General features: G+C 52.0%; 98 protein-coding genes and 4 tRNA genes (2 of these 102 cut by a window edge). 60 read left to right on the top strand and 42 right to left on the bottom strand.

Features of this window, described 5'->3' with window-relative positions; translation table 11 throughout:
* Nucleotides 1–605 carry the 5' portion of a sodium-dependent transporter gene (locus Q3C19_RS03010; RefSeq protein ID WP_302727150.1) on the bottom strand. 757 nt of this gene lie to the left of the window's left edge, so only the first 605 of its 1,362 coding nucleotides appear in the window; its start codon is at nt 603–605; the stop codon falls past the left edge of the window.
* A gap of 335 nt (nt 606–940) precedes the next feature.
* Here Q3C19_RS03010 and Q3C19_RS03005 point away from each other — a divergent pair, with 335 nt between their 5' ends.
* A complete protein-coding gene (locus Q3C19_RS03005; RefSeq protein ID WP_071148437.1) occupies nt 941–1,330 on the top strand; it encodes a hypothetical protein in 390 nt (129 codons plus the stop codon).
* A gap of 118 nt (nt 1,331–1,448) precedes the next feature.
* Here the strand turns inward: Q3C19_RS03005 and murF are convergent, their stop codons facing one another.
* Nucleotides 1,449–2,747, bottom strand: a complete 1,299-nt coding sequence (gene murF / locus Q3C19_RS03000; RefSeq protein ID WP_302727147.1) for a UDP-N-acetylmuramoyl-tripeptide--D-alanyl-D-alanine ligase — start codon at nt 2,745–2,747, stop codon at nt 1,449–1,451.
* A gap of 869 nt (nt 2,748–3,616) precedes the next feature.
* Between murF and Q3C19_RS02995 the strand changes: the two genes are divergently transcribed.
* The 4 genes from Q3C19_RS02995 to Q3C19_RS02980 are packed head-to-tail and all read left to right on the top strand — an operon-like array spanning nt 3,617 to nt 10,167.
* A complete protein-coding gene (locus tag Q3C19_RS02995) occupies nt 3,617–4,930 on the top strand; it encodes a fimbrial protein (protein WP_302727145.1) in 1,314 nt (437 codons plus the stop codon).
* Between the two features lie 29 nt (nt 4,931–4,959).
* Nucleotides 4,960–7,191, top strand: a complete 2,232-nt coding sequence (locus Q3C19_RS02990) for a fimbrial protein (protein WP_302727143.1) — start codon at nt 4,960–4,962, stop codon at nt 7,189–7,191.
* A gap of 18 nt (nt 7,192–7,209) precedes the next feature.
* Entirely contained in the window at nt 7,210–9,150 is a 1,941-nt protein-coding gene (locus Q3C19_RS02985) for a BACON domain-containing carbohydrate-binding protein (protein WP_302727141.1), read from the top strand.
* A gap of 21 nt (nt 9,151–9,171) precedes the next feature.
* Entirely contained in the window at nt 9,172–10,167 is a 996-nt protein-coding gene (locus tag Q3C19_RS02980; protein ID WP_302727139.1) for a fimbrial protein, read from the top strand.
* A gap of 213 nt (nt 10,168–10,380) precedes the next feature.
* Here the strand turns inward: Q3C19_RS02980 and Q3C19_RS02975 are convergent, their stop codons facing one another.
* Nucleotides 10,381–11,103 carry a S24 family peptidase gene (locus Q3C19_RS02975; RefSeq protein WP_302727200.1) on the bottom strand — a complete coding sequence of 241 codons (723 nt, stop codon included), beginning with the start codon at nt 11,101–11,103 and terminating at the stop codon, nt 10,381–10,383.
* A 406-nt stretch (nt 11,104–11,509) separates the two neighbouring features.
* Here Q3C19_RS02975 and Q3C19_RS02970 point away from each other — a divergent pair, with 406 nt between their 5' ends.
* The 10 genes from Q3C19_RS02970 to Q3C19_RS02925 all read left to right on the top strand — a co-directional run bounded on the left by Q3C19_RS02970 (nt 11,510) and on the right by Q3C19_RS02925 (nt 19,446).
* The gene (locus tag Q3C19_RS02970; RefSeq protein ID WP_302727137.1) at nt 11,510–11,839 is read left to right on the top strand and encodes a hypothetical protein; all 330 of its coding nucleotides are present in this window, start codon (nt 11,510–11,512) and stop codon (nt 11,837–11,839) included.
* 135 nt (nt 11,840–11,974) lie between these two features.
* Nucleotides 11,975–12,856: a DUF4373 domain-containing protein gene (locus tag Q3C19_RS02965; RefSeq protein WP_302727135.1), complete on the top strand. Its 882-nt coding sequence runs from the start codon at nt 11,975–11,977 to the stop codon at nt 12,854–12,856.
* 82 nt (nt 12,857–12,938) lie between these two features.
* The gene (locus tag Q3C19_RS02960; RefSeq protein WP_302727133.1) at nt 12,939–13,184 is read left to right on the top strand and encodes a toxin-antitoxin system HicB family antitoxin; all 246 of its coding nucleotides are present in this window, start codon (nt 12,939–12,941) and stop codon (nt 13,182–13,184) included.
* Complete coding sequence (locus Q3C19_RS02955) at nt 13,184–13,462, top strand: type II toxin-antitoxin system YafQ family toxin (RefSeq protein WP_302727131.1); 279 nt, start codon at nt 13,184–13,186, stop codon at nt 13,460–13,462. The genes Q3C19_RS02960 and Q3C19_RS02955 overlap by 1 nt, the downstream gene beginning before the upstream one ends.
* Before the next feature lie 196 nt (nt 13,463–13,658).
* The gene (locus Q3C19_RS02950) at nt 13,659–14,144 is read left to right on the top strand and encodes an HU family DNA-binding protein (protein ID WP_302727129.1); all 486 of its coding nucleotides are present in this window, start codon (nt 13,659–13,661) and stop codon (nt 14,142–14,144) included.
* A 119-nt stretch (nt 14,145–14,263) separates the two neighbouring features.
* Nucleotides 14,264–14,365: a smalltalk protein gene (locus Q3C19_RS02945; protein ID WP_159434430.1), complete on the top strand. Its 102-nt coding sequence runs from the start codon at nt 14,264–14,266 to the stop codon at nt 14,363–14,365.
* A gap of 202 nt (nt 14,366–14,567) precedes the next feature.
* Nucleotides 14,568–15,416 (top strand): dihydropteroate synthase, encoded by an 849-nt coding sequence (gene folP, locus Q3C19_RS02940; RefSeq protein WP_302727127.1) that lies wholly within the window; start codon nt 14,568–14,570, stop codon nt 15,414–15,416.
* Between the two features lie 142 nt (nt 15,417–15,558).
* Nucleotides 15,559–16,323 (top strand): diadenylate cyclase CdaA, encoded by a 765-nt coding sequence (gene cdaA, locus Q3C19_RS02935; RefSeq protein WP_071148450.1) that lies wholly within the window; start codon nt 15,559–15,561, stop codon nt 16,321–16,323.
* Nucleotides 16,324–16,506: 183 nt separating this feature from the next.
* A complete protein-coding gene (locus Q3C19_RS02930; protein ID WP_302727125.1) occupies nt 16,507–18,042 on the top strand; it encodes a TldD/PmbA family protein in 1,536 nt (511 codons plus the stop codon).
* A gap of 84 nt (nt 18,043–18,126) precedes the next feature.
* A complete protein-coding gene (locus Q3C19_RS02925) occupies nt 18,127–19,446 on the top strand; it encodes a TldD/PmbA family protein (RefSeq protein WP_277120519.1) in 1,320 nt (439 codons plus the stop codon).
* A 161-nt stretch (nt 19,447–19,607) separates the two neighbouring features.
* Here Q3C19_RS02925 and Q3C19_RS02920 read toward each other — a convergent pair whose 3' ends face one another.
* Complete coding sequence (locus tag Q3C19_RS02920; RefSeq protein ID WP_071148453.1) at nt 19,608–20,303, bottom strand: LrgB family protein; 696 nt, start codon at nt 20,301–20,303, stop codon at nt 19,608–19,610.
* Nucleotides 20,300–20,668, bottom strand: a complete 369-nt coding sequence (locus Q3C19_RS02915) for a CidA/LrgA family protein (protein ID WP_302727121.1) — start codon at nt 20,666–20,668, stop codon at nt 20,300–20,302. The genes Q3C19_RS02920 and Q3C19_RS02915 overlap by 4 nt, the downstream gene beginning before the upstream one ends.
* A 409-nt stretch (nt 20,669–21,077) precedes the next feature.
* On the opposite strand from Q3C19_RS02915, the gene pta reads away from it, so the two are divergent.
* From pta to Q3C19_RS02880, 7 genes are all read left to right on the top strand, one after another.
* Nucleotides 21,078–22,094 (top strand): phosphate acetyltransferase, encoded by a 1,017-nt coding sequence (gene pta, locus Q3C19_RS02910; protein WP_022162970.1) that lies wholly within the window; start codon nt 21,078–21,080, stop codon nt 22,092–22,094.
* Nucleotides 22,095–22,280: 186 nt separating this feature from the next.
* A complete protein-coding gene (locus Q3C19_RS02905; protein ID WP_302727119.1) occupies nt 22,281–23,477 on the top strand; it encodes an acetate kinase in 1,197 nt (398 codons plus the stop codon).
* Between the two features lie 220 nt (nt 23,478–23,697).
* Nucleotides 23,698–26,973 (top strand): TonB-dependent receptor, encoded by a 3,276-nt coding sequence (locus Q3C19_RS02900; RefSeq protein WP_302727117.1) that lies wholly within the window; start codon nt 23,698–23,700, stop codon nt 26,971–26,973.
* A gap of 14 nt (nt 26,974–26,987) precedes the next feature.
* The gene (locus tag Q3C19_RS02895; RefSeq protein ID WP_302727115.1) at nt 26,988–28,787 is read left to right on the top strand and encodes a RagB/SusD family nutrient uptake outer membrane protein; all 1,800 of its coding nucleotides are present in this window, start codon (nt 26,988–26,990) and stop codon (nt 28,785–28,787) included.
* A gap of 49 nt (nt 28,788–28,836) precedes the next feature.
* Complete coding sequence (locus Q3C19_RS02890; protein WP_302727113.1) at nt 28,837–29,745, top strand: metallophosphoesterase; 909 nt, start codon at nt 28,837–28,839, stop codon at nt 29,743–29,745.
* 23 nt (nt 29,746–29,768) lie between these two features.
* Complete coding sequence (locus tag Q3C19_RS02885; RefSeq protein WP_302727111.1) at nt 29,769–30,890, top strand: Sb-PDE family phosphodiesterase; 1,122 nt, start codon at nt 29,769–29,771, stop codon at nt 30,888–30,890.
* A 71-nt stretch (nt 30,891–30,961) separates the two neighbouring features.
* Nucleotides 30,962–32,365: an alkaline phosphatase gene (locus tag Q3C19_RS02880; protein ID WP_302727109.1), complete on the top strand. Its 1,404-nt coding sequence runs from the start codon at nt 30,962–30,964 to the stop codon at nt 32,363–32,365.
* A gap of 198 nt (nt 32,366–32,563) precedes the next feature.
* On the opposite strand, the gene Q3C19_RS02875 is transcribed toward Q3C19_RS02880, so the two are convergent.
* The 5 genes from Q3C19_RS02875 to Q3C19_RS02855 form a co-directional block, all read right to left on the bottom strand.
* Nucleotides 32,564–33,328 (bottom strand): UDP-2,3-diacylglucosamine diphosphatase, encoded by a 765-nt coding sequence (locus Q3C19_RS02875; protein WP_071148461.1) that lies wholly within the window; start codon nt 33,326–33,328, stop codon nt 32,564–32,566.
* Between the two features lie 34 nt (nt 33,329–33,362).
* Complete coding sequence (locus Q3C19_RS02870; RefSeq protein WP_302727106.1) at nt 33,363–34,508, bottom strand: TlpA disulfide reductase family protein; 1,146 nt, start codon at nt 34,506–34,508, stop codon at nt 33,363–33,365.
* Between the two features lie 18 nt (nt 34,509–34,526).
* Nucleotides 34,527–34,838 (bottom strand): SUF system Fe-S cluster assembly protein, encoded by a 312-nt coding sequence (locus Q3C19_RS02865; protein ID WP_302727104.1) that lies wholly within the window; start codon nt 34,836–34,838, stop codon nt 34,527–34,529.
* 98 nt (nt 34,839–34,936) lie between these two features.
* On the bottom strand, nt 34,937–35,623 hold the full coding sequence (gene radC / locus Q3C19_RS02860) for a DNA repair protein RadC (protein WP_302727197.1): 687 nt from the start codon (nt 35,621–35,623) through the stop codon (nt 34,937–34,939).
* Between the two features lie 206 nt (nt 35,624–35,829).
* Nucleotides 35,830–36,819, bottom strand: coding sequence for a glycosyltransferase family 2 protein (locus Q3C19_RS02855; protein ID WP_302727102.1), 990 nt, complete (start codon nt 36,817–36,819; stop codon nt 35,830–35,832).
* A 368-nt stretch (nt 36,820–37,187) separates the two neighbouring features.
* Here Q3C19_RS02855 and Q3C19_RS02850 point away from each other — a divergent pair, with 368 nt between their 5' ends.
* Nucleotides 37,188–39,731, top strand: a complete 2,544-nt coding sequence (locus Q3C19_RS02850) for a hypothetical protein (protein WP_302727100.1) — start codon at nt 37,188–37,190, stop codon at nt 39,729–39,731.
* 37 nt (nt 39,732–39,768) lie between these two features.
* On the opposite strand, the gene Q3C19_RS02845 is transcribed toward Q3C19_RS02850, so the two are convergent.
* Nucleotides 39,769–40,788 carry a glycoside hydrolase family 43 protein gene (locus tag Q3C19_RS02845; protein ID WP_302727195.1) on the bottom strand — a complete coding sequence of 340 codons (1,020 nt, stop codon included), beginning with the start codon at nt 40,786–40,788 and terminating at the stop codon, nt 39,769–39,771.
* Nucleotides 40,789–41,124: 336 nt separating this feature from the next.
* Here Q3C19_RS02845 and Q3C19_RS02840 point away from each other — a divergent pair, with 336 nt between their 5' ends.
* From Q3C19_RS02840 to Q3C19_RS02785, 12 genes are all read left to right on the top strand, one after another.
* Nucleotides 41,125–42,180 (top strand): cellulase family glycosylhydrolase, encoded by a 1,056-nt coding sequence (locus Q3C19_RS02840; protein WP_302727098.1) that lies wholly within the window; start codon nt 41,125–41,127, stop codon nt 42,178–42,180.
* Between the two features lie 107 nt (nt 42,181–42,287).
* Nucleotides 42,288–44,054: a GxGYxYP domain-containing protein gene (locus Q3C19_RS02835; RefSeq protein WP_302727096.1), complete on the top strand. Its 1,767-nt coding sequence runs from the start codon at nt 42,288–42,290 to the stop codon at nt 44,052–44,054.
* Between the two features lie 71 nt (nt 44,055–44,125).
* On the top strand, nt 44,126–46,492 hold the full coding sequence (locus Q3C19_RS02830; protein ID WP_302727094.1) for a glycoside hydrolase family 127 protein: 2,367 nt from the start codon (nt 44,126–44,128) through the stop codon (nt 46,490–46,492).
* A 213-nt stretch (nt 46,493–46,705) separates the two neighbouring features.
* Nucleotides 46,706–49,240 (top strand): alpha-L-arabinofuranosidase C-terminal domain-containing protein, encoded by a 2,535-nt coding sequence (locus Q3C19_RS02825; RefSeq protein WP_302727092.1) that lies wholly within the window; start codon nt 46,706–46,708, stop codon nt 49,238–49,240.
* A gap of 228 nt (nt 49,241–49,468) precedes the next feature.
* The gene (locus tag Q3C19_RS02820; RefSeq protein WP_302727090.1) at nt 49,469–51,265 is read left to right on the top strand and encodes a glycoside hydrolase family 2 protein; all 1,797 of its coding nucleotides are present in this window, start codon (nt 49,469–49,471) and stop codon (nt 51,263–51,265) included.
* A 404-nt stretch (nt 51,266–51,669) separates the two neighbouring features.
* Nucleotides 51,670–53,217, top strand: a complete 1,548-nt coding sequence (locus Q3C19_RS02815) for a GxGYxYP domain-containing protein (RefSeq protein WP_302727088.1) — start codon at nt 51,670–51,672, stop codon at nt 53,215–53,217.
* A gap of 56 nt (nt 53,218–53,273) precedes the next feature.
* On the top strand, nt 53,274–54,560 hold the full coding sequence (locus Q3C19_RS02810; protein ID WP_302727086.1) for an IPT/TIG domain-containing protein: 1,287 nt from the start codon (nt 53,274–53,276) through the stop codon (nt 54,558–54,560).
* Nucleotides 54,561–54,565: 5 nt separating this feature from the next.
* Nucleotides 54,566–57,634 (top strand): TonB-dependent receptor, encoded by a 3,069-nt coding sequence (locus Q3C19_RS02805; RefSeq protein WP_113740836.1) that lies wholly within the window; start codon nt 54,566–54,568, stop codon nt 57,632–57,634.
* Between the two features lie 10 nt (nt 57,635–57,644).
* Nucleotides 57,645–59,621, top strand: a complete 1,977-nt coding sequence (locus Q3C19_RS02800) for a RagB/SusD family nutrient uptake outer membrane protein (protein WP_302727083.1) — start codon at nt 57,645–57,647, stop codon at nt 59,619–59,621.
* Nucleotides 59,622–59,655: 34 nt separating this feature from the next.
* Nucleotides 59,656–60,528, top strand: coding sequence for a DUF4361 domain-containing protein (locus Q3C19_RS02795; RefSeq protein WP_083380867.1), 873 nt, complete (start codon nt 59,656–59,658; stop codon nt 60,526–60,528).
* A 127-nt stretch (nt 60,529–60,655) separates the two neighbouring features.
* Nucleotides 60,656–63,178 (top strand): glutaminase family protein, encoded by a 2,523-nt coding sequence (locus Q3C19_RS02790; protein ID WP_302727079.1) that lies wholly within the window; start codon nt 60,656–60,658, stop codon nt 63,176–63,178.
* A gap of 36 nt (nt 63,179–63,214) precedes the next feature.
* Nucleotides 63,215–65,500: a GH92 family glycosyl hydrolase gene (locus Q3C19_RS02785; protein ID WP_302727077.1), complete on the top strand. Its 2,286-nt coding sequence runs from the start codon at nt 63,215–63,217 to the stop codon at nt 65,498–65,500.
* Between the two features lie 144 nt (nt 65,501–65,644).
* On the opposite strand, the gene efp is transcribed toward Q3C19_RS02785, so the two are convergent.
* Complete coding sequence (gene efp / locus Q3C19_RS02780; protein ID WP_277120495.1) at nt 65,645–66,211, bottom strand: elongation factor P; 567 nt, start codon at nt 66,209–66,211, stop codon at nt 65,645–65,647.
* 263 nt (nt 66,212–66,474) lie between these two features.
* On the opposite strand from efp, the gene rpmH reads away from it, so the two are divergent.
* The 7 genes from rpmH (at nt 66,475) to Q3C19_RS02745 (ending at nt 72,178) form a co-directional block, all read left to right on the top strand.
* Nucleotides 66,475–66,636 (top strand): 50S ribosomal protein L34, encoded by a 162-nt coding sequence (gene rpmH / locus Q3C19_RS02775; protein WP_007564314.1) that lies wholly within the window; start codon nt 66,475–66,477, stop codon nt 66,634–66,636.
* A 285-nt stretch (nt 66,637–66,921) separates the two neighbouring features.
* Nucleotides 66,922–67,572, top strand: a complete 651-nt coding sequence (locus tag Q3C19_RS02770; RefSeq protein WP_022163914.1) for a PASTA domain-containing protein — start codon at nt 66,922–66,924, stop codon at nt 67,570–67,572.
* A gap of 38 nt (nt 67,573–67,610) precedes the next feature.
* Nucleotides 67,611–68,735 carry an RluA family pseudouridine synthase gene (locus tag Q3C19_RS02765; RefSeq protein ID WP_302727071.1) on the top strand — a complete coding sequence of 375 codons (1,125 nt, stop codon included), beginning with the start codon at nt 67,611–67,613 and terminating at the stop codon, nt 68,733–68,735.
* Nucleotides 68,732–69,712: a D-alanine--D-alanine ligase gene (locus Q3C19_RS02760; protein WP_022163916.1), complete on the top strand. Its 981-nt coding sequence runs from the start codon at nt 68,732–68,734 to the stop codon at nt 69,710–69,712. The genes Q3C19_RS02765 and Q3C19_RS02760 overlap by 4 nt, the downstream gene beginning before the upstream one ends.
* Nucleotides 69,713–69,828: 116 nt before the next feature.
* Nucleotides 69,829–70,968, top strand: coding sequence for a 1-acyl-sn-glycerol-3-phosphate acyltransferase (locus Q3C19_RS02755; RefSeq protein WP_302727068.1), 1,140 nt, complete (start codon nt 69,829–69,831; stop codon nt 70,966–70,968).
* 4 nt (nt 70,969–70,972) lie between these two features.
* Nucleotides 70,973–71,647, top strand: coding sequence for a NigD-like C-terminal domain-containing protein (locus tag Q3C19_RS02750; RefSeq protein WP_302727066.1), 675 nt, complete (start codon nt 70,973–70,975; stop codon nt 71,645–71,647).
* A gap of 144 nt (nt 71,648–71,791) precedes the next feature.
* Nucleotides 71,792–72,178, top strand: a complete 387-nt coding sequence (locus tag Q3C19_RS02745; protein ID WP_022163919.1) for a rhodanese-like domain-containing protein — start codon at nt 71,792–71,794, stop codon at nt 72,176–72,178.
* A 134-nt stretch (nt 72,179–72,312) separates the two neighbouring features.
* On the opposite strand, the gene Q3C19_RS02740 is transcribed toward Q3C19_RS02745, so the two are convergent.
* Nucleotides 72,313–73,269: an acetylornithine carbamoyltransferase gene (locus Q3C19_RS02740; protein ID WP_302727064.1), complete on the bottom strand. Its 957-nt coding sequence runs from the start codon at nt 73,267–73,269 to the stop codon at nt 72,313–72,315.
* 220 nt (nt 73,270–73,489) lie between these two features.
* On the opposite strand from Q3C19_RS02740, the gene Q3C19_RS02735 reads away from it, so the two are divergent.
* Together Q3C19_RS02735 and Q3C19_RS02730 are read left to right on the top strand one after the other, a co-directional pair.
* The gene (locus tag Q3C19_RS02735) at nt 73,490–75,259 is read left to right on the top strand and encodes a right-handed parallel beta-helix repeat-containing protein (RefSeq protein ID WP_302727062.1); all 1,770 of its coding nucleotides are present in this window, start codon (nt 73,490–73,492) and stop codon (nt 75,257–75,259) included.
* Nucleotides 75,260–75,710: 451 nt separating this feature from the next.
* Nucleotides 75,711–76,841 (top strand): porin, encoded by a 1,131-nt coding sequence (locus Q3C19_RS02730; RefSeq protein WP_368045226.1) that lies wholly within the window; start codon nt 75,711–75,713, stop codon nt 76,839–76,841.
* A 2-nt stretch (nt 76,842–76,843) separates the two neighbouring features.
* Here Q3C19_RS02730 and Q3C19_RS02725 read toward each other — a convergent pair whose 3' ends face one another.
* The 10 genes from Q3C19_RS02725 to ribD form a co-directional block, all read right to left on the bottom strand.
* Nucleotides 76,844–78,091, bottom strand: coding sequence for a glutamate-5-semialdehyde dehydrogenase (locus Q3C19_RS02725; protein WP_302727058.1), 1,248 nt, complete (start codon nt 78,089–78,091; stop codon nt 76,844–76,846).
* 118 nt (nt 78,092–78,209) lie between these two features.
* Nucleotides 78,210–79,343: a glutamate 5-kinase gene (proB, locus tag Q3C19_RS02720; protein WP_302727056.1), complete on the bottom strand. Its 1,134-nt coding sequence runs from the start codon at nt 79,341–79,343 to the stop codon at nt 78,210–78,212.
* A 31-nt stretch (nt 79,344–79,374) separates the two neighbouring features.
* The gene (locus Q3C19_RS02715) at nt 79,375–79,614 is read right to left on the bottom strand and encodes a DUF2007-related protein (protein ID WP_022161897.1); all 240 of its coding nucleotides are present in this window, start codon (nt 79,612–79,614) and stop codon (nt 79,375–79,377) included.
* A gap of 94 nt (nt 79,615–79,708) precedes the next feature.
* Entirely contained in the window at nt 79,709–80,551 is an 843-nt protein-coding gene (gene murI, locus Q3C19_RS02710; RefSeq protein WP_302727054.1) for a glutamate racemase, read from the bottom strand.
* Between the two features lie 116 nt (nt 80,552–80,667).
* A complete protein-coding gene (locus Q3C19_RS02705) occupies nt 80,668–81,174 on the bottom strand; it encodes an OmpH family outer membrane protein (RefSeq protein WP_022161899.1) in 507 nt (168 codons plus the stop codon).
* 84 nt (nt 81,175–81,258) lie between these two features.
* A complete protein-coding gene (locus tag Q3C19_RS02700) occupies nt 81,259–81,774 on the bottom strand; it encodes an OmpH family outer membrane protein (RefSeq protein WP_022161900.1) in 516 nt (171 codons plus the stop codon).
* 228 nt (nt 81,775–82,002) lie between these two features.
* Nucleotides 82,003–84,657 (bottom strand): outer membrane protein assembly factor BamA, encoded by a 2,655-nt coding sequence (gene bamA / locus Q3C19_RS02695; protein ID WP_071148488.1) that lies wholly within the window; start codon nt 84,655–84,657, stop codon nt 82,003–82,005.
* Nucleotides 84,658–84,685: 28 nt separating this feature from the next.
* Nucleotides 84,686–85,420, bottom strand: a complete 735-nt coding sequence (locus Q3C19_RS02690) for an isoprenyl transferase (RefSeq protein ID WP_071148489.1) — start codon at nt 85,418–85,420, stop codon at nt 84,686–84,688.
* Nucleotides 85,421–85,501: 81 nt separating this feature from the next.
* Nucleotides 85,502–86,866, bottom strand: coding sequence for a DUF6242 domain-containing protein (locus Q3C19_RS02685; protein ID WP_302727051.1), 1,365 nt, complete (start codon nt 86,864–86,866; stop codon nt 85,502–85,504).
* 140 nt (nt 86,867–87,006) lie between these two features.
* Nucleotides 87,007–88,053: a bifunctional diaminohydroxyphosphoribosylaminopyrimidine deaminase/5-amino-6-(5-phosphoribosylamino)uracil reductase RibD gene (gene ribD, locus Q3C19_RS02680; protein WP_302727049.1), complete on the bottom strand. Its 1,047-nt coding sequence runs from the start codon at nt 88,051–88,053 to the stop codon at nt 87,007–87,009.
* A 58-nt stretch (nt 88,054–88,111) separates the two neighbouring features.
* Here ribD and prmC point away from each other — a divergent pair, with 58 nt between their 5' ends.
* The 8 genes from prmC (at nt 88,112) to Q3C19_RS02640 (ending at nt 94,930) form a co-directional block, all read left to right on the top strand.
* Nucleotides 88,112–88,948 (top strand): peptide chain release factor N(5)-glutamine methyltransferase, encoded by an 837-nt coding sequence (gene prmC / locus Q3C19_RS02675; RefSeq protein ID WP_302727047.1) that lies wholly within the window; start codon nt 88,112–88,114, stop codon nt 88,946–88,948.
* Nucleotides 88,945–89,427 (top strand): regulatory protein RecX, encoded by a 483-nt coding sequence (locus tag Q3C19_RS02670; protein ID WP_302727045.1) that lies wholly within the window; start codon nt 88,945–88,947, stop codon nt 89,425–89,427. Before prmC ends, Q3C19_RS02670 begins: the two co-directional genes overlap by 4 nt.
* Nucleotides 89,428–89,508: 81 nt before the next feature.
* Nucleotides 89,509–90,147, top strand: a complete 639-nt coding sequence (gene pyrE, locus Q3C19_RS02665) for an orotate phosphoribosyltransferase (protein ID WP_287640799.1) — start codon at nt 89,509–89,511, stop codon at nt 90,145–90,147.
* A gap of 95 nt (nt 90,148–90,242) precedes the next feature.
* A complete protein-coding gene (locus Q3C19_RS02660; protein WP_022161889.1) occupies nt 90,243–90,653 on the top strand; it encodes a hypothetical protein in 411 nt (136 codons plus the stop codon).
* 44 nt (nt 90,654–90,697) lie between these two features.
* Nucleotides 90,698–92,038 (top strand): argininosuccinate lyase, encoded by a 1,341-nt coding sequence (gene argH / locus Q3C19_RS02655; RefSeq protein ID WP_277120479.1) that lies wholly within the window; start codon nt 90,698–90,700, stop codon nt 92,036–92,038.
* Between the two features lie 288 nt (nt 92,039–92,326).
* Nucleotides 92,327–92,402 (top strand) — tRNA-Gly (locus Q3C19_RS02650).
* A 25-nt stretch (nt 92,403–92,427) separates the two neighbouring features.
* Nucleotides 92,428–92,512, top strand: a tRNA-Leu gene (locus Q3C19_RS02645).
* Nucleotides 92,513–92,740: 228 nt separating this feature from the next.
* Nucleotides 92,741–94,930: an alpha-galactosidase gene (locus Q3C19_RS02640; RefSeq protein WP_302727041.1), complete on the top strand. Its 2,190-nt coding sequence runs from the start codon at nt 92,741–92,743 to the stop codon at nt 94,928–94,930.
* A 155-nt stretch (nt 94,931–95,085) separates the two neighbouring features.
* Here the strand turns inward: Q3C19_RS02640 and Q3C19_RS02635 are convergent, their stop codons facing one another.
* From Q3C19_RS02635 to Q3C19_RS02570, 14 genes are all read right to left on the bottom strand, one after another.
* Nucleotides 95,086–96,741 carry an AMP-binding protein gene (locus tag Q3C19_RS02635; RefSeq protein ID WP_302727039.1) on the bottom strand — a complete coding sequence of 552 codons (1,656 nt, stop codon included), beginning with the start codon at nt 96,739–96,741 and terminating at the stop codon, nt 95,086–95,088.
* 154 nt (nt 96,742–96,895) lie between these two features.
* Nucleotides 96,896–97,444 carry a helix-turn-helix domain-containing protein gene (locus Q3C19_RS02630; protein ID WP_022161971.1) on the bottom strand — a complete coding sequence of 183 codons (549 nt, stop codon included), beginning with the start codon at nt 97,442–97,444 and terminating at the stop codon, nt 96,896–96,898.
* Nucleotides 97,445–97,479: 35 nt separating this feature from the next.
* Complete coding sequence (locus Q3C19_RS02625; protein WP_302727037.1) at nt 97,480–97,833, bottom strand: four helix bundle protein; 354 nt, start codon at nt 97,831–97,833, stop codon at nt 97,480–97,482.
* 137 nt (nt 97,834–97,970) lie between these two features.
* Nucleotides 97,971–98,747: a pyrroline-5-carboxylate reductase gene (gene proC, locus Q3C19_RS02620; RefSeq protein ID WP_302727035.1), complete on the bottom strand. Its 777-nt coding sequence runs from the start codon at nt 98,745–98,747 to the stop codon at nt 97,971–97,973.
* Between the two features lie 278 nt (nt 98,748–99,025).
* Nucleotides 99,026–99,367: a type II toxin-antitoxin system RelE/ParE family toxin gene (locus Q3C19_RS02615; RefSeq protein WP_302727033.1), complete on the bottom strand. Its 342-nt coding sequence runs from the start codon at nt 99,365–99,367 to the stop codon at nt 99,026–99,028.
* A complete protein-coding gene (locus Q3C19_RS02610) occupies nt 99,357–99,626 on the bottom strand; it encodes a hypothetical protein (RefSeq protein ID WP_302727031.1) in 270 nt (89 codons plus the stop codon). Before Q3C19_RS02610 ends, Q3C19_RS02615 begins: the two co-directional genes overlap by 11 nt.
* Before the next feature lie 151 nt (nt 99,627–99,777).
* Nucleotides 99,778–100,902, bottom strand: a complete 1,125-nt coding sequence (locus Q3C19_RS02605) for an aspartate aminotransferase family protein (RefSeq protein ID WP_302727029.1) — start codon at nt 100,900–100,902, stop codon at nt 99,778–99,780.
* Between the two features lie 57 nt (nt 100,903–100,959).
* Complete coding sequence (locus tag Q3C19_RS02600) at nt 100,960–101,346, bottom strand: four helix bundle protein (protein WP_022163003.1); 387 nt, start codon at nt 101,344–101,346, stop codon at nt 100,960–100,962.
* Nucleotides 101,347–101,366: 20 nt separating this feature from the next.
* Entirely contained in the window at nt 101,367–102,335 is a 969-nt protein-coding gene (gene argC / locus Q3C19_RS02595; protein ID WP_022163002.1) for an N-acetyl-gamma-glutamyl-phosphate reductase, read from the bottom strand.
* A gap of 15 nt (nt 102,336–102,350) precedes the next feature.
* On the bottom strand, nt 102,351–102,563 hold the full coding sequence (locus Q3C19_RS02590; RefSeq protein ID WP_022163001.1) for a PspC domain-containing protein: 213 nt from the start codon (nt 102,561–102,563) through the stop codon (nt 102,351–102,353).
* A gap of 7 nt (nt 102,564–102,570) precedes the next feature.
* Complete coding sequence (locus Q3C19_RS02585; RefSeq protein WP_071148501.1) at nt 102,571–103,785, bottom strand: argininosuccinate synthase; 1,215 nt, start codon at nt 103,783–103,785, stop codon at nt 102,571–102,573.
* Nucleotides 103,786–103,952: 167 nt separating this feature from the next.
* On the bottom strand, nt 103,953–104,510 hold the full coding sequence (locus tag Q3C19_RS02580; protein ID WP_022162999.1) for a GNAT family N-acetyltransferase: 558 nt from the start codon (nt 104,508–104,510) through the stop codon (nt 103,953–103,955).
* Nucleotides 104,511–104,664: 154 nt separating this feature from the next.
* Nucleotides 104,665–105,138, bottom strand: coding sequence for an arginine repressor (gene argR / locus Q3C19_RS02575; protein WP_302727025.1), 474 nt, complete (start codon nt 105,136–105,138; stop codon nt 104,665–104,667).
* A gap of 131 nt (nt 105,139–105,269) precedes the next feature.
* Nucleotides 105,270–105,956, bottom strand: coding sequence for a DUF5715 family protein (locus Q3C19_RS02570; protein ID WP_071148502.1), 687 nt, complete (start codon nt 105,954–105,956; stop codon nt 105,270–105,272).
* Between the two features lie 207 nt (nt 105,957–106,163).
* Between Q3C19_RS02570 and truA the strand changes: the two genes are divergently transcribed.
* The 3 genes from truA (at nt 106,164) to Q3C19_RS02555 (ending at nt 108,648) form a co-directional block, all read left to right on the top strand.
* On the top strand, nt 106,164–106,928 hold the full coding sequence (gene truA, locus Q3C19_RS02565; RefSeq protein WP_302727023.1) for a tRNA pseudouridine(38-40) synthase TruA: 765 nt from the start codon (nt 106,164–106,166) through the stop codon (nt 106,926–106,928).
* A 56-nt stretch (nt 106,929–106,984) separates the two neighbouring features.
* The gene (locus Q3C19_RS02560; RefSeq protein WP_302727020.1) at nt 106,985–107,884 is read left to right on the top strand and encodes a DMT family transporter; all 900 of its coding nucleotides are present in this window, start codon (nt 106,985–106,987) and stop codon (nt 107,882–107,884) included.
* A 116-nt stretch (nt 107,885–108,000) separates the two neighbouring features.
* Nucleotides 108,001–108,648: a DUF3256 family protein gene (locus Q3C19_RS02555; RefSeq protein ID WP_277120468.1), complete on the top strand. Its 648-nt coding sequence runs from the start codon at nt 108,001–108,003 to the stop codon at nt 108,646–108,648.
* Here the strand turns inward: Q3C19_RS02555 and Q3C19_RS02550 are convergent.
* From Q3C19_RS02550 to Q3C19_RS02530, 5 genes are all read right to left on the bottom strand, one after another.
* Nucleotides 108,635–109,525, bottom strand: a complete 891-nt coding sequence (locus Q3C19_RS02550; protein WP_071148506.1) for a YitT family protein — start codon at nt 109,523–109,525, stop codon at nt 108,635–108,637. The two genes, Q3C19_RS02555 and Q3C19_RS02550, sit on opposite strands and share 14 nt — an antisense overlap.
* Nucleotides 109,526–109,835: 310 nt before the next feature.
* A tRNA-Gly gene (locus Q3C19_RS02545) sits at nt 109,836–109,908 on the bottom strand.
* Between the two features lie 9 nt (nt 109,909–109,917).
* Nucleotides 109,918–110,000, bottom strand: a tRNA-Tyr gene (locus tag Q3C19_RS02540).
* Nucleotides 110,001–110,062: 62 nt separating this feature from the next.
* A complete protein-coding gene (gene ribH / locus Q3C19_RS02535) occupies nt 110,063–110,557 on the bottom strand; it encodes a 6,7-dimethyl-8-ribityllumazine synthase (RefSeq protein WP_277121483.1) in 495 nt (164 codons plus the stop codon).
* A gap of 162 nt (nt 110,558–110,719) precedes the next feature.
* Nucleotides 110,720–111,403: a tetratricopeptide repeat protein gene (locus tag Q3C19_RS02530; RefSeq protein ID WP_022162991.1), complete on the bottom strand. Its 684-nt coding sequence runs from the start codon at nt 111,401–111,403 to the stop codon at nt 110,720–110,722.
* A gap of 184 nt (nt 111,404–111,587) precedes the next feature.
* Here Q3C19_RS02530 and Q3C19_RS02525 point away from each other — a divergent pair, with 184 nt between their 5' ends.
* From Q3C19_RS02525 to Q3C19_RS02505, 5 genes are all read left to right on the top strand, one after another.
* Entirely contained in the window at nt 111,588–112,700 is a 1,113-nt protein-coding gene (locus tag Q3C19_RS02525; protein ID WP_302727015.1) for a DNA replication/repair protein RecF, read from the top strand.
* Entirely contained in the window at nt 112,697–112,987 is a 291-nt protein-coding gene (locus tag Q3C19_RS02520) for a DUF721 domain-containing protein (RefSeq protein ID WP_022162989.1), read from the top strand. The genes Q3C19_RS02525 and Q3C19_RS02520 overlap by 4 nt, the downstream gene beginning before the upstream one ends.
* 63 nt (nt 112,988–113,050) lie before the next feature.
* Nucleotides 113,051–113,191 (top strand): hypothetical protein, encoded by a 141-nt coding sequence (locus tag Q3C19_RS02515; protein ID WP_162841927.1) that lies wholly within the window; start codon nt 113,051–113,053, stop codon nt 113,189–113,191.
* A gap of 166 nt (nt 113,192–113,357) precedes the next feature.
* Nucleotides 113,358–114,680 carry a TolC family protein gene (locus Q3C19_RS02510; protein ID WP_302727012.1) on the top strand — a complete coding sequence of 441 codons (1,323 nt, stop codon included), beginning with the start codon at nt 113,358–113,360 and terminating at the stop codon, nt 114,678–114,680.
* 44 nt (nt 114,681–114,724) lie between these two features.
* Nucleotides 114,725–115,343, top strand: the 5' portion of a protein-coding gene (locus Q3C19_RS02505; protein WP_083380868.1) for an HlyD family secretion protein. Its footprint extends 416 nt past the window's final position; only the first 619 of its 1,035 coding nucleotides appear in the window; the start codon lies at nt 114,725–114,727; the stop codon falls past the right edge of the window.

The following is a 115,343-nucleotide window of genomic DNA, read 5'->3' as shown; positions in this document are numbered from 1 at the left end:
TCGAGTCCTGCACCTGCGCCGGGCAGCGAGATGGAGCACACGGCCAGGATAAGAAGCAGGATGAAGAGGATGGGCATCATGATTTTCGACGACTTTTCGATGCCTTTCTCCACGCCTTTCACTACGATGAAGTGCGTGGCCAGCAGGAAGACAATCATCCAGAGCATAGGCCTCCAAGGATTAGCCACGAAGCTGCTGAAAGCACTGATGAACTGGTCGGCCGACTTTCCGGCAAAGCTGTTGGTGGCCGCTTCGAGGGTATACTCCAGTGTCCAGCCCGCCACTACCGAGTAGTAGCCTAGGATGAGGAATCCGGCCAGCACACCCATGCGTCCTACCCAGCGCCACTGCGTGCCCGGAGCCAGTATGCGGTAGGCACCTGCCGTGTTGGCCCGCGAACGTCGTCCGATGGAGAATTCGGCTATCATGATGGGAACGCCAAACAAGAGGACGCATCCCAGATAAACCAATATGAAGGCGGCTCCGCCGTGGTTGCCTGTTTCGTAGGGGAATCGCCAGATGTTGCCCAGTCCTACGGCCGAACCGGCCGACGCGAGTATTACGCCCAGTTTGCTGCCAAAGTTGGCTCTGTCTTTCTTTGTCATATGAATAGCCTTTTTGCTTACAATCCGTAATGAATATTTGTTGAAAGAGTGCAAATATAGAAAATATTCCGTACTTTTGCATTGCGAATTGTAATTTATGCGAATCCTCCGCCGAAAAAACATTCATTTGCAGGAAGCAAGCCTGATGAAGTTGCGGTCGGTTAAAGTCTGCCGGCCTCGGGGTGTGGGACACTTGCATTCCATTTGTGGGACACTTGCACGGCTCGCGAGAAACACTTGTACGGCTCGCGAGCCGTACAAGTGTTCAATGTCGCATGCGGAACAGACCCGATTCGCTGTTGGCGTTCATTAAAAACCAGAAAAATTATCTGCTTATGCTATATTATATAAAGAAGTATCCGTTGTCGCTGCTCATCATTCTGACGGTTGTTTACCTTTCTTTCTTCAAACCGCCTCAGACGGAGATGGACTCCATTCCGGGCATCGACAAGGTGGTGCACGTGTGTATGTACCTGGGCATGTCGGGCATGTTGTGGCTGGAGTTTGTGCGGGCACACCGCAAGGATGCCGGCCGGGTGCGCATGTGGCACGCCTGGGTGGGCGCGGCGCTGTGTCCCGTGCTGTTCAGCGGGGTGGTGGAACTGTTGCAGGAGTATTGCACCACGTATCGCGGTGGCGACTGGCTGGACTTTGCTGCCAATACGACGGGAGTGCTGCTGGCTTCGCTGGTGGGGCGGTTTGTGCTGATGCGGAGAAGAGGATAGGGATGGATACGCGGACGACGCGGAATAAACGGATCATCACGGATTTTATTTTATTCAAATTATCGTCCGTGTTCGTCCGCTTTCTCCGCGTCGTCCGCGTATCTATTCTGTTTCCCTCTTACAAATACTCTACCACCGAGCTCAGCCGTATTCCGTTCGAACCTTTTATCAGGATGGTCTTGCCGTGAGGCTTGTCGGCCTTCAGATGCTCGATCAGGGCGGGAGCGTCGGGATAAGTGGGGCAGGTGTGGCGGGTGGCCGCAAACTGTTCGCCCACGAGGACGACGTCGCGCAAACCGCATTCCTCCAGATAATCCACTACTTTCTGATGCTCTTCGGCACTGTCCTTGCCCAGCTCGCGCATGTCGCCCAGGATGAGCATTTTGTGGTCGGCCTTCATCTTGTAGAAGTTGCCGATGGAGGCGCGCATGCTGGTGGGGTTGGCGTTGTAGGTGTCGATGATGAGGGTGTTGTCGGCCGTCTGCTTCAGCTGCGAGCGGTTGTTCTGCGGCACATACTCTTGCAGGGCTTTGTCTATCTTGGCAGGCTCAACGCCGAAGAAGCGTCCTACGGTGACGGCGGCCAGTGCGTTGGCAAAGTTGTATTCGCCGATGAGGTGAGTCTGCACTTCGTGGCGCTCGCCGTCTTTTCCGGCTTTCCAGGCGAAGGCCAGGTAGGGCGAGTTGCCGGTCACCTGCCCGTTGACGTACAGACTGCTGTCGGTGCCGTAATAGATGGGGTTCAGGCCCCAGGCCATTTCGCACAGGTAGGGATTGTCGTGATGGACGAAGACGGTAGAGTCGCCGTGGCGGCGCAGGAAGTCGAAGAGTTCGCCCTTGGTGCGCATCACTCCCTCGAACGAGCCGAAGCCTTCCAGATGGGCCTTGCCCACGTTGGTGATGAGTCCGTAGTCGGGTTCGGCAATGTCCACCAGTTCCTTGATGTCGCCGGGATGGCTGGCTCCCATTTCTACGACGGCCAGTTCGTGCTCGGTGCGTAGGCGTAGCAGGGTGAGGGGCACGCCGATGTGGTTGTTCAGGTTGCCTTCGGTGTAGAGTATATGGTGACTTTGCGACAGCACGGCGGCCAGCAGTTCCTTGGTCGTGGTCTTACCGTTGGTGCCGGTGATGCCGATGGTGCGCGTGCCCATCTGCCGGCGGTGGTGGTTGGCCAGTTGCTGCAAGGCTTTCAGACAGTTGTCCACGAGGAAGTAGCGGTGGTCTCCCTGCGGAGCGTATTGAGGTTCGTCGACCACGGCGTATCGGCTTCCGGCTTCGAGCGCGCGGGCGGCAAAAGTATTTCCGTTGAACATTTCGCCTTTCAGGGCGATGAAGAGTGATCCTTCGGGGCAGTTGCGACTGTCGGTAGTGACGCAGCTGCACTCCAGAAACAGTTGATAGAGGGCGTTGATATCCATAATGATTCTATTGTATATTGTATGTAGTGCGTGGAAGGGGATGTCGAAAAGCCCGGGCAACTGCCTGCTGCTTTTGGGGATGTGCCCTCCCGTATCGGTTGCGGGGGCAAAGATAGTGGTTTTGGGGGCTGCTTCGTCGCAGGGGGGAGGATTTATTTTTTACGGTGGCAGAAGGCAGGCTCGTGCGAACGTTTTATATTTTTTCCTGTTAGTTTAATATTCTTCATAATCCCAAGTAAGGGCCTGTTTGTTTTTAAGTATAATCGATTGAGGGTATTTTGGCTTTTTCATCCGTTGGAATACCTTAATATATAATATTTCAATTCAATTCATTGTGGACTTGCCGCTATACAATTTCTTTCTGTACGGTAAAAAAAGAAAACGCAAAAAAAGTTGAAAACAGTTTTGCTCTTTTTGAAAAAAACAGATATATTTGCAGCGTGCATGCCGAAAGTGTTCGCGGCACAACTTATGGAAAGAAATTGGTAGAAGCGTTGTGCTTCATTCTTGTATTCGAAAACCTAGGAAATTTTCAAGCTACACAAGAATGGCACGGCAGTTTCTCACGCATAGCGTGGGTCTGCTGTCTGTTCTCGTATGTAGCTGGGCTATTCCTAGGGCCTTCGGATAAATCGGTGAAACAGCACGCAGTTCCACGCTTCTTGTAACTAGGAAATCAATTTTGTCTTTTTAGGAACTGGATCGACGCATAAAAATTCTATGTGTATGGAAAAAGAATGCGTATCTGTGGCGTATGAACCGCCCGTTGTAGAAGTCCTCCTCGTCGAAGTGGAAGGGGGATTCGGATTTAGTGTCCCGGATTGGGAATAATGCAACTTTTGTTCTTTAAAATCTAAAAAAGCTACATGATGAAGAGACTGTTATTCGGAGTGTTGGCTGCATTGCTGTGTGCTGCCTGCTCCAATGAAGAATCCACGTTGGATATCCGTAAAGAAGGCGGTCTGAACGTGGAACTGAAACTGTCGGCTTCGACCGAAGCGAATACCCGTACGGCCTATTCGGTGGCTACGGAAGCCGAGCGCACTGTGAAAACTCTCGATGCCTATCTCTTTGCTCCCGCTGCAGAGACTCAGGACTATGTGTTGGAAAAGAAATACAATAATCTGCTGTCAGATAGCTGGACTCCTGCAACGTTGGAAGATAGTAAGACCGTTACCCTGTCCGGCGTAAGCCGCACAGCAAAGAAAATCTTCTTCGTGGCAAACGGAACGGACATTGCTTCGTTGAAAGTAAATGCTGTTGCAGGTATGACGGAAGCGGCTTTCCGTGCATTGCTGATGAATGCGATGACGGCCAATCCGGAAGTAACCGAAGCCAGCCCGTTGCCGATGACAGCCGAGGCCTCCGTGGCTGCCGATGCCTGGAACGGCAATCCGCTTTCGGTGACTGTCAGCGCTGTGGCACTGGAGCGCGTGGTAGCACGCATCGACCTTGCCGTCAAGGCACAGGAAGGTGTATTGTTCGTTCCCTCCAAATTAGAGATGGTGAACGCACGGCCCAACTCGTTCATCTTCCCCTCGGAAGGTAACTACGCCGACGGTTCGGCCACGCTGAAGCTGGAGCAGACGATTGCAGCAGCTACTTCCACAACTTCCGAAGCAGCTTATTACAACAGTTTGCTCTATCCTTACGAAGCTCCTGCTACCGACAACGTCAAACTGGTGGTAACCGGTAAGCTGACGGTAGGTGGAAAGACCGTACTTGCGGCTTTCGACCTCCCGTTTGTCGATGCCGATGGCAATCAGCTGGCAGTGGAGCGCAATACCCGTTACTTAGTGACCATTACCAAGATTAATGGCTTGGATGCTACGGTAGACGTGACTTTCACCGTAAGCGACTGGGAAGACGGCGGCACCATCGAACATCCCGTACAGGTAGACAACTTTATTGTGACGGGCGACGGACTGACCGGCAACAAGCTGACATTGGCCCAGGCCGAAAGCAGCAGTGCCCAGCTGACCGTGACTACCAACGTGGCCTGGAAAGCCGAGGTGACCAAAGGCACCGACTTCCTGACGGCTACCCCTTCGGGTAATACCCTGACCATCGCCGCCATTTCGGCCAACGAAAGCGGAGCGCCCCGCAAGGCTTACGTCGAGCTTTCGACCGATGCAGATCCTAACGTCACTTACACACTGGTAGTGACACAGGCTGCCGAATAATTCTATTAACAGACTAAGGAATCAGATTTATGAAAAATATCATATCACGTATCATGATACTTGCCATGCTGGCAAGTTTCGCCGCCTGCTCCAGCGAACTGGATAATGCGGGCGGATATGCCGGAGACGAGGCGATGGTCCGGATGACCTTTACCGGACTGAACGGCTTTGCCGTGACTCGTGCGGTCGACCAAACGGCTGTAGAGAAGGTTACGGTCTATCTTTTTGAGGGAACGGAGGAAAGCTCTGAACTGAAATATACACTTCCCGTTACGTTGAGCGATAAAACCGAAGCTGGACTTCCGGGTTCGTTCAAGGTGCCCGAAGGCGGAACCTATCATGTAGAGGCCATTGCCAATGCCGAGACACTGACGGGCATCAGTACTTATGGCGATTTTCTGGCACAGACCACGACAGCCGCTTTTGATGGTAACCTGCTGATGCAGGGTGCTACCGCACAGAATATTACGTTGGCAGGCGGACAAACCACTACACTCAGCATGGAGCTGGTGCGTCTGGCTGCCACTTTCCAGGTAGAAGGAGCCGTTGAGGCCGGTGTCAGCGATGTGGCTTTCACGCTGAAAGGAGCCGTGAAGGAATCTTACTTGGTGAAACATGCCGATGGCGATAGCTTTACTATTCCTGCCGATGCCGAGACAGGCGAAAACGCTGTACCTTATTCTTATGAGAATCCGGAGAACAGTACAGTAATGGTAATCACCGGCACGATGAACGGTGCGGCATACCGTACGGAAGTTCCCGTTGCCCAAGTACTCCGCAACCACTTGTACACCGTGAAGTTAGTGAACAACAGTGGTACCATCGAACCTGAACTGACAGTGACGGACTGGTCTGAAATTTCTTCCAGCTTGGAAATCGGTGCCGGAAGTGCCCTGATGATGACTGCCGCTACCGACCAGACGCAGGAGCCCGAAGCAACGGTGGTTTATCCGGAAGAAGGAGACCTGAAGAGCACCCAGACGGTGAACGTTGCCGCCGATGCAGCTGTTACCTATTATCTGTATGTGAAGAGCGCGAACATCGAAGCAGCCCTGACTCATACCACTCTGCCCGACGGCTGGACGCTGGCAGCTCCTGCTGAAACCCGTACAGATTATCTGTGGGAAAAAGGTTATTGGACACTGACCATTCCAGCCAATGCTACTTCCGAAGAACGTACGCTGACGGTGATTGCTACAAATAAACTGATAGCTGATGCGACGGTGTCGATTACGTTTACTCAGGAAGGAAAGGAAGATGAGGCGGTGGATCATAGTAAGAATCCGTTAGCAAGATGGGCAGAGGCTAATTCAATAAATGCTTTGCAGAAACAATATGGTAGTACAGAAACTTGGTGGAATTGGAAATATGAATATTCTTCTCAAGATTATCCAGAAAGTACTTGGGCTAATGGTGTTGGTTCATATTATCAATGGGGGCGTAATGCGGGTAGTCCATTCCCTACCCAATATCAACCAGCTGATGGCTCACAGATTAATACAGGAGGAATAAATTGGGCAAAGGTTACATATAATTTGCCTACAAAAGTGACGGTGGCTAAAACAACTAATCAAAATTTGTTCATAATCAATGGTGATGGAAATGATTATGTATCTGACGGATCGACTGATGAAATTTGGACGGACAGAACTTCAAAATTATATGATGATAATGGATTAACTTCTTATGATAATCCTAGACCTTGGCCATGTCCGGAAGGATATAGATTACCAACGGTTGCAGAATATCAACAAATTATTCCCAAAGTAGAAAATCAATCAAAGTCTTTTACTACATTGACAGAGTTGAAAGAACTAGATGGTATAAAATATGTTATTAGATGGACTTATTCAGATGATAATCCTTCTATCACCTATGGTTATCAAGTTTGGAATGAACATTTGACCATTGATTGCTTGGTGGTTCCTTCTACATATACTGAAGATGATTTGGAAAGCGTTGATTGGAATGATAATAATGTTGTAACACGAATTTTCTATACCGGTGGATCAAGGTTAGGTGCTTATTATGGCTCTCATTCTAATCCGGTTAGTCCTGCTCCTGTTACATTTGACTGGGATAATACAGCTTATTATTGGACTTCTGAAAGTGCACCTAAAGCCGGTACTGCTTGGGCTATGACATTTAGAACAAGTAGAAGAACAGATGATCAAACCGGAAATTACGGACCTTGGTTCCAAATAGCAGCTTATCCTAAGGATAATGCAATGTTGGTACGTGGTATAAAAGACAATCAGTAATTTAAATCCCTAACAATCATGAAAAAGTACATATATTATCTGTTTGGCGCATTGCTGGCAGTCGCTTTTTATTCGTGTACCAGCGAGGAAAACGCGATGGATGGCAATACAGGCCGACGTATAACGGTGAGCTTTGGTTTACCTGAGGGTGCTGCCTCTACCCGTGTCGACGAAACGACCGAGGATACGGGGGCTGAAAGTGCCCTTCATCAGGCCGATCTTTATTGTTTCGACTATACCGGAGGAGAGAAAGGAGTATTGAAAAGCGTGATTCATTTGACGGAAAATCAACTACTCCAGAATAACCCAGCTATCGACTTGGAAAATGGTGATTACTATATTGAAGCCATAGCCAACGAGAATCATCTGGATTTAGAGGAAGGTACAAGTACCTACGCCGATTATTTAGAGCTGAGGGCTACATCTGAAGACTATACGCGCTGGAGCGAGGTAGGGTTTATTATGCAGGGTGCAAACACAGCACACATCACCAATGCTACTACCGTGCTTAATATAAATTTCACCATGGTTCGTCTCGTGGCACGTATCGATGTTGTGAATCGGGTTGATGGACTAACGATTACCGGAGCAAAGATGGAAAACAGTGTAAAAGAGTCGTTTTATGTAGAAGACGAAACTTCCATCATTGCAAAGGAAAGCGGTAGTAAAGAAACCCGTACCAAAAGCGGATTGAGTGTGCCAAACGGCAGATCGGTTCAGATATTCTACACCTACGAGGGTAGCGTTGAGGAAAGCGGTTTGCAGATTTCGTTCGAAGGAGTAGATGAAGACGGTATAAAGTATGCCAGTCTGCCTATTGTTGAGTTTAAGAATCAGAACAATCATCCTGCTTTCATGCGTAATAAACTGTATACAGTGACACTTTACGAAGTAGACGGTGCTATCAAAACTGAAGTAACGGTAACCGATTGGGCCTCGCAGGCGATTGAGAATGAAGTGACGGTAGAAGACGGTTTGGAGGTTACGGTAAATCCTGACGGTTCCGGCATTACGCTGAAAGATGACAACAAAGCTGTGGCTGGCGACGTAAAGACAATTTATGTTCCTGCTGAAGGTGCCACTTTCTCGGTTATATCCGAAAGTGACAATATCGCAGTAGAGGTCGTAGTACTGAACGGCACTGATTGGCTGACAGTAACAGAAACCCGCTCGCTGGTACAGAAGTTCCAGGTGGTAGTTGCCAAGAATACTGCCGAAACAGAACGAACCGGTCAGTTTGTAGTTCGTAACATGCTGAAACCGGAAGTGAAGGTGACTTACAATGTCGTTCAGGCAGGGGCGGAGCCGGCGGAACCGGAAGGACCGGACTGGGATGAATTGCCTTCAATCAACAAACCCGGTGCAGCTACTTTGGAACAGTGGGCTAGCAGTAAAGATGCCGTTGGCGAGAACGGGAAGGAGTTTTTCTTGTATGGCATTGCCGATCCTGCGGTGGATGAAGACACTGAAGTCTCGGTGTTTGATACTCATCGTCCGGGAACTTGGAGCGGTGTTGATCCGTCTGAAAGTGGTTATCGCATGGCTACAAAAACAGATTGGGAAGCCTTGGTGGCCGTTGGTGCTTCAAGTAATGCTTATCGTTATTTGACTTACAATAATAAGCACTACTATATCAGTGGCAGAACGGCTTCGAGCAGTAAGTTCGTGCTGAAATTTTATGAGTGCGATGAAAAGGGAGAATATATAAGTTCGGAACAGACCATCACCCTTCAAGGTGGCTATATTGAGGCAACTTATGATGGCGGTTATCCTTATGGATGTACTCGGTTGAGTAAAAGCACTACTTATACCTATTATTGGTGTGGAGGTAATTTAGCGAAGTATTTTGTGGCATTTAGTTCTGCCGGAATAAGTGTGCAGCAGGATACTACAAGCAACAATACTAGTAGCAAAGGACGCGCTTGGGATGCTTTGCGTATCCGCAGCATCAAAGAATAATAAAATGGAGGAATACAGATTATGAAAAAGATATTTTTACCTTTTATTGCCGCGTTGGCCTTCACGGCCTGTACCGGCGATGAGAATCCGGTTCTGAACGAGGCGGAAGGGCAGTCGTTGGAAATCTGCATCAGCCAGCCGATGACGCGTGCCGGAGCAGACAGTTATGCGGTAGCTACCGAAGCGGAGCGTACTGTGCAGACCCTCGATGCCTACCTGTTCGACAACAGCGGGCAGTTGGAAAAAGTATATAAAAACCTTGTGACAGAAGATTGGGTGCCGCAGTCACCCACCGAAAGCAAGAGCGTGACGCTGGACGGCCTGAAAGATAAGAGTGCCCGCACGGTGTTTCTGGTGGCCAATGGTGCAAATGTAGCTTCGTTGGTCGAAAGTGCGGCGCCGGGTGTGGTGACGAAGTCCGAGTTCGAGTCGTTGCTGACCGATGCAATGAGCGCACCCCTTACTTGTCCGTTGCTGATGACGGCCGAAGCCGCGATTCCGGTATGGACCGATCAGGCTCCTGCCGTGCAGGCTGCCCTGCAACGTGTAGTGGCGCGTCTTGACCTGAAGATTTACGACCCGGCGGAGATTACCGCTTTCAGTCTGACGAAAGCCGAATTGCTGGAAGCCAGTACGCTTTCGTACATCTTCTCGAATACGGGTTTTGCTTCGTGTGACAAGATTACGCTGACCGCTTCCTCTCCTGTGGCAGAGGAGGTAGAGCGGACCGATGAAACATTCGGGGAAACCTATACCGACCAGCTGTACAAGGCCTTGTTCTATTTGTATTCGGCTCCGGCCAGCCAGATGACATTACGCCTTTATGGGGAACAGAAGTTGCATGGCGTTGGACCTGCCGAAGCCATTTATGACATTCCTTTGTCGAAGATTCTGTCGGAAGGTAAAACTGACATCGAACGTAATACCTGCTACACGCTTGTCGTAAAAAATATAAAAATTGGTGAAGGTGGTTCGTTCGACTTGGATGTTGATTTCGACGTAGAAGAATCCCAATAAGGGCAGTTCTTTAATGTGACCAATGCCCTATTCTTCGTTGTGAAACGGAGTTGTGTCCGGCCGTCGGCTTGGCGAAGCGTACGGCGGAGCAACCTTACTTCTTAGTAAGGGATTGTTTGTTTTGTTTGACCCGGTTGCACCCGTCAACGGTGCGACCGGGCTTTTTTTTGATTCTTGCGGCTCCCTTCGTTTCTTCTGCCTCGCCCCTCACCCTTACATCATCAGATTCTTGCGGATGGAGAACTTGACGATGGCCATCGCGTTGATGGAGCTGAGCGGCACGTCCATTGGCTCGTGGTGGGGATTGTAGCTGACGAGGCGGATGCAGCCGGGCTGCTCGGAGCGGTTGACGTACTTCACGGACAGGTATTCGTCGCCGCCGCGGTCGAAGGAGACGAGGTACATCTCGCCGTAGATGACTTCGTCGAACGAGGTGAGCGACTTGAAGCCGACGATGTCGCCCGACTTCAGGATGGGGTACATCGAGTCGCCGCTGATGTAGACGGCGCCGTCGCAGCGGGGGATGTTGGGTATCTGTATCTTGCCCAGTACGTACTGGGGGCCGTCGGCCAGCAGGGTTTTCAGGTTGGCGGCGGCGGTGACGTCGTACAGGGTGACGCTGCGTTCGTCCAGCGGGTCGGGCGACTTGGGCGTGTGCAGCAGCTCTACTTCGCCGCTGGCCACGGGGCTGTCGCAGTAGTTGGGGCGGTGGCGGGGGATGCCCTTGCCGGTCAGTAGCCAGTTGTAGTCCACGTCGGGCAGGCGGCTCAGCAGCAGGCCGAAGTCGATGCTGTTGCGCGCCATCCAGTTGCTCAGCGTCGAGCGCGAGACGCCCAGGTATTGTGCCAGTTCGTTGTCTTTCTTCAGGTCGAGTGCCAGTTTGGCGCGTCGTACGATGTCGGTCACGTTGAACATCAGGTCTTCTTTCTTTTCCATAGGTCGGATTCTTCCTTTCCGGTGTTTTCGGGGTTGATGGTTGGTTTCTTTTCTCGAATCGGGGTTGTTGAACGCGGATTTCCGTTGTACGAAGTTTATATTCAGTGGATTATAAACTTTTTCGTGCGAAAATCTGCGTTTCGTTGTTTTCTTATTGAAAATCATTTTATATTTGCAGCAACAAATATAGCGGTTTTGTTTAAACACTGCAAACTATTTGGCGGAAAATACACACTGGTGTCTCTCGCGAGCCGTGCAAGTGTCCCACGTGAGCCGTGCAAGTGTGGCTCGCGAGCGGTACAAGTGTGGCTCGAAGGCGTCACTTCGGCCCCCGCCCAACTCAAAAACTAACAAACTCAAAAACTTATAAACTTAATAACTTACAAACTCAAAAACTCAAATTATTATGAAAACTTCCGAATCGAATCAGCCGAACGCCGTACGTTGTTGCGGACGTTGCAAGAGGGTGTTACCCCTTGAAGAATTTTATGTGAACAGCCGTACGCAGCGGCCCGACCCTTACTGCAAGGATTGCCGCCGGACGATGAACCGCGAACGCCATCGGGCGAAGTCGCAGGAGTCGAAGTCGCGCCGCCGGTCGCCCGTCATCACGCAGGTGGCCGACCGTGACGAACGTCTGCGCCTGATCCGTCAGGCACTGGCTACGGTGGAAGAGCATCACCGCCGCCGTCTGGCACGCTTGCGCGAGCAGGAGGAGGATCTGTATCCGTTCTGATGCCGTTTCTTGCCACGGGTTGCGCGGGTTGTCGCGTGTTTATCAACGTTGTGATAACCTGCGCAATCCGTGGTGAATCGTGTCGTTCTCCATTATTTAAAATTCTTCATTCTTCGTTCTTCATTCTTCATTTTTATGTCCAGAGTACCTAAACGGGGTCTTGATTATTTCCCCATGAATACCGACTTCTTGCAGAGCCGCCTGCTTCGCCGCCTTGTGAAGCGTAAGGGCGATGTGGCTGTCTTCATCCTGCTGCAAGCGTATTGCGCCATTTATGGTGGCGAGGGCTACTATGTGGTGGCCGACGAGATGTTTTACGACGACCTTTCCGACCTGCTTCGCGAGGGCGAGGCCAAGGATGTGCGTGATGTCATTGCCCTGGCTGTGGAGTTTGGGTTGTTCGATGCCGGCATGTTCAGTCGGTACGGCATTCTGACTTCGGCCGAAATCCAGCGGCAATATCTGTTTATCACCCGTCGGCGTTCGACGTGTCCCATCGACGAGCGTTACTTGCTTCTGTCTGCCGAATCGGTTTCGGAAGAACCGGCGGAATCGGGTGCAGAAAAGGGGATAAATGTTGCAGAAAAGCCGCAATCTGCAACAGAAAAGGCCGAAAACACCCCTTCGACTGCCCCAAAGTACACAAAGAAAACAAAAGAAAACAAAAGTAAAGAAAATCCCCTCCTCGATAGTTCCCCCGAAAGCGTGGGAACTGCCGGCACGGCCCCGAAGGCCGTGGAGGACGAGTCTCTTTCTGTACGCCGTGAGTGGACACAAGCCGACGTGGCCCGCCTGCAACCCCCTGCCGACGGCCTGAACCGTAACCTCGACGGCCTGCTCTGCAACCTGATGCAGTTTCGTGTGCCGCCTGCCGAACAGTATGCCATCGTGCTGAAGAGCAACTTCGGCGTCATCGGTCATCCCGTGTGGAAAGGCTTCGAGCCTCTGCGCACCAGTCACGGCAAGATCCGCCAGCCGGGGCGGTATCTGCTGAGCTTGTGCGGGGGAGGGCGGTGAAAGGGCAACAAAACGCCCCTCGGATTTGGATATTGCAATGGAATGTATTATTTTTGTGATACACATCATAATGTCTGATGATATGGAAACAGTAGTAAGAAAACAAACTTCTTTTCGGCTGCGTGAAGACTTGTTGAAAGTCTTGCACGAGAAAGCAAAAAAGGCCAATTTGAGCCTGAATAATTTTGTGGAAACTACTTTGATGGATGTGATGAGTTCGGAACCCAACGACGAAACAGTTGCAGCCATTAAAGAGGCACGTGCCGGCAAATTCACCGGTACCATAGATACCAGCAGTATAGAGGCAATGATAAAGTCTTGTGAATAATGAAGATACTGCGTTATTCGACACAATATAAAAAGGACTTTAAAAGGTATCGTAACAATCCCAGCAAATTGGCGAAATTGCTGGAAGTGTTTCGTATGCTTCAGAATGAAATCGAATTGCCGCCCGAATACAAGGCTCACATGCTGAAGGGTGATTATAAGGACTGTATGGAGTGCCATATTGAGGGGGATTTCCTGTTGATATGGCTGGATTCGGGAACTGATGTCATTGATGTATTGAGGCTTGGAAGTCATTCGGAATTGTTCAAGAAGTATTAAATAATAGTACATTCTTCTTCGTAGATACATATTATCTCTGTTGTTCACCTGTTGAAAACAAAACCTCCTTTTTGTTGAACGCAACCGCCCGAAACATTTGCACGTATCCCCGTGAATGCCTATCTTTGCAATGTGGTTAAGCTTAAGACACAAAGAAAAAGAACACGATTTATTAACAGTTTGAAAACTTAAAACTATGGCATTGATCTACAAAACCATCCAATCCACATTGCCCAACGAAGAAGGGCAGAGGTTGTATCACCCCCGCGCCGTCTATACGGGCAACGTTGACACCACCCAGATAGCCCGCGAAGTAGCCGCCTACTCCTCGCTGACCACGGGTGACGTGAAGAACACCATCGACAACCTGGTCACCGTGATGACCACCCATCTGCAGGCGTCCGAAAGCGTCACCCTCGACGGACTGGGCACCTTCCGCCTGGTGATGCGTTCGCGCGGCATGGGAGCCGCCACCGCTGCCGAGGTCACTCCCACACAGGCTGCCCTGCGCGTGCACTTCACACCCGCCTCGACCCGCAATCAGGACCGCACCGTGGCCACCCGCTCGCTGCTGACCGGCGTGAAGTGCGTACCCTGGAAGGGCGAAACCACTTCGACAGGCGGCAGTCAGCCCGGTGGCGGAGGTAGCCAGGGCGGCGGAGGCGAAGATCCGCTGGGATAAACTGGAGTTTAGCGTTTAGGGTTTAAGGTTTAGGGCGGTATGCAGAAAACAACGGTGCCGCCCGCCGCAATCAACACAAATCAACATTAAAAACACGAAAGGAGGAATCAGTTATGGCAATGAAGAAATCCGTCTGGGACATTGTCCTGAAAGTCATCATCGCAGTGGCCTCGGCCATTGCCGGAGTGATCGGAGGAAACGCCATGCCGCCGCTCGTCTGAAAACAGCAGACGGGCGCCGCGCGGCCAACATCGGAGGAGAGGAAGGCAGGAAGAATGCCTTCCTTTCTGTTTTTGAGGCAGGAGGATATCCGCCTCCGCGGAAATAAGGAAATAAAAAGCCCCCATCCCCTCACGCCCTATTGCTTTTTTTCTTACTTTTGCACAAACAGGAAAATCCCTAAAAAGAACCGTTTACAGAAATATGAAAACCCTCGAAACCAAATACATCAACGTGGGAGGCCGGCTGATGGACCTCTCGACGCCCTGCGTCATGGGCATCCTGAATCTGACCCCTGATTCTTTCTACGCCGACAGCCGCATGCAGACCGAAGACGAGATAGCCTGCCGCGCCCGTCAGATAGTGGACGAAGGCGGCGCCATCATCGACGTGGGAGCCTATTCCTCGCGTCCCGGTGCTGCCGACGTTTCGCCGCGCGAAGAGATGGACCGCCTGCGCCGCGGACTCGAAATCGTTCGCCGCACGGTGCCCGATGCCGTGATTTCGGTCGATACTTTCCGTGCCGACGTGGCCCGCATGTGTGTCGAAGAATACGGTGTGGACATCATCAACGACATCGCCGCGGGCGAGATGGATGCCGACATGTTCTCCACCGTGGCCCGGCTCAACGTGCCCTACATCATGATGCACATGCAGGGCACCCCGCAGAACATGCAGCACGAGCCACATTACGACAACCTGTTGCGCGAGGTCTTCCTCTACTTTGCCCGCAAGGTGCAGCAACTGCACGAACTGGGCGTGAAGGACATCATCCTCGACCCCGGTTTCGGCTTCGGCAAGACGCTCGACCACAACTACCAGCTGTTGGCCCACCTCGAAGAGTTCCGTATCTTCGGCCTGCCGCTGCTTGTGGGCGTGTCGCGCAAGTCGATGATCTACCGTCTGCTGGGTACCACTCCGCAAGAGTCGCTCAACGGTACCACCGTGCTCGATACCCTTTGCCTGATGAAGGGAGCCGACATCCTGCGTGTGCACGACGTCCGCCAGGCTGTCGAGACGGTGCAGATTGTGGAGAAGATGTTGAGGAGTTGACGAGTTGACAAGTTGACGAGTTGACGAGAAAAACAAGTGAACAAGATATTAGTAAGGTAATAAGCAAGTCCCCTCGTGGCCTCGTTAACTTGTCCCCTTGTTAACTAACATATAATAAAACCTAATAATAAAACCAACAACCGTGTTTTTCGAATTTGGCATAAAAGACTTTATAGACATCCTGCTGGTCGCCTTCCTGCTGTACTACACGTACAAGCTGATGAAAGCTTCCGGCTCGATCAACGTGTTTACGGGCATACTGGTGTTCATCCTGATATGGCTTGTCGTGTCGCAGGTGCTTGAGATGAAGTTGCTCGGCTCCATCTTCGACAAGCTGGTCAGTGTGGGTGTGCTGGCGCTCATCGTGTTGTTTCAGGAAGAGATACGACGCTTTCTGCTCACCCTCGGTTCGCACCGCCATGCCAGTGCGCTGGTGCGGTTCTTCACCGGTGGCAAGAAGGAAACGCTCGAACACGAAGACATCATGCCCATCGTGATGGCCTGCATCAGCATGGGCAAGCAGAAGGTAGGCGCCCTCATCGTGATGGAGCACAACATGCCCCTCGATGAGATAGTGCGCACGGGCGACGTGATCGACGCCAACATCAACCAACGGCTCATCGAGAACATCTTCTTCAAGAACAGCCCCTTGCACGACGGCGCTATGGTCATCAGCAAGAAGCGCATCAAGGCTGCCGGCTGCATCCTGCCTGTCTCTCACAACCTGGACATTCCCAAGGAACTGGGACTGCGCCACCGTGCCGCGATGGGCATCTCGCAAGTGTCCGATGCGCACGCCATCATTGTCTCCGAAGAGACTGGCGCCATCTCCGTGGCCTACAAGGGCCAGTTCCACCTGCGCCTCACCGCCGAAGAACTGGAAAGCCTGCTGACGAAGGAGGGGTAGCGGATAGGTAGGGAACAAGTTGACAAGTAGACGAGTTGACAAGGAACAAGTAATTCCTCTTCGTTGCCTGAAGCCTCGTTAACTCGTCAACTAAAAACCGTTCCTCCTTGTGGCCTGACGCCTCGTCTCCTCGTCAACTAAACTTAAAAACTCAAAAACTCAAATACTCAAATACTCAAACATATGGATAGAAGAAACTTTTTACGTACAGGAGGTCTTGTCGTGCTGGGTTCACTGGCAATGCCTTCGTTGGCCATGCCCGAACCGGTGCGCCGGGCGCTTGGGGCAGCCGATGACAAGTCGGCCGTGGCTGCAGCGATGCTTCACTTCGGTGTGACCGAAGCCGATCTGAAGAAAGTACTGGCTGCCGCCCTCGAAAAAGGCGGCGACTATGCCGATCTCTATTTCGAACATACGTTCAACAACAGCGTCACGCTGATGGACGGACAAGTGAACCGTTGCGGTTCAAACATCGATTTCGGTATGGGTGTCCGCGTCTTGGCAGGCGACCAGACGGGTTATGCTTATGTCGAGGGAGTGACACTCGACGAAATGTTGCGCGCCGCCCGTACAGCTGCCCGCATCGCTACGTCGGGCAAGGCAGGTAAGCCCGTCGGACTGACCGAGAAAACCATCGCCAAGAACCGCTATACCGTGATTTCCCCCTGGGAGGAAGTCAGCCTGAAAACTAAAATCCCTTATCTGGAGAAGCTGAACGAGAAAATCTTCTCGCTCGACCCGCGTGTACGCAAGGTGCAGGCCTCGCTGAGCGACACTACCTCGCACGTGCTTTTCTGCAACTCCGAGGGCGTGAGCTATTACGACTACCGCCCGATGGTATCGTTCATGGCCGTCTGCATCATGGAAGAAAACGGACAGATGGAGAACGGCTTTGCCTCGCGTTCGTATCGCAAAGGCTTCGAGTTCCTTAGCGACGACATTGTCGAGACATTGGCTCGCGAAGCGGTGGACAATACGGCCATCCTCTTCAAGGCCGTCAAGCCCAAAGGCGGCGAAATGCCCGTCGTGATGGGAGCCGGCGGTTCGGGCATCCTGTTGCACGAGGCCATCGGTCATGCTTTCGAAGCCGACTTCAACCGTAAGAAGACGTCCATCTTCAGCGACCAGCTGGGCAAGAAGGTGTGCAACGAGCACATCAACGTGGTGGACGACGGTACCATCCCCTTCAACCGCGGTTCGGTCAACTTCGACGACGAAGGTGTGGAAGGCCAGAAGACCTACATCGTGAAGGAAGGCGTACTGACGAGCTACATGCACGACCGCATCAGTGCCAAGTTCTACGGCGTGGCTCCAACCGGAAACGGACGCCGCGACACCTTCCGCTGCACGCCTATTCCCCGTATGCGTGCCACATACATGGAGGCTGGCAACGTGCGCGAAGAAGACATCATCTCTACCGTCAAGCAGGGCATCTATGCACAGAACTTCACCAACGGACAGGTGCAGATCGGTGCAGGCGACTTTACGTTCTTCGTCAAGTCGGGCTACCTCATCGAGAACGGCAAGCTGACGCAACCCATCAAGGACATCAACATCATCGGTAACGGCCCCAAAGCACTGGCCGACATCACCATGGTGGCCGACAATGCCAAGATAGACAACGGCACCTGGACGTGCGGCAAGGACGGACAGTCGTGCCCCGTCACCTGCGGTATGCCTTCGGCTTTAGTCAGCAAACTGACGGTGGGTGGAGAATAAGGAAAATGAAGAATGAAGAATGAGGAATGAAGAATTAGTTACCATTAATCATTTACCATTAACCATTAATCATTAATAAAGAACATGATAACAGACAATAATAAGAAACTGGCACAATGGGCAATGGACTTTGCCCTGAAGAACGGATGCCAGGCAGCCAAACTGGTGTTGTATGCCAACTCCAATTCATCGTTTGAGCTGCGCAACGGAAAGATGGACCGCCTGCAACAGGCATCGGAAGGCGGACTGGCCATCAGCTTGTATGTAGACGGTCGCTACGGTTCGTACTCTACCAACCGGCTGGACAAGAAAGAACTGGAAACCTTCATCAAGAACGGCATTGAGTCGACACGCTATCTGGCTCCCGACGAGTCGCGCGTGTTGGCCGACCCCAGCCGATACTACAAAGGCGGCAAGCCCGACCTGAAACTGTTCGACAACCGCTTCTACGACATCAACCCCGATGACAAAGTAGAACTGGCCCGCGTGGCAGCCGACGAAGTGATGGGCAAGGACGAGCGTATTATCTCGGTCGATACTTCCTACAGCGACGGCGAAAGCGCAGCCTACCGCCTGATAAGCAACGGCTTCGAAGGCGAAGAGAAGAGTACCTGGTACTCGGTGTCGGCCAGTGTAGCCGTCCGGGGCGAGGGCGAGGCTCGTCCGTCAGATTACTGGTACGGCAGCAGTCTCTTCTACGACCAGTTGCCGAAGACCGGCATCGGCTCCAAGGCGCTGGAGCGGGTATTGCGTAAGTTGGGACAGCGGAAAGCGAAGTCGGGCAAATACACCATGGTGCTGGACCCCATGACTTCGGGCAGTCTGCTCAGCCCGATGCTCAGTGCCCTCTATGGCTCGGCCTTGCAGCAGAAGAACTCGTTCCTGCTCGACAAACTGAACCAGCAGGTAGGCTCCACGAAGCTGACGCTGAAGGACGAACCCCACCTGATAGGAGCCAACGGTGCCCGCTACTTCGACTCGGAAGGTGTGGCCACAGAACCGCGGCTCATTTTCGACAAGGGCGTACTGAAGACTTACTTCATCGATACTTACAATGCCAAGAAGATGGGCGTGGCACCTACCATCAGTTCGCCGTCGCTGCTGATTCTGGAGCCGGGCAACAAGGACCTGAACGGACTGGTGGCCGACGTACAGAACGGTATCCTGGTGACGGGACTGAACGGCGGAAACAGCAACAGCAGCTCGGGCGACTTCTCGTACGGTATCGAAGGTTTCCTGATCGAGAACGGCAAGCTGACGCAACCCGTCAACGAAATGAACGTCACGGGCAACATGGTGCAGCTGTGGAGCTCGCTGGTCGAGGTGGGCAACGATGCTATGCTGAACCGTTCGTGGCGCATCCCTTCGCTGGTATTCGACGGCATCAGCTTCAGCGGACTGTAACGGACAGCGTCCGCTGGGCTTCACACTCGTATACGGGCTAATGGCCCGAAAGGGCGTTCGGTAAGTTCGCCTGCACACAGAGAGGGTGTGTCAGATTAAGATGATATCTCTTAATGCTGGCACACCCTCTCTCTTTTTGTATTCTTCTGCGGAGCGTCGCTCTACAGCAACCCCAACAGCTCAAGCAACGTCGGCGTGAACAGGGCGGTGAAGATGCCGTTCAGCGTCAGGGCCAGGCTGGCGAAGGCGCCGTACTTGCGGCTGACGTCCATCGCGGCCGAGGTGCCTACGGCGTGTGCGGCGGCTCCCATCGAGAGGCCTTGCGCCATGGGACTCTGCACGCCCGTCAGGCGCATCATCCGGAAACCGAGGATGCCGCCCAGCAGACCTACACAGACGACGACGGCTGCCGTCAGCGAGGGGATGCCGCCCAGCGACTTGGCCACCTCCATGGCGATGGGGGTAGTGACGGACTTAGGCGCCAGCGAGTAGATGATTTCGTTCGAGGCACCCATCAGTTTGGCAATGAGCACGACGGAAACGACGCCCACCACGCATCCGGCCAGCTGCGACAGGATGATGGGCAGAATCTGCTTTTTGATGGTCTCCAGTTGCAGATACAGGGGCACGCCCAGGGCCACGACGGCCGGTTTCAGCCAGAACTCAATGAGGTGGCCCGCCTCGTTGTAGGTGGTGTATTCGATGTGTGCCATCTTCAGGAAGATGATGAGCACGGCAATGGTAATCAGGATGGGGTTGAGCAGCATGATGCCGGTCTTCTTCTGCAACAGCTTCGACAGGAAGAAGACGCCGAAGGTGACGGCCAGCAGGAAAAAGTTGTTTTCGAGATAATTCATTTCTGTTTACGGGTTAAGGGATGACGATGGAAATAACGGTGCAGAAGCTGGTGTACCCAGCCGGTCGAGACAAGTACCAGGGCGGTACTGGCTACCGTAGCAATGACGATGGGCCAGAACTCGGCGGCGATGACGTCGAAGTAGAGTATCAGTGCCACGCCGGGCGGCACGAAGAAAAATCCCAGATTGGCTACCAGAAAGTCGGACATGCCCTGTACCCAGTGCAGCTTGATCCAACCCAGTTTCAGGAAGAGGGTGAGCAGCAGCATCCCGATGATGCTGGACGGCAGTTTGACGCCCGTCAGCCAGACAATCAGTTCACCCAAGGCAAGGCATCCGAAGAGGATGGCGCATTGACGAATCATAATACTGTTAAGCTAAAAAAAGTAATACCTTATTGTACATTTCGCTCCGGCGGAGTCGCTCCCCGTCGGGCGGTTATACTGAAAACGGCTGCAAAGGTAGCGATTCTATCGGTCGGTTGTGCCGTCGGGAGGGGAAAAAGTTATCGTTTGCGGCGCACTTGTGTGGCTCGCGAGCAACACTTGCACGGCTCGCGAGAGACACTTGCACGGCTCACGAGCGACACCTGCACGGCTCGCACCCCCGAAGCGCGGCTGTCGGCCGTCGGCGGTTTGTGTTAAATTTTCCAATATTTATCATTTCTCCCACAAAATAGCCCCGAATTGCAATGTTGATATTGCAAAATTGTGTATTTTTGCAGCGTGAATTACACAGATTACTTCCGGTTATTCTTATACACTATATATTATCATGCAAAGATTAATTAACGAAATCGTTGAGCGCGCCAAAGCAAACCGCCAACGCATTGTTCTTCCCGAAGGAACCGAAGAACGCACCTTGAAAGCTGCCAACCAGATTTTGACAGACGGAGTAGCCGACCTGATTCTGCTGGGTAACCCGGCCGAAATCGAAGCCTGCGCCAAAGAGTGGGGCTTGGGCAACATCGGTAAAGCCACCATCATCGACCCCGCAAACCATCCTAAGATGGAAGAGTACGCACAGTTGCTCTGCGAACTGCGCAAGAAGAAAGGCATGACCATCGAAGAAGCCCGCAAGCTGGTGCTCGACCCGCTCTACCTGGGCTGCCTCATGATAAAGAACGGCGACGCCGACGGTCAGCTGGCCGGTGCTCGCAACACGACGGGCGACGTACTGCGTCCTGCCCTGCAGATCATCAAGACCGCTCCGGGCATCACCTGCGTATCGGGTGCCATGCTGTTGCTCACTCACGCTCCCGAATACGGTAAGAACGGTGTCCTCGTCATGGGCGACGTAGCCGTAACACCCGTGCCCGATGCCGGACAGCTGGCACAGATTGCCGTCTGCACCGCACGCACCGCACGCGCCGTTGCCGGACTCGATCCGAAAGTGGCCATGCTGAGCTTCTCGACCAAAGGTTCGGCCAAGCACGAAGTAGTAGACAAGGTAGTTGAGGCTCTGAAGATAGCCAAGGAAATGGCTCCCGACATCGCCATCGACGGCGAATTGCAGGCCGATGCCGCCCTCGTGCCCGAAGTAGGTGCCAGCAAGGCTCCGGGTTCGTCCATCGCCGGACATGCCAACGTACTCGTTGTGCCCAGCCTCGAAGTAGGTAACATCTCCTACAAGCTCGTTCAGCGTCTGGGTCATGCCGACGCCGTAGGCCCCATCCTGCAAGGTATCGCACGCCCCGTGAACGACCTGTCGCGCGGATGCTCTATCGAGGACGTTTACCGCATGATCGCTATCACTGCCAACCAGGCCATCGCAGCCAAGGAAGGCAAGTAATTTCTTGCAAGGAGTTATAGAAGTTAAAGGGAGTTATCGCCCACCTTTGGGGTGGGCTTAGAAGTTAAAAGCCAATAGAAAGCAGACCGTTCACGATGTATCGGCTTAACTTCTTAACTCCTTACCTCCTTAACTACCGGTTAAAACTTTACATGCGAAACTTAATTTTTTAATTCTTAATTCTTTATGAAAATCTTAGTTCTGAACTGCGGAAGTTCATCCATCAAATATAAGCTGTTCGACATGGACAGCAAGTCGGTCATCGCACAGGGCGGTATCGAGAAAATCGGTTTGCCCGACTCGTTCCTGAAACTGACCCTGCCCAACGGCGAAAAGAAGATTCTGGAGAAAAACATCCCCGAACACACCGTAGGCGTAGAGTTCATCCTCAACACGCTGACCAGCCCCGAGTACGGAGCCATCAAGTCGCTCGACGAAATCAATGCCGTAGGCCACCGCATGGTGCACGGCGGCGAAAAGTTCAGCAAGTCGGTACTGCTGACCAAGGAAGTGCTCGATGCTTTCACTGCCTGCAACGACCTGGCTCCGCTGCACAACCCTGCCAACCTGAAAGGCGTTCATGCCATCGAAGCCATCCTGCCCAACGTGCCGCAGATTGGTGTCTTCGACACCGCCTTCCATCAGACCATGCCCGACTACGCCTACATGTACGCCGTTCCCTACGAACTGTATGAGAAATACGGCGTGCGCCGCTACGGCTTCCACGGAACTTCACACCGCTACGTATCGCAGCGCGTATGCGAGTTCTTAGGCGTGAAACCCGAAGGACAGCGCATCATCACCTGCCACATCGGTAACGGTGGTTCCATCACCGCCATCAAGGACGGCAAGTGCGTGGACACCAGCATGGGTCTCACTCCGCTCGAAGGCCTTATGATGGGTACGCGCAGCGGTGACATCGACGCCGGTGCCGTCAGCTTCATCATGGAGAAGGAAGGACTCGACGCACAGGGCATCTCGAACCTGCTCAACAAGAAGAGCGGTGTGATGGGCATCTTCGGCAAGTCGAGCGACATGCGCGACCTCGAAAACGCCGTTGCCGAGGGCGACCCGAAAGCACGTCTGGCCGAGAACATGTACTTTTACCGCATCAAGAAATACATCGGTGCCTATGCTGCCGCACTGGGTGGCGTGGACATCATCGTCTTCACCGGCGGTGTGGGCGAAAACCAGGCTTCGGCTCGCTGGGGTGCCTGCTCCGGCCTCGAATACATGGGCGTGAAGCTCGATGCCGAGAAGAACAAGGTGCGCGGCGAGGAAATGGTCATCTCGACCGACGACTCGAAAGTGAAAGTAGTAGTCATCCCCACCGACGAGGAGCTGATGATTGCTTCAGATACTGTAGCTATACTGAACAACTAATATTATAGGAATTATCTTTCTTCATGCAAGGGTGTGTCCGTGGTGGATGCACCCTTTTTTTGCATGCTTCCCGTCCTTCCCCCATTTGCTTTTGGGGCAGTCATGGAATGGAGTTTCCGCGTAATCGAAATGCAACAAGGTTGCAAACAGAATGTTAAGGGGGCGTAATTTTCCCGTAACCGGCAATCCCTTATTTTGCCGCCGAATTAAAACAACGATTATGAAACGGAAATTCTTAGAGAGATGTATGTTATGCCTTGCCGTCGGACTGCTGTGCTGCAATCTGCCGGCATTGGCTGCAAGCGGCGGTCGTCTGCCTGTTTCGGTGGACCAGGTCCGTGTAAAGATATTAGTGAATGGCTGTGTAGTCGATGCCGCAGGCGAACCCCTTCCGGGCGCTACGGTGCGCGAGCGTGCCACGGGCAACGGTACGGTGACCAATATCGACGGTAACTTTTCGTTGTCCGTTTCGTCCGAGGCTGTACTCGAAGTCAGCTTTGTGGGCTATGCCACCAAAGTGGTTCCCGTGGCGGGACAACAGCAACTGAAGGTGGTACTCGAAGAAGACGCTGCCGCGCTGGACGAAGTCGTGGTGGTGGGCTATGGCATCCAGAAGAAAGTCAACCTGTCCGGTTCGGTGGACCAGATCGGTGCCAAAGAACTTGAGAAACGCCCCATTGCCGATCTTTCGCGAGGCTTGCAGGGCATGATTCCTAACCTGAACATCGACTTCACCAGCGGCGAGCCGGGAAAATCGGCCAACATCAACATCCGTGGCGAGGCCTCCATCAATGGCGGAAGTCCGCTGATTCTGATCGATGGTGTGTCGGCCAACGTAGAAGAGATGAACCGTCTGCTGCCCGAAGACATCGAAAGCCTTTCGGTCCTGAAGGATGCTTCGTCGGCCGCCATCTACGGTGCGCGTGCCGCTTTCGGTGTCATACTTATTACCACCAAGCAGGGCAATAGCGACCGTATACAAGTGGATTACAACGGCAACTTTGCCTGGAAACGTCCTTCGTCGCTGACCGAGAAGACTTCCGATCCCTATATTTACCTGAAGCTGAAGAACATCGCCGTGCTCAATACTCCCTGGAGTTCGGGACACGTCACCAGTGACGAACGCCTCGAATGGGCACGCCAGCGTTCGGACAATCCTGACGGCACTCCCTCGGTGCGCCTGAACCCGCTGGACGAGACCCAGTGGGAGTACATGGGCAACCGTGACTGGACCGACTACTACCTGAACCGTAACACCTTCACCCAGACGCATCAGGTATCGGTGTCGGGGCGGACGGAGAAGACCCGTTTTTACCTTTCCGGCGGCTACGATGACGAGAACGGTATCTTTTCGGGCATTGTGGACAACGATAAGTACCGCCGCTACAGCATGCGTAGCAAGGTGAGCTATGACGTATGGGACTGGCTGACCCTTTCGAACAACACCTCTTACGTGGTGACCGAACGTAAAAAACCGAGCTATTATGATATGAGTGTGTTCTTCGACCTCGAACCGCACGACATGGACCGCAACCCCGATGGCACTTGGGCCAGCGGCGAACTGGGTACGGCTTTGGCCCAGCTGGTCGATGGCGGTCAGGAGAAGGATACTTACGGACGCCTTCAGAGCACCTTCTCCGGTGAACTGAACTTCTGGAAACGTATGCTGGTAATCAATGCCAACCTCACCTTCATGAAGGGACATCAGGAATACGACTGGTACAAGACCCCCTACCAGGTAGGTTACGGCCCGGACGATATCCGCGAGCAGGGCGAAAGCCGTGCCTGGAAGGAAAGCACAGACGACCTGTACACGGTGTTCGAAGTGTATGGTACCTTCAACAAGTTGTTTCGCGACCGCCATCAGGTGACCGCCATCCTGGGCTTCAATCAGGAGTACAACCGTTCCGACAACTTCCATTCCGAGCGCTACGACATCATCTCTACTGCTCTGCCTTCCATCGGTTTGGCTTCCGGCACCCAATACGTCGGCCAGACCTACCGTGACTGGGCCATCCGTGGTTGCTTTTTCCGTGCCAACTATTCGTACGACAACCGCTATATCTTCGAGTTGAACGGCCGTTACGACGGTACGTCCCGTTTCCCCAAGAACAAGCGTTTCGGCTTCTTTCCCTCGGGCTCGGTAGCCTGGAGGGTGGACAGCGAATCGTTCTTCGACGGCCTGCGCGACATCTTCTCTCAATTCAAGCTCCGCGCTTCTTACGGTTCGCTGGGCAATCAGCTGGTGAGCGAATACGGTTACATTCCTTATATGAGTTCGCAGTTGGGCAGTTACATCATTGACGGCGAACTGCAGCAGACGGTGACTTCGCCCGACTTGGTATCGTCGGCCTACACCTGGGAGGAAGTACGTACTGTCAATGGCGGTATTGACCTGGGCTTCTTGGACAACAAGCTGACGGCCTCGTTCGATTTCTATCGTCGCGACACCAAAGGAATGCTTACCATGGGCCGCGAGCTGCCCGGTGTGTTGGGCAAGGAAGAACCGCAGGAGAACGCCGCCAATCTGAAGACGCGCGGCTGGGAACTGAGTATCGGCTATCAGGACGAGTTCCGCCTGGCCGGAAAACCCCTGAACTGGGCGGCCCGCTTCATCCTGTCGGACAGCCGTACGTGGATCACTAAGTTCGACAATCCTACCCGCAACCTGACGCAGTATTACGAAGGGCAGGAAATCGGAGAAATCTGGGGATTGCAGAGCGATGGCCTGTTCAGCAGCAAGGACGAAATAGCAGCCTTGGACGAAACCGAAATCATCCCTTGGGGGGCACTCGAAATTGTAGAAGGTTGGCCCAAGTACAAAGACCTGGACGGCGACCACCGCATCACCAAAGGGTCGGTCACGGTAGACGATCCGGGCGACCTGAGCGTTATCGGTAATTCGGCTCCCCGTTTCCGCTTCGGCCTGAATCTGAGTGCCGAATGGAACGGAATCGATGTAGCCGTCTTCCTGCAAGGCATCGGCAAGCGCGACTTCTATCCGCAAAGTTACTTGTACTGGGGCTTCTACCAGCAACCCTACAGCGGCGGACAGTTGCACACTTTCGACTTCTACCGCCCCACAACGGACAGCGAGGTCGACATGGCTAAGCATTCGCAATCGTACATCGCCGCCGGACTGGCCAACCAGAACCTTGATGCCAGATACCCCATCCTGCAATCGTGGCTGGCCGATAAGAACCTGGGAACCCGCATCGACCAGGCGATGGGCCTGGCCATTCCCCAGACAGGCTACATGCTGAATGCCGCTTACCTGCGTGTGAAGAACATCACCGTCGGCTATACGCTGCCGCAAGAGTGGGTACGCAAAGCCCGATTGAGCCGGGTGCGTGTATTTGTCAGTGCCGACAACCTGTGCGAATGGAGCGGAGTGAAGCCTTACTTCGATCCCGAGTCCATTACCGATACGTCTTCTTTCGGCTATGTTTATCCTTTCAACCGCCAGTTCTCCTGCGGGCTTAACGTAACATTCTAAAATTACAAACGACAATGAGAAATCTGATTATACCTTCCCTGGCTCTTTCAGTCACTTTGCTGCTGGCTACTTCGTGCAACGATTCGTTTATGAATCGGCAACCCCATACGGAAATCGGTGTGGAATCGTATTTCAATACCGAACGCGACTTGCAGATGTATTGTTACGGTCTGGTCAACACACCAGGTTACAGCTACGACTCCGACGAGGGTACCGACGATGTAGCCACGACTTCGAACGTCGAAATCAAGAACATCATGACATCGCCCAATCCCAACTCGGTCACCATCAATGCCGGCTGGAGCTGGGAGCGTCTGTACGACATCAACTTCTTCCTGGCCAACTGCGGACGCGCCAAAGTGACCGAAGATGTCCTGGCCCACTATCAGGGTGTAGCCCGTTACTACCGCGCCGCCTTCTATATGGATAAGGTGAAAACCTATTCCGATGTGCCTTGGTACGATAAAGTGCTCACCACCGACGACCCGGACCTGTATAAGGCTCGCGACTCGCGCGACTTCGTTATCGGCAAGATATTCGAAGACTACCAGTTTGCAGCCGAACACGTCCGTGCCACCGAACCTTTAGGTGCCATCAACAAGTGGATTGTACTGGCTACCATGGCCCGCCATGCCCTGTACGAAGGCACCTACCGCAAGTATCACGACGAACTGAACCTGCAGCAGACCGCCGCCGACTATCTGCGTATGGCAGCCGATGCCGCTTCGGAAATCATGGAGGAGGGCGGTTTCCGGATTTATAATACCGGAAAACCTGACGAGGACTATTATACATTGTTCAATAGTCCCGACCTGACGACCAATCCCGAAATGATACAAGCCTGTTACTACGAGAACGACGTGGCCGAGAATGGTTTCTGGGCTTATATGTTCGGTAATTACATCCCCTGTCCGACCAAAGATCTGGTACAGGCTTACTTGATGAAAGACGGCTCTTACTATTCTTCGCAGCCCGGTTACCAGACCAGGCAGTTCGTCGAAGAGTTCAAGGACCGTGACCCGCGCATTTATCAGACGCTGGCTTATCCGGGCTGGGAGCTGATCAACACCATGACCTACGCCACGGGTGCCGGTATCTACGTGCAGACGTTCAACAAGAATTTCTCCGGATATCATCAGATCAAGGGCTTCATCAACAACAAGGAAGAAAGCTATTACGTTGGCATCGATTTTCCCGTCATCCGCTATGCCGAAGTACTGCTGACCTATGCCGAGGCCAAGGCCGAATTGGGCGAACTGACGCAAGACGTGCTCGACCAAACCGTGAACCTGCTGCGCAACCGTGCCGGAATGCCCCACCTGCAAATGAATCCGCCCGTCGATCCGGTGATGGCAGCAGCCTTCCCCGGCGTTGAGTCGACGCTGCTCGAAATCCGTCGCGAACGTCGTGTCGAACTGGTGTTCGAAGGATTCCGCTTCGACGACCTCATGCGCTGGCATGCCGGCAAACTGCTCGAAAAGGAACCGGAAGGCCTGTACTTCCCGAGTTTGGGCAAGTTCGACCTGACCGGCGACGGCATCGAAGACATCTGCCTGATACCTTCCTCGCAGTCGATTCCTGCCGAAGAAGACAAAGAAACCAATGCCTTGGGCGAGAAACTGGTCTATTACCGTGCCGGAACCATCGACGACCAGAATGCCACCGTTTATCTGAGTGACGGCGATCATGGTACCATTCAGACCATCAAGGACATGGGTACTTTCCAGGAACCGAAGTTCTACTATCGTCCCATTCCCCGTCACGAGATGGATCTGAATCCCAATCTGGGACCGCAACTCTTCGGCTGGGAATGATCCCTCCCCGCAAGCATTCAATGAATAACTCTTTTAAAACAATACGAAAATGAGAAAAGGATTTTTATCGAAGTGGGTGGTCCTGTGCTGTTGTGCTGTCAGTCTGGCTTCCTGCAATCAGACTGACCGGCAGAATCAGTCTCAACAACCTGCCATCAAACTGACGTTTGCTTATTTAACTGATGTCCACCTGAACAAGGACAATAGCGGCAATGGCAACGAAGGCCTGAAGAAGGCCCTGAAGGTCGCTGCCGACCAAGGAGCCGAATTTGTACTTTTTGGCGGAGACAATGCCGATACCGACCAGCTGGGCGATGCCGAAGTGACTGCCGATACCTTGCATGCACGCTTTGCAAGGTTGGTGAAGGAGTCCGGACTGCCAGCCCATTTCACCATCGGAAACCACGACCGATTCTACCTGGCCGGAGGAAAGGCCGATACACTGGGTTTCGGAATGTTCGAGAAACATTATGGCAAGACTTACGGTTCGTTCACGCAGAAAGGTGTTCATTTTGTTACCCTCAACAGTCTTTATCCGCAGGGTGGTGATGTTCCCTATAGCGTAGGCGCCGAGCAATTGGCCTGGCTGAAGGCCGACCTTGACACAGTGAGCCGTCAGACGCCGGTCATTGTTTCGCTTCACGTGCCCATGCTGTCGCTCTATTATCCCGTAGTGGAAGGTACGATGAAGGCCTGGGATATGATTGCCGATAGCAAGGCTGTGGTTGACTTGCTGAAGGAGCACAATACGCAACTCGTCCTGCAGGGACACCAGCACATCTACGAGCAGATTCAGGAACGCGACTTGTGGTTTGTTACTGCCGGTGCCGTGTCGGCATGCTGGTGGCAAGGACCTTTCTTGACTACACAGGAAGGCTTCCTTTTGGTCAAAGTGGACGAAAACAACCGCATCTCCTGGGAGTACATCGACTATGGATGGGAAGTACCCGGAAAATAACCCGATAATCATAAAATGAAAAAATGAAAACGAAACGATTGCTGATGACGGCAGTTTTGGCTGCCGCCTGCTGGAGCGGAATGTATGCCCAGCAAACACAAGAGCTGCCCGACCGTATCAAGATGGGGCAGGAGAGAGTGAAAGTACGTCGTGACATCAGTCTGCCACAGATTGACGGATACGACTTGCTGAAGTGCGATTTCCACATCCATACCGTCTTTTCTGACGGCATCGTGTGGCCTTCACTTCGTGTCAACGAGGCATGGGAAGAAGGTCTTGATGCCATTGCCTTGAGCGACCACGTAGAGGGACAACCTGCCCGCGAAGGCATGAAGAAGGGCGACCTGGATCTGGCTTTTAAAAATGCCGAGGATGAGGCGCTGCGGCGCGGCATCATTCTGATTAAGGGAGCTGAAATAAGCCGTTCCATGCCCCCCGGACATCTTAATGCCCTCTTTTTGAACGATGTGGATGCCTTGCAGAAGGACGACGTTGTGGAAGCACTGCGCGAGGCACACAGGCAGGGAGCCTACATCTTTTGGAATCATCCGGGATGGAACGTCAAGGAAGTGAAGTGGCACGACATGCACGAACGACTCTGGAAGGAAGGCTTGCTGAACGGCATCGAAGTGTTCAACGAGTTCGAGTGGTATCCCAAAGCGCTGGAATGGGCCAAGGAAAAGAAACTGACGCTGATGGCCAATACCGACGTGCACGATGTCATCGAGCGCCTGTATGACAGGACGCAGGTGTCGCACCGTCCTCTGACCCTCGTGCTGGCCAAGGAACATACGGCGGCTGCCATTAAGGAAGCTCTCTTTGGCGGGCGTACGCTCATCTGGTTCTACGATACGCTGATAGGCAAGGAAGACTATCTGAAGAAGTTCTTCGAAGGAGCTGTCCGTGTGCAGCCTTCACACTATGCAACAGAGGCTTCGGCTTACGTGACGGTGACCAATACGTGCGACGTCCCCTTCAGACTTGAGGCGGCTTTGGAAGTCAAGGGCTATCCGTCATTTATCCAGCTGCCGGCAAGGGCTTCGGTTGTTGTGTCGGTACCCAAAAACGGCACTAACCCCGTTGCTTACAAGGTAACCAACCTGCTGACAGCCTATGAACAGTGCATTGAAGTTTCGTTGTTTTAACGGAAAAGAGGAGTGAAGGTAGGCCGAAAATGCCTACCTTTGCTTGTATTATTAACCATTATATCATAGTTATGAAACGATTGACGTATTTGATGCTCTTCCTGCTGGTGGCCTTGGCGGCAAAAGCACAGCAGGCAAAGTATGTATTCTATTTCATTGGCGACGGCATGGGCCTGAACCAGGTGAACACTACCGAAATGTACCTGGGCGAACAACAGGGACGCATCGGCACCGAGCCACTCTGCTTTGCTTCCTTCCCCGTGGCAGGCATGGCCACCACGTTCTCGGCTTCCAACTCCATCACCGACTCGGCAGCCGGCGGAACAGCCCTTGCCACCGGTGTGAAGACCTATAACGGCGCTATCGGCGTAGATGCCGACAAGGAACGGGTGATGAGCGTGGCCGAGCGTGCCAAACGTGCCGGCAAGAAGGTGGGTGTCACCACCAGTGTCAGTGTCGATCACGCTACTCCGGCAGCCTTCTATGGGCACCAGCCTGATCGCAGCATGTACTACGAAATAGCCCTTCAGCTGCCCGAAGCCGGTTTCGACTTCTACGCAGGCAGCGGTTTCCTGAAACCCGCCCGTACGTTCGACAAGAAAGATGCTCCCAGCATTTACCCCATCATCGAGCAGGCCGGATACACCATCGCCCGCGGGATTGACGAATATCAGGCCAAGGCCGGTGATGCCGACAAGATGGTGCTGATTCAGAAAGACGGTACCGACGCATCGAGCCTGCCTTATGCCATCGACCGCAACGAGGGCGACTTGACGCTGGCACAGATCACCGAGAGCGCCATCGACTTCCTGTCGCGCGACAACAAGAAGGGCTTCTTCCTCATGGTCGAGGGTGGAAAGATTGACTGGGCTTGCCACAGCAACGATCCCGCCACGATGGTCAAGGAAGTCATCGACATGGACAACGCCGTCCGTGTGGCTTACGAATTCTACAAGAAGCACCCCAAAGAGACGCTGATTGTGATTACAGCCGACCACGAAACCGGTGGATTGGGACTGGGCAACAGCAACTACACGCTGAACCTCAAGTCGCTCGATTGCCAGAAACAGTCGGTTGACCTGCTGTCGCGCGCCCTTACCGACCTTCGCAAAGCCAAGGGCAACAAAGCCACTTGGGAAGACGTGAAAGCCTTGCTGACCGAACGCATGGGCTTCTGGGGCGAACTGACACCCACCTGGGAGCAGGAGAAGATGTTGCGAGACGAGTTCGAATCGTCCTTTGTCCGCAATAAGGTAGTCTTCGAAGAGAGCCTCTACTCGAAGACCGAACCGCTGGCCGCCGTTGCCAAGAAGGTACTGAGCCAGATGTCGAAGCTGGGTTGGACCACCGGAAGCCACTCGGCCGAATACGTACCTGTATTTGCCGTAGGTGCCGGCTCGAAGCTCTTCATGGGCAAGATGGACAATACGGACATCCCGAAACGCATCGCCAAGGCTGCCGGTTACAAGTGGTAACCCACCGCGGCCTTGCGCCGGGCGCAAGCTGAAGAGGGTGTATTAAGCAGAAGAACAGGTTACAAATTTTAGGCACGGATTACACGGAAAATCACGGTGAAAAGAATAAAACAATCCGTAAAAATCCGTGTAATCCGTGCCTGAAAAATCAGTTCTTCTGCTTAATGCACCCTTCTTTCGTATCTATACAGTCGGCTTTTACAGCTTCGTTTCCCCTTCGATGAACTCTTCGAGGAAAAGGTTTTCACCGTCGAATACGGCGTACGAGAAGTAATTGATCCAGTCGCCCAGGATGACGATGCGCGAGGTGGCGCTCAGCATCAGATCGAGCTCGATGTGGCGGTGTCCGTAGATGAAGAAGTTGATGTCGGGATGGCTCTTCAGATAGTCCTTGGTGTAGAGCACCAGGAACTCGTTGTTTTCGCCCATGTAGTCGGGTTCCTTGCCGTTCACGCGCTTCAGGCGGCTGTGCTTGGCCCAGTTCAGCCCGAACTCCATGCTCCAGCGCGGATGCAGGGCCGAGAAGAGGGTTTGCAGGGTACGGCTGTGGAACATGGTGCGCAGCATCTTGAACTTGCGGTCGGGGTCGCCCAGCCCGTCGCCGTGGGCCAGGTAGAACTCTTTCCCGTAGATTTCGGTGGTCAGGGGGTGGCGATGCAGGATGACGCCGCACTCCTTGGTCAGATAGTCGCCGCACCAGATGTCGTGGTTGCCCGTGAAGAAGTGCACTTCCACGCCCAGGTCGGTCAGTTCGGACAGTTTGCCCAAGAAGCGCGTATATCCCTTGGGCACGACGGTCTTGAATTCGTACCAGAAGTCGAACATGTCGCCCAGCAGATAGACGGCAGCTGCCTTGTGCTTGATGCTGTCCAGAAAGTTGACTAAGCGGCGTTCCTGCGTCCGCCCGTGTTCGATGGCCCGTGAGCCGAGGTGTGCGTCGGAAAGGAAATATACGTTCTTCATATCAGGCTTGATGTTAGGGGTTGACGTTTATCTCTTATTTGAACAGTTCGTCTAAGTATTTGTAGAAGGCGGGGTCTTCGCCTACCACTACTTTGGCGATTTTGCCTTGCGGATCGATGACGATTTTGGTGGGATATCCCTGTATGCCATACTTCACGGTGATGTCTGTCTCGTCCGTATTGCGCACGTGCAGCCAGGGCAGTTCGTGTTCCTTGACGGCAGCTTTCCATTTCTCTTCCGTGTCGCGGCAGTCGATGCCCAGTATCTCCATGCGGTCTTTGTACTTGGTGTAGTATTTCTTCATGTCGGGGATGCCTTTGATACACCAGCCGCACCAGCTGCCCCAGAAGTCCAGCACCACGTACTTGCCACGCAGCGACGACAGGGTGAGGTCGTTGCCTTGGATGTCTTTCAGGGTGAAGTCGGGGGCGTCGGCGCCTTCTGTGATGCTTTTTTGTGCTTCTTCGCGGGCTTTCTGTTGGTTGATAGTTTCTATCATGGCGCGATAGAGCGAAGCCATCGGACCGTTTTTCGCCTTTTCGCCGACAAGGTCGAGCAGGTCGCTTGCGGTTCTGCCCATGCCGGATATCAGATAAACGGAGAGGTCTTCGTCGGGGTGCTGACGGATGTAGTCTTCCTTCACCTTTTGCATATCGGCATGGATGGGTTCATAGAGCTGTCGCAACGAGTCGATGCGTTCGGGCGTCAGTGTTCCTTTGTTCTGCATGTCGATGATGACTTGTGTCACTTTGTGCATCTTGTCCTCATAGGGTTTGTACTGTTTGCGCACTTCTTCGTAGGCCTGGTGGAAGGCATTTCCTTTCAGATGGTAGTCGTCCATGGAGCCGCTTACCTCCACTGTCTCGCCGGGGAAGGCTACTACGCCGATTGTCTGGCGAAGCGACGCTGCTTCGGCACCGTTACTGGGTTTGGCATAGAAATAGGCCTCCATCGGTACACTGTCGTTCTTAAGCTGGAAGGAAAATTGCCCATTCTGCATGGCTATTGTATCTCTTTGCACCGCGCTTCGGCTCAGGTCCGACAGGGAAAAGTAGTTGACTATCAGTGTATCACTTTCTATACCGGTCAGGTTGCCGGTGATCGTGGTCTGTTTGGGTGCGGGCTGGCAGGCGCAGAGCAGTGCGGTGGCGGCCAGCAGGCTGAGTTGTTTCTTGTTCATGGTATGCAGTTTTATTCGTTATAGGAATCCGAGTTCCAGTTTGGCTTCTTCGCTCATCATGTCCTTGTCCCATTCGGGTTCGAAGACGAGGTTGATGGTGGCTGAGCTGACGCCTTCGATGCTCTCTATCTTCTGGCGGATGTCTTCCATGATGAAGTCGGCCGCGGGACAGTTGGGGGCGGTGAGGGTCATGTCGATGTTGACGTTGCCATCGTCGGCTACGTCTATCTTGTAGATGAGGCCCAAGTCATAGACGTTGACGGGTATTTCGGGGTCATATACGGTCTTGAGCATGGCTACTATTTTCTCTTCTATTTCAAATCGGGTCATACGAATTGCATTGTTAAGGGGTTGTTTATGGTGGCAAAGCTATGTATTTTAATTGAAACGGCAAAATTGCGGACCGCGGTTTCTTGTGTGCCGTGCGGTCAGAGGGCGCCTTCGTCGGCGAAGCTGTAGTAGCTGCCGTCGGTGACGATGAGGTGGTCGGTGAGGCGTATGCTCATGATTTGCGCGGCTTGCCGGATGCGGTCGGTCAGGCGGCGGTCGTCGTTGCTGGGGCGGGTGTTGCCCGAGGGGTGGTTGTGGACGAGTACCAGCTGGGTGGCGCGGCGCAGCAGGGCTTCGCGCAGGATGGTGCGCACGTCGGCGGTGGTCTGGTCGATGCCTCCGCGGCTGATGCAGACTTTGTCGATTACTTTTCCGGCCTGGTTGAGGAGGAGTATCCAGAACTCTTCGGTGGGCAGGTCGCACATCAGGGGGTAGAACAGCTCGTATATATCGGTCGAGCAGCGGATGGCAGGGCGTTCGGCAGGTTGGCTCAGCTTGCGGCGTCTGCCCAGTTCGAGGGCGGCCATGATGGTGATGCTCTTGGCAGGGCCCAGCCCCTTGAAGCGGGCAAAGTCGCGCATCTCCCACTTGCCCAGTTGGTTGAGGTCGTTGCCGCAGTCGTTCATCAGGCGTTGTGCCAGTGCCACGGCACTTTCGTTAGTCGAGCCCGAACGGATCAGAATGGCCAGCAATTCGGCGTTGCTCAATGTCTCGATGCCTTTCAGCATCATCTTTTCGCGGGGACGGTCTTCGGCAGCCAGTTGCTTGATGGTGAGTTTGTTCATGGTGTGCTTCTTTTGGGGTTCACCACGGAGGACACAGAGTTTCACAGAGTTTTTTTATTTACCACGGATTACGCGGATTAACACAGATTTTTTTATTCTGTTGAAATTGTAATCCGTGTTAATCTGTGTGATCTGTGGTTCTTTTTCCGGTGTTCTGTGGTGAAATTGAGAACTCCGTGAAACTCTGTGTCCTCTGTGGTGCAACGTTATTTATAAAAATTCTTCTTGAATGCTTCGAATTCCCCGCGGCCGCATACGCAGCGGTTCCACCACGCACGCCAGAAGCCTGTGCCGTAGCCGATGAGCTGGATGTAGGCGGCAGCGATGGAGTAGAGCCCGATGCGCAGGCTGTGGTTCTGCACGGTCGAGTCGGCCATCACTAATAGGGCATAGAGCAGTAGGGGCAGGGGCGACCAGGGGCAGAACAGGGTGCCCAGCAGCAGTACGGCAGTGCCCAGCGTGAAGAGGGCGGGCAGCAGGTGGACCAGCTTCAGCGATTCGGGGTACTTCTTGTAGAGGTTGATGCGGGCGATGCCCGAGTTGTGCACTTGCTTGAAGAACTTCTTCAGATCGGTGCGCCGCTTGTGATAGACCCATGCGCCGGGAAACAGGCGGCAGCGGTACCCGCCCTTGAAGATGCGGATGCTCAGGTCGATGTCCTCGCCGAAGCGCATGCGCGAGAAGCCGCCCAGGGCCTGATAGACATCGCGGCGGATACCCATGTTAAAGCTGCGGGGATAGAACTTGTCCATCTTCTTCTTACCGCCGCGGATGCCGCCGGTGGTGAAGAACGAGGTCATGGAGTAGTTGATGGCCTTCTGTATGGGGGTGAACGACGCGTGTGCACGGTCGGGTCCGCCAAAGGCATCGGCAGGCGCGGCTTGCAGTTCGGCTTCGACGGCGTCCAGATAGCCGGGGGGCAGGATGCAGTCCGAATCCAATATAATAAGGTATTCGCCGTGGCTGCGTTCGGCACCGTAGTTACGGGTCTGGCCGGGGCCGGAGTTGGGCTTGGTGTAGTAGTGCAGGTCCAGCCGGTCGGCGTACTTCAGCGCCACGTCGCGGCAAGGCACCGACGAACCGTCTTCCACCACAATGACTTCGAAGTCGCGGAAGGTTTGCTCCAGCAAGCTTTGCAGCAGTTCGTCCACTTCGTCGGGACGGTTGTATACGGGAATAATGAAGGAATAGCGCATGGTGTGTTTCTTTATTCTTGACGGAGGCAAATGTAGGAAAAATATTCGGTTATCGGGGAATAATGCGGGGCGATATTCGTTTTTCTCTTCTGTTCTCTCCGGGCAGTACGGATGGCAGAGCTTCCGAAGGCCTGCTGAGGGGTATGTCGCAGGGCTTTTGTGGGACACTTGTACGGCTCGCGAGCAACACTTGCACGGCTCGTGAGCGACACTTGCATGGCTCGCGAGAGAAACTTGCACGGCTCGCGGGGGCTGCGCGACCGCTCTCCGGCCGAAAAATGGGCGAACAAATTATGTGGCATTTATACTCCATTTAGATATATTTGGCTACTTTTGTCATTGATTATGTTCTAACCCGCGGTTTGGCTATGAAAAGAAAGAAAGCAAAGAAGAGTATGAAGTGGTATGTGTTGTTGGCGTTTTTCCTTTGGACGGTTCCGGCGCTGGCCGACGGGCTTCAGTTTTTGGGAAATTCGTACCGCATGGAGGATCGCACTTCGTACAAAGTGTTTGCCGAGGAGGCTGTACCCGAGTTCAAGAACGAGCTGGTGCTCGACTTCGAGGTGCAGATTAAGGAGTTCAACACATTCGGCTACATCTTCCGGATGAAGGACCTGAACTCGAAAAGTGTCTTCAGCTTTATCTTTACCTATAAGAACGATCGCGAAAGCGTCTTCCAAATCAATTCCGACGGAAAAGCCAGCTATGCTTCGGTCAGCTTTGTCAACGACTCCCTCCGCTGCCGCTGGTTGCCGGTCAGTTTCGGTTTCGACTTGCAGAAGAAAACCCTTCGTCTGTCGGTCGGCGGACAGGAAGCCGAGGTGACGTCGGTCTCCGAGTTCGGGCAGGCGATTTGTCCGGACATCTATTTCGGGCGCGACGAATTTACAGTTGACTTGCCTACTTTCGCTCTGCGCAACCTGACGGTCAGGGGCGGCGGGCGCCAATACCGTTTCCCTCTGTCGGAGAATGCCGGTACGGCTGTGCACGATGCTTCGGGCACGGTATATGGTGAGGTGCAGAATCCGATATGGTTAGTCAACGAGGCTTACTACTGGAAACCGGTCTTCACACAAAAGATACTGGGTCCCTGCGGTGCCAATTTCGACAGCAGGGGCAAGAAGATATACGTCTTCTCGGCCGATTCGCTTTACGGCTACGACTTGCAGCGCGGCTCGATGCAGTCCGTGCCCTGTGCCAACCCGCTGCCGCTGAAGATGCGTCTGGGAACGAACTTCCTGCCTGCGGGCGACAACCGGCTTTACGTTTACGAAATCAACGGCATACCGCCCGGCTACACGACCGTGGCTTCGCTCGACCTGACGCGGGCCGAATGGTGTCCCACCGACTCCGTATCGCTGCCCGTGCAGCTGCACCATCACAATACGTACTGGGACGCGCGCCACGGACGACTGCTGATGTTCGGCGGTTTCGGCAACCAGCGGTACAGCAATGCCCTGCTTTCCTATCGTCCCGATGCCCGCTCGATAGACACGTTGCGTACGACGGGCGACGTCATTTCGCCCCGCTTCAACGCCGGTATGGCCCACGTGGGCGATACGGTGCTCTACATCTACGGCGGTGTGGGCAACAGCAGCGGCGACCAGTCGCTTGGCCGAATCTATTATAACGACCTCTACAAAGTGAGTCTGCCTTCGTGCAGAGTCAAGAAGTGTTGGGAACTGCCCTCGCCGGTCAAGGAGGTAGTGGGCAACAATATGATCTACTCCGAGGCCGAGAACGCGCTGTATGCCTTGCGCTACAAGGAGTACAACCGCAATTCGTCCGTCCAGCTCTACCGGATAGCGCTGGTCGACGGGACAGCCGTTCCCGTGGGCGACTCCATCCCCTTCCTGGCAGTGGCTATCGAAACTTCGCTGACCCTGTACAAAAGTACGATGCCCGACAAGCTGTATTGCGTCATTCAGGAACACTATAATTCGCAGCCCGACACCGTGCGGGTTTCGGCCTACGAACTTGCTTTTCCGCCCCTGACACAGGACGAACTGGTGCCACACTACGCTGCACGCCGTTCGGCGGGATTGTGGTGGCTGTTGCCGGTGGTCATCGTGCTGGCCGTTGGCGCATATCTGCTGTACAGGCGTATGGCCGTTAGCAGGCAAGTAGCTGCCGTGGCGCCGTCTGCCGCACCTGCCGCTGCCGAGGCCGTAGTCAGCTCGGCGGCCGAAGAAGAAGTAACGGTCAAGCGAGGCAGTGCCGTCTACCTATTTGGCGACTTTACGGTGTACGACCGCGCGGGCCGCGACATCACCTACATGTTCAGCAACAAGCTGAAGCAGCTTTTCATCTACATTCTGGTAGAGAGTGCCGAGGGCACAGGCGTATTGTCGTCGTCGCTGAACACCCTGTTCTGGCCTGACAAGGACGATGCCAAGGTGAAGAACCTGAAAGGCGTCACCATCAACCATCTCCGCAAGACGCTGGCCGAGATGGACGGCATCACCCTGAACTACAGCAAAGGCTTCTTCAACATCACGCTGTCCGACGAGTGTTTCTGCGACTACATGCATGCGGCCGAATATGCCGGTCAGCCGGAACGTGCCAAAGACCTGTTGCCGCTGCTGGCAAGAGGAAAGTTTCTGAAAGGAATCGACGATGATCTCTTCGACCAGATTAAGGGCCGGACCGAAGACCGCCTGCTGGGCTGGCTGCTGTCGTGGCTGAACCGTCAGGACGAGTTGCTGAAGCGAAGCGACGTTCTGTCCGTCTGCCAGCTGGTGTTCGAGATTGATCCGCTGAACGAACAGGCGTTACAGGCCGCACTGAACGTATGTAAGGAGCAGAAGATGAGGGGAGAGGCACAGAAGATATATTCGCAGTTTGCACGCGAATACAAGCGGATGCAGGGAAAAGAATACCCCCTTTCGATGGACGAACTGCTGAAAGGCTGATATTCTTCTGCCTGCAAGTATGATAGGAGTGACGGCGTCAGCGCTTTCCGCCCAGCGGCACCGGTGTTACGCCTTCGAACGTGATTTTGACAGGCTTGATGTAGCCTTGTTCGTCAAACTCCAGCTTGTCGATGCACACCTGCCGTTCGCCCGAACGGGTGCATCCCAGCGGACGACGGTGATAGACGATGTAATACTCGTCCTTTCCCGGTATCTGGATGACGGAGTGGTGTCCGGCTCCGGTAGCCACCTGCTCGTCCTGCTGCAATATCTTTCCGATACGCTTGAAGGGGCCCGTAGGCGAGTCGGCGATGGCATAGGCCACGCTGTAGTCCGGACCACCCCATCCGCCTTCCGACCACATGAAGTAGTATTTTCCGTTCCGTTTCATCATGAAGGGGCCTTCCACGTAGTTTTCGGGAGTCACCTCGCGATAGTATTCTCCGTTGTCGAAGGGTTTCAGGCTCAGCAGGTCGTCCTTCAGCCGGACGACATTGCAGTGGCGCCACCCGCCGTAGTACATGTAATACTGTCCGTCGTCGTCGCGGAACACAAACTGGTCGATGGGCTGTGCCCCGTTGACGAACTTCGAGATGAGCGGTTTCCCCAGTGCGTCCTTGAACGGTCCTTCGGGACGGTCGGCCACAGCCACACCGATGCCTCCGTACTCGTTGTCGCTCTGGATGTCGTTGCCTCCGAAGAAGAGGTAGTATTTGCCGTTGGCCCGGATGATGGAAGGTGCCCACATGGCATACTCCACCCACTTGACGTTTTTGATGGAAAGCACACTCGGATGCTTGGTCCAGTGCACAAGGTCCTTGGACGAGAATGCGTCGAGGTGAGTCTGCTGGTTGTAGTCGGGATTGATGGCGCGGGTTTTCCGTCTGGCCTCTTTCCGGTAGGTCAGCGTGTCCTCGCCATGCAGCATGGAGACGGTGGGATATATCCAATAGGTATCATCGAAGACGATGCCTTCCGGGTCGGCATACCAGCCCGGAAATACGGGGTTGCCGCTTGTTACGTTCCCCTGCTGTGCAGACAGCGATGCCGCCAGCATCAGACATGCAAAGAATACAGGTTTTCTTTTCATTTTCCGTTAAGTTTATATATGATTGAAAAAATGTCGCTGCACATACTTTTTCTCCGCCATGGAAGTTGCGGAGCAGGGGAAGGATTCGTGTGCAAATGTACGCAAAAAAGCCGTTGCCTCCAGCCGCTCGCTGTAGCTTTTTACATGAACCGTATGCCCTTTGGAGGCTTTCTGGGGCGGGTTAATAAAAAAGTCGGGTTAATTAACCCCTTTTTAATCGCCGGGTTAAGGCTGTGGGGTTTCTTTTGTAGAAAAAAGATTTTCTGGGACGATGTAAAACTTGTGATCTAGTTTTTTATGTGTATGCAGCGATTTGTATTTAGTTTGTGCGTGTCGTTTCTGACCGTTTTTTCCGTACTGGCACAAGTCCGGGTATGGAGTGTAGAAAAAGCCAACCAGTGGGGAAAACAACATCCCTGGTATTGCGGTGTGAATTATATTCCGGCCAATGCGATTAACTATACGGCCATGTGGGATAAGACAAGTTTCTCTCCGGATGTGATCGACCGCGAAATGAAGCTGATGAAAAAGTTAGGTATGAACTGTGCGCGTGTGGTCATGCAATATGTGGTATACGAGGATGACCCTGCTTATTTCCTGCGTACATTCGATACCTTTTTGGGTATATGCGACAAGTATGGCGTTAAGGTGATGCCTATCTTCTTTGATGACTGTGCGTTCGGTGCCAATACCGACCCCGTTGTCGGGAAGCAGCCGGAACCATTGGAAGGCTGGTATGCATGGGCGTGGTCTCCTTCTCCGGGTTACTCAATGGTGATAGACGAACGTACGCACGTCAAACTGGAGAAGTATGTGAAAGACGTCATGACCCGTTTCAAAGACGATAACCGTATTTTCATGTGGGACTTGTATAATGAGCCTACCAATACCACTATGCCCGAACGGAGTTGGCCTCTGCTGCGTAAAGTGTTTGCCTGGGCACGCGAGGTGAATCCGTCGCAACCCATAACTTCGGGCATGTGGAACGGAGTGAAAGAGCTGGATGATTTTCTTTCTGCCAACTCGGATATCATCACTTTCCATTGCTATGCATCGAAAGAAGAGACGGAAAAAGTGATGCGGAAACATCTGGCCTTGGGCCGTCCGGTGATTTGTACAGAATGGATGAATCGTGTTGCGCAGTCCACCATTCCGGATATCCTTCCGATGTTCAAGGAAAATCATGTCGGCTGTATGATGTGGGGGCTGGTTAACGGAAAGACACAGACACATCTTTGCTGGGGACACCGACCGGAGCATCTGCCTTATAAGGGTGTGTGGCAGCATGACATCTATAAGGGCGACTTTACGCCTTACGATGCAAAAGAAATTGAGCTGATAAAACAAATGACCAGATAAATATAAATATATGTTCCGGATGGTGCTGACCGATGAACAGGACTGTGAATCCGGGAGACTGTTACTGAAGTATCTTTTTTCAATTAAATAATAATACCTACATAATAATGATGAAAAGGAATGTGATCTTGTTGTTTTGCCTGCTGCTTTCTGCTACCTTGTGCAGGGCGGCGGCAGGAGGTGACGACCGTTATGGGTGGCCGGAACAGAAAGCACCCGAAAAGTTGATAGTGTGTAAAAATCCTGCCAACAGTGCGGAACGGATGTTGTTGGAATCGCTTTCGGGCCTGGCAGCCAAGGCTGTCAACGAAGAACGCTTCGACCGGATGGTGTGGATGGAAACCGGTAACGAAGCCTATCGCAGATTGTTCAGGGAAAGTCTGGAGGCACTGGACATCCGTGAAATTTTCCCGATGGACACCTGGGAGCTGGTGGACTATCTGAAGAAAGAAGGCGTGGTGAAAGGCTACGTGCTGTACGAGACAGACAAGGGTAACGGTACCAAGATAGAAAATTACTCCAGCAACGTGGCAACGGTATACGCTTCGCTGCTGTCGGGAGTTCTTATCGACGTTTCGCTGGAGAAGGAAGCCTTGGCTCACGGACTGGTGAAGCTGAAAAACGCACGGGGCGAGACTACGATCGAATGCTTCAGAAAGAACCGCCGGCTGCTGAACAACAGCTCGGCACTGAGCATTCATCCCGCCGTTTCGAATATGCGCGACTATGCTATTGCCCACCGCCTGATGCTGTATGCCGACGAAATAGAGACAGCTAACGAGATACTGGAGTGGGTAAAACCGCTTTCGCCCATCGTGGGATGGGGATGTGGTGACGAATTCAAGTTCACCAAGCTGGTGACGGAGTGGGGACACTTCAATACAGCCTCCAACTGGTGCATGAACTTGCCTCTTATTTCGGCGGCTGCTCCCCGCATTCCGTTGCGCAAGGTCACTGAGGTAGAGCCGGAACAAATCAACTTTGCCGATTCGTCGTATGTACATGCTTTTGTGATGAGTGACGGCGACAACATGCAATGGACCATGGGCAACTTCATCGACAATCCTCACTACCTGGGACATCCGCAGGCTGCGGACCAGGGAATGAACTGGACCCTCTGCCCGGCCAACCTGTCGGTGATTTCGCCTGTCAGCTGGAACGAGATGGTGGCCAGAAAAGGCAACGGCACCTTTATCGAATACGGTGGAGGCTACCAGTATCCGGACCTTTTTGCCGTGAAGCGTAAAAACCGTAAAGAACTGTTGCGACGCTTTGCCCGCAGAGTGAACAGTTTCCTGCAAAAGACCGGCGTTAAGGTGTATGGCGCCATTTGCGAGAACGTACAAAGCCCCGAAGCACAGGAGGCTTTCCAGATCTATGCCGAAGAAATGACCGACATAACCGGTATGATAGCCATCCAGTATTTCCCTTACGAACTGGGAAAGAAAGTATTCTGGTTCCAGAACAAAAAGGGAATGCAGATTCCGCTTCTTACGGCTACTTTCTCGTTGTGGAACGAAGTGAATCCAGCCCGTCCGGCTTGCGGCACTCCCGAATATGTTTCATCGCTGATCAACCGTGACGAGAAACTGTCTGTAGCAGAAGACCGTTATTCGTGGACGATTGTCCATGCCTGGTCCGATTTTGGCCAGACAAGTAAGGTGAGCGGAGAGAGCGCAGTGGGTGTCAGCCCCATTGTGGCAACCGAAGAATTGCTCGATGATGGCATTCGTCCGGTGTCGCTCAACGAACTGTTGTGGAGGGTGCGCATGAGCTATTATCCGGAACAGGTGAAAAGCATCATCGACGCAAACCAGAAACTGATGGGAGCTGCCGATTCGATCCGCTCAGTCCGGAAGGGGGAGAAGCGCTAACAATCGTGTGTGCATATCCGCTTCTATCTTTTTACTGACAGAATAAAATAATCCTATACATTAGAAATATCATGAAAAAACTCATTATCGCTCTTTGTTGTGCGGCTGCAGGCCACGTGTGTGCCCAGTCGTTCTATCCCGTAGCGGAAGGGCAGAAGTTTGCTGCAACGCCCCGGGGCGAGGTTGCACTTTATGATTTTCCGCTGAAAGACGTTGCCCTGACCGACGGCGTGTTTCGCAACGCCATGATGCTGGATGCCAAGTGGCTGCTCGACCTGAAGCCCGACCGTTTCCTGCATCGTTTCCATAAGTTTGCCGGATTGCCCGTCAAGGGCGAAATTTATGGAGGCTGGGAGAGTGAAAACATCTCCGGACATACGCTGGGACATTATCTTTCGGCCTGTTCCATGCAGTATGCAGCTACGCAAGACGTACGCTTCAAGGAAATCGTAGACTATACAGTAAGCGAACTGGCCAAGTGTCAGGCGCACTACACGGGTGTCATGACCGGCTATGTAGGTGGTATTCCCGAGCAGGAACGGATTTTTACGGAAATATCCGAAGGTAAACTCTATTCGTCCGGTTTCGACCTGAACGGCGGATGGGTACCGCTTTACACACAGCACAAGCTGTTTGCCGGACTGATGGATGCTTATCTGCATACGGGCAACAAACAGGCACTCGACGTAGTCTGCAAGCTGGCCGACTGGATGGTGAACCTTTCCGATCGCTTGACCGACGAGCAGTTCCAGCAGATGTTGCAATGCGAGTTTGGCGGTATGAACGACAGCATGTATGTGCTGTATACGCTGACTGGCGACGAACGCTACCTGAAACTTGCCGGCCGCTTTTATCACAAGGCTGTGCTCGATCCGCTGGCTGCCCGTCAGGACCGTCTGAACGGGATGCACGCCAATACCATTATCCCTAAAATCATCGGCTGTGCCACCGGTTCGTGGGTAACGGCTTCTGACAGTCTGTACGATATTGCCGACTACTTCTGGCACACGGTCGTAGAACATCATTCGTACGCCAATGGCGGTAACAGCAATTTCGAACGTTTTACGCCGGTCGACGAAATATCGGAGCACTTGAGTTCCAATTCTACCGAGACGTGCAACACATACAACATGCTGAAGCTTTCGAAGAAGCTGTTTGCCTTTACGGCCGATTCCCGCTACATGGACTATTACGAGCGGGCGTTGTACAATCATATTCTGGCTTCCCAACATTCCAAAACTGGTATGGTGGTCTACTATCTGAACCATCTGAACGGCGGTCACAAGGCATTCTCTTCGCCTTTCGATGCTTTCTGGTGCTGTGTCGGTACCGGCCTGGAGAATCATGTGAAGTACGGGGAAGCTATCTATAACCATACGGGCAAGAAACTGTATGTCAATCTGTTCATTCCCTCAACTCTGGATTGGGAAGACGAAAACGTACGGATTGAACAGCATACTTCCTTCCCCTTTACCGACCGTACGCAGCTGCGCATTGCCGAAGGACGTAAGAAGCACTTCAGTCTGTATATACGGAAACCCTCCTGGCTGGCTGCCCCGTTGGAAGTGGAAGTCAACGGTGAACGCCTTTCAGATCTGAAAGAAGAAAAAGGATATGTCGTACTGGACCGCAAGTGGAAAGCCGGCGATGTGGTCGATGTACGTTTGCCTATGAAATTGGAGACAGTGCCCGCTCCCGATAAGGAAGAATGCCGGGTGTTTATGTACGGTCCGGTGTTGCTGGCCAACGTATTGGCGAAAGACCGTGATCCGCTTGATTCCGATCCTGTCATCGTGGCCGACCGTTCAACCGACTATATGCAGCTGATGGATAAGGCTGATCTGAGCAGACTGGAATTTGTTTCGGACCGTCTGTCAGATAACTGCCGACTGAATCTGCGTCCTTTGTTCTCGGTGAACGATGAAGATTATGCCCTTTACATGAACTTCTTCACACCTGCCAGATGGAAAGCAGAGAAGGTGAAATACGAAGAACGGAAGAAACGGGAAAAGGAAATCAGAAGCCGGATGGTGGATGAAATCAGATTCGAAATGCAGTCGGAAAGAGACCACCGCCTTGTAGGCGAAAAGACGAATGCCGGAATGCTGAATACTTACAGCTGGCGTGATGCTGTTGACGGAGGATATTTTGAATTCGAAATGTCTACACAGCAACGCACCGACCTGTCTTTGCTAGCCCGTTACTGGGGGCGCGACGGAGGAAACCGTTCCTTCCGTATCGAAGTGGACGGAACAGCTATAGCCGAGGTGACTTTGAACGATACCGGCAAGAATGAAGTCTACGAAGTGGAGTATCCGATACCAGCCGATTTGTTGGAAAATAAGGATAAAATCAAGATTCGCTTCCAGGCAAATCCCCGGCAGACGGCAGGAGGTGTGTTCGGATGCCGGTTGGTGAGACAAAATGCAAAAGATTAATGCGGGTTAATAAATAATCTGGGTTAATTAATCCGCTTTTAACCCTTTTGTTAAGGTCTGGAATAGTTCTTTGCACATGTCAACGGGCAAGGCGGTGATGAATGACGCCTTGCTGTTAACCGACAGTTGGACGGACAGACTCCGCCCGGATACTCTGAGAAAGACTCAATCGAACTAATGAATTATTTACTTAAACTATCAATAAAAAATATTATGAAGAAACGAAATCTTTACTGCTTATGCGCGGCATTTCTGGTGGGCCTGAGCGCTTGCGAATCACAAGAGCCGGAAATGACCCTGAATGTAGATTTAGCTTCGCACGAAGCGGATGTTCCATCCTCTATGTATGGTATCTTTTTCGAGGAAATCAACCATGCGGGCGACGGAGGACTTTACGGTGAAATGCTGATGAACCGTAGTTTCGAAGAAAGAGTGTTGCCCGAAGGTTATACGGTAGAAAATGGTGAACTGGTACCTCCGCAGGTTATTAATCATATGGTAGGAAAACCTACAGTAGGACGTTTCAAATGGGGAACCGATCCTTATCCCGGCTGGGAACTGGTGCAGAAAGATGCTGCCGGTGCAACAGCTGCACTGGTGACGGAACAGCCCAACTTCAAGACAGCTCCTACTTCGATGAAGGTCGAGGTGGCCAAGCTGGGCGAGGGTGTTTCGCTGGTCAACAAAGGATATTGGGGCATTGCCTTGCAGAAGGACGCATCTTATAAGTTGCGTATGTTTGTCCGTAACACGAAGAGCAACGGTGAGCTGAAAGTACGTCTGTTGGGTAAGGACGACCGTGAACTGGGTCAGGCAAGTTTTACCCTTACTCCGGGAACATGGCAGGAGTACAAAGCTACGATCGAAGTTTCGGACACAACCTCTGTAGGACGTTTGTCTATCGATTTGCCTGCTGAAGATACTTATTATTTCGACTATGTATCCCTCTTCCCCGAAGATACTTATAAAGGACGCGAGAACGGAATGCGTAAGGACGTGGCACAGATGCTCGAAGGTCTTCGTCCCGCTTTCATTCGCTGGCCGGGAGGATGTGTTGTTGAGGGTATTACACTGGTCAACCGTGTGGAATGGAAGAAGACGCTGGGCGATCCGGCAGCCCGTTCGGGACAATATGATACGTGGGGATACCGCAACACATACGGCTTTGGCTATAAAGAATTCCTGGATTTCTGCGAGGATATCGGTGCCAAAGGTATGTATGTGTGCAACGTGGGTATAGCCTGTCAGGCACGTACCGGCGAAGCTTGCTCCGACAAAGAGGCCGAGGCTTATCTGGAAGACGCATTGGATGCGATCGAATATGCTATCGGTGACACTGATACGGAATGGGGAGCTGTCCGTGCCAAGGAAGGACATCCGGCACCTTATTCTCTGGCTTATGTCGAGATTGGTAACGAGAATTCGGGACCGGTATACGACCGTCGCTTTAACATGTTCTACGAAGCCATCAAAGCTAAATATCCGCAGCTGACATTGATTTCCAATCATGGTATCGGCGGTATCGGCGAAGCTCGTAAGACGGACATGGTAGACCCGCACTGGTATGTAGAACCGGAGTATTTCTTCAAGAATGCCAATATCTTCGACAACCACGAAAGAGGTAAGTATACGGTATATGTAGGCGAATATGCTTGTAACCAAGGTGTAGGAGGAGGCAATATGCTTGCTGCATTGAGCGAGGCTGCTTTCATCACAGGTATGGAGCGCAACAGCGATCTGGTGACAATGGCTTCTTATGCTCCGCTGCTTGAGAACCGGAATGACCGCGGTTGGCCAACCAACCTGATCTGGATGTCAAACAATCAGGTCGTAGGACGTTCTTCGTATTATGTTCAGAAACTCTTTGTCGAGAATAAGCCTACCTATAACTTGAAGGTTGAAGGTACAGTCGAACCCGAAGCACTGGAACCCTTTATCGACTACGAAGGCTATGTGGGTATGGGAACCTGGAGCACACAGACTCAGTTCCGCAACCTGAAAGTGACCGATGCTGCTGGTAAGATCTTGGCAGCTGACATGACAGACGACTCTCAATGGGAAGTGAAGCATGGAACCTGGAAACAGGAAAACGGAGTCTATACTCAGACAAGTGGCGAAAACCGTACGGCTTTGCTCTGGAAAACGGGTAAGGTGAACAAGGGTAGCGTAATCGAGTTTGAAGTAAACAAACTGAGCGGTAACGAAGGCTTCCTGTTCTATTTCGGCTTGCAAGACCTCAGTCTGCGCAGAGGCTATATGCTGAATGTGGGAGGTTGGAACAATTCATGTTCTGTCATCGAAACAGTACACGACAACAATTCTTCTACATTGTCGGAGAAGGTAACAGACAAACTGGACGAAAACAACTGGCATAAGGTACGTATTGTCATTACAGAAAACGGGGCAGACTATTACATGGATGGCAGACAGGTTCTGACTCACCAGAACGAGCCTTTGAAGCGTAAGTTCTACATTGCCGGATATGATGAAAATGCAGGCGAAGTGATTATGAAAGTTGTGAATGCTTCCGATAATCCGTGTCTTACCCAAATCAATCTGGCAGGCGGCGAAGTGGAAAAGAACGGCCGTGTGATTACGCTGAGTGCTGCTTCCAAATTGGAAGAAAACTCATTCGAAGAACCGTTTAAGATTACACCGGAAGAAACTACATACAACAAGTTCTCAACTTCATTTAAGTATGAGTTCAAGCCGAATTCGGTAACTGTACTGAGAATGAAGAAAAAATAATAGCAGGATTTGAAGAGGAATGTACCGGAACTGTTCCGGTACATTCTCCCTCCAATAAAAGTCTATGCTGTGATTCCTAAACTTGATTATAAATAATGTAAATCAGAGGTAGGAAGCCCGTCGGAATGTGTTGGTTGGCTTCATGTGCCGCATTCTTGATGGCTGTTGTGACGGACAATATTTCTTCAGGCTTCTTTAACTTCTGATTGGCAAACAGAACCGCTATTTATGAAAAGGTTGTTGACTTTGTTATGTCTGTGCATTGGTTGTCTGCATCTTGCTGCTGGTGTGCTTCCCCGCTCGGAATATCCTCGTCCTCAGTTTGTAAGAAACGATTGGGTGAACCTGAATGGAGAGTGGAGCTACGAATTCGATTTCGGAAAATCGGGTACCCATCGCAATCTGCAGAATAGCAATTGCTTGAAGGACCGTATACAAGTACCCTTCTGCCCGGAAAGCAAACTCTCGGGAGTGGAATATACCGACTTCATCAATTGCATGTGGTACCAGCGCATGATTGATATACCCGAAAACTGGACGGGCAAAAACATTTATCTGCATTTTGGTGCTGTAGACTATTATGCGGAGATTTATCTTGATGGAAACTTTGTGCAGCGTCATTATGGAGGCTCTTCTTCGTTTTCGGTCGATATAACCCGTCAGGTAAAAGCGGGCATGCGTCATAATCTGGTTGTCCGTGTAACCGATGATTTGCGTTCCGGAAAACAGACCGGAGGCAAACAGTCGCCAACATTTTATTCCAACGGCTGTCTCTATACGCGTGTAACGGGCATTTGGCAGACTGTATGGATGGAAGCGGTGGACAGAAAAGGCTTGAAGTCGGCTGTTTTGCGTCCGGATATCGATCAGGAACAGCTGTTTGTTTCGCCGGAGTTCTTTCAGGAATCCGATAATGAGATTGAAGTTATTCTGAAGGAAGGCGAGAAAACAATAGCCAGCCGGAAAGCATCGTGTGTCAACGGAACCATGTTGGTGCTCCCGGTCAAGAAGATGAAGCTCTGGTCTCCGGAAAATCCTTTCTTGTACGATATAGTCTATCGGATAAAGGACAAACAGGGAAACTTGCTGGATGAAGTGACCTCGTATGTGGGGATGCGTAAAATTCATACAGCTGATGGAAAGTTCTACTTGAATAATCAGCCCTACTTCCTGCGTCTGGTTTTAGATCAGGGATATTATCCGGACGGCATCTGGACGGCTCCGTCGGATGAGGCTTTACGAAAAGATATCCAGCTGGGCAAGGATGCCGGCTTCAATGGTGCCCGTTTGCATCAGAAAGTATTTGAGGAACGGTATCATTATTGGGCCGACAAATTGGGGTACCTCACATGGAGCGAAAGTGCAAGTTGGGCGATGAATCATGATGATGAACTGGCTGCACGCAATTTCATTGCAGAATGGACCGAAGTGGTGATACGCGACCGTAACCATCCTTCTATCGTAACATGGACTCCTTTTAATGAGTCATGGGGAGCCGGTAATGTCGTATATCCAAGACTGGTGCGCGATGTTTACCGCATTACCAAGGCAATTGATCCCACGCGCCCGATTAATGACGCCAGCGGCGACAAACACATTCTTACAGATATATGGGGAGTGCATAACTATCAGCAGGATCCAAAGATTTTGGCTGATGCTTTGATAGGGCGTGAAGGTGAAGAGCCTTACCGGAACATTCGCGATGACAAGTCGCTGGCCGTATACGAAGGTCAGCCTTACATTGTCAGCGAATTCGGAGGTATAGGTTGGATGAAGCCGGAAGAAAATGGCACTTCATGGGGATACGGCTCAGTTCCGGAAGCTATGGAAGATTTCTACAAACGTTTGGAAGGATTGGTACAGGCTATGGGCAGTTCCAATATTGTTGTCGGCTTTTGCTATACGCAACTGACGGATGTAGAGCAGGAGAAAAACGGCATTTATTATTACGACCGTACTCCCAAGTTCGACATGAACCGTATTAAGGCTATTTTTCAGTCGTTTGACTATTCACAAAAGAAATGATTCTTAAGGTTAGTGAATTTCGAATTACTGCGTGTCGGAAATAAACAAGTTGGCGAAGGTTATTCTCACAGTTATGAGAATACCATTCTTATAGTTATGAGAAAAGTATTCTCATAGTTGTGAGAACCCCATTCTCATAGTTACGGGAATACTATTCTTAAGTTTAAAGACTCAAGTTACGTAGGTTAACTACATTGATTACTCAAAAGGATTTGGCTTTTGAAATTTGAGTGAAGGTAAAAGATGATCGGGATAAGAAGGTAACAAAAAGGTAAAAGGATGTTTTTAGGATAATTGTAAATCAAATTGTATTTAATGATTAGGAACTTATGCTTAGACATTACGTTTTTTTTATATGCTGTAGTTTGCTTTCTTTGGTTGCATGTAGTGAGGCATCTAATGAAATGGAAAACAGTAATGACAATACAATGGAGCAGCCTTCAGATCCTGATGAGATAATTAATGATCAGCATCTGGCAGAAGGATTATTTTATCCGAAAGGGAAAGAACTTAAAGTTTTATGTACTATAAATAATAGTGTTCTGACTGATAATCAACGTGTATGTATTTCCACTTTACAAGGATTGGCTGCAAAGATGTCAGGGGAACAAATTTATATAGAAGAGGGAGGTGCTTCTACTGTTTGGAAAAATCATCTGAACACATCATATGGAGTTGAGATTAAGGAGTTTGGATCTTTTGAGGAGCTGGTAACGTATTTCTGTAAAACAATCGATATCCAAGGATCTGTATTGTATAATAAATTAAGGAATTCGAGATCATTGACTGCAGCAGTTGCTTTGTGTGGTCCTTTAAAGGCTGTGGCTGTGGATAAGCCTCTGGAAAAAGAAATAAATTCTTTAGGGATTACTACATGTTTGATGGATGTATCAGATAGAGACGAGAAATGGGTATTCAAGAAATATAAGTCTACATTCTATAAAAAGTTTGCAGCAGAGTTATCACCGGATATTAAGTTCCATTTGAGGGATTATGTCACATTGACTAACTGTTTTATTTTTTATGATGGGTTAACTTATTGGAGAAACTCAGTTTTGCAGGATATTCAGACTGGTGGTGTTTGTTTGGGAGGAGGACTTGATGAATTTAAGATGATAAAAAATGCTACAGAACAGGGTATACCTTTTGTAGGTACGGATATGGCTCCTAATTTGGCAACATTGAGTAGTATATACAACACAGAGGGCTTATGCCAGCCAAGAAGTGATGAGGAAGCTGTAGAAGAGGAAAATGTTCATTATGTGACTTTTATGCTGACCGATGGCGATAATGTCTCTTATGATTATTGGACAATGTATGATATTTATTCAGATCCTATTAGGGGAAGTTTTCCTGTAGGGTATACAATTAGTCCTTCTTTATATGACTTGGCACCGTCTGTATTGAACTGGTATTATCAGCATAAAACGGTAAATGATTATTTTGTTTGTGCACCAAGTGGGTTAGGATATACATTTCCTACATTATTCCCACAAGATAAAATAGATGGCTATCTGGAACAATGCAATAAAATGGCAAAAGCTACAGGATTGCATATTTTCAATGTAATTGATTCTGGTGGAGTTAACAATATGGATTTATGGGAGAAGTATCTGCAACAGCCGGATATTGATGCCATTTTTTATACAGGTTTTGCAGAACCGTCCAATGGGACAATCAAGTTAGCAAGTAATGGAAAGCCTGTAATAGAGGCTGGTGATTTGTTATGGGGAGGATTATCGGAAGAATCGGACCTTATTGAACGTATTAACGCTAAGCCTGCAAATCCTAAAATACAAGAAGGGTATACTTTAGTTGTAGTTCATGTTTGGAGTAAAGGCTTTAAGAACATGAAAACAGTAGTTGACGGTTTGAATAAAAATGTGAAAGTAGTAACACCTGAAATGTTTGTAAAATTGATAAAAAAGAACTTAGGTTCTGTAAACAAGTAACAAGTAAATTATAGGGATATGGAAATTCTTAATATTAAACTTTAATACTAATAATTATGAAAGGAATGAGATCTTTAGGATTTGCAGTAGTTGCTGTAGGTTTATTGGCAGCAGCCTGCAATGATTCGGAGTCGTACAGTGCTCCGGCAGGAACTCCGTATGATCCTTCCAAGCCGGTTGAATTTTATACGTTTGAACCGGATTCGGGAGGTATGCGTACAAAGTGTATCATCAAAGGTTCTAATTTTGGAACTGATATTGAAAACATCAAGGTTCTCTTTGATAAGACACGGGAAGCTCGTGTTATATCATCCAGTGGGGATATGATTTACTGTCTGGTACCGAAACAACCGGCAGGGAATAACAGTGTCAGTGTCGTTATTGGTGAGGATACTGTTACTTGTGCGGATAAGACCTTTGGCTATTCAGTGAAAGAGTCTGTGACTACAGTTGTGGGAAAAAATGATGTTGGTGGAGATGAAGATGGTACGTTGACTGGTGCTCGTTTCAGATGGACTTGTGGCTTGGGAATGGTTACTGGTAATAACCTTTTAATCAGTGAACGTTTTGACTGGAGAATACGTATGGCTGCTTTGAACGAGAATACAGTTGTTACTTTGGTTACTGGAATACAAGCTGGTAAACCGGCCATTACTAAAGATGGTAAAACTGCATATTTTATTCGTTACGGTACTCCTCATACAGTATATAAGTTAGAGCAAGATAATTTATGGTTGCCACGTACTTTGGCCGAGGATATTCCTGGTTTTGAGGGAGCTATACAATGTGCTTGTTTTGGACCAGATGAAGAGTGGCTTTATTTTAGAGATAATGCAGGAAAGTTTGGACGTATTAATCTGGAGGATCCAGGTATTGTTGAATTACTGAATCCAAACTGTGGCTCAACGATTAATGCAACAGATAATCATCTGGTATGGCATCCGCAAATGAATTGCTTTTTGATGTCAGAAGAGTTTGCTCATGGTATTTATAAAGTTAGCTTGGATGGAAAAACGGTTGAGGAATATGTTGGTTTTAAAGGTGTAGGTGGACAAGATGGTTATTTGGATGAAGCACAAATGACTTCGCCGATGGGTATGTCTGTCGATCGTGATGGAAATATTTATGTAGCTCAAGTTCAGTGTCATACAATAAGAAAAATTGCATATCCGTCAGGGCTTGTTTCTACGATAGCCGGGTCGTACGGTGTTGCCGGGGCTGTAGATGGTGTGCCGTATTTATCCCGATTTAATGGACCATGGGATATTGTGATGGATGAAGAAGAAAACTTCTACATCGGACAATTCTGGGGAGTAAGTGTTCGTAAATTAGCAATAGAATAAGAGATATGAGAAACACATTTATAATATTTATATTGTTGCTGTTGTGTGGTCAGGTATCATACGCGCAGCAGGGCTATATGGTAGCCGGAACTGTCATGGACGAAAAAGGTGAAACCATGATAGGAGTTTCAGTGGTGGTAAAGAATAATCCGTCAAAAGGCGTTGTGACTGACTTGGATGGACGTTTTCGTATTTCCGGGCTTAATAAGAATGATATACTTCAGTTCTCTTTTATAGGTTATAAGACGGAAGAGTACAAGGTTACCAACTCGAAAGAACGGGTTAAGATTGTTTTGAAAGAGGATGTTGGAACCTTGGATGAAGTGGTTGTTGTAGGACGTTCTACAGCTCGTAAAGTGAGTGTGGTAGGAGCTGTAACGAATATAGCTCCGGCAGAATTGGATGTTCCGGCAACTTCTGTAACCAATATGTTAGGAGGTCGTGTTCCGGGTATTATTGCTGTAACGCGTAGTGGTGAACCTGGAAAAGACTTTTCAGAATTCTGGGTCAGAGGTATCAGTACATTTGGTGCCAATCAGGGTGCATTGGTGTTGATTGATGGTGTAGAAGGAAATCTGAATGACTTGGATCCTGCAGATATCGAAAGCTTCACCGTTTTGAAGGATGCCTCGGCAACAGCAGTTTATGGTGTGCGTGGTGCCAACGGTGTTGTGGTAGTGACAACTAATCGTGGTAAAGCCGGAAAACTGAAAATAGAATTTAAAACTAACGGAACCATTTCGTATGCGGCACGAATGCCGGAATATGTAGATGCATCTACTTATGCTGCTTTGGCTAACGAAGCTCGCCTTTCACGAGGATTGAAACCTCGTTATACCGATGTTGAACTGGATTTGTTTAAGAGTGGTCTGGATCCGGATCTTTATCCGAATGTAAATTGGAGAGATGTTATCCTGAAAGATCATACATTTAGTAATCAGCACTATCTGAGTGCGAGTGGTGGTGGTGAAGCTGCCCGTTACTTCTTGAGTATTGGTATTCAGAATAAAGATGCTATTTTCAATCAGGATAAGTCGGCTAATAAACACGATACAAATGTAAAATATCGGAAATATTCTTTCCGTGCTAATATCGATGCCAATCTGACAAAGACTACCGTACTTTCTTTGGGATTGGATCAGGTATTTACCATGCAGAATATGCCCGGTTACGGTGATAGTGACAATAATGATGCTCTTTGGACAGCACAGGCCAACCTGACGCCGGTAACAGTTCCTGTAAGGTATTCAGACGGTAAACTTTCCGCTTATGGAGCTAATGGTGATCAGGTATCTCCGTATGTTCAGTTGAATCATACAGGATACAAGGAACGCGACCGTTCTACTTCGAAGATGAACCTGAATCTTCGTCAGGAGTTGGATATGATAACAAAGGGCTTGTCTGTCAGTGCATTGTTCTCGTTTACAGGTAACAGTTACCATAACATTTATCGTCTGAAAATGCCGGACCTGTATTATGCAACCGACCGCTCTTTCTATGATGGCACTCTGAATACAGAATTGACTGTTCCTAAGCAGGATGCTACTTATAGTCGTACAACAGGTGCTGACAAGAAGTTCTATTTTGAAACACGTGCCGACTACGAAAGAAAGTTTGGTGACCATCGGGTATCTGGATTGGTACACTATTATATGGAGACTTACAAGACATCGGATGCTGGGGATGCTATTTCTTCGATTCCGGTACGTTACCAGGCTCTTTCCGGTCGTGCTACTTATTCTTATAAGGATACCTATCTTGTTGAAGCCAATATCGGTTATACGGGTTCTGAAAACTTCAAACCGGGAGAACAGTTCGGATTGTTCCCTGCAATAGCATTGGGATGGACTCCGACTCAATATGAATGGACCCAAGAGCACTTGCCGTTTATTAATTACCTGAAGTTCCGTGGTTCTATTGGTACTGTTGGTAACGACCGTGTTGCCGGAAACCGCCGTTTCCCTTATTTGACTACTGTTGGAGGATTGAATAGTGCTTGGGGTACAGGTATTGGAGAAGCTCAGATGGGAGCAGATAACTTACGTTGGGAAACAGCGAAAAAATACAATTTCGGTATTGATGCTCAGCTTTGGGACAATAAGATTGAATTGACTACCGATTTCTTTAAGGATATTCGTACTGGTATTTTCCAGGAGCGTGCTTCTATTCCAGAAGAAGCAGGATGGGTTTCATTGCCTTTCTCGAATGTTGGTTCAATGGAAAGTTCCGGTATCGACGGTAATGTAAGTTTCAATCAGTCTTTTGGTAAAGACTTGCATCTGACTTTACGTGGAAACTATACTATTACAAGAAATGAAATCACGAATTGGGAACAGGCCAATATCCGTTATCCATATCAGGCCAATACGGGTTATCCGTATGGAGTATTGCGTGGATTGATCGCATTGGGATTGTTCGAAGATGAGGAAGATGTAGCCAGCAGCCCACGACAGACTTTTGAAAAGGAAGTGTTGCCGGGAGATATCAAGTACAAGGATGTAAACGGTGACGGATTGATTAACGATGATGACGTAGTTCCCTTGTCTTATGCAAATACACCTTTGATACAATACGGATTTGCAGCAGAACTTCGTTATAAGAACTGGACTTTCAGTGCATTCTTTGAAGGAACAGGCAAAGCTAACTTCTTCTATGGTGGTGCAGGTTTTTATCCGTTTGTCGGCGGAGAGACAGGTAATGTATTGTCGATTGTGGCCGATCAGAAGAACCGCTGGACCAGTGCGGAAATTTCGGGTACAAAAGAAACAGAGAATCCGAATGCCCGCTTCCCACGTCTGTCTTATGGCAATAATGCCAACAATAACCGGGCTTCTACGTTCTGGATGGCCGATGCAAGTTATCTGCGTTTGAAGAATGTAGAAATCTCATATCGTTGGACAAACGCTTGGTTGCGCAATAACATTGGTATGGAGAGTGCTACCATCAGCCTGATAGGTGATAATTTGGCTTGCTGGGACGATGTGAAGTTGTGGGATCCGGGACAGGCTTCCAGCAACGGTGCCGTATATCCGTTACAACGCTCTTTTACATTGCAGTTGAATGTTAAATTTTAAAAGGTAAGAAATGAAAAAGAATTTTTATAAAATAGCTCTTTGCCTGGGATTGTGGGGATGCAGTCTGGTGTCTTGCGATTTCCTGAATGTAGACCGCTATATTGATGATATGACCAGCTTGGATTCGGTATTTTCCCGTAAAAACTTATTGGATCAATATATTAATGGAGCAGCTGCTTATCTGAATGATGAAAGCCGGTTGTATACACACTCAGCCGATCCTTTCCAGACAGCCAGTGATGAAAATTTCGTGGCTTGGAATGATGATCGCCATGCCGGTACGAAATATCTTCGGGATGAAATAAATGAATTTACTAATTATTTTGCACGTTGGGGTGAATTCTATAAAGGGATCCGGAAAGCTAATGTAGTAATTAAGCGTATCAACGAATGCTTGGATATTTCCGAAATCGACAGACGTGATTATGCCGGAAAGGCTTATTTCTTAAGAGGATATTATTATTATCTTTTGATTCGTCAATATGGTCCGGTACCTATTATTCCGGATGACCCATTCGAAACTGATGAAACGATCGAAAATATGGCTATAGAAAGAAATACGTTCGATGAATGCTGCGATTATATTTGCGAATCTATGGAAATGGCTTCACAAATGCTTTTGCAACGACGTTCGGCGACTTCCGAGATCTATCAGCCGACTAAAGGGGCTGCTTTGGCTGTGATTTCGAGAGTTCGTCTGATGCAGGCTAGTCCGTGGTTCAATGGAAATACAGCTTACAGTGGCTGGCAAACTTCGGATGGAAGAGACTTCATTTCTCAAAGCTATGATCCCGACAGATGGGGACAAGCTGCATTGGCTGCAAAGGAAGTGATGGACTTGGGAGTATATAAACTTCATACTATTCCTAAAAATACCAAGACGCCTGAACTTCCAGCCAATGTCTCAAAAGAATCTTTCCCGAACGGTGCAGGAAATATTGACCCGTTGCGCTCGTACAGTGAGTTGTTTAATGGAGAAACTCCTTTGCAGTCGAACGACGAAATAATTTACGCTTGTGACTCGTGGAGAGGAGGTGATGAATCGGTCAACTGGATTGTAATGCCACAAGCAATGGGTGGAGCAAATGGATTGAGCTTGACACAAAGTCTGATTGATGCTTATTACATGGTAGATGGTCGTGATATTAATAATTCGAGTGCCGAATATCCTTATCCAGGACCTGATGAGGCTTACAAGGAAGTCGGAACTTCTTCTGGTGCTTTGCTCGAATTTTCCGGATACGAAATAATGCCTCGTACAGCTAAGATGTTTGTCAACAGAGAACCTCGTTTCTATGCTTCTATAGGCTTTTGTCATTGTTTCTGGCCGGGTTCTTCTTATCTGGGTACGGAGACCAGTTACAAAAATATTGAGGCTACTTATTATAAGGATGGAACGGTTCAGCCTAATGCTCAATTGCCGGATGATAAATGTCATAGCGGATATACATTGAAGAAGTATACCAATCCGGAAGATAATCTGAAAGGTACTAACCGTCAGAAAGCTTTCCCCATCATCCGTTATGCTGAAATCCTGCTGAACTATGCGGAAGCTTTGAATGAAATGGATGGTACGTATACCGATCCTGAAAGTGGTGAAACGATTACGCGTGATCCGGCTGAAATTTGCAAGGCTTTCAACCAAATACGTTACCGTGCCGGTCTGCCGGGTATAACGGAAGCTGAGGCCAACAATCGTGAGGCAATGCGTGACCTGATAAAGCGCGAACGCCAGATTGAGTTTGCATGCGAACATATGCGTTTCTTTGATTTGAGACGTTGGGGTGATGCTATGGAGATGTTGAACAAACCTATTATGGGTATGAACGTAGAGGCTAAGTCTAACGAACGCCAGCTGTTCTATACGCCGACTATTGTTAATTACAAGTATGCGCGTCGTTCGTTCTCGTTCAAGATGAACTTCTTCCCGATTCATAGAAATACGCTTGACAAGAATCCCAAACTGGTACAGAACCCCGGTTGGTAATTAATGAAGTTATTGTAAATAATGGAAAATAATTATGAGAAAATTTATATATTTATTGGCCGCATCCGGATTGATGCTTTCTTTTTCCGGATGTATTGAAGATCCGCTGAAGGATGAGCAGTATGTGAAGAAAGTATTCATTGTTGGTGCTGCTGACGAGGTACAGACGAAGAGTGTATATTTTACTCCGGACGAGGAGCAGGAGACTTATATTTCGGTTGGGGTAGGCGGAAGCCTGGTGATCGATTCAGATGTACAGTTTACTTTGGTAGAGGCTGACGATGCAATTGATGAGTACAATCAGCGATATATCGGTGAAGGGCAGCCTCGTTATCATAAGATTGATGAAGGGTTATACAGCGTTCCTTCCATGTCTGGGGTGATTAAGGCTGGCGATACGTATGCACGTGTGCCTATTAAGATTAAGGCACGCGAGTTGGAATGTGATTCGCTTTATATGCTGTCTTTCAAACTGGCTTCAGCTTCCTGCGAGATTTCGAAACCGGATACGATTCTGCTGTTTACGTTCAATATGGCTAATCAATATTCTGACAGTTACCAGTTGAACGTCATTAAACAAGAGTTGCAGGATGGTCAGCCGGTGGGAGATCCGTCAATGGTAGCATCGGTACGTACGCTGAAGGCAATAGATGAGCATGAAGTGCGTTTCTTCAATCTGGCCACTATTGAAGAAAACCGTAACATCGCCAGCTCCTGCATCCGCATGAAGATCAACCCCGAAGACAATACGCTGAGTATGTCTGGTTGGGATAAGCTGGAGGTACTTTCGAGCGAAGGTGTGTACGATCCCGAGACAAAAGGCTTTACGTTCAAGTATGTATATCGCGATACTGACGGAAAGACTTATAGTGTGGACGGTACGCTGAAACAGCTTGAAGAAAATTAAGGGGTGGAACGGAGATTATTCGTCGTGCATTGCATTCTGTGTATCGGATTGCGTGCCGCGGATAATCTTCCGTTGCTTTTGGGATACTTTGACATCCTGTTGTAATTTAATAAATTGGACTAAGTAAATGAGATTATTATTTCTGTTATTATTGAGTGCATTGACGGCGCTTCGTGCATCGGCGGCAGACGATCTGTTTAAGCCTGTCCGGAGTGTCGACTTGCGTGCACCTTCTGTTCCGCTGATCACGTCGGATCCTTATTTCTCCATTTGGTCTCCGTATGATAAGTTGACCGATGGAAATACCGAACATTGGACTGCGGACGAACATCCTATCATGGGGGCTATACGTGTAGATGGAAAGACTTATCGTTTCATGGGAAAAGACCGCCAGGTCTACGAAGCGATATTGCCTATGACGGATGATGAGGCGTGGGAAGGATGCTTTCTGATGGATCGTGCTCCCGAAGAGAATTGGTATGAGCTGGATTATAACGACGGACATTGGAACATAGGAAAGGCTGCGTTCGGAACTTCGGAAAACAAGCGGATAAAAACAAAATGGAGTAAGGAAAACTCCGACATCTGGGTACGGAGAGAATTCGTAATGGATTCGTTGGATGAGGATGTTCCGTTGTTGCTGAAGTATTCGCATGACGATGTGACGGAGATCTATTTGAATGGTAATCTGTTGGTCTCTACGGGGAATACATGGAGAAACGATGTCTGGAAAGAACTGTCGGTTGCCGAGAAGCAGATGTTGCGGAAGGGAAAGAATGTCATTGCGGTTCACTGCCACAACACGGTGCATGGTGCCTATCTTGACTTTGGCTTGTATAGAAAAGGTGATTCCGTATGTCGTTTCGACAACGAGGCGCACCAGAAATCGGTGGACGTATTGCCTACGCAGACCTATTATACATTTGAATGCGGTCCGGTCGAACTGGATTTGGCTTTTACAGCCCCGTTGCTGATGGACGACCTCGATTTGATTTCTACTCCGATCAATTATATTTCTTACCGTGTGCGTTCGCTGGACAAGAAGCAGCACGATGTACAGGTCTATTTCGAAACATCTCCGTTATTGGCTGTGCACGAAGTCAGCCAGCCGGTAAAGTCGGAAGCTTTTGCAAAGAACGGAATGGATTATTTGCGGGCCGGAACAGTAGATCAAGCCTATACTGCCCGTAAGGGTGACATCGTTCGGATAGACTGGGGACATGTTTATTTGGCATCGGCCAAAGGAATTGGCAAGAAGACAGCTTTAGGCACTTATTATGGCTTAAAGAGGTCTTTCCTCGATGAAGGAACGATTTCGCCGGAATTTTATTCGTTGGAAAGTACGGGGCAACAGACCATGCCTGTGATGGCTTACACCGACAACCTGGGTAAGGTGGATGTCGACGGAAAGTCGGGCTTCCTGATGCTGGGCTATGATGATGTCTATGCCTTGGAATATTTCTATAAACGTCGGCAAGCTTACTGGAAGCACGACGGAAGGGTAGATATATTTACTGCCTTCGAGCGTGCGCACGCCGACTATGCATCGCGGATGGAACGCTGCCGTGCTTTCGACCTGGAACTGATGAATGAGGCTGAGAAGGCCGGCGGAAAAGAGTATGCCGAACTGTTGGCATTGGTTTACCGGCAAACGATAGCTGCGCATAAGCTGTTTACCGATGACGACGGGAACGTACTCTTCTTCTCTAAGGAAAACAATAGTAATGGGTGTGTCAATACGGTTGATATCACCTATCCGTCGGCTCCCTTGTTCCTGGTCTACAATCCGGAGTTGCTGAAGGGAATGATGCGTTCTATTTTCTATTACAGTGAGAGCGGACGTTGGAAGAAACCTTATCCGACACACGATTTAGGAACATACCCCATTGCCAACGGAGTGGTTTACGGGGGAGACATGCCGATTGAAGAGGCTGGCAACATGGTGATTCTGACTACAGCCATATCGCTGAGAGAGAACAATGCTGCATTTGCGGCTCAGCATTGGCAGACGTTGACAACGTGGACGAATTATTTGGCCGAGTACGGATTGGATCCCGAGAACCAGGTGTGTACGGACGATTTTGCCGGGCATTGGGCACATAACGTCAACTTGTCTGTAAAGGCTATTGTTGCAATTGCCGGCTATGCTGAAATGGCACGCATGTTAGGCTACGACTCTGTGGCTGACGAATTCGGGCAAAAGGCACGTGACATGGCGACCGAATGGGAGAAGATGGCTTTTGACGGAGACCATTACCGGCTGGCATTCGACAAGCCGGGAACCTGGAGCCAGAAGTATAACATGGTTTGGGACAAAGTTTTCGGGTGGAATCTCTTTCCGGCCAAAGTGGCCGAAACGGAAATGAAGTTCTATCACGGCAAGATGAACGCTTACGGTCTGCCTTTGGACTCGCGCGAAACTTATAGCAAAAACGATTGGATTATGTGGACTGCCTGTCTGGGAACGCAGGACGATTTCCTGAAGTTTGTCCATACCGTGTATAAGTATGCCGATGAAACGTCCTCGCGTGTGCCATTAAGCGACTGGTATGATACGAAGTCGGCCAATATGATGAGTTTCAAGGCTCGTTCCGTGGTAGGAGGGTTCTATATGAAGCTTCTCATGGAACGTCTGAATTTGAAAAAGTAGGTTCTTTCTGTTTATTGTGAATAAAAGTATGATAGTATGATCAAAAAAATCTTTCTTCTCTCCCTGTTGCTTCTGACTGTCAGGCCGGATGCCTTTCTGCGTGCGCAGGGACTTGTTGACTATGTCAATCCCCTGATGGGAACACAATCCACTTTCGAACTTTCGGCGGGAAACACTTATCCGGCCATTGCAAGGCCGTGGGGTATGAACTTCTGGACTCCGCAGACGGGAAAGATGGGCAACGGGTGGCAGTATGTCTATACGTCGAATAAGATACGCGGCTTCAAGCAGACACACCAGCCCAGTCCGTGGATGAACGATTACGGACAGTTCTCCATTATGCCGCTGACCGGTAAACCCGAATTCGACGAAGAGAAGCGGGCCAGCTGGTTCTCGCACAAGGCAGAGGTGGCAAAGCCCCATTATTATAAGGTATACCTGTCCGATTACGATGTCCTCACCGAGCTGACGCCTACCGAACGGGCGGTGATGTTCCGTTTCACGTTCCCCGACAGCGAGCGTTCGTACATCGTGGTCGATGCTTTCGATAAGGGTTCGTACGTCAAGATATTGCCGGACGAGAGACGAATCGTAGGCTATACGACACGCAACACCGGCGGGGTGCCCGACAACTTCAAAAACTATTTTGTGATAGAGTTCGACAAACCTTTCACCTATACGGCTGCGGTGGACAACGGCAACTTGCGAGAGGGTGTCTGCGAGCAGCAATCTGCGCATGCGGGAGCCGTAATCGGCTTCTCTACCCGTAAGGGCGAGAAAGTGCACGCGCGGATAGCTTCTTCGTTTATCGGTTACGAACAGGCCGAACGCAACCTGCTGGAACTGGCCTCCGACGGCTTCGACGCACTGGTGCAGAAAGGAGCCGAGGCCTGGAACGACGTACTGGGACGCATCGAGGTAGAAGGTGGCAGCTGGGAGCAACAGCGCACGTTTTATTCGTGCCTGTACCGTTCGCTGCTTTTCCCGCGGGCGTTTTACGAGTTCGATGCCGATGGAAATCCGGTGCACTACAGTCCTTACAACGGACAGGTCCTGCCCGGCTACATGTACACCGATACGGGTTTTTGGGATACATTCCGCTGTCTGTTCCCTTTCCTGAACCTGATGTATCCTTCTGTGAACCGTCAGATGCAGGAAGGACTGCTCAATGCGTATCGCGAAAGCGGCTTCTTCCCCGAATGGGCCAGCCCGGGACATCGCGACTGCATGATTGGCAACAACTCGGCTTCGGTGCTGGTCGACGCTTATCTGAAAGGAGTGCAGGTGGACGATGTGGAGACGCTTTATCGCGGCCTGGTGCATGGCACGGAGCATGTGCATCCGAAGGTTCCTTCCACTGGCCGTCTGGGACATGACTACTACAACCGTCTGGGCTATGTGCCTTACGATGTGAACATCAAGGAGAACACGGCCCGCACGCTGGAGTACGCCTATAATGATTGGTGCATCTACCGTCTGGCCAAGGCGTTGAACCGTCCGGCAGAAGAGCAGAAACGCTTTGCCGAACGTGCGATGAACTACCGGAACGTGTTCGACCCCGAAAGTCGTCTGATGCGCGGACGCAACAAGGGTGGCGATTTCCAGTCGCCTTTCTCGCCGCTGAAGTGGGGCGACGCATTTACCGAAGGAAACAGCTGGCACTACACCTGGTCTGTATTCCACGACCCGCAGGGACTGATCGACCTGATGGGAGGCCGTGAGGCTTTTGTGACGATGCTCGATTCAGTGTTTGCCGTTCCGCCTTTGTTCGACGACAGCTATTACGGACAGGTGATACACGAGATTCGTGAGATGACGGTGATGAACATGGGCAACTATGCGCATGGCAACCAGCCGATTCAGCACATGATATACCTGTACAACTATGCCGGACAGCCCTGGAAGGCGCAATACTGGCTGCGCCGTGTGATGGACGAACTGTATTCGCCTACGCCCGACGGCTATTGCGGCGACGAGGACAACGGGCAGACTTCGGCTTGGTATGTGTTCTCGGCTCTGGGCTTCTATCCGGTATGTCCGGGGACGGACGAGTACGTGCTTGGCTCACCGCTGTTCCGCAAGGCCACACTTCATCTTGAAAACGGACACACGCTCTCCATCGAGGCACCCGATAACAGTCGCGAGAATGTCTACGTGAAGTCGCTCCGCTGGCAGGGGAAGAACTATACCCGAAACTACCTGAAACACTTCGACTTGTTGCAAGGCGGACGACTGGTGTTCGGTATGGACGATCATCCGGCCACGAACCGCGGTACGAAGCCGGCAGACTTCCCGTACTCTTTCTCGAACGAACAGCAATGATTCTTCGGTGCAAAGGCGGCAGTCGGATGAAGAAAGAAATAGGTTAGTCACTGTCTTATCCCGAAACGGTCTTTGTGCAGAAACGAAAAGAGGCTGTCGGACAAACGCCGACAGCCTCTTTCTTTTGTTTTTTCAGGCTTGTATTTATGCCTTCACGCGGCCCACGTAAGAACCGTCGCGAGTATCGATTTCGATGGTTTCGCCTTCGTTGATGAAGAGGGGAACACGTACAGTGGCACCCGACTCAACAGTAGCAGGCTTCAGGGTGTTGGTGGCAGTATCGCCTTTCAGACCCGGCTCAGTGTAAGTAATCTTCTGCTGTACCTTGATAGGCATGTCGGCATAGAGTACGGTTTCAGTCGAAGCATCGGAAACTACATCTACTACCTGGCCTTCGAGCAGGAAGTCAACACCGTTGATCAGGTCGTGAGCGATGGGAATCTGTTCGAAAGTCTCCTGGTTCATGAACATGTAGTCCTCGCCTTCCTGATAGAGGTATTGGTAGGGGCGGCGTTCTACGCGCACGTCTTCCAGCTTTTCGCCGATGTTGAAGCGGCGTTCCAGCACGTAGCCGTTTACAACGTCTTTCAGTTTCGTACGCATGAAAGTGTTACCTTTTCCCGGTTTTACATGCAGGAAGTCGATGCAGAAATACAGCTTGCCGTCCATGCGGATGCAAGTTCCGATTTTAATGTCTTGGGCATTAATCATAACTATCTTCTTTTATTTATATATGTATTTTAATTTAAGTCTTTCAAGCAAGTTCGATCCAGTCATGCGAGGCGGCGTCCTCCGGTCGGACACGGACTGTAGTGTGTTCTCTTCTTGCGAAATGCGGGTGCAAAATTAATGGAATTCGGTAAAAATCGCAAAAACTTTTGAGAGAAAATGAGTTATCTCTTGGTTATTTTGAAAAAAGTCTCTATTTTTGCAGCCCGAATTCGTGAGAATAATAACGTAAAAAAGATACAATAATGAAAAGAACATTTCAACCCTCCAACAGAAAGAGAAGAAACAAACACGGTTTCCGTGAGAGAATGGCTACAGCCAATGGCCGCAGAGTATTGGCAGCACGTCGTGCTAAAGGTCGCAAGAAACTGACTGTTTCTGACGAATACAACGGAGTGAAGGCCTAAGCCGTTCCCTTGTAACGAAAAGATAAAGAAGAGAGTACATCCGGTGCGGATGTGCTCTCTTTTTTTCTGCCCCTGCGGGCGGCGACGGGCCTTTTGTGGGACACTTGTACGGCTCGCGAGCGATGCAAGTGTGGCTCGTGAGCCGTACAAGTGTCTCTCGCGAGCCGTGCAAGTGTTGTATAAAGCCTGTTGCAGGCACTCGTGTCCTTTCCGCTGAAATTCCACCCTCAACTTTCGTGTTTCTTGCTACTATTGCGTATCTTTGCCCCAAATAACGCATCAATTATGACGATAAAAGAATTTTTCTCTTTCCGCCAGAACCGCTTTTTCTGGCTGAACATACTGGCAATGATTATCGTGCTCGTCGCCGTAGTCTACGGCGTGCTGAAGGGCCTCGACGTATATACCCGCCACGGACAGGCAGTCACCGTCCCCGACATCAAGGGGATGAGCGTCGCCCAGGCACAGCAGTTGCTGCTCAACCGTGGGCTGTCTGGTGTCGTGTCCGACTCGACCTATGTCAAGAAGCTCCCTGCCGGAAGCATCCTCGACCACAACCCCTCGGCCGGACAGCGTGTCAAGCAGGGGCGCATCGTCTACCTTACTATCAACACCCTTAGCGTGCCCCTGTGCAATGTCCCCGACGTGGCCGACAACAGCTCCCTCCGTCAGGCCGAAGCCCGTCTGCTGGCAGCCGGATTCCGACTCGACTCCATTCGCAAGATACCCGGCGAAACGGACTGGGTGTACAGCGTCGAGTACAAAGGACGCCCCCTGGCCATCGGCGAGCAGGTGCCCGTAGGCTCCATGCTGCGACTCGTTGTCGGAAACGGTGAGAAAGAGCCCGAACTGGAGACCGACTCCCTCGGAGTGGAAGATACGGCCGGTGCCGAAACCGGTGCTCCTGCCGACGAAGACGAAGAATCCTGGTTCTGACACCGCCCATCGCTATAACGTACCAACAGACTGCAACTATGACTACCGACATACCAGCTGACAGAAAAGACATTTCGGCCGCGCTGCCCGACACCCCGCTGCCCGACGCCGAACCCATCGATGCCGACGACCTTGACGACATCGAACCCGTGGGCGAGGCGGCACAGCTCTACGAACACTTCCGTGTGGTGGTGGACCGCGGACAGGAGATGATGCGCGTCGACAAGTACCTCTTCGACCGCCTGACCAACGCTTCGCGCAACCGCATACAGAAGGCTGCCGACGCAGGCTTCGTCATGGCCAACGGTCGCCCCGTGAAGAGCAGCTACAAGGTGAAGCCGCTGGACGTCATCACCATTATGATGGACCGTCCCCGCTACGACAACGAGGTCATCCCCGAAGACATCCCGCTCGACATCGTCTATGAAGACCGCTACCTGATGGTGGTGAACAAGCCTGCCGGACTTGTCGTACACCCCGGCCATGGCAACTACCACGGTACGCTGGTCAACGCCATTGCCTGGCATATGAAGGACGTCCCCGACTACGATGCCAACGACCCCCACGTGGGCCTCGTTCACCGCATCGACAAGGATACCTCCGGCTTGCTCGTCATCGCCAAGACCCCCGATGCGAAGACCAACCTGGGCAACCAGTTCTTCCATAAGACTACGAAGCGCCGCTACCGTGCCCTGGTGTGGGGTAACGTCGAACAGGACGAAGGAACCATAACGGGCGACATCGGCCGCAACCCGCGCGACCGCATGCAGATGGCTGTCCTGCCCGATGGCGAAGGAAAGCATGCCGTCACCCACTACCGCGTACTCGAACGCTTCGGCTACGTCACCCTCGTCGAGTGCATCCTCGAAACCGGACGCACCCACCAGATACGCGTGCACATGAAGCACATCGGCCACGTCCTCTTCAACGACGAGCGCTACGGCGGCCACGAGATACTGAAAGGAACGCATTTTGCAAAATATAAACAATTCGTAAACAACTGCTTCGACACCTGTCCGCGACAGGCGCTTCACGCCATGACGCTGGGCTTCGTCCATCCCGTCACCGGCCAGGAGATGCACTTCACCTCCCAGCTGCCCGACGACATGTCACGGCTCATCGACAAGTGGCGGAGCTACATCAGTAACAGAAACTTAGAATGAAACGTACAATTGCCATCGTAGGCGGAGGCGATACCTCCGAATTTCATGTTTCCCTGCGTAGTGCACAGGGCATTTACTCCTTCATCGACAAGGAGAAGTACACACTCTATATCGTACAGATGCACGGACTCGACTGGCACGTGCAGCTGCCCGACGGAACCACAGTGCCCGTCGACCGCAACGACTTCAGCTTTCAGCTCGACGGCCGCAAGGTGACCTTCGACTTTGCCTATATCACCATTCACGGCACGCCCGGCGAAGACGGACGTCTGCAAGGCTACTTTGACATGCTCCACATCCCGTACTCCTGCTGCGGAGTGCTGGCTGCCTCGCTCACTTACGACAAGTTTGCCTGCAACCAGTACCTCAAGTCTTTCGGCGTGCGCATCGCCGACTCGTTGCTTCTGCGCCGGGGCCAGACCATCAGCGACGACGATGTCATTGAAAAGATAGGCCTGCCCTGTTTCATCAAGCCCAGCCTGGGCGGATCGAGCTTCGGAGTCACCAAGGTGAAGACGCGCGACGAAATACAGCCCGCCATCGCCAAGGCTTTCGACGAGGCACAGGAAGTAGTCATCGAAGCCTTCATGGACGGCACCGAACTGACTTGCGGCTGCTATAAGACGCGCCAGAAGTCTGTAGTCTTCCCCATCACCGAAGTCGTAAGCCACAACGAATACTTCGATTACAAGGCCAAGTACAACGGTGAGTCCGACGAGATTACCCCCGCCCGCATTCCCGATGAGCTGCGCGACCGCGTACAGCAACTCACTTCGGCCATTTACGACATACTCGGTGCACGCGGCATTATCCGTGTGGACTACATCGTCACCGCCGGCGAGAAGATCAACTTGCTCGAAGTGAACACCACCCCGGGCATGACGGCCACGAGCTTCATCCCCCAGCAGGTGCGTGCCGCAGGCATGGACATCAAAGACGTGATGACCGACATCATCGAGAACGCTTTCGAAAAATAAAGAACAGGGAAATGAAGAATGAGGAATGAAGAATGAAGAATTTCTTGCAGACCGACGGTCGCATGGCTTCGTAGCTTCACTATCATATTATCACATTAACTCAAAAACTTATAGTCATGAACGAGGAATTTGACGAAATCCGCCCTTACCACGACAGCGAACTCCCGCAGATATTCGAGGAGCTGATTACCGACCCGGCATTCAGACAGGTCGTGGGCGCCGTAATGCCAGGCATCCCCTTCGAGGCCATTGCCGGACAGATGCGTGCCTGCAAGACGAAATTCGAGTTTCAGAAAACTTTCTGTTACGGACTGCTGAAGAAGATCATCAAGGAAGCTACCGACGGAGTGACGCTGGATATTTCTGCCCTGACCGACCGTCAGGCGGCCTACACCTACGTCTCCAACCATCGCGACATCGTGCTCGATTCCGGACTGCTCTCCGTCATGCTGGTAGAACAGGGACTCGACACGGTGGAGATAGCCATCGGCGACAATCTGCTCATCTATCCCTGGATCAAGAAACTGGTGCGGGTCAACAAGTCGTTCATTGTGCAGCGTGCGCTCACCATGCGTCAGAAGCTGGAATCGTCTGCCCGCATGTCGCGCTACATGCACTACACCATTCGCGACAAGAAACAGTCCATCTGGATTGCACAGCGCGAGGGACGCGCCAAGGACTCCGACGACCGCACCCAGGACAGCGTACTCAAAATGATGGCCATGGGTGGCGAGGGCGACATCATAGACCGCCTGTCGGAACTGAACATCGTCCCCCTGTCCATTTCGTATGAGTTCGACCCGTGCGACTTCCTGAAGGCACGCGAGTTCCAGCTGAAGCGCGACAACCCCGACTATAAGAAAACGCAGGCCGACGACCTGCAGAACATGCAGACGGGTATCTTCGGCTATAAAGGCCGTGTACACTTCCAGACGGCACCTTGCATCAACGAGGCACTGAAGTCGTTCGACCGTTCGCTACCCAAGCCCGAACTGTTTGCCCGGGTTTCCGCATTGCTCGATGCTGGCATACATGCCAACTACCGCCTGTATCCCAACAACTACGTGGCTCACGACCTGCTGACCGCGACCCGCAAGTTTGCATCGCACTACACCGAAGCCGACGAGAAACGCTTTGCGGCCTATCTGGAGCAGCAGCTCTCGCGCATCGACCTGCCCGGCAAGGACGAGGATTTCCTGCGCACGAAGCTGTTGCAGATGTATGCCAATCCGTTGACCAATTACCTGAAAGTGTGACGTTATGAAGAAAGGTTGCTTATACGGGCTGATGCTGTTGCTGGCCACTCTGTTTGCGTCGTGCGGCGACGATGACGACTATTACTATCCTTCGGTGAAACTGGAGTTTTTGACCGCCTACTCGGGAGCCGACGGCACGTTGCAGTCGGTGCAGACCGACGACGGAGCTCGCTACACCGTGTTGGCCGACGACTCGGGCACGCGTATCAATGCCGACTCGCTGGTGCGCGTTATCTGCAATTATGGCCTGGAGACGGCAGCCGATGGTGGCGAAGGTGTACGCCTGTATGCCTTGTCCAAGGCCATAGCACCTCTGCCCAAACCGGTTGACAGCTTCAAAGGCGGTGTAAAGACAAAGCCAGCCGACGTGACGAGCATCTGGCTGGGATGTGGTTACCTGAACATGGTGCTCTCGGTGAAGCAGCAGGCAGTACATACGCTGGGCTTTGTCGAGGATGAGGTGACTGTCGACGACGAAGGTTGTGCCACCGTCCGCCTCACCCTCTATCACGACGCTACCAGCGATGTAGAGGACTACACCAAGCGCGCCTATGCGTCCGTGCCCTTGCGGCAGTATCTGGACGACGAGGATGTGCGCAGCCTGCGGGTGTACTTCAGCGTGCACACCACGGACAGCGACGAGGGTGTGAAGACCTACGAATTCGACGTGACTGAATAACAGGTTGCAGAAAGCCGGAAGAAGCTGTTGCAGGCTGAAGAACATGCTTCGGATGCGGGCGATGCGGGTGGCGCAGATTTACGTCTGTGCCCGTTCCCGCCGGCTTGTCAACATGTTTGTTTGTCAACTCAAATCATTAAACGTATGAAGATATTATTCCTGAATTTGTGCGCCTGTGTGATGGCGCTGTTTTCGTGCCAGCAGAAGGGTGGCGACTACCAGTCTGTCTCGGCCGATGAGTTTGAGTCGCTGATTGCCAATCCCGAGGTGCAACGCCTCGACGTACGTACCGTGGCCGAATATTCCGAAGGCCACATTGCCGGCAGCATTAACATCAACGTGCTCGACAAAGGGTTTGCCCAGGTGGCCGACTCCCTTTTGCAGAAAGAAAAGCCCGTAGCACTGTATTGCCGCAGCGGTCGCCGCAGCAAGGAGGCTGCCAGTATTCTGAGTAAGAAGGGCTATAAGGTGTACGACTTAGACAAAGGTATCACCGGATGGGTACAGGCCGGAAAGGCGGTCGAGAAGTAACGGAAAACCGGTATACACCACAGCATAAACAGAATTACGCGGATTATTACAGATTCTATCACATGGGGCTACCCGATGGAATGAATCTGTGATAATCCGCGTAATCTGTATTCGAACCTTTTGTTCGCAGTATCTTATTTCAGTCCCTCAATCATTCGTTTCAGCACTACCGTAGCCGATATTTCGCGGTTGGCAGCTTCGGGGATGACGATGCTTTGCGGGCTTTCGATGACGTCGTCGGTCACAATCATGTTGCGGCGAACGGGCAGGCAGTGCATGAAGTAGGCGTTGTTGGTCACGGCCATCTGACGGTCGCTCACGGTCCAGGCGCGGTCCTTGCTCAGTATCTGTCCGTAGTTGTCGCCGGTATAGGCGGCCCAGTTCTTGGCGTAGATGAAGTCGGCGCCTTCGAAGGCTTTCATCTGGTTGTATTCCACACGGGCGTTGCCCACGAACTTCGAATCGAGTTCGTAGCCTTCGGGATGGGTGATGACGAATTCATAGTCGGTAGCGTTCATCCACTCGGCAAACGAGTTGGGCACGGCTTGCGGCAGCGGACGCGGATGTGGAGCCCAGGTCATGACTACCTTCGGACGGGCAGTCTTCTTGTATTCCTCGATGGTGATGAGGTCGGCGAAGCTCTGCAGCGGGTGGCGCGTGGCGGCCTCCATGGAGAAGACGGGGCGGCCGGAGTACTTGATGAACTGGTTCAGAATGACTTCGTTGTAGTCGTAGTCACGGTTTTCGAAACGGGCGAAGGAACGCACGCCTATCACGTCGCAATAGCAGCCCATTACGGGGATGGCCTCCAGCAGGTGTTCGGGTTTGTCACCGTCCATGATGACACCGCGTTCGGTCTCCAGCTTCCAGGCACCCTGGTTGATGTCGAGCACAATGACGTTCATGCCCAGGTTCAGTGCCGCCTTCTGTGTGCTGAGGCGGGTGCGCAGACTGGAGTTGAAGAAGATCATCATCAACGTCTTGTTGCGGCCCAGTTCTACGTATTTGAAACGGTCTTTCTTTATCTCGAAAGCTTCGGCAAGTGCGGACTTCAGGTCACCGATGTCCTGCACGCAAGTAAAATTCTTCATAATCGGCTTCTTTAGTTGATGTATATGTATGGATAGCAAAGATAGCGATAATTTGTGAAAAGTTGCCTTTTTATGATAATGAGGTGAGCACTTTTGTCTATTTTTGTATCGTGAGTTACTGGCGTATGCCGTGCTCCCTTCAAAATGAAATCTGTTTCTAGTAATCTTAGTTGGTAACGTGAATATGATGAATGCGCATGTTTTGGGAAGATTTTTTCTTTTGTCTTTGTTTAGTCTCTTTTGTACCGGACGGGCGGTACTGGCTCAGGGCGTGAAAGTGTATGATGCAGCCTGTTTTGGCCTGAAGGCCGACAGTCCGAAGAATGCATCGCCTCTGCTACAACGGCTGCTTGACAAGGTGAAGAAAGAATGTCGCGAGGGTGACAGTATCGTCATCCGCTTCCATGAAGGAACTTATAACTTTTACGAGAAGGGTTCGGCCGAACGCGAATACTACATTTCCAACCACGATCAGGACAATCCCAAACGAGTGGGGTTTCCGCTCGAAGGCTTCCGACACCTTACGCTCGACGGCGGGGGCGCGTCGTTCGTCTTTCATGGGCGTATGCTGCCTGTCTCGTTGCTCCGTTCGGAGGGCTGTACGCTGAAAAATTTCAGTATCGACTTTGCCAATCCACACATTGCGCAGGTAGAGATTGTGTCCAGTGACCCGCAGCAGGGCACCGTCTTCCGTCCAGCTCCGTGGGTGAAGTGGCGCATCAGTAAGGACAGTGTCTTCGAGGCTTACGGAGCCGGATGGACTGTCCGTCACAGCTGGGGCATTCCTTTCGAGAAGGCCACCCGCCGCATCGTTCACAATGCGGGCGACCGTGGCTGTAACACGCAAGGGGCAAGTGTCATTGACGCAGAAACAGTGCTGGCGCCCAACTGGAAGGACGAGAAACTTACCCCGGGTACTATCTTCGTGATGCGTGGTTGGGGACGCCCTACGCCCGGAATCTTTCTTTCGCATAACATCGATACCCGCTTGGAGAACCTACAGGTACACTACGCCGAAGGCATGGGATTGCTGGCCCAATTGTGCGAGAACATCACGTTGGAGCGTTTCTGCGTCTGCCTGAAGGGCGACGATGATCCGCGCTACTTCACCACGCAGGCCGACGCTACCCATTTCTCGGGTTGCAAAGGACGCATCGTGTCGCGCAACGGGCGCTATGAAGGCATGATGGACGATGCCATCAACGTGCATGGTACCTACCTGAAGGTCATTGCCCGGCTGGACGATCGCACCCTTGTGGCGCGCTACATGCACAACCAGTCATGGGGTTTCGAGTGGGGACGCGCGGGCGACGAGGTGCAGTTCATCCGCTCGCGCACCATGGAGACGGTCGGCGCGGCCAATGTGATTGATTCCATTCGTCCTTACGATAAGCCTACTGTGAAGGGTGCACGTGAGTTTGCCATTACTTTCCGTCGTCCGCTGGAGGCCGACATCACCCCCGAGGGTGGTTTCGGCATCGAAAATCTGACGTGGGCACCCGAAGTGGAGTTCACCGGTAACCTCATCCGCAACAACCGGGCGCGCGGTGCCCTCTTCAGCACTCCGCGGCCCACGCTGGTCGAGGGCAATACTTTCGACCATACTTCGGGCACGGCCATTCTGCTTTGTGGCGACTGCAACGGATGGTTTGAAACGGGTGCTTGTCGTAATGTCGTCATTCGCCGTAACCGTTTCATCAATGCCCTTACCAGTCTTTATCAGTTCACCAAAGCAGTCATCTCCATTTATCCCGAGATACCCGAACTGGATAAGCAGCAGGCCTACTTCCACGGCGGCCGCGAGGGAGGTATCCTTATCGAGGAAAACGAATTCGATACTTTTGATGTCCCCATCCTCTACGCCAAATCGGTGGACGGGCTGGTGTTCCGCAACAACACCATTCGTGCCAATACCGACTATTCGCCTTTCCACCCCAACCGTAACCGTTTTCTGCTGGAAAGGGTGACAAATGTCTCCATCTCCGAGTAGAACAGTGCACTGTTTCGTTCACTACTGTAGGGGTGGTTGTTTTACCGTTCCGCACCTGCCGTGAAGGCTGTTTGCGGGGCACTTGCCCCCCATTTGCAGGACACTTGCATTCCATTTGTTCCACACTTGCACGGCTCGCGAGCCACACTTGCATTGCTCGCGAGCCGTACAAGTGTCCCACAAACGGGGTCTGTGGCTCGTGTTTCCGGGCGTTTTCGGGTGGGGAGGACGGCTTCTGCCGGATGTTTCAGAACATACCCGGCGGAAATACTGCCTCTTTCTGTTTCTGTTTCGGAATGAAAACCTTACATTTGTAAAGAGGGCAGGAGCGGGGCATTCTTTCTCCGGCCTGCCCGGCTGAACCAAGAATCTGCATACCGATATGAACAGACACTGTAACTATCTGACGAAAATCCTGTTTGGCGCCTGCCTGCTGGCGGCCTGTACGGGGATGCGGGCACAAGACCCGCTGATTGAGCCCGAAGAAGGGCGAACGCTGCTCGAACGCTTCACCAAAGGTGGAAAGTCCATCAGTTCCAGCAGCATGAATCTGCAGTTCTACACCTCGGCGGCGGCCCGCTTCAACGACGGTTCGCTCGAAGAAGCCGCCTTCAAGTTGAACGGCGTGCGGCTGGAGTTGCTGGGCGATTTCGGCAAGGACTTCTCGTACCACTTCAGGCAGTCGTTCAACAAATACAGCAACCCGCACGCGCTCGACAACCTTTCCTCGTCGGTCGAAGTGGCGTCGGTGGCGTGGCGCATGGCTCCCCGCTTTGCCCTCACCGTGGGCAAGCAGGCTATCCAGCTGAGCGGTTACGAATACTGGGTGGATGCCATCCGCGTGCGCGAGTTCAGCGACTTCAACAACTACATCGAGTGCTATCAGGCGGGTGTGAACGGAGCCGTCAGCCTTTCGCCCACGCAGACGCTGAACGTGCAGGTGGTGAACAACTCCGCCGCCAAGGACGATGGCGCTTTCCTTTACGGGGCACCTCAGGACGTGGGCAAGGTGCGGGTGCCCGTACTCTCCACCCTCAACTGGGACGGCTACTTCCTGAACCGCGCCCTGAACATGCGTTACTCCGTTTCGTGGGGCGAGTTGGCCCGCAAGCGCGACATCCTCTATCTGACGGCGGGCAACGTGTGGGAGAAAGGTCCCGTCGTGGCCTACGTCGACTTCATGTACTCGCGCGAAGGGATTGATACGAAGGGATTGGTGAGCGAACTTTCGGCTTCGTTGCCCGACGGCGGTGTGACGGCGCAACACGTGTCCTACTTCACCACCATCCTGAATTTTGATTACCGCCTGCACCCCAGTTGGAACGTCTATGTGAAAGGCGCCTACGAAACGGGGAGCGTATATAAAGAAAACGGCCCTTACGAGAAGGGCCTGTACCGCCGCACGTGGAACGTACAACTGTGCGGGGAATATTTTCCGATGAAGAACAGCGAATTGCGCATCTTCCTGCATCTGCTTTACAAGAACTACGGGCTCACCGCCCGTGCCCGCTCGCTGGGCGCCGAGGGCTACTCGGCGCAGCGCGTTTCGCTGGGGCTGGTCTATACGATACCCGTGTTCTGAGTCTATTTCCGTATCTGGCCTTCGCCCTCGATGATCCACTTGTAGGTGGTGATTTCCTCCAGAGCCATGGGGCCGCGGGCGTGCAGCTTCTGGGTGCTGATACCTATCTCGGCACCTAGTCCGAACTGTGCGCCGTCGGTGAACGAGGTGGGCGCGTTGACGTAGACGCAGGCGGCATCGACGTCGCGGCAGAAGCGTTCGGCGTGTTCGGCATTCTCGGTCACGATGCACTCGCTATGCTTCGAGCCGTAGCGGCGGATGTGCTCCAGAGCTTCGTCGATGGAGTCGACGGTCTTGATGGCCATCTTGTAATCCAGAAACTCGGTGCCGAAATCTTCGGGGCTGGCAGGTTGCAGAAGTTCGGGCAGGTAAAAGTTCTCCAATGCCTCATAGGCGCGCGGGTCGGCGTAGATGGTGACAGAATAAGGGTCGAGCGGCATGCAGAGTTCAGGCAGGTCGGTCAGGCGCGAGGAGTCGATAATCAGGCAGTCCAGCGCGTTGCAGACACTGACGCGGCGCGTCTTGGCGTTCTGGATGATGGGGGCACCTTTCTTCAGGTCTCCGTAGCGGTCGAAGTACGTATGACAGATGCCTGCGCCGGTCTCGATGACGGGGATGCTGGCGTTCTGCCGCACGAACTGGATGAGGCTGCTGCTGCCGCGCGGAATGATGAGGTCGACGTAGCCTTCGGCGTGGAGCAGTTCGGCTGTGGTTTCGCGGGTAGCTGGCAACAGTTCGACCACGTGCGGATTGACGCCGAAGCGTTCGAGCACCTGGTGTATCACGCTCACGATGGCGCGGTTGGAGCAGTCGGCGTCACTGCCACCCTTCAGGATGCAGGCGTTTCCGCTCTTCAGGCACAGGGCGCTGACGTCGAAGCTGACGTTGGGCCGTGCTTCGTAGATGATACCGATGACACCGAAAGGCACACTGACGCGGCGCAGCCGGAGGCCGTTAGGCAATACGTTCTGCTTGAGCACACGACCCAAAGGCGACGGCAGCGAGGCTACCTTGCGCGTGTCGGCGGCAATGTCGGCCAGGCGTTCGGCAGTCAGTTTCAGGCGGTCGTACTTGGGATTGTCAGGATTCATGCGCTCCAGGTCCTTGCGGTTTTCCTGTAGGATGTAGTCGGTGTTGGCCAGGGTGGCGTCGGCCACGGCCAGCAGTATGTCGTTGATAGTCTGGTCACTCAGTGCCAGTAGTTCGCGACTGGCCGACTGTACGGCGGCGAATGTATCGTTCAAATTCATGGTGTAGACATTTAAAAGTTAATAATTAATAATTAAAAACGAAGGGGATGGGTTGGAATTATTCTTATGACGTTATAGTCCATTGTTCATTCTTCATTTTTCATTCCTCATTCTTCATTTATTCAATGTACAGGTAGTCGTAGTGCACCACGGGCTTCTTACCGTGCTTGCCCATGGCCTCGCGGGCCTGTGCGGCGTCGCAGTTGGCCTTGCCTACGCCGATGGGTGTGCCGTCGGGGGCAATGATGCGCACCAAATCGTCGCGCTCGAAGTCGCCTTCGATGCGGGTGATCCCTACAGGCAGGATGCTGGCCACGCGGCTCGACGCCAGTATCTGTGCGGCCTGCGGGTTGAGGTGCAGCCGGCCTTTGGCAAAGCCTTCGCTGTGGGCTATCCACTTCTTGACGCTCGACACGGGTTGGGGCGAGGCTACGAAGCGGGTGTACAGCAGGTCGGGGTGGGGCAGCGGGGTTGCCGGTTGGCTGTCGGCCGGAGCCGTCAGTCGTGCGTTTTCGTTGTCCACGATGTCGTTCAGGATATTGTCGCGCTTGCCGTTGGCTATGATGACGGTGATGCCCTCGGCTGCCACCTTGCGGGCGATGTTGGTTTTCGTAAGCATGCCGCCGCGTCCGAAGCTGGACTTCGAAGCCTGTATGCAGTCGGACAGGTTGCGGTCGTGGGCTATCTCGGTAATGACTGCCGAGCTGGGGTCGGAAGGCGGCCCGTCGTAGATGCCGTCGATGTTGCTCAGTATGATGAGGGCCTGTGCGTCCATCATGGTGGCGATAAGTCCGCTGAGTTCGTCGTTGTCGGTGAACATAAGTTCGCTGACGGCGATGGTATCGTTTTCGTTGACGATGGGGATGACACCGTTCTCAAGCATGACGGTCATGCAGCTTTTCTGGTTCAGGTAGTGGCGGCGTGTGCCGAAGCTCTCTTTCATGGTGAGCACCTGGCCTACGGCTATCTTGTGTTCGCGGAAGAGCTCGTAATAGCGGTTGATGAGTTTGGCCTGGCCCACGGCAGAGAACAGCTGGCGTTGCTCGACGCTATCCAGCCGTTTGGCCGGGCACAGCTCGCTTCGCCCTGAAGCGACGGCTCCAGAGGAAACGAGAATCACTTCGGTGCCTGCCTTATGCAGGGCTGCTACCTGGTCGACGAGTGCCGACATGCGTGTAATGTCCAGTGTGCCGTCGCGGCGTGTCAGTACGTTGCTGCCTATCTTGACGGCTATTCTTGTCAGTCGATTCATTATTTGTGATTCTGGATGGTTGTGTGCAGGGTTATTCTGCGATTTTCTTCTTTTCGTATTCGCGCACCACTTCCATGGCCGCTTCAAAGTCTTTCTCGTTGACCAGCACACTTACGTCGATTGCGGTAGCGGGCACGGCTACGTTCACCACCATGTCGTCTTTCAACGCGCACTCTACTTCTGCGTTTCCAAGCAGGCTTTTCACCAGTTCGGCTTCCCACAGGGAACCCTTGAACACTTCGATGAGTTTACTTGTGTCTTTTTCTTTCATATTATTATGAATTTGATGGTTTTTCCCACAAAGTTAGTGCAGTTTGTGAGAAAAACAAGGGTTTGAGTGAAAAGCTTTTGCCGGCGGGACTGATTTATTCCAGTGTGATGTGCTGCACGTCTATCTTCCGGTTGAGGAAAGTGGAGGCCGACTCGGAGAATTTCTCGGTGGCTTCGGTGGTGTAATACCTGCAGGTGCCCTGACGGGTGCAGCGGGCGTCCATCTCGGGATGGCGGTGCAGGTAGTCTTTCAGGCTTTCGGCTACGAGTCCACCCTGGGCCACGGTGCGGATGTGGGCGGGCATGTATTGCTGTATCTTAGGCAGCAGCAGCGGATAGTGGGTGCAACCCAGAATGACGGTATCGGTCAGCGGGTCGAGGGTGAGCAGCTGGTCGATGTACTTGCGCACGAAGTAGTCGGCACCGGGGCCGGTGGCTTCGTTGTTCTCCACCAGCGATACCCATAGCGGGCAGGCTACGCCGCTGACGCTGATGTCGGGATAGAGCTTGCGGATTTCGAGGGGATAGGATTCGGACTTGATGGTGCCGGCTGTTGCCAGTATGCCTACGTGTCCGTTGCGAGTGATGTTGCCGATGCACTCGACGGTGGGACGGATGACGCCCAGCACACGGCGGGTGGGGTCGAGCGTGGGGAGGTCGTTCATCTGGATGCTTCGCAGGGCTTTGGCCGAGGCTGTGTTGCAAGCCAGGATGACGAGGTGGCATCCCATTTCGAAGAGTTTGGTGACGGCTTGCAGGGTGAACAGGTAGACGATTTCGAACGAGCGTGTGCCGTAAGGGGCACGGGCATTGTCGCCCAGGTAGATGTAGTCGTATTGGGGCAGTGCCTCGCGAATCTTGCTGAGGATGGTGAGTCCGCCGTATCCGGAGTCGAAGACGCCGATGGGGCCGGGCGTGGTGGGGAGGTTCTGTTTCATAGTGGTACTAAAACAAATTCACCACAGACGGTCGCGGCTGTTGCACGGGTTGCCACAGGATGTGGGCGTGTGCTGGCCGGTGGCGGTCTGTGGTGAGTAATGTAAGGAGGGGCTTGTTATTTGATGCCCAGTTGTGTCTTGACTTTGGCTGTCAAGTCGATGCTTTCTGTTCCGATGTAGGGAATGGAAGTACGTGCCAGGTCGAAGATGTAGATTACGCCTTCTGCCTTGCCCACTGCCTGAATGGCTTCATCGAGCTTCTTGTAGATAGGTGCCATGGCATCGGTCTGTGCTTTCTGCATGGCCTGTGCAGCTTCCTGCTGGAATTGTTGCTGGCGCTGTGCCATGTCCTGAATTTCTTTCTGACGTCTTTCTGCGATGTTCTGGGGCAGTGAATCTGCCTGTTGCAGGAATTCCTGATACTTCTTGTTGAGTTCGGCTTCACCGGTTTCCATTTCCTTCTGGTATTGTTTGGCCAGTGCGTCGAGGTCGGCCTGTGCCTTAGTGAATTCGGGCATTACGGTGATAACTTCCTGTGAGTTCATGTGAGCGAACTTCTGTTGTGCCATAGCTCCCAGCGGGAGTGCGAACAATGCAATGGCAAGTGCGAATTTTTTAAGCATAACGTTTATTGTTTTAATGATTATTATTCTCTTCTTCTTCAGTGTTAACCAGTTGTTCCGGCTATCGGTAGCAAATTTATGAAATTAATTTGAATATCCCATCTTTGCGAGGACTTCATTGCTGATGTCGATGCTTGGCGAGGCAAAAATGATGCTGCTGGCCGAGGCGCGGTCGATGACGGCAGCATATCCCTGCTGGGTGGCAATCTGCTTGACGGCGTTGTAGATGTCGTCCTGTATGGGGCGCATCAGTTCGTTGCGCTGTTTGGCCAGTTCGCCTTCGGGGCCGAAGTATTTGCGTCGCAGTTCGGCGGCCGATTTTTCTTTTTCTACAATCTGGTCTTCTTTCTGTTTCCGTTGGGCGTCGGTCAGTTTGCTGCCGGCGTTCTGGTAGTTCTCGTACAGGGTTTTGGCTTCCTGGGCAAGTTTGTCTACTTCGGCCTGCCACTGGCGCGAGGCCTGTTCGAGCTGGGTGTTGGCTTCTTCGTAGGCGGGGATGTTCTTCAGGATGTATTCCATGTCGATCAGTGCGAACTTCTGCGCCTGAGCTGTCAGACACATGGCCAACAGCGTAAACATTAGTAAAACACTCTTTTTCATAACGTCCGTTCTTTTTAGGTTATTATTGTCTGTTGGCTTCGGCCGGAGGCTTTCGCGTGGGCCGAAGCTGTGTTTTTTGTCTTGTCCGAGCGGTGCAAGCATGGCTCGTGAGTAATGCAAGTACGGTTCGTGAGCAATGCAAGTGTGGCTCGCGAGCCGTGCAAGTGTGGCTCATGAGCCGTACAAGTGTGGCTCGACGCACCGTTTTGCGGGGTTCCGCAGGGCGGTTTAGAACTCTTGTCCCAGGATGAAGTGGAACTGGCTTCCGCCGTATTGCTTCGATCCAAGCACGGGGTCGAAACCGTAAGCCCAGTCGATACCCATCATACCGATCATCGGCAGGAAGATGCGGACACCAACACCGGCCGAACGCTTCAGGTCGAAGGGATTGAACTTGTTCACGTCGTGCCATGCGTTACCTGCTTCGGCGAAGGCCAGTGCGTAGATGGTTGTACTGGTTTCGAGCATCAACGGGTAGCGCAGTTCGAGTGCCAGACGGGTGTAGGCGTAACCTTCGTTGCCGTAAGGTGTCAATGAGCTGTTTTCGTATCCGCGCAGGGCGATGGTCTCGGTTGCGTAGTAGGAGTAACCGGTCATACCGTCACCACCCACGTCGAAGGTACCGAAAGGCGACTTCTTATACTTGTTGTAGTGGCCCAGCAAACCGAATTCGGCACGTCCCATGATGACCGGCGTACGTTTTACGGTGATGGGGTCGGCCAGCGGGATGTAGACTTTCGATTTGAATTTCCACTTATGGTATTCTACCCACTTGTGCATCTTGTTCATGTCGTCCTGGTTGTTGGTGTTGTACTTGCTGTAGTCCACTCCGTCGAAGGCTGAGTAGGGCGGTGTGAGCTGTGCAGACAACGAGAACTCGGAACCGGTACGCGGGTAGATCGGGTTGTCGATAGAGCTTCGCGACAGGGTGAGGATGATACTCAGGTCGTTGCACTTACCGTTGGTGACGGGGAAATACTGCCAGTCGCGCATGTGGTAGCGTTGGTACGACAGCTCGGCGGTGAACTGGAAGTAGTCGTCGGGCCACTTCAGACGTTTACCGAACATGGCCGAAAGTCCCCACATCTGTATGGACTTGTCGGGGTCGTAATAGTTTTCGTAGCTGGTATAGTTGCCGTAGTTGTACATACCGTAGCCGTACAGTCCGCTGTAGTAGCTGTTGTAGTAGCTGTTCAGGTAGGCATCGTTATAGTACTGGCTGCTGATGTCGGTCTGGCGCGAATAGAATGCCGATACGGAGAAGGCATTGGGGCGCTTGCCGCCGAACCAGGGGTCGTAGAACGATATGCTGTACGACTGATAGTACTTGGCGTTGGTCTGTCCGCTGATGGTCAGTGTCTGTCCGTCGCCCTGCGGCAGGATGCCTCGGTAGTTTTCGCCCGGGTGCAGCAGGTTGGCCAGTGAGAAGTTGGTGAACTTCAGACTCAGCTTTCCGATGATACCCGTCTGTCCCCATCCGGCCGAGAATTCTACCTGGTCATTGGCTTTCGAGATAAGATTGTAGCCTATGTCCACGGTACCGTCTTCGGGTCGGGGCTGTATGTCGGGCGTGATCTGTTCGGGGTCGAAGTGTCCCATCTGCTGTATTTCACGCATAGAACGCATCAGGTCTTCACGGCTGAACAGCTCGCCGGGACGTGTACGGAGCTCGCGGCGTACTACGTTCTCGTACAAGCGGTCGTTACCGTTGATGCTGACTTTGTTGATGGTGGCCTGGCGTCCTTCGTAGATACGCATTTCCAGGTCGATGGAGTCGCCAACGATGTTCACTTCCACGGGTTCGAGGCTGTAGAACAGGTAACCGTTGTTGTAGTAAAGGTTACCGATGGCGTCGTCGTCCGAGTTGAGTCGTTCGTCCAAAAGCTTCTGGTTGTATACGTCGCCCTTCTTCATCTGCAACAGGAAGTTCAGGTATTCGGAGGTGTAGAGCGTGTTACCCACCCACGTTACGTTGCGCAGGTAGTACTTCTGGCCTTCGTCGATTTGCATGAATACGTTGACGGTACGCTCGTCATAGGGGCTTACGCTGTCCTTCACGATCATAGCGTCGCGGTACCCCAGCTCGTTATACTTGTCTATAATGAGTTGCTTGTCGGCTTCGTAGTTCTCTTCAACAAACTTCTTCGTACGGAACAGGTTGATGAGCTTGCCTTTTTCGTTGGTCTTCTTCATCACCCGTTTCAGCTTCTTGGTGGTGAGGGCCTGGTTGCCGACGATGGTGATTTCGTGCACTTTCACTTTCTCCTTCTTGTCGATGGTGATGTCGACGATAACTTCGTTCTCCTTCTCGGGGTTGTCCTTCTGTGTGATGAGGACTTCGGCGTTCTTGAATCCCTTGTCGTCAAAGTAACGCTTGATGAGGGTTTTGGCGCGGTCGATGGCGTTGGGGGTGATCTGGTTTCCCTTGAGCAGTGCCACACGTGATTCGAGGTCCTCACGTTCGGACTTCTTCACGCCGTGGTAGCGTATGTCTGACACACGTGGACGCATGGACAGGTGGATGGTCAGCCAGATTTTGTCTCCTTCTATCTTGTCGGCTTCGATGCGGACGTCGGAGAAGAGGCCGTGCCTCCAGTAGCGGCGGCATGCTTCGGTGATTTCTTCGCCGGGGATGGTGATGACTTGTCCTTTCGACAGTCCCGACAGCCCGATGATGACATAATCTTCATAGTTCTTGGCTCCTTCTATTTTGATGTCTGCAATCTCATACTTCTTGGGTTGTCCCGAGTAGAGAATGACCGGTTTTTCATTCTGTTCGCCGGCAGTGGCTGTAGAATCTTGTTGTTCTTGTGCCGCAGTGGTCATTGCGCAGCCGAAGAGGCAGATAAACGCCACGAATAAGGAGAAAATACGATAATGCATTTATAGTAATGATTAAATATGTTTTGGTTTATTTGATTTGTTCACTGGTTTTTCCGAACCGGCGTTCCCGCTTCTGATAGTCGCAGATAGCTTTCCGCAACTCTTCGGCATGGAAGTCGGGCCAATATGTATCGCAAAAGTAGAGTTCGGAGTAGGCGCATTGCCACAACAGGTAGTTGCTCAGTCTGATTTCTCCGCCGGTACGTATCAGCAAGTCGGGGTCAGGCATGAAGTTGGTGGCCAGATGCTGCGAAATGAGTTCGCTGTCAATCTGCTCCGGCTGCAGCGTTCCGTCCTTGATCAGGCGGGCTATCTGCCGGGTGGCTTCGGTGATTTCCCATCGTGCCGAATAGCTGAGTGCGAGGACCAGACACATGCCGGTGTTGGCCGATGTATGTTCCACACAGGCTTGTAGCCTTTCCTGCACGTTGGCGGGCAGTTTGGCTATATCGCCGATGATGCGGAAGCTGATGTTGTTCTTCATGAACGTCTCCTCTTCGATGCTCTCGAAAAGCAAGCTCATCAGTGCGGCCACTTCTTCGGAGGGGCGGTTCCAGTTCTCGGTGGAGAAGGTGTACAGCGTCAGGTACTTGATGCCCAGCCGTGCCGCTTCTTCGGCGATGATGTGCACGGTTTCGGCTCCGGCCTGGTGCCCGAAACTGCGTTCGTGTCCGCGCTGTTTGGCCCATCGTCCGTTCCCGTCCATGATAATGGCTACGTGTCGTGGTATCCGGTTTAAATCTATTTGCTCTGTATCTTGCATCTCTCTTGCTTCTTTTGGTGTTTTCCTATTCCTTATATATATGTAATGGAAAAAAGGTGTGCGGCTGGTGCCGCTGTCCGGTTATTGCTGTTTGAATCCCAACCGGTTGAGACGTCCGCGCCAAACTTCGTTCGGTGTGCCGCTCGACTGGCCTATTACCAGCCAGATGAAGTTGTCGTTGTCGACGGCCAGCGAGTAGTTGCCTCGCAGTTCTACGTCCTTCGGCAGCAGGAACATGCTTTCGGTCTTGTACCATGCCAGTCCGGCATCGGACTTGTAGAAGTTTTGCAGCCGTTCGCCCGTGATGTAGAACTGTCCGCCATAATAGATGATGGACGGATAGTAGCCGATGTTGGCAGTCAGGCAATAACTGTCGTACGAAGTTCCGGGATCCATCTGTGCCCAGTCGTGTCCGTCGTATGCCCACGGAATGATTTTCTCTCCGGTGGTTTTGCCCACGATCATGATTTCATCCAGCATGTTGGCTGTCTGGAATTCTGTGGAGTAGATGTTTTCGGTGGGGAATTCTTCGGGTACGGTCGGCGTGTTGCTGTCGATGGCCGGCCAGGCGGTGTTGCCTTCCTGTGCTGTGACGAGGTAGGAATTGCCTTCGTGACCCAGTATACCGATCAGTTGTCCCTGGAAACTGCTTATCAGTGTTTCTACGTTGCCGCTCAGTGCTTCTACAAGGTTCCAGCTGATACCGTCGGTCGAGCGGTAAACGTTGCCATCGCCGGTCGAGGCATACAAGACGTCTTCGGCATCGGCTTGCGGGCTGACTGTTTCATTGCTGTTCTTGACAAAGGCGGGGATACGGTCGAGTGCGGGAAGTCCCTGTACGCTGATCTGCTCCCAGCTGTTGAATGTCTTGGTCGAAGTGCGGTATGCGGTAAGCGATGTACCCTCCAGCACGTATACCAGCAGGTTGTTGTCCAGCGTCACGGCTTTCTGGCGGTTGGCGATGGAGGCGGAGGGGAATCCGGCAATGCGGTCGGTCATGTTGGTCCATTGCAGGGAGTCGGGTTCCTGTTGATGGATGTTGATGCGCAGCGTGTAGTCGCGGGTTGTGAGTCCGTCGGCTGCGTAGATTTTGAACTTCAGGCCTTCGACGGTTGCGGCTCCGGTCAGGTTCTGATAGTTGTTGATGTTCAGTATGGTGTCGGTGATGTTCCCTGAAGTGACATAGCCCGTGACGTAGAAAGTATCGATGAGGATACTGTCGATGATGGTGTCGGAGCCTACTGGCAGGGAGTCTATATTGTAGATTTCTCGTTTGACTTGGTCAATAGTGAATGGATAGTGTTTTCCGTGGATAGTGTCCAGACCGAAGGCATGTACGGTGGCATCGGAACTAACCTCGTATTCGTCGTCCGAGCTGAGGCACGAACTGATGGCTATAGACATGAGCAGAAAACACGCAATAACAGATAAAAATTTTATTCTCATTTCTTTTTCGTACGATAGTGTTTATTTACAAGTTGCAAAAATAGGAACAATTTTTTCTCTAAACAGCTTTATGGAGAAGTTTTATATAAAATTATAGATAATGAGGCCGTTTTTGCCGACCAAAAACTTCTCGATGTAGGCTATTTACAGAGCCTTTCTGCATAGTAATGACGAACGTCGTGCCCGAAATGCTGCACGGTGTCGTAAGAAAAATGACTGTCCATGCGGGGAGCACTGACGCCGTTGTGTAGCATCAAGGGAGTCTTTTCGACGAAGGCTTCGTCCCACAGCGAGCTGTCGATGAACGATTGCAGCAGCTGGCTGCCACCCTCGACCAGCAACGATTGCAGGCCGCGCTGATACAGTGTCTCCATGATTTGCGGAAGCAGGGGGCGTGTGTAGTCGGCCTGGATGTACTCTACGTTGTGGGTCGAAGTGGCCTGTCGGGCGGTGAAGACCAGTGTGGGGACGGTACCGTCGAACAGATGCAGACTGGTTGGCAACGACAGGTTGCGGTCGAGCACGACACGCACGGGCGAATGGCCGTACCAGTGGCGCACGGTCAGCGAAGGATTGTCGAGGAGGGCGGTTCGCGTGCCTACCAGGATGGCGCTGTGCTCGGCGCGCTGTTTGTGTACCAGCATGGCGGTCAGCGGGTTGGACAATACAACGGGGCTTCCGCCGTCGCGAAGCGTGTCGATGTAGCCGTCGGCCGATTCGGCCCACTTCAGTGTGACGTAGGGGCGGCGGTGTGTGTGGAAGGTGATGAAGCGGCGGATGAGGTGCCGGCACTCGGCTTCGAGCACGCCTACCACGACTTCGCGTCCGGCATCGCGCAGCTTCTGTATGCCCCGACCAGCTACTTTCGAAAAGGGGTCCTGACAACCTACGACGATGCGGGGAATGCCTTTCTCGATGATGAGGTCGGCGCAGGGAGGCGTCTTCCCGTAGTGTGAGCAAGGCTCCAGGCTGACGTAGATGGTGGACCGTCGCAGCAGGGAGGGATCTTTCACGGAGCGGATAGCGTTGACTTCGGCGTGGCCCTCGCCACAGCGCACGTGGTAGCCTTCGCCGATGATGCGTCCGTCGCAGACGATGACGGCGCCTACCATGGGATTGGGGGCTGTGCTGCACAGGCCGTTTTGGGCCAGTTGGATGCAGCGGCGCATGTATTTTTCTTCTTCCATTACAGTGTCGTTTTTCGGATTTTCGTATTTTTGCGGGCAAATTCAGCCCGACCCGTTCATGAGTGTAACCGTTTCGTATATTCGCCACCGGCTGCAGGAATGTTATTCCCGGCAGGAGGCTGCCGCTTTGTCCAAGATTGTCTGTTGCGAACTTCTGGGGCAAAGCACGGTCGACTATTACTTGGGCAAAGATATGATTTTATCTTCAAACGTTGAACAGGAATTGGAAAGCATTCTTTCGCGCCTGTGCAATTTTGAGCCTGTGCAGTACGTTCAGGGCTTTGCCCGTTTTCTGGGGCGGACGTTCCGCGTGAAGCCCGGGGTGCTGATTCCCCGTCCCGAAACTGAAGAGCTGGTGGAGAGGATGTTGAAGCAGGTGTCGCCCACGGCGCGGATATTGGATGTGGGTACGGGCAGCGGGTGTATCGCCGTCAGCCTGTCGTGTGAACTGCCCGAGGCCGACGTACGGGCATGGGACGTGTCGGACGAAGCACTGGCCGTGGCGCGCGGCAATAACGATTCGCTGGGCGCGTCGGTGCGCTTCGAGCAGCATGATGTGCTGACCTATCAGCCCGACGGACGCGAGTGCTACGACGTGATTGTGAGCAATCCGCCGTACGTGACCGAGGCCGAACAGGCCGATATGGAGCGTAATGTGCTCGACTGGGAGCCGGCTTTGGCCCTGTTTGTGCCCGACAATGATCCGCTTCGCTTTTATCGCCGCATTGCGCAGCTGGGCATCGACTTGCTGGTGCCGGGTGGCAAGCTGTACTTTGAAATCAACCGGGCTTTCGGCCCCGACACCGTAGAGATGCTGCGGCAGATGGGGTATTCCGAAGCCTTCGTCGAACAAGATATTTCCGGAAATGACCGGTTTGTAATAGCTAAGAAATGACAGAAATCACAGAAAATGACGCTTTCCGCAAAGTGGCGGCTTATTGTGCCGCTGCCGAGCATTGCCGTGCCGAGATTGTAGAGAAGATGCAACGCTGGGGACTGCCCTACGAGGTCGTAAACCGTGTGGCCGACCGCCTCGAACAGGAGAAGTATATCGATGAAGAACGCTTCTGTCGTGCTTTCGTGCGCGACAAGTATCGCCTGGCCAAGTGGGGCAAGGTGAAGATAGGTCAGGCGTTGCAGCTGAAGAAGATTCCGAAGCTGGTTTACCTGCCGTTGCTCAACGAGATAGACGAGGCCGACTACCTGAGCGTGCTGCGCGGCTTGCTGGCTGCCAAGCGGAAAAGCGTCCGCGCGGCAAGCGAATTCGAGCTGAATGCCAAACTGATACGGTTCGCCCTGAGCCGTGGTTTCGAGCTGAAAGACATACGGCGCTGCATCGATATCCCCGATGAGGAGCTCTGTGAGGCGGACTAAAAAAAAATATCGCCTTTCCTTTTTCAAATATCATTCTCTTTCCTTATTTTTGCATTCGTATTTATCATAAGTTAGTTTGCTATGAAAACTTTGGAAAGATTGTTTGCAGAAAAATTGCTGAAGATTAAAGCGATCAAGTTACAACCGGCTAACCCTTTCACTTGGGCTTCCGGATGGAAATCTCCATTCTATTGTGACAATCGCAAAACATTGTCTTATCCTTCTTTGCGTAACTTTGTGAAAGTAGAGATTACGCGTATTATCCTGGAACGTTTCGGACAGGTCGACGCCATTGCCGGCGTAGCAACCGGAGCCATCCCGCAGGGTGCACTGGTGGCCGACGCGCTGAATCTGCCGTTCGTATACGTACGTTCCACGCCGAAAGACCATGGATTGGAGAACCTGATTGAAGGTGAACTTCGTCCGGGAATGAAAGTCGTAGTAGTAGAAGACCTTATCTCGACAGGCGGAAGCAGCCTGAAAGCTGTCGATGCCATCCGCCGCGACGGATGCGAAGTTATAGGTATGGTAGCTGCCTACACGTACGGTTTCCCGGTTGCCGAAAAGGCATTCAAGGACGCTAAAGTGCCGTTGGTGACACTGACCAACTACGAAGCTGTCATGGAAGTGGCTTTGCGTACCGGTTACATCGAAGAGTCTGACATCGAAACGCTGAACGAATGGCGTAAAGACCCCGCTCATTGGGATGCCGGTAAATAAATACTGTTTGGAAAATATTTTTGTATGATGAAAGAATTGTTCGGATAGTTATTGTCCGAATGATTCTTTTTTTGTCTTTAAAGAACCCGTGATATATGATCAAATTCGAAAGTAGCGTTAAGATGATAGCCGCCTCGCAGGCTGCTGTCTACGAGAAACTGTCCGACCTGAACAACCTGGAGAAAGTAAAGGACCGCCTGCCCGAAGACAAGGTGAAGAACCTGACCTTCGACGCCGAAAGCCTGTCGGTAGAAGTGCCGCCCGTAGGAAAAATCACCTTGCAGATTGTGGAAAAAGAACCCTGCAAATGCATCAAGTTCGGCACCACCACCTCGCCGCTGCCCTTCAACCTGTGGATACAGATACTGCCCACGGCCGAAAACGAATGCAAAATGAAGCTGACCATCGGCCTGGAGCTGAACCCCTTCATGAAAGCCATGGTGCAGAAACCCCTGCAGGACGGCGTGGAGAAGATGGCCGAGATGCTGTCGATGATACCCTATTGATGCACGAAACGTTTCATTAACCCTTAAACACCTCAATACAAGATATGGCTCAGAAACTTTGGGAGAAATCCGTTCAAGTAAACAAAGACATCGAACGCTTCACGGTGGGACGCGACCGTGAAATGGACCTCTACCTGGCCAAGCACGACGTACTTGGCTCCATGGCCCACATCACCATGCTCGAAAGCATCGGTCTGCTGACTGCCGACGAACTGAAACAGCTGCTTGCCGCGCTGAAGGACATCTACGCGCAGGCCGAAAAAGGAGAATTCGTGATAGAAGACGGAGTGGAAGACGTACACTCGCAAGTAGAACTGATGCTGACCCGCCGCCTGGGCGATGTTGGCAAGAAGATACACAGCGGACGCTCGCGCAACGACCAGGTGCTGCTCGACCTGAAGCTCTTCACCCGCGCACAGATTAAGGAGATAGCCGAAGCCGTCGAACAGCTGTTTCACGTCCTCATCCGCCAGAGCGAACGCTACAAGGACGTACTGATGCCCGGCTACACTCATCTGCAGATAGCCATGCCTTCGTCGTTCGGACTGTGGTTCGGTGCTTACGCCGAAAGCCTGGTCGACGACATGCTCTTCCTGCAAGCCGCCTTCAAGATGTGCAACCGCAATCCGCTCGGCTCCGCTGCCGGATACGGTTCGTCCTTCCCCCTGAACCGCACGATGACCACCCGTCTGCTGGGCTTCGACTCGCTGAACTACAACGTGGTCTACGCACAGATGGGACGCGGCAAGATGGAGCGCAACGTTGCCTTCGCCCTGGCCACCATCGCAGGAACGCTGTCCAAGCTGGCCTTCGATGCCTGCATGTTCAACAGCCAGAACTTCGGCTTCGTCAAGCTGCCCGACGACTGCACCACCGGTTCCAGCATCATGCCCCACAAGAAGAACCCCGACGTCTTCGAACTGACCCGCGCCAAGTGCAACAAGATACAGTCGCTTCCCCAGCAGATCATGATGATAGCCAACAACCTGCCCTCGGGCTACTTCCGCGACCTGCAGATCATCAAAGAAGTTTTCCTGCCCGCATTCGAGGAGCTGAAGGATTGCTTGCAGATGGCCACTTACATCATGAACGAAATCAAGGTGAACGAGCACATCCTCGACGACGACCGCTACTCGCTCATCTTCAGCGTCGAAGAAGTGAACCGCCTGGCCCGCGAGGGAATGCCCTTCCGCGATGCCTACAAGAAGGTGGGCCTCGACATCGAAGCCGGCCGCTTCACCCCTTGCAAGGAAGTGCACCACACGCACGAAGGCAGCATCGGCAACCTGTGCAACGACGCCATCGCGGACCTGATGCAGCAGGTAGTCGACGGTTTCCACTTCGAAGGCATGGAGCAGGCCGAACGTGCCCTGCTGGGCCGCTGATAAGTACCCCTTTTCGGGGCACTTGCAGCCCGTTTGTAGGACACTTGCAATCCATTTGTGGAATACTTGTGTGGCTCGCGAGCCACACTTGCATTGCTCGCGAGCCGTGCAAGTGTCCTGCAAAAGCCCTTCTGGCGAGCCCTGAGCAGGGTGTTTCGCCTTGTTGCCGTCGGGGCGATTTCTCCTCAACAGGCAGAAGGGTTGGAAGAAAAAGCAAGTTTTTTGTCGAAAAGTTTGGTGGTAATGGTGAAAGTCTTTATCTTTGCACCCGTTCTTCAAAAACGACCTGCGGAAATAGCTCAGTTGGTAGAGCACAACCTTGCCAAGGTTGGGGTCGCGAGTTCGAGTCTCGTTTTCCGCTCCATTTGTTCCCCTTCCTATTTATGGATGCTCGAATGGTGGAATCGGTAGACACGAGGGACTTAAAATCCCTTGGCCATTGCGGCTGTGCGGGTTCAAGTCCCGCTTCGAGTACGAAATAAAAATCGCAATCATCTGGATGACAGCTGGTTGCGATTTTTGTTTTGAGGCGGTTGCGTCGAGTTTACATAAATCTTGAAAGATTCATTCCCCCTTCCCAACTTCGCATCCTACCGCTTCGCCCTTGCATCCCCTGTAACCTCTTGCCCATTTGCTTGCAGATGTCAGATTATTTTGCGAATATTGCACATAGGTTGTATTATAATAACAGATTGAATACGTATGAATGGGAAATTTTTAGGATTGCTTCTTTTAGGAGCATTGTCGGCAGGGACACTGGCGGCAAAAGACTATTTGGTATCAACGCGGCACACCTCATTGCTTATCAAGGCTGACGAGGGAAAACAGGCAAGGTTCCAGTATTACGGAACGAGAATCGCCGAGAATGAAATAGACGGCATATACAATGCCGGTCTGGCATACTGGGCAGAAACTTATCCGTGCTTCGGCATCAGTTCGTATGGCGAGAAAGCTTTTGCCGTGGCACATTCGGACGGCAATATGTCGGTCGACCTGGTTGTGGAAGGAGTAAGGCAGTACTCGGACGAGGAAGCGGATATAACCGAAATCACGCTGAAGGACAAAGTCTATCCTTTGGTTGTCAAGCAGTATTACAAGGCGTATAAGGGAACGGACGTCATCTCGACATGGGTCGAAATAACCAATAACGCAAAGAAGGCGCTTACCCTGTACAAGTTCGCCTCTGCATCGCTGCCGGTCAAGCGGGCCGATAACTGGCTGACTCATTTTCACGGTACGTGGGGCGCCGAAAACATGATGGAAGAAGAGAAGCTGACCAACGGACAGAAGGTAATAGCCAACAAGGAGGGAATACGCAATACGCAGACAGACAATCCGTCGTTTATGCTCACTTTGGATGGTTGCCCGCAGGAAGAAAACGGAAGGGTGATCGGAGCATCGTTGGCATGGAGCGGAAACTATCTGATGAAGATTATTGCAGACAACTCAAGAATCAATGTAATCGCAGGAATAAACGAGGAAGTTTCGCACTATGTTTTAGAGCCTAAAGAAACGTTCGTAACTCCCGAACTGGCCATGACCTACAGTTCCGAAGGCAAGGGCGGCGTGAGCCGTGCATTCCACAGATGGGCCCGGGCGTACAAGCTGAATCAGGGGAACAAAGAACGCGACATCCTGCTGAACAGTTGGGAAGGCGTGTACTTCAATGTCAATCAGGAAGGAATGGACCAGATGATGAAAGACATGTCGGCAATGGGCGGCGAACTGTTCGTAATGGACGACGGATGGTTTGGCGACAAATATCCGCGCAATGACGACAAAACAAGTTTGGGCGACTGGACCGTCTGCAAGGAAAAACTGCCCGAAGGCATCGGAGGGCTTCTGGCTTCGGCCAAAAAACATAATATCAAGTTTGGCATCTGGATTGAACCGGAAATGGCCAACACCAAAAGCGAACTGTTTGAGAAGCATCCCGACTGGGTACTGAGCCAGGACAATCGCCCGCTTACGACCGGACGTGGAGGAAGCCAGGTTGTGCTGGACCTGACCAATCCGGAAGTGCAGGACTTTGTATTCGGCGTAGTCGACAAACTGATGACCGAATATCCCGAAATAGCTTATATCAAATGGGATGCCAACGCGGCTCTTATGAACTACGGTTCCCACTATCTGCCCAGTCAGAAACAGTCGCACATCTACATCGAGTATCACCGGGGCATGAATAAAGTATTGGAGCGCATTCGTGCAAAATATCCGAATCTGGTGATTCAGGCATGCGCCAGTGGCGGAGGTAGAGTGAATTACGGTTTCCTGCCTTATTTCAACGAATTCTGGACGAGCGATGATACGGATGCCTTGCAACGCATCTATATGCAGTGGGGCGTTTCCAATTTCTATCCGTCCATAGCGATGGCTTCTCATGTAAGCGCCAACAGGAATCACCAGACCGGCAGGGTACTTCCGCTGAAATACCGTTTCGACGTTGCCATATCCGCCCGCCTTGGCATGGAAATACAGCCCAAGGACATGACCGATGCCGATAAGGCATTTGCCGGACGAGCCATAGCTGCGTACAAGAAGATACGTCCGGTTGTACAGTTTGGCGATCTTTACCGCCTTGTATCTCCGTACGACAAGAAAGGAATTGCTTCCCTGATGTATGCCGCTCCCGAAAAGGATAAGGCTGTACTGTTTGTTTATAAGACAGAGCATTTCCTCAACCAGCTTATGCCCGACGTCGTACTTTCCGGTTTGGACGAAAACAAAACATACCGCATCACCGACCTTACACCGGAAAATGAGCAGAAGCCCTCGGCCCTGAACGGCAAAGTCATCAGCGGCAAGATACTTAAGGAGGCAGGACTGTCTGTAGCATCCGCATTGCGGGCAGAGTATTCGAGCCTGGCGCTGCTGTTCGAGGTGGTTGATTGAGGATTGGGCAGCAGCCGTCTGTTTGCCTTGTGCAGGGTTGCAGAATGGCTATAAGTAGCCTGTATTTTTTCCCCAGTTAGGGAAAAATAAATTCCCAGTTAGGAAAAAATTTTTTCCTAACTGGGAATTTTTAATGACATAATAGCTACTGCTTATTATTTCTCGTCGTTCTTCCGTATCTCCACACGGCGGATCTTTCCGCTGATGGTCTTGGGCAGTTCGTCGACGAACTCGATGACGCGCGGGTACTTGTAGGGGGCGGTCACCTTCTTCACGTGGTTCTGAAGTTCCTTGATGAGGGCGTCGCCGGCCTTGTCCTTGTAGGCTTTGGAGAGGACGATGGTGGCTTTCACTACCTGACCGCGGATTTCGTCGGGTACACCGGTGATGGCACACTCTACAACGGCAGGATGGGTCATCAGCGCGCTTTCTACTTCGAACGGGCCGATGCGGTAGCCCGAACTCTTGATGACATCGTCGGCACGGCCAACAAACCACAAGTAGCCGTCTTCGTCCTTCCAGGCCACGTCGCCCGTGTAGTAGATGCCGTCGTGCCAGGCTTCGCGGGTACGTTCGGGATCGCGGTAGTACTCTTTGAAGAGGCCGAGGGGCTTACCCTTGTCGGTGCGGATGACGATTTGTCCCTGCTCACCGGCTTCTACCGAGCGGCCTTCGTGGTCGATGAGGTCGACATCGTATTGCGGATTGGGCAAGCCCATGCTGCCGGGTTTGGGTTCCATCCAGGGCATGGTGGCTACGGTCAGGGTGGTTTCGGTCTGCCCGAATCCTTCCATCAGACGGATGCCGGTCAGTTTCTTGAAGGTCTCGAACACGGCGGGGTTCAGGGCTTCGCCGGCGATGGTACAGTACTCCAGACAAGACAGGTCGTACTTCGTCAGGTCTTCGTGGATGAGGAAGCGGAAGATGGTGGGCGGCGCGCAAAGCGAGGTGACGTGATAGTCTTGAATCTTCTGCAGGATGTCGGCGGGCGTGAACTTCTCGTGATCGTAGACGAAGACGTTGGCTCCGGCTATCCACTGTCCGTACAGTTTGCCCCATACGGCCTTGCCCCAGCCGGTGTCGGCGATGGTGAGGTGCAGGCTGTTGGGCTTCAGGTTGTGCCAGATGTAGCCCGTCACGATGTGTCCCAGCGGGTAGGTGAAGTCGTGAGCCACCATCTTGGGTTCGCCCGTGGTACCGCTGGTGAAGTACATCAGCGAGATGTCGTCGTTGGTGTTGACGTGTTCGGGGCGAACAAAGGGTGCGGCTGCTTCGATGCCCTTGTGGAAGTCTTCGTAGCCTTCGGGCACTTCGGGACCTACGCTGACCAGGCACTTCACGCTAGGCGACTCAGGCATGGCGGCGGTGATGTGGTCGGTGATGACCGTTTCGCCTGCGCAGACAATCATTTTGATGTCGGCAGCGTTGCAGCGGTAGACGATGTCTTTCTTCGTCAGCAGATGGGTGGCGGGGATGACAACGGCTCCCAGCTTATGCAGGGCCACAATGCTGAACCAGAATTCGTAACGGCGTTTCAGGATGAGCATCACCATGTCGCCGTGGCCGATGCCAAGGCTTTGGAAGTAGCTGGCCGTCTGGTCGGTGTAGCGCTTCATGTCGGCGAAGGTGAACTGGCGGTGTTCGCCCTTGTCGTTGGTCCAGAGCAGGGCGGGTTTATCGGGTTGTTCGGCTGCCCAGGCGTCGACGACGTCGTAGCCGAAGTTGAAGTTCTCGGGTACGTTTATTTTCAGGTTCTCTTTGAAGTCCTGTTGTGAGGTAAATGTGGTCTGTTTTAGAAATCTTTCTATCATAGTTGTTGTAATGAAGAATCTTTTTAATGAAGAATTGAGAATTAAGAATGAAGAATCTCTGTTTGAATGAAGAATGAAGAACGAATAACGAAGAATCCGGACAAGCTGTCCCGCCGCATGGAAATTCTTCATTCTTCATTTTTTAGTTCTTCATTTACATGATTATTGCCAGGAACCGTACGGTTTTTCCGTCCAGCGCTTTCATGCCGTGTGGCAGGCTGGAGTTGAAGTAGATGCTGTCGCCCGGATACAGGGTGACTTCCTTGCCGCCGATGCTGAGCAGCAGGGTACCTTCGATGACGAGGTTGAACTCTTGTCCCTGATGCGTGTTGTAGTGCATGGGGTTATCGTTGGGCTCGACGGTGACGATGAACGGGTCGGCCTTGCGGTCCTTGAATCCGGCAGCCAGTGACTGGTACTTGTAGGCTTTGGTTCGCTCTACGCTTACGCCTTTGCCGGCGCGGGTCAGGAAGTAGGTGCTCATCTTGGGCTCTTCACCGAACATCAGGGCATCGAGGGCGATGCCGTAGTGGCGGGCTATCTGCTGCATCATGCTTACGGAGATGTCGTGCTCGCCCGATTCGGCTTGTTCGTACTCCTGACGGTCGATGCCGCAATCGCTGGCCAGTTCTTCCGTTGTCAGTTCCATGGCGTCGCGCAGTCCACGCAGACGCTCGGCTATTTGTTTAATCTGTTCGTCCATGAGGAATATAATGGTTAATGGTTAATGATTAATGGTTAATAGTGGTTGCCTTGTTTGGCTGTTTTGATGCTTGCTGTGATTATTTTCATAAGTTCTAAAGCATCTTCGTTTATACTTTCATAAGCATTTTGACTTATATAATCAGTCTTATACAAGAGCTTCAACCAATATAAGGTTTCGTTCGTTTCCTTTTGGGCAATAGCCAGTTTATGTATGAAGTCCGATTTGCTTTCGCTATGTTCGCTTTCACTGACCATGGCTCCTATTGAAGTCCCGGAACGGAGAATTTGTTTGGAAAGAATAAGTTCTTTCTTTTCTTCATTCAGATATTTGCATAGCTTTACTATCCTTATTGCAAAATTGAAACTTTTATCCTTTAACAAATTCATGGTAAATGGTAAATGGTGAATGGTAAATGATTAATGATTAATGGTTAATGGTTAATGATAAATGGTGAATGATTAATGGTTGGTGGCGATTTTTTCATTGCGCAGCTTATTAACCATTTATCATTAACCATTTACCATTAAACAGCACTGTTTTTTACCGCCTTGATAAGTGCCGACGTGAATCCGTCGTGCTCCAGGCTGTTGATGCCTTTGATGGTAAGTCCGCCGGGGGTGCAGACTTTGTCTATCTCAAGTGCGGGATGGGTGTCGCCCTTCAGGATGAGTTCGGCGGCACCTTTGACGGACTGGGCCACCATCTTCATGCCGTCCTTGGGATAGATGCCCAGCTCGATGCCTGCCTGCATGACTGCCTGGATGTACTTCAGGGCATAGGCGATGCCGCACGAGGTCATGGCCGTGGCAGCGGCAAACTTTTCTTCGGGCAGCAGCATGGCCAGTCCCATTTCGTTGAAGATGTCGAGCACCAGTTGTTGCTGTTCGGCACTGGCGTGGGCACTGGCAATGAGTGTCATGCTCTGCATCTCGCTGATGGCGGTGTTGGGTATCAGGCGGAAGATGGGCATCTGAGGACATCCAAGCAGGTTCCAGATTTCGCCCAGACTGATGCCGGCGGCGATGGAGATGAGCATCTGCTGTTCGTTCAACTTGATTCCGCTGAGCACGTCGTGTACCAGCCAGGGTTTGACGGCCAGCAGCACGATGTCGGCCTGGCTGGCAGCCTGGCAGTTGTCGCTGGTGGTGCAGATGTCGGGATAGTCGGCCTTCAGGGCTTCTAACTTCTGAGCCGAGGGATTGGATACGATAATGTTGGCGGCAGGGATGATGGTTCCCTTGCACAGCCCGCGGGCGATGGCTCCTCCCATGTTGCCCGCACCTATGATTGCTATCTTCATATCGTTGGTCAATTAAATTCTTTTCTCTTCGGGCAAAATTATACATTTTTTTTAGAATATACTATCAAAATGCTGTCTTTCCTTGCGAAAAAGCAGATGGAGGGGGAGTGGCCGTGAGCCTTGCGGAGGAAGTGCCTGAGGGGCTTCTGAGAGACACTTGTACGGCTCGCGAGAAACACAAGTGTGGCTCGCGAGCCGTGCAAGTGTGGAACAAATGGATTGCAAGTGTCGCTCGCGAAGGGTGCAGGTGGGGGAAAAACAAGGCGGGAATGCCCTTGTTAATCTGTAATGTATTTACGGATTAAGTTCTGAAGTTCTTTGTCGCTGATATTTTCGCATTCAGATTTGTCGTAGATGGTCAGTAGTTTGACTTCCGAAGCTATATTGGCCAGAATGACGGTGTAGGTAATGACGCGGGCACCTCCACTTTTGCCTTTGCCTTTTGAGGCGATTGACATGCGGACTTTTCGGAGCCCTTTTCCTAAATCGGTTCCTTGCAGAGGATTGTCTTGTAGGCTGATACAAAGAGTCCTTACGTCTTCTTTAATAGATTGGTATCGTTTGGAGAGACGTCTCAATTCTTTTAAGAATTGTGGGGAAACACTGATGTTACAATTCATTGAGCGCTTCCTCCAGACTTTTGAAAGTCAAATTACCTTCTAAGTTCTCTTTAAGCTCTTTGCAGGCCTGGTCGAAACTAGCAAGGGCCTCTTCCTTACTTAAAAGATGGCTGGCATTTTCGGTAGCCTCGGCCTCTGCCTCTTTCTGCATAGCCAATTTCTTGATGAAGTTCAATGCCTTCTTCATGTATGTTTCGTCATCGGCTATGTAGCTTAGTTGCCTGAAGAGTTCTGCGTTCAGATTAGCTGTATCACTCATGGCTGTCCTTTCTTTTGGTTTTGATAACTCAAAGATAATGAAAGTATTGGATTGAAAAGTGTTTCCGGTTGTTTTTTTAATGAAAAATAATGCCCCGCCCTCTCTGCATGGAGAAGGCGGGGCTTATAGTTGTGGTTATGTGCCGGCCCCATTATCCCAGCACCTTTTTGAACCGTTCCAGGAAGAGGTTGGCTTCGTCCATCGACAGGCACAGGGGCGGCAGCAGACGGATGACGTTGGTGCCGCTGACGCCGGTGAATACGTGCTGTTCCTTCAGCAGATGCAGGCGCAGGTCCTTGATGGGAGCGTCGAACTCCAGACCGATCATCAGGCCACGTCCGCGCACTTCCTTGATTTGCGGCAGCTTCTTCAGTTCGTCCAGCAGATACGAGCCTACACGGGCGGCGTTGTCCACGAGGTTCTCCTGCTCCATCACGTCGAGCACGGCCAGTGCGGCGGCGCAAGCCAGGTGGTTGCCACCGAAGGTAGTTCCCAGCTGTCCGTATACGGGAGTAAACATGGGGCTGATGAGTACACCCGCCATGGGGAAGCCATTGCCGATGCCCTTGGCCACGGTGATGAGGTCGGGACGGATGCCCTGATGCTGGTGGGCGAAGAACTTACCGCTACGTCCGTAACCGCTCTGGATTTCGTCGAGGATGAGCACGGTGTTGTTGCGCGTGCAGGCCTCGCGTACGGCATGCATAAACTCATCGGTGGGCAGCTGGATGCCTCCCACGCCCTGAATGCCTTCGATGATGACGGCGCAGACATCGCCTTTGTCAATCTCGGCCACCATCGTGGCGGTATCGTTCAGAGGCACGTAGGTGACGTGTCCGCAGTCGTTGATGGGAGCGATGATTTTCGGATTGTTCGTCACCTCCACAGCCAGCGATGTACGTCCGTGGAAAGCTTTGGCGCATGACACGACGCGCGTGCGTCCGTTGTAGAACGAAGCCAGCTTCAGTGCATTTTCGTTGGCTTCGGCACCGCTGTTGATGAGGAACAGCGAATAGTCTTCGTAGCCACTGGCTTTGCCCAGTCGTTCGGCCACCTGCTGCTGCAGTTTGTTGATGACGGAATTGGAATAGAATCCCAGTGTGGCCACCTGTTGGCTGATCATCTCCACATAGTGCGGATGCGCGTGGCCGATGGAGATGACTGCATGGCCACCATACAGGTCGAGATACTCCGTACCGTTCTCGTCCCACACGTGGCAGCCTTTTCCTTTGACGATGTTGATGTCAAAGAGGGGGTATACGTCGAAAAGTTTCATGTTTAAATGAAGAATTAAGAATGAAGAATGAAGAATTTTCCCGATGTGTTCCTGAGTTTATTCTTCATTCTTCTTCAGGTTATTTTTTACCGTTCGGATGGAGGAAACAAGCAGGGCGATGAGTTCGCCGCAGTCGTTTTCCATGCTTTCGAACGAATAGTCGTTTATGTATTGTGAGTCGTGAAGCAAATTGAGCCAGTAATCGGTTTCATTTGCTTCCTTCAGCGCTACGCTCAGTTTATTAATGAAGTCGGCTTGGCTTTGGGCAAACTCTGATTCACGAATCAGTGCGCCGATGGCCGTACCCGAACGAAGAACTTGTTTACTCAGCACGAACTCTTGTACCTCTTCTCTCAAGTACCTGTTCATGCCAATCACCCGCAATGCAAATGCATAGCTTTTGGCATGCAGCAACGAGTCTTTTCTGTTGCGTGAATTCTTCATTCTTCGTTCTTCATTCTTCATTAAAAAGCACTCGGCTTCAGCCTCAGTCCCACCGTCTCTTCGAGGTTGAACATCAGGTTCATGTTGTGAACGGCCTGACCGCTGGCACCCTTCAGCAGGTTGTCGATGCACGAGATGATGAGCAGTTTGTCGCCATGCTTCTCCAAGTGAATGAGGCACTTGTTGGTATTCACCACCTGCTTCAGGTCGATGTTCTTGTCCACGATATGCGTGAAGGAGTCCTTGGCGTAGTATTCCTCGTACATGCGGCGGATTTCCTCCAGAGCAACTTTGGTTTTCACCACGCAGGTGGCGAAGATGCCGCGCGGGAAGTCGCCACGGTAGGGAATGAAGTCAATTTCCGAGTCGAAGCTGTTCTGAAGCTGGCGCAGCGACTGCTTGATTTCGGGCACGTGCTGGTGTTCGAAAGCCTTGTAGACGCTGATGTTGTTGTTCCGCCAGCTGAAGTGACTCGTGGCTCCCGGCTTCACGCCCGCTCCGGTGCTGCCCGTGATGGCGTTCACCATGATGTCGTCGTTCAGCATCAGGTTCTTGGCCAGCGGCAGAAGAGCCAGCTGGATGCAGGTGGCAAAGCAGCCCGGATTGGCTACATGCTTGGCCGTGCACGTGGCGCGACGGTTCAGTTCGGGCAGACCGTAGATGAAGTCGTGGTCGTCGCTCTTCAGACGGTAGTCCATCGAGAGGTCGATGATTTTCAAGTCCTCGGGGACGTTGTGGCTTTCCATGAACTTGCGTGTGTCGCCGTGGGCGGTGCAGAAGAAGAGCACGTCAATCTCGTCCAGCGGCAACTGGTCGGTAAAGGTCAGGTCGGTCTCGCCGTACAGACCTTCGTGTACGTCGGTTATTTTGTTTCCGGCGTTGCTCGCACTGTTGATGAAGACGATTTCCGCCTCCGGGTGGTTCAGCAGCAGACGGATCAGTTCGCCTGCCGTGTAGCCGGCCCCGCCGATAATTCCTACTTTTATCATAAATAATCTGTGTTTTTACTGTCTAAAATAACGGTTTTCCTCTTCGGGCACAATCAGTACCATCAGGAAATAAATGATGACGCCGGAAAAGGCGCTGAATATCGTAGCCAACGTATAGACGATGCGTACCAGTGAAACGTCAAGACCGAAGAACTCGGCCAGACCGGCGCACACGCCTGCGATCATGCGGCCGTTGCGTGGGCGTCGTAGTTTTTTGTCCGTGCTCATACGCTTGTCAGATGTTGTTCAACTCGTCCTTGTGCGTAGCATAGTAAGCGCGCAGCGGAGTCGACGAAACCTTGATGAAGCCCTTGGCATCCTCGGCCGTCCATCCCTTCTGCATCTCGCCATATTCGCCGAACTTGTTCTTCACCAGGTCGTCCTTGCTCTCTACGCCTACGGTGTGGAAGCCCAGCGGACGAAGTTCGAGGATGGCTGTACCGTTTACATTGCGCTGGCTTTCGGTCAGCATGGCTTCGATGTCGCGCATTACGGGTTCCAGATATTGGCTTTCGTGCAGGAACATACCATACCAGTTGGCTACCTGGTCCTTCCAGTACTGTTGCCACTTGCTCAGGGTGTATTTCTCCAGGAAGCGGTGTGCGCCGATAATCAGCATGGGGGCAGCAGCTTCGAAACCTACACGGCCCTTGATGCCGATAATGGTGTCGCCCACGTGCATGTCGCGGCCGATGCCATAAGCAGCTCCGATTTCCTCTACTTTCTGAATAGCCTTGATGGGGTCGTCGAAGTGTTCGTCGTTCACGGCTTTCAGTTCGCCCTTTTCGAAGGTGAGGCGCAGTTGCTCGGTGCCCTCTTTGGTGCAGTGCTTCAGGTAAGCGCTCTCTGGCAATCCCTGGGCAGAGTCGAGTATTTCACCGCCGCAAATGCTGGTTCCCCAGATGCCGACGTTGTACGAGTATTTCAGTTTGGCAAAGTCGGCGGCAAAGCCATGCTTGTTCAGATAGTCAATCTCTTCCTGACGGCTCAGAGCCATGTCGCGGGTCAGGGTGATGATTTCCACACCCGGTGCCATGACAAGGAAAGTCATGTCGAAACGCACCTGGTCGTTACCGGCTCCGGTCGAACCGTGAGCGATGGCATCGGCACCGATTTCGTTGGCATAGCGGGCGATGGCCAGTGCCTGGAAGATGCGCTCCGAGCTGACGGAGATGGGGTAGGTGCCGTTACGCAGCACGTTGCCGTAAACCATGTATTTCAGACTCTTTTCGTAGTATTCGCGGGTGACGTCCAGTGTCACGTATTTCACGGCGCCCAGTTTGTAGGCGTTCTCCTCGTTGGTTTTCAGCTGCTCGGCACTGAATCCGCCGGTGTTGGCGCAGGCAGCATATACTTCGTATCCTTTTTCCTTGGCCAGATACATCACGGTGAACGAAGTGTCCAGCCCGCCGCTGAATGCGACAACTACTTTTTTCTTCTTTGCTTCCATAACTATTGTATTAAGAATGAAGAATTAAGAATGAAGAATGGCTTTGTCGCTCTTCTTTCCCTTGTCTTCATCGCTGTTTTTGCTTTATTTGTTGTTTCTTTGTCGAATGAATCCTGCGTCCTGAATCTGAAAATGCTTCATTCTTCATTTTTCATTCTTTATTTATGTCAGATTCTGTCTTCTTCGTGCAGCGCGGGGTCGTAGAGCATGGCGGTGCAGATGCAGAACTTGCGGTTCTTAGCCACCAGTATGTCGTGATTGATACATCCCTCGCAACCTTTCCAGAAGGCTTCATCGTCGGTCAGTTCGTTGAAGGTGACGGGCACGTAACCCAGCTCGGTGTTCATCTTCATAACGGCGGCGCCGCTGGTCAGACTGAATATCTTGGCCCAGGGCCATCGGAGGCGTGCCAGCTGGAAGGAGGCCTGCTTGATGCGTTTGGCCAATCCCAGTCCGCGGTACTTGGGGTGTACAATCAGACCGGAGGTAGCTACATACTGCTTGTTTCCCCAGCTTTCGATGTAGGTGAAGCCGGCAAAGTCGTCGCCACACAGGGCAATGATGGCTTTTCCTTCCTTCATCTTGGTTGCTACATATTCGTGTGTGCGTTCGGCGATGCCGGTGCCGCGTACTTTAGCTGCTTCGCGTATGGTATCCAAAATCTTGTCGACGTAGACTTCGTGTGAAGCGTCGGCCACCATGACTTCAATTTGTTTCGAATCCATTTCTCTCTTGATCAGTTTATTTCTTTTGTTCTTTTATATCGTTTACTTCTGTGTGTGTCGGCATCGGCCCTTGGCGTTTTTCGTTGGCGGGTGTGGCCCGTTGGGGACGCTCGTTGACGAATGCTTCTTTTCGGGGGTGCTTGCCGGCGTTCTTTTATTGGATGTTCGGTATGATGCTGGACAGGAACTGGCGTACTTCCTCGTGCGAGGTGTGTTCGTGCAGCACAAGCATGATGGTGTCGTCGCCTGCTATGGTGCCCAGTATGCCTTCGTACTCGCGGTTGTCGATGTCGTAGGCCATGCTGCTGGCATAGCCCGGGCGGGTGCGGATGACGGCGATGTTGCCCGAGAACTGAAGCGATACGAATCCGCTGTACATCAGCATTTCGCTGGGACTTTGTCCGTTGTTGCGCTTGTACATGATGTCGTTGGGTAATACATATACGTATCGTCCGTTGGTGTTGGCCGCTTTGGCCACTTTCAGTTGCTTCAGGTCGCGCGAGAGGGTTGCCTGCGTCAGTTCGAATCCTGCTTCTCCCAAGGCTTGCAACAGCTCGTCCTGCGAGCCGACTTCCTTGCTCGAAATGATCATCTTGATTGCGTCTAACCGATTGGCTTTTTTCTTCATCTTTCTGTATAATTATTCTTTCAACGCTGCAAAAGTAGGGATTATTTTGGAAAGAATATGCAAAAACAATGATTTTTTATTCTGTTTTTGCCGAAAAGAAGATTATTTATGCAAAAACGATGCTTCTTTATTCATTTTCTCGAAGTAATGTGGAAGCAGCCTTGCTTCAGTTCGTATTTGACGTAGCACTCGCCATTCTGTTTCAGGTCTCTCAGCACTTCGGACAGTACAAGTTTCAGTGTGTCGGCGCTGACGTCCTGCAAGGGGCGGCCGTCTTCGTCTTCTACTTTTTCGAAACGTTTCCAACTGATGTCGAACGTAGTGCCGTAGGAGTGGGCAGAATTGCTCGAAGCGTTAGTGTTGCGGCGGCGCAGGCGCTTCACGTCGTCCTGGGTGCGGAGGACGGAGGTGACGATGACTTTATTCGGATTCAGTCCTTTCGAGGTGAGCGAATCGAGGAAATTGCTTCCGATGCTGTCGAGCAGATCGGCTGCGCCGGGCACGAGGTAGGGGATGGAGTGGGTGAGTGAGTCGACAGCGTAGAGGTCGTTGGTCTGGATGTGGCGAAGCTTCTCCTTCAGGGCTTCGGCTTCCTGGCGCGAGCCCAGGGGAGCGATGCCGATGGCGCGGGCCACTTCGAGGTGCTTGGCGTTGAGGTCGCCGAAGGAACGCTTGTAGCTGACGACGCCCTTGATGTTGCGCGGTTCGTTCAGTTTGAGGGACATGTCTTTCTTTTTGCAGCTACCGAGGGTGGACGTAGCTACGGTTGCCGCAAGCAACACGAGGGGGAGGTAGTGTGTAAATCTGTTCTTTTTCATTGCTTTGTTTTTGTGAATTTATATGCAAGTCTTTGCAAAAGTCACGGCAAAGATACTTTAATCCGCAGAAACTGCATTATCTTTGCACCCAAAATGCAGGGACAGGCTGACCGATGGCCGGATGCGGGACGAATGCTTGCGAGCGGCTGGCAGGTTACGGACAGATGTCCTTTTCTTTTGAATCCTCTAATATAAAAAGGAAGAACTGTGCAACGATATTTCATCTATTTGGCTTACGACGGAACGGCCTATCACGGCTGGCAGATACAGCCCAACGGGGCAAGTGTGCAGGAGTGTCTGATGAAGGCGCTCTCGACGTTGCTGCGCCGCGAGGTGGAGGTGACGGGAGCCGGGCGCACGGATGCCGGGGTGCACGCCTCGCTGATGGTGGCTCACTTCGACAGTGAGCAGCCCTTGGACACGGTCTTCATGACAGACAAGCTGAACCGTCTGCTGCCGCCTGACATTTCGGTCTACCGTCTGCGGGCGGTGAAGCCCGATGCGCATGCACGCTTCGATGCCACGGCACGCATGTACAAGTATTACGTCACGACGGCGAAGGTGCCGTTCGACCGGCAATACCGTTGCCGACTGTTCCAACGGCCCGACTTCGACCGGATGAACGAAGCGGCGCGCCGGTTGTTCGACTATACCGACTTTACCAGCTTCAGCAAGCTGCATACCGACGTGAAGACCAACAACTGCCGCATCATGCACGCCGAGTGGACACAACTGGACGAGGTGACCTGGGTGTTTACCATCCGTGCCGACCGCTTCCTGCGCAACATGGTGCGGGCCATTGTGGGCACACTGCTCGAAGTGGGCCGCGGCAAACTGTCGGTCGAGGGTTTCTGTCGTGTCATCGAGCAGAAGGACCGTTGTCGTGCGGGGACTTCCGTACCCGGCAATGCGCTGTTCCTGGTCGACGTGGCCTATCCCGAGGAACTGTTCTTGGAGGAAGAGGATCGATGAGGCTTCTTTCCTTATTATATATGTAAGACTTACGTCCGTTAATTCGTTTTTTTATTATGTGGTTATTGCTTGCTTTTCTTTCGGCTGCGCTGCTGGGCTTTTACGATGCCTTCAAGAAGCAGTCGTTGCGCGACAACGCCGTGTTGCCCGTCCTGTTTCTGAATACACTGTTTTCGAGCCTGGTTTTCCTGCCTTTTATCGTGCTGTCGTTTGCGGCGCCCGAAGTGTTGCGGGGCACGATGTTCGAGATGCCCGTGGCAGGATGGGAAACGCATAAGTATATCGTTGTAAAGTCGTTCATCGTCCTCTCGTCGTGGGTGTTCGGTTACTTCGGCATGAAGCACTTGCCGCTCACCATCGTGGGACCCATCAATGCCACGCGTCCGGTGATGGTGCTCGTAGGCGCCATGCTGTTCTTCGGCGAACGGCTCAACCTGTATCAGTGGGCGGGCGTCTTGCTGGCCGTGGCTTCGTTCTTCATGCTGAGCCGTTCGGGCAAGAAAGAGGGCATCGACTTCGGTCACAACAAGTGGATCTTCTTCATCGTGCTGGCTGCGGTGACGGGAGCCGTCAGCGGCCTGTACGACAAGTATCTGATGACCCGCCTCAACCCGATGCTGGTACAGTCGTGGTACAATGTCTATCAGGTGTTCATCATGTGCCCCGTCATCCTGCTGTTGTGGTACCCCAAGCGTAAGTCGAGTACGCCGTTCCGCTGGAAGTGGACCATTGTCTTCATCTCGCTATTCCTTTGTGCAGCCGACTTTGCCTACTTCTATGCCTTGAGTTACGAAGATTCGATGATATCCATCGTGTCGATGGTGCGCAGGGGCAGCGTGGTGGTGTCGTTCCTGTTCGGAGCCTTGTTCTTCCGTGAAAAGAATTTAAAAAGCAAGGCTGTCGACCTGATTTTGGTGCTGATAGGAATGTTCTTCTTATATTTGGGGAGCAAATAGGAGGGAAATAAAGAATTAAGAATGAAGAATTAAGAATGGAGAATGAAGGATGAAGACTTGTTCATTTCCTCCCCATCCACTATTTATTATTAATTGTCAACTATTAATTAACTGTTATGAACCGCTTGATATTACTCGCTATATGCTTGCTGGTGCTGCCCCTGTCGCTGCGTGCACAGCTGGCGAAAGACGTTTTCAAGGCTATGCCCGACTCGCTGAATCTGCTGCTGACGTCGGTGAACCGTGCCGACTTCATCGACTTTCTGGAAAGCAAAATGAAGGCCGAAGTGACCAACCGCTTCGACGGCAAGTCGGAGATGACTGCGCTGACGCCCGACTACATCCACATCCGCATGACGCCCCAGAGCACCTGGGAGATGAAACTGCTGCCGCTGACCGATAGCACCAAGGTGGTGTGCACCGTCTCTACCGTTTGCGCCCCGGCGTGCGACAGCCACATCCGTTTCTACACCACCGACTGGAAAGAGCTGTCCGCTGCCGACTTCCTGCCTGCCCTGCCCGTGACGGACGACTTCATCGAAGCCGCCCCCGACTCGGCCGACATCTACGACTATCAGGATGCCCGCCGCCAAGCCGACATCCTCTTCCTGAAGGCTTCGCTTTCGCCCACCGATGCCGCACTGACCTTCACCTTCTGCACCCCCGACTATATGGAAAAAGAAGCGGCGGACCGGTTGAAACCTTTTGTCCGCCGCCCTGTGGTTTATACCTGGAAAGAGGGGAAATTCGTCACTTTACCTTAATCTTGTCGAACCCTTCGCCGTAGACTCCGATGACAGCACTCTGCGATACGAATGCCTTGGGGTCGATGTCTTTGATGAGGCGGAAGATGATGGGCGACTCGCTTTTCTTGGCCAGTACGAACAGCATCTTCACCTCGTGACCCGTGTAGAAGCCCGAAGCATGAATCACCGTCACGCCGCGGTGCGGATATTTATTGATGTGCTGTCCTATCTCCTCGTACTTGTCGCTGATGATGAAGAACTGTACCGACTGGCGGGCACTGTTGACCACCTGGTCGAGCACAAAGCTACAGATGTAAAGGGTGACGTATCCGTAGACAACCTTTTCCCAGTCCTGCAACGCGAAGTAACTGGACGAAATGATGATGAGGTCGCAGATCAGCATAACGCGTCCCAGCGTGATGTCGCGATACTTGTTGATGATGGCGGCGATGATATCCGTTCCGCCCGTACTGCCGTTCGCCGAAAAGGCAATGCCGATGCCGCCTCCGCAGAACGAAGCTCCGATGACGCAGGCCATGAAAGGCTGGTCGTCGAGCAGCACCAGTCCTTCGGTCAGCTTCTGGATGACGGACAGGAAAAAAGTCAGAGTGAACACGGCAAAGATGGTCTTGATGCTGAACTTCCATCCCAGTATCCGTATGGCCAGCAGCAACAGCAGCACGTTGATGCCGAAGTAAGTGTACTGCACCGGAAAACCGGTAGCGAAATAGACGATGGACGCGATGCCCGGCACGCCTCCGGTGGTGATGTCGTTGGGCAGCAGGAATACGGTCCAGCCGATGCCGTACATGATCATGCCCAAAGCGATCATCAGATAGTCTTTCATTTCCCGCAGCATATTCTGCCGGAGCGGGCTGGTTTCAGTTGCTTTCATATGAATTCGTCAGATAGATAGCAGAAGCATTTTGCGGCAAAGATATGGTAATTTTCTTTCCTATGTTCGGGCAGGTGCGGATTTCTTTCTGCGCCTTCTTTTTTACCCCGTTTTTACCGCCTTTGTAGGACACTTGCCATTCATTTCTGGGACACTTGCACGGCTCGCGAGCAATGCAAGTGTGGCTCGTGAGCCACACAAGTGTCTCTCGCGAGCCGTACTTGTATCATTCAGCGATGGTGGGGGATTGGAATAGGCAGAAAAGAAAAATCAGATAGAAATCTTGCGATAACTATCTGATTCTCTTAAGAGCGGAAGACGGGACTCAAACCCGCGACCCTCAGCTTGGAAGGCTAATGCTCTATCAACTGAGCTACTTCCGCAAATTTATGTGGGCAAAGATGGATTCGAACCACCGAAGGCGTAAGCCAGCAGATTTACAGTCTGCCCCATTTGGCCACTCTGGTATTTGCCCTTTGGCTTTCGAGCTACTCGGGTGAAGCACCTTTGTTTCTCAATTGCGATGCAAAGATACGACTATTTTTGTAAACTCCAAGCGAAATCTATCATTTTTATTGCAGTAATTGCACATTCGTCGCCTTTATTGCCTAATTTTCCTCCGGCGCGGTCCTCGGCTTGCTCCATTGTATTGGTCGTAATCAGGCCGTAAATCACTGGTACATCGCCACTTGCGTTCAATTGTGCGATGCCTTGGGTTGTTCCCATGCAAACATAGTCAAAATGTGGCGTATCTCCGCGAACTACGCAGCCCAATGCAATAACTGCGTCCACTTCGCTATATTCGATCAGCTGACTGGCTCCGAAAGTCAGTTCGAAACTGCCCGGAACGGTTTTGATGAGGATGTTTTCTTCTTTAGCTCCGTGTTTTTTCAGAGTTTTCACGGCACCTTCGAGCAGTGCGCCCGTGATGTTGTAGTTCCACTCGGAAACGACGATACCGAATTTCATTTTCTCGGCATTGGGTACTGAGTTGAAGTCGTAGTCGGAAAGATTGTGGTAAGCTGTTGCCATAGATATTAAAATGTTATGGTTTTGAGTTTGGTTTAAGGCGGTTTGTATAAAGCGAAAGCACGGATTACACGGATACCACGGGGACTTCTCCTTTCCGTGTTTTTTCCATGTATTCCGTGCTTTCGGTATTTCTTATATATAAGGTATATATGCTTCGCGCAATTACTTCTTCATGAACTTGGCTTGCTCGATGTACTTATCGATGTTCATGGATTGGTAAGAACGGAAGTATTTTTCCTTAATAGTGGTGTAAGCGTTGATGGCATCATCGTACTTGCCTTGCTTCACCAGGATTTCTCCGGCCTGTTGCAGATAGATGGGGCTGATGGCGTTGCTGTTGGCCTCTTCGGCTGCTTGCAGCAACAGCGATACGGCTTTGTCCAGCTGACCCAGCTGAGCGTAGCAGTTACCCATAGCACCTTTCATGGCGGGAGCTACCAACTGGTCGTTGCCGCTGAAGCTGTCGAGTGCTTTCAGAGCTTCTTCGTATTTGCCCAGGTGAGCGTAGCAAAGTCCTGCATAAGCCTTGGCCAGGTTGGCAGCGTCAGTTCCGCTGTATTCTTCGGCCACTTTCAGGAAGCCTTTGTAACCGATGCTGTCGCCGTTGAGGGCTTGTTCGTACTTGTCGGCTTCGAAATATTCCTGTCCTTTGAACAGGGCAGCCTGTGCTTTCTCTTCACGAGGTTGTGCATACAGATTCTTGTACATCACTACTCCGGCCACGATGATGACGATTGCCAGCACGGCACCGATAATTGCTTTCTTGTTTTTGATGAGGAATGCCTCTGACTGTGTCAACGCATCTTCCACGTTCAGGGCTTCGTTGGTCTTTTTTTGTTCTGCCATTTTTGATATATACTTTTTGTTATTATTCTTATGTAGGGAATTCGACCTGCAAAAGTAAGTTTTTTATAGTTATCGGCGAAATTTAGCGGCATCTTTTTTTGTTTTGCTGCTGAAAACCTTTATTTTCGGCCCGCTTTTCCGTAAGAAGGCCTATCTTTGTACGTCAACTTAGCGATAGATTTACATGATACTTAAGCGCATATCGATACTCAACTATAAGAATCTGGAGCAGGTAGAGCTGTCTTTTTCGCCCAAGCTGAACTGTTTTTTCGGACAGAACGGCATGGGCAAGACCAACCTGCTGGATGCCGTCTATTACCTGTCGTTCTGTAAGAGCGCGGGCAACCCCATCGATTCGCAGAACATCCGCCACGATGCCGACTTTTTCGTCATTCAGGGGTTCTACGAAGCAGCCGATGGAAGTCCGGAGGAGATATACTGCGGCATGAAGCGCCGTCAGAAGAAGCAGTTCAAGCGCAACAAGAAAGAATATACCCGCCTGTCCGACCACATCGGCTTCCTGCCGCTGGTGATGGTGTCGCCTGCCGATTCGGACCTGATTGCCGGGGGAAGCGACGAGCGTCGCCGCTTTATGGATGTGGTTATTTCGCAGTACGACAAGGAGTATCTCGAAGCTCTGATACGCTACAACAAGGCACTGGCTCAGCGCAACGTCCTGCTGAAAAACGAAACACCCGTCGAGGACGAGCTGCTGCTGGTTTGGGAGGAGATGATGGCACAGACGGGCGAAGTGGTATTCAGAAAGCGCGAAGAGTTTATCCGCGAGTTTATTCCCATTTTCCAGAACTTCTATTCGTTCATTTCGCAGGACAAGGAGCGGGTAGGGCTGACCTACGATTCGCACGCACGCGACGCCTCGCTGCTCGAAGTGCTGAAGACCAGCCGCGAGCGCGACCGCATCATGGGCTATTCGTTGCGCGGGGTGCACAAGGACGAACTGAACATGCTGCTGGGCGACTTCCCCATCAAGCGCGAGGGCTCGCAGGGGCAGAACAAAACTTACTTAGTGGCACTGAAGCTGGCGCAGTTCGACTTCCTGAAGCGGACAGGCTCGACCGTGCCGTTGCTGTTGCTTGACGACATCTTCGACAAGCTTGACGCTTCGCGCGTGGAACAGATCATCAAGCTCGTGGCGGGCGACAGCTTCGGGCAGATATTCATCACCGATACCAACCGCGAACACCTCGACCGCATTCTGCATAAGGTGGGCAGCGACTACAAGATGTTCCGCGTAGAGCGGGGCGAAGTGTCGGAAATGGAGGAGGACGAAGTATGAAACGGAACGATGCCGAACAGATAGGCAAGCTGATACAGCACTACCTGCGTCAGGAGTGCCTGGAGTCGCCGCTCAACGAACGGCGGCTCATCAACGCGTGGCCCGAAGTGCTGGGTCCGACCATTGCTTCGTACACGCGCGATCTTTATATAAAGAATCAGGTGCTCTACGTACATCTTACTTCGGCCGCCCTGCGGCAGGAGCTGATGATGGGGCGCGACCTGCTGGTGCGCAACCTGAACCGCCATGTCGGTGCACAGGTCATCACCAATATCATTTTCCGTTGACCGGATCTGTGTCTGCTTTGTTAAACAATGTTATAAGTTGGGCCTATAAAGGTTACAACTTATGTGTCTGATTTTGTACCTTTGCACCCGCAAATCAGCAGGAAAAAGAAAGTCAGAATGAAAATACGTTTTTACCACATCGCCATCCGTTATCAGAACAAGATACACGACTTCCATGCCTGGGGTGTGGCTGCTCTGATTTAATACCTGTCTCTTCCGTCCGACGGGCGGAAGCATTTCCCATCCGATTTCAATTTCTTATTCAGGTTTTGCGGACTGTCCGGCGACAGGTCGTGTCGTCGCGTGCCGGCAGGAGGACCGGTGCCTTGTCCGTACAACCGTAACCCTTAACTTCAATTATTACATGTTTATGAGTTACAGAAAAGGACTCATGGCGCTGTGTGTGGCAGTGCTGTGCAGTCCGGGCCTTTACGCCCAATCCGCTTCGTCGGGCCGCCTGTTGAGTGTCAATGAGATGTTCCGCCTGGCCGATGAAAACAGCAAGAGTATTCAAACCTATTCCACGGCCCGCGAGGCTGCCGACCAAGTGCTGCAGGCCGCCAAGGCACAGCGCCTGCCCGATGTCTCCGCCAGTCTGTCGGTCAGCTACCTGGGCGACGGTCGCTTGTGGGACCGCGACTTCAGCAACGGCACCAACATTCCGATGCCCCACTTCGGCAACAACTTCGCTCTTGAGGCGCAACAGGTGATTTACGCCGGTGGTGCGGTGAACAGCAGCATTGCCCTGGCCGAACTGGGCCAGCAGATGGCAGGACTGGACGCGCAGAAGAACCGTCAGGAAATCCGCTTCCTGCTGATAGGCTACTACCTGAACATCTATAAACTGGGCAATCAGCGTCAGGTTTTGCAGAAGAATCTGGAACTGGCCGAACAGGTTATCCGCAACATGGAGGCACGCCGCAACCAGGGAACTGCCCTGAAGAACGACATCACCCGCTACGAGCTGCAACGCGAAACGCTGAAGCTGCAGTTGGCGCAGGTGGAAGACGCCCGCCGCATCATGAACCATCAGCTGGTGACCACCCTGCATCTGCCGGCCGGCACCGAGATTATCCCCGACACTACGCTGCTCTCGTCCGACGTGCCCGCGCTGGCCGAAAGCGACTGGCAGCAGATGGCCCTGCAAAGCAACCTGGCCTTGCAACAGAGTGGCCTTTCGGTCGAGATGGGCAAGCAGAAAGTGAAGCTGGAGCGTTCGGAGCTGCTGCCCAAAGTGGCGCTGGTAGCAGCCGAGCATCTGGACGGCCCCATCACCATCGAAGTGCCCGTGCTGGACAACAACTTCAACTACTGGTACGTAGGCGTGGGCGTGAAGTACAATATATCGTCACTCTTCAAGAACAACAAGAAGCTGAAGCAGGCACGTCTGAACGCCCGCAAGGCGCAGGAAGAACACGAACTGGCAGCCGAGCAGGTGGAGAATGCCGTACAGGCTGGCTACGTGAACTTCCTGACCTCCTTCACCGACCTGCACACGCAGGAGAAGAGCGTACAGCTGGCCGACGAGAACTACCGCGTGACCAGCAACCGCTACGACAACGACCTGGCCTTGCTGACCGACATGCTCGATGCCGGCAACATGAAGCTCAGTGCCGACCTGGCGCTGGTGAACGCGCGCATCAACGTTGTCTACAATTATTATAAGATGCGATACATCACGCATACACTCTAACCTTTCTTATTTCATATATTCAACAAACCATAATACTTAAAGTCATGATTACAAGAACTGCAAAGAAACTGATATACAACATCGTCATCATCGGCTGCCTCGTGGCAGGGCTGGTTTACGTCTGCTCGCGCTTCCTGCACCTGGGCCGTGTAGAATATACCGACAACGCACAGGTGAAGCAGCACATCACCCCCGTGAATACCCGCGTACAGGGCTTCATCAAGCGCATCTGCTTCGAGGAGTTCCAACCCGTGCACAAGGGCGACACGTTGGTCATCATCGAAGATACCGAGTTCCGCCTGCGTCTGGCACAGGCCGAGGCCGACCTTGCCAATGCGCTGGCAGGCAGCAAGGCCACTACGGCAGGCATTGCCACCACACAGAACAACCTGAGTGTGAGCGATGCAGGCATCGAGGAGGCCCGCGTGCAGATGGAGAATGCCCGCCGCGAACTGACCCGTTACGAGAAACTGCTGGGCGAGGATGCTGTCACCCGTCAGCAATACGACAACGTGCGTACCACTTACGATGCCGCCAAGGCACGCTACGAGCAGGTGCTCCGTGCCCGCCGCTCTACTTCGCTGGTAAAGGATGAGCAGACCCACCGTCTGGATCAGAACGAAGCGGGTGTCCGCCTGGCCGAAGCGGCTGTAGAGCTGGCAC

Origin of the sequence: Bacteroides sp. ET489 (assembly GCF_030518095.1) — a bacterium.
GTDB classification, from domain to species: domain Bacteria; phylum Bacteroidota; class Bacteroidia; order Bacteroidales; family Bacteroidaceae; genus Bacteroides; species Bacteroides ndongoniae.
This window is presented reverse-complemented; position numbering and strand designations above follow the sequence as displayed.

What these genes read in the sequence shown, in the direction of transcription:
- Q3C19_RS02525 (WP_302727015.1), top strand. Translation starts at nt 111,588, where the DNA reads ATGATACTTAAGCGCATATCGATACTCAACTATAAGAATCTGGAGCAG.
- Q3C19_RS02795 (WP_083380867.1), top strand. Translation starts at nt 59,656, where the DNA reads ATGAGAAAATTTATATATTTATTGGCCGCATCCGGATTGATGCTTTCT.
- Q3C19_RS02840 (WP_302727098.1), top strand. Translation starts at nt 41,125, where the DNA reads ATGCAGCGATTTGTATTTAGTTTGTGCGTGTCGTTTCTGACCGTTTTT.
- Q3C19_RS02905 (WP_302727119.1), top strand. Translation starts at nt 22,281, where the DNA reads ATGAAAATCTTAGTTCTGAACTGCGGAAGTTCATCCATCAAATATAAG.
- murF (WP_302727147.1), bottom strand. Translation starts at nt 2,747, where the DNA reads ATGGATATCAACGCCCTCTATCAACTGTTTCTGGAGTGCAGCTGCGTC.
- Q3C19_RS02885 (WP_302727111.1), top strand. Translation starts at nt 29,769, where the DNA reads ATGAAAACGAAACGATTGCTGATGACGGCAGTTTTGGCTGCCGCCTGC.
- Q3C19_RS02560 (WP_302727020.1), top strand. Translation starts at nt 106,985, where the DNA reads ATGTGGTTATTGCTTGCTTTTCTTTCGGCTGCGCTGCTGGGCTTTTAC.
- prmC (WP_302727047.1), top strand. Translation starts at nt 88,112, where the DNA reads ATGAGTGTAACCGTTTCGTATATTCGCCACCGGCTGCAGGAATGTTAT.
- Q3C19_RS03005 (WP_071148437.1), top strand. Translation starts at nt 941, where the DNA reads ATGCTATATTATATAAAGAAGTATCCGTTGTCGCTGCTCATCATTCTG.
- Q3C19_RS02745 (WP_022163919.1), top strand. Translation starts at nt 71,792, where the DNA reads ATGAAGATATTATTCCTGAATTTGTGCGCCTGTGTGATGGCGCTGTTT.
- proC (WP_302727035.1), bottom strand. Translation starts at nt 98,747, where the DNA reads ATGAAGATAGCAATCATAGGTGCGGGCAACATGGGAGGAGCCATCGCC.
- Q3C19_RS02915 (WP_302727121.1), bottom strand. Translation starts at nt 20,668, where the DNA reads ATGATTCGTCAATGCGCCATCCTCTTCGGATGCCTTGCCTTGGGTGAA.
- Q3C19_RS02900 (WP_302727117.1), top strand. Translation starts at nt 23,698, where the DNA reads ATGAAACGGAAATTCTTAGAGAGATGTATGTTATGCCTTGCCGTCGGA.
- Q3C19_RS02580 (WP_022162999.1), bottom strand. Translation starts at nt 104,510, where the DNA reads ATGGATTCGAAACAAATTGAAGTCATGGTGGCCGACGCTTCACACGAA.
- Q3C19_RS02965 (WP_302727135.1), top strand. Translation starts at nt 11,975, where the DNA reads ATGTCCAGAGTACCTAAACGGGGTCTTGATTATTTCCCCATGAATACC.
- Q3C19_RS02770 (WP_022163914.1), top strand. Translation starts at nt 66,922, where the DNA reads ATGACGATAAAAGAATTTTTCTCTTTCCGCCAGAACCGCTTTTTCTGG.
- Q3C19_RS02625 (WP_302727037.1), bottom strand. Translation starts at nt 97,833, where the DNA reads ATGAATTTGTTAAAGGATAAAAGTTTCAATTTTGCAATAAGGATAGTA.
- Q3C19_RS02835 (WP_302727096.1), top strand. Translation starts at nt 42,288, where the DNA reads ATGATGAAAAGGAATGTGATCTTGTTGTTTTGCCTGCTGCTTTCTGCT.
- argR (WP_302727025.1), bottom strand. Translation starts at nt 105,138, where the DNA reads ATGAAGAAAAAAGCCAATCGGTTAGACGCAATCAAGATGATCATTTCG.
- Q3C19_RS02530 (WP_022162991.1), bottom strand. Translation starts at nt 111,403, where the DNA reads ATGGCAGAACAAAAAAAGACCAACGAAGCCCTGAACGTGGAAGATGCG.
- Q3C19_RS02960 (WP_302727133.1), top strand. Translation starts at nt 12,939, where the DNA reads ATGGAAACAGTAGTAAGAAAACAAACTTCTTTTCGGCTGCGTGAAGAC.
- Q3C19_RS02800 (WP_302727083.1), top strand. Translation starts at nt 57,645, where the DNA reads ATGAAAAAGAATTTTTATAAAATAGCTCTTTGCCTGGGATTGTGGGGA.
- Q3C19_RS02550 (WP_071148506.1), bottom strand. Translation starts at nt 109,525, where the DNA reads ATGAAAGCAACTGAAACCAGCCCGCTCCGGCAGAATATGCTGCGGGAA.
- Q3C19_RS02810 (WP_302727086.1), top strand. Translation starts at nt 53,274, where the DNA reads ATGAAAGGAATGAGATCTTTAGGATTTGCAGTAGTTGCTGTAGGTTTA.
- ribH (WP_277121483.1), bottom strand. Translation starts at nt 110,557, where the DNA reads ATGGCAACAGCTTACCACAATCTTTCCGACTACGACTTCAACTCAGTA.
- Q3C19_RS02950 (WP_302727129.1), top strand. Translation starts at nt 13,659, where the DNA reads ATGGCATTGATCTACAAAACCATCCAATCCACATTGCCCAACGAAGAA.
- Q3C19_RS02610 (WP_302727031.1), bottom strand. Translation starts at nt 99,626, where the DNA reads ATGAGTGATACAGCTAATCTGAACGCAGAACTCTTCAGGCAACTAAGC.
- Q3C19_RS02785 (WP_302727077.1), top strand. Translation starts at nt 63,215, where the DNA reads ATGATCAAAAAAATCTTTCTTCTCTCCCTGTTGCTTCTGACTGTCAGG.
- Q3C19_RS02945 (WP_159434430.1), top strand. Translation starts at nt 14,264, where the DNA reads ATGAAGAAATCCGTCTGGGACATTGTCCTGAAAGTCATCATCGCAGTG.
- Q3C19_RS02705 (WP_022161899.1), bottom strand. Translation starts at nt 81,174, where the DNA reads ATGCTTAAAAAATTCGCACTTGCCATTGCATTGTTCGCACTCCCGCTG.
- Q3C19_RS02895 (WP_302727115.1), top strand. Translation starts at nt 26,988, where the DNA reads ATGAGAAATCTGATTATACCTTCCCTGGCTCTTTCAGTCACTTTGCTG.
- Q3C19_RS02925 (WP_277120519.1), top strand. Translation starts at nt 18,127, where the DNA reads ATGATAACAGACAATAATAAGAAACTGGCACAATGGGCAATGGACTTT.
- Q3C19_RS02815 (WP_302727088.1), top strand. Translation starts at nt 51,670, where the DNA reads ATGGAAAACAGTAATGACAATACAATGGAGCAGCCTTCAGATCCTGAT.
- Q3C19_RS02930 (WP_302727125.1), top strand. Translation starts at nt 16,507, where the DNA reads ATGGATAGAAGAAACTTTTTACGTACAGGAGGTCTTGTCGTGCTGGGT.
- Q3C19_RS02755 (WP_302727068.1), top strand. Translation starts at nt 69,829, where the DNA reads ATGAACGAGGAATTTGACGAAATCCGCCCTTACCACGACAGCGAACTC.
- Q3C19_RS02510 (WP_302727012.1), top strand. Translation starts at nt 113,358, where the DNA reads ATGAGTTACAGAAAAGGACTCATGGCGCTGTGTGTGGCAGTGCTGTGC.
- Q3C19_RS02845 (WP_302727195.1), bottom strand. Translation starts at nt 40,788, where the DNA reads ATGCTGGCGGCATCGCTGTCTGCACAGCAGGGGAACGTAACAAGCGGC.
- Q3C19_RS02570 (WP_071148502.1), bottom strand. Translation starts at nt 105,956, where the DNA reads ATGAAAAAGAACAGATTTACACACTACCTCCCCCTCGTGTTGCTTGCG.
- pyrE (WP_287640799.1), top strand. Translation starts at nt 89,509, where the DNA reads ATGAAAACTTTGGAAAGATTGTTTGCAGAAAAATTGCTGAAGATTAAA.
- Q3C19_RS02890 (WP_302727113.1), top strand. Translation starts at nt 28,837, where the DNA reads ATGAGAAAAGGATTTTTATCGAAGTGGGTGGTCCTGTGCTGTTGTGCT.
- Q3C19_RS02820 (WP_302727090.1), top strand. Translation starts at nt 49,469, where the DNA reads ATGAAAAGGTTGTTGACTTTGTTATGTCTGTGCATTGGTTGTCTGCAT.
- Q3C19_RS02985 (WP_302727141.1), top strand. Translation starts at nt 7,210, where the DNA reads ATGAAAAAGTACATATATTATCTGTTTGGCGCATTGCTGGCAGTCGCT.
- Q3C19_RS02700 (WP_022161900.1), bottom strand. Translation starts at nt 81,774, where the DNA reads ATGAAAAAGAGTGTTTTACTAATGTTTACGCTGTTGGCCATGTGTCTG.
- Q3C19_RS02600 (WP_022163003.1), bottom strand. Translation starts at nt 101,346, where the DNA reads ATGAAGAATTCACGCAACAGAAAAGACTCGTTGCTGCATGCCAAAAGC.
- Q3C19_RS02825 (WP_302727092.1), top strand. Translation starts at nt 46,706, where the DNA reads ATGAAGAAACGAAATCTTTACTGCTTATGCGCGGCATTTCTGGTGGGC.
- Q3C19_RS02750 (WP_302727066.1), top strand. Translation starts at nt 70,973, where the DNA reads ATGAAGAAAGGTTGCTTATACGGGCTGATGCTGTTGCTGGCCACTCTG.
- Q3C19_RS02660 (WP_022161889.1), top strand. Translation starts at nt 90,243, where the DNA reads ATGATCAAATTCGAAAGTAGCGTTAAGATGATAGCCGCCTCGCAGGCT.
- Q3C19_RS02585 (WP_071148501.1), bottom strand. Translation starts at nt 103,785, where the DNA reads ATGGAAGCAAAGAAGAAAAAAGTAGTTGTCGCATTCAGCGGCGGGCTG.
- rpmH (WP_007564314.1), top strand. Translation starts at nt 66,475, where the DNA reads ATGAAAAGAACATTTCAACCCTCCAACAGAAAGAGAAGAAACAAACAC.
- Q3C19_RS02830 (WP_302727094.1), top strand. Translation starts at nt 44,126, where the DNA reads ATGAAAAAACTCATTATCGCTCTTTGTTGTGCGGCTGCAGGCCACGTG.
- Q3C19_RS02875 (WP_071148461.1), bottom strand. Translation starts at nt 33,328, where the DNA reads ATGAAGAACGTATATTTCCTTTCCGACGCACACCTCGGCTCACGGGCC.
- Q3C19_RS02970 (WP_302727137.1), top strand. Translation starts at nt 11,510, where the DNA reads ATGAAAACTTCCGAATCGAATCAGCCGAACGCCGTACGTTGTTGCGGA.
- bamA (WP_071148488.1), bottom strand. Translation starts at nt 84,657, where the DNA reads ATGCATTATCGTATTTTCTCCTTATTCGTGGCGTTTATCTGCCTCTTC.
- Q3C19_RS02640 (WP_302727041.1), top strand. Translation starts at nt 92,741, where the DNA reads ATGAATGGGAAATTTTTAGGATTGCTTCTTTTAGGAGCATTGTCGGCA.
- argC (WP_022163002.1), bottom strand. Translation starts at nt 102,335, where the DNA reads ATGATAAAAGTAGGAATTATCGGCGGGGCCGGCTACACGGCAGGCGAA.
- ribD (WP_302727049.1), bottom strand. Translation starts at nt 88,053, where the DNA reads ATGGAAGAAGAAAAATACATGCGCCGCTGCATCCAACTGGCCCAAAAC.
- Q3C19_RS02920 (WP_071148453.1), bottom strand. Translation starts at nt 20,303, where the DNA reads ATGAATTATCTCGAAAACAACTTTTTCCTGCTGGCCGTCACCTTCGGC.
- pta (WP_022162970.1), top strand. Translation starts at nt 21,078, where the DNA reads ATGCAAAGATTAATTAACGAAATCGTTGAGCGCGCCAAAGCAAACCGC.
- Q3C19_RS02980 (WP_302727139.1), top strand. Translation starts at nt 9,172, where the DNA reads ATGAAAAAGATATTTTTACCTTTTATTGCCGCGTTGGCCTTCACGGCC.
- Q3C19_RS02590 (WP_022163001.1), bottom strand. Translation starts at nt 102,563, where the DNA reads ATGAGCACGGACAAAAAACTACGACGCCCACGCAACGGCCGCATGATC.
- Q3C19_RS02630 (WP_022161971.1), bottom strand. Translation starts at nt 97,444, where the DNA reads ATGGACGAACAGATTAAACAAATAGCCGAGCGTCTGCGTGGACTGCGC.
- Q3C19_RS02670 (WP_302727045.1), top strand. Translation starts at nt 88,945, where the DNA reads ATGACAGAAATCACAGAAAATGACGCTTTCCGCAAAGTGGCGGCTTAT.
- Q3C19_RS02635 (WP_302727039.1), bottom strand. Translation starts at nt 96,741, where the DNA reads ATGATAGAAAGATTTCTAAAACAGACCACATTTACCTCACAACAGGAC.
- Q3C19_RS02685 (WP_302727051.1), bottom strand. Translation starts at nt 86,866, where the DNA reads ATGAGAATAAAATTTTTATCTGTTATTGCGTGTTTTCTGCTCATGTCT.
- Q3C19_RS02870 (WP_302727106.1), bottom strand. Translation starts at nt 34,508, where the DNA reads ATGAACAAGAAACAACTCAGCCTGCTGGCCGCCACCGCACTGCTCTGC.
- Q3C19_RS02555 (WP_277120468.1), top strand. Translation starts at nt 108,001, where the DNA reads ATGAACCGCTTGATATTACTCGCTATATGCTTGCTGGTGCTGCCCCTG.
- Q3C19_RS02855 (WP_302727102.1), bottom strand. Translation starts at nt 36,819, where the DNA reads ATGCGCTATTCCTTCATTATTCCCGTATACAACCGTCCCGACGAAGTG.
- folP (WP_302727127.1), top strand. Translation starts at nt 14,568, where the DNA reads ATGAAAACCCTCGAAACCAAATACATCAACGTGGGAGGCCGGCTGATG.
- Q3C19_RS02975 (WP_302727200.1), bottom strand. Translation starts at nt 11,103, where the DNA reads ATGGAAAAGAAAGAAGACCTGATGTTCAACGTGACCGACATCGTACGA.
- Q3C19_RS02730 (WP_368045226.1), top strand. Translation starts at nt 75,711, where the DNA reads ATGCGGGCACAAGACCCGCTGATTGAGCCCGAAGAAGGGCGAACGCTG.
- radC (WP_302727197.1), bottom strand. Translation starts at nt 35,623, where the DNA reads ATGAACAAACTCACCATCAAGCAACTGGCTGCCGAAGACCGTCCCCGC.
- Q3C19_RS02690 (WP_071148489.1), bottom strand. Translation starts at nt 85,420, where the DNA reads ATGCAAGATACAGAGCAAATAGATTTAAACCGGATACCACGACACGTA.
- Q3C19_RS02520 (WP_022162989.1), top strand. Translation starts at nt 112,697, where the DNA reads ATGAAACGGAACGATGCCGAACAGATAGGCAAGCTGATACAGCACTAC.
- Q3C19_RS02865 (WP_302727104.1), bottom strand. Translation starts at nt 34,838, where the DNA reads ATGACCCGATTTGAAATAGAAGAGAAAATAGTAGCCATGCTCAAGACC.
- argH (WP_277120479.1), top strand. Translation starts at nt 90,698, where the DNA reads ATGGCTCAGAAACTTTGGGAGAAATCCGTTCAAGTAAACAAAGACATC.
- proB (WP_302727056.1), bottom strand. Translation starts at nt 79,343, where the DNA reads ATGAATCGACTGACAAGAATAGCCGTCAAGATAGGCAGCAACGTACTG.
- Q3C19_RS02990 (WP_302727143.1), top strand. Translation starts at nt 4,960, where the DNA reads ATGAAAAATATCATATCACGTATCATGATACTTGCCATGCTGGCAAGT.
- Q3C19_RS02615 (WP_302727033.1), bottom strand. Translation starts at nt 99,367, where the DNA reads ATGAATTGTAACATCAGTGTTTCCCCACAATTCTTAAAAGAATTGAGA.
- efp (WP_277120495.1), bottom strand. Translation starts at nt 66,211, where the DNA reads ATGATTAATGCCCAAGACATTAAAATCGGAACTTGCATCCGCATGGAC.
- Q3C19_RS02955 (WP_302727131.1), top strand. Translation starts at nt 13,184, where the DNA reads ATGAAGATACTGCGTTATTCGACACAATATAAAAAGGACTTTAAAAGG.
- Q3C19_RS02995 (WP_302727145.1), top strand. Translation starts at nt 3,617, where the DNA reads ATGAAGAGACTGTTATTCGGAGTGTTGGCTGCATTGCTGTGTGCTGCC.
- murI (WP_302727054.1), bottom strand. Translation starts at nt 80,551, where the DNA reads ATGAAACAGAACCTCCCCACCACGCCCGGCCCCATCGGCGTCTTCGAC.
- Q3C19_RS02740 (WP_302727064.1), bottom strand. Translation starts at nt 73,269, where the DNA reads ATGAAGAATTTTACTTGCGTGCAGGACATCGGTGACCTGAAGTCCGCA.
- Q3C19_RS02805 (WP_113740836.1), top strand. Translation starts at nt 54,566, where the DNA reads ATGAGAAACACATTTATAATATTTATATTGTTGCTGTTGTGTGGTCAG.
- Q3C19_RS02605 (WP_302727029.1), bottom strand. Translation starts at nt 100,902, where the DNA reads ATGAAACTTTTCGACGTATACCCCCTCTTTGACATCAACATCGTCAAA.
- Q3C19_RS02725 (WP_302727058.1), bottom strand. Translation starts at nt 78,091, where the DNA reads ATGAATTTGAACGATACATTCGCCGCCGTACAGTCGGCCAGTCGCGAA.
- Q3C19_RS02790 (WP_302727079.1), top strand. Translation starts at nt 60,656, where the DNA reads ATGAGATTATTATTTCTGTTATTATTGAGTGCATTGACGGCGCTTCGT.
- Q3C19_RS02880 (WP_302727109.1), top strand. Translation starts at nt 30,962, where the DNA reads ATGAAACGATTGACGTATTTGATGCTCTTCCTGCTGGTGGCCTTGGCG.
- Q3C19_RS02765 (WP_302727071.1), top strand. Translation starts at nt 67,611, where the DNA reads ATGACTACCGACATACCAGCTGACAGAAAAGACATTTCGGCCGCGCTG.
- Q3C19_RS02760 (WP_022163916.1), top strand. Translation starts at nt 68,732, where the DNA reads ATGAAACGTACAATTGCCATCGTAGGCGGAGGCGATACCTCCGAATTT.
- Q3C19_RS02850 (WP_302727100.1), top strand. Translation starts at nt 37,188, where the DNA reads ATGAAAAGAAAGAAAGCAAAGAAGAGTATGAAGTGGTATGTGTTGTTG.
- Q3C19_RS02715 (WP_022161897.1), bottom strand. Translation starts at nt 79,614, where the DNA reads ATGAAAGAAAAAGACACAAGTAAACTCATCGAAGTGTTCAAGGGTTCC.